Annotated in this window: 104 protein-coding genes, 1 other RNA gene and 1 other annotated feature (1 of these 106 running past the window's edge); of the genes, 91 read left to right on the top strand and 14 right to left on the bottom strand. The window is 50.9% G+C overall.

The genetic code is table 11. The annotated features are described in order from the left end of the window. Positions 1-1,267, bottom strand: partial view of a hypothetical protein gene (locus A372_RS0119450; RefSeq protein WP_157259617.1) — the 5' portion only. It extends 965 nt beyond the left edge of the window; only the first 1,267 of its 2,232 coding nucleotides appear in the window; its start codon is at positions 1,265-1,267; its stop codon lies beyond the left edge, outside the window. Between the two features lie 473 nt (positions 1,268-1,740). On the opposite strand from A372_RS0119450, the gene spoVAC reads away from it, so the two are divergent. The 17 genes from spoVAC to leuS all read left to right on the top strand — a co-directional run bounded on the left by spoVAC (position 1,741) and on the right by leuS (position 17,858). After that, complete coding sequence (spoVAC, locus tag A372_RS0119445) at positions 1,741-2,238, top strand: stage V sporulation protein AC (RefSeq protein ID WP_019422565.1); 498 nt, start codon at positions 1,741-1,743, stop codon at positions 2,236-2,238. 44 nt (positions 2,239-2,282) lie between these two features. Further along, positions 2,283-3,293, top strand: a complete 1,011-nt coding sequence (gene spoVAD / locus A372_RS0119440; protein ID WP_019422564.1) for a stage V sporulation protein AD — start codon at positions 2,283-2,285, stop codon at positions 3,291-3,293. A 9-nt stretch (positions 3,294-3,302) separates the two neighbouring features. Then, complete coding sequence (gene spoVAE, locus A372_RS0119435; RefSeq protein WP_026011174.1) at positions 3,303-3,653, top strand: stage V sporulation protein AE; 351 nt, start codon at positions 3,303-3,305, stop codon at positions 3,651-3,653. Between the two features lie 242 nt (positions 3,654-3,895). Then, a complete protein-coding gene (locus A372_RS0119430) occupies positions 3,896-4,852 on the top strand; it encodes an AAA family ATPase (protein WP_019422562.1) in 957 nt (318 codons plus the stop codon). Positions 4,853-4,854: 2 nt separating this feature from the next. After that, positions 4,855-6,108 (top strand): DUF58 domain-containing protein, encoded by a 1,254-nt coding sequence (locus A372_RS0119425; protein ID WP_019422561.1) that lies wholly within the window; start codon positions 4,855-4,857, stop codon positions 6,106-6,108. Then, a complete protein-coding gene (locus tag A372_RS38725; RefSeq protein ID WP_237728570.1) occupies positions 6,105-7,109 on the top strand; it encodes a hypothetical protein in 1,005 nt (334 codons plus the stop codon). The genes A372_RS0119425 and A372_RS38725 overlap by 4 nt, the downstream gene beginning before the upstream one ends. Further along, positions 7,087-8,379 (top strand): DUF4129 domain-containing transglutaminase family protein, encoded by a 1,293-nt coding sequence (locus tag A372_RS38720; protein ID WP_237728569.1) that lies wholly within the window; start codon positions 7,087-7,089, stop codon positions 8,377-8,379. The genes A372_RS38725 and A372_RS38720 overlap by 23 nt, the downstream gene beginning before the upstream one ends. A 165-nt stretch (positions 8,380-8,544) precedes the next feature. Then, a complete protein-coding gene (locus tag A372_RS0119415) occupies positions 8,545-9,069 on the top strand; it encodes a YqeG family HAD IIIA-type phosphatase (RefSeq protein ID WP_019422560.1) in 525 nt (174 codons plus the stop codon). Beyond that, complete coding sequence (gene yqeH / locus A372_RS0119410; protein WP_019422559.1) at positions 9,066-10,187, top strand: ribosome biogenesis GTPase YqeH; 1,122 nt, start codon at positions 9,066-9,068, stop codon at positions 10,185-10,187. Before A372_RS0119415 ends, yqeH begins: the two co-directional genes overlap by 4 nt. A 42-nt stretch (positions 10,188-10,229) precedes the next feature. Beyond that, entirely contained in the window at positions 10,230-11,111 is an 882-nt protein-coding gene (gene aroE / locus A372_RS0119405; protein WP_019422558.1) for a shikimate dehydrogenase, read from the top strand. Between the two features lie 151 nt (positions 11,112-11,262). Beyond that, positions 11,263-11,553 (top strand): ribosome assembly RNA-binding protein YhbY, encoded by a 291-nt coding sequence (gene yhbY, locus A372_RS0119400; protein ID WP_019422557.1) that lies wholly within the window; start codon positions 11,263-11,265, stop codon positions 11,551-11,553. 20 nt (positions 11,554-11,573) lie between these two features. After that, positions 11,574-12,182: a nicotinate-nucleotide adenylyltransferase gene (locus A372_RS0119395; RefSeq protein WP_019422556.1), complete on the top strand. Its 609-nt coding sequence runs from the start codon at positions 11,574-11,576 to the stop codon at positions 12,180-12,182. After that, positions 12,154-12,738 (top strand): bis(5'-nucleosyl)-tetraphosphatase (symmetrical) YqeK, encoded by a 585-nt coding sequence (gene yqeK / locus A372_RS0119390; RefSeq protein WP_019422555.1) that lies wholly within the window; start codon positions 12,154-12,156, stop codon positions 12,736-12,738. The genes A372_RS0119395 and yqeK overlap by 29 nt, the downstream gene beginning before the upstream one ends. 15 nt (positions 12,739-12,753) lie before the next feature. After that, a complete protein-coding gene (gene rsfS / locus A372_RS0119385; protein WP_019422554.1) occupies positions 12,754-13,101 on the top strand; it encodes a ribosome silencing factor in 348 nt (115 codons plus the stop codon). Then, complete coding sequence (locus A372_RS0119380; RefSeq protein ID WP_019422553.1) at positions 13,098-14,051, top strand: CvfB family protein; 954 nt, start codon at positions 13,098-13,100, stop codon at positions 14,049-14,051. Before rsfS ends, A372_RS0119380 begins: the two co-directional genes overlap by 4 nt. 127 nt (positions 14,052-14,178) lie before the next feature. Further along, positions 14,179-14,955 (top strand): class I SAM-dependent DNA methyltransferase, encoded by a 777-nt coding sequence (locus tag A372_RS0119375; RefSeq protein ID WP_019422552.1) that lies wholly within the window; start codon positions 14,179-14,181, stop codon positions 14,953-14,955. 94 nt (positions 14,956-15,049) lie between these two features. Next, positions 15,050-15,279: a binding site (T-box leader), on the top strand. Between the two features lie 137 nt (positions 15,280-15,416). Beyond that, positions 15,417-17,858, top strand: coding sequence for a leucine--tRNA ligase (leuS, locus tag A372_RS0119370; protein WP_019422551.1), 2,442 nt, complete (start codon positions 15,417-15,419; stop codon positions 17,856-17,858). On the opposite strand, the gene comER is transcribed toward leuS, so the two are convergent. Continuing rightward, complete coding sequence (comER, locus tag A372_RS0119365) at positions 17,839-18,684, bottom strand: late competence protein ComER (RefSeq protein ID WP_019422550.1); 846 nt, start codon at positions 18,682-18,684, stop codon at positions 17,839-17,841. The two genes, leuS and comER, sit on opposite strands and share 20 nt — an antisense overlap. Positions 18,685-18,822: 138 nt before the next feature. On the opposite strand from comER, the gene A372_RS35540 reads away from it, so the two are divergent. From A372_RS35540 to holA, 6 genes are all read left to right on the top strand, one after another. Further along, the gene (locus A372_RS35540) at positions 18,823-19,509 is read left to right on the top strand and encodes a ComEA family DNA-binding protein (RefSeq protein ID WP_019422549.1); all 687 of its coding nucleotides are present in this window, start codon (positions 18,823-18,825) and stop codon (positions 19,507-19,509) included. A 134-nt stretch (positions 19,510-19,643) separates the two neighbouring features. After that, positions 19,644-20,168, top strand: coding sequence for a deoxycytidylate deaminase (locus A372_RS0119355; RefSeq protein ID WP_019422548.1), 525 nt, complete (start codon positions 19,644-19,646; stop codon positions 20,166-20,168). Positions 20,169-20,299: 131 nt separating this feature from the next. After that, positions 20,300-22,915 carry a ComEC/Rec2 family competence protein gene (locus A372_RS0119350; protein WP_019422547.1) on the top strand — a complete coding sequence of 872 codons (2,616 nt, stop codon included), beginning with the start codon at positions 20,300-20,302 and terminating at the stop codon, positions 22,913-22,915. Positions 22,916-23,140: 225 nt separating this feature from the next. Then, on the top strand, positions 23,141-23,689 hold the full coding sequence (locus A372_RS0119345) for an RNA polymerase sigma factor (RefSeq protein ID WP_019422546.1): 549 nt from the start codon (positions 23,141-23,143) through the stop codon (positions 23,687-23,689). Further along, positions 23,686-24,951, top strand: coding sequence for an anti-sigma factor family protein (locus A372_RS0119340; RefSeq protein ID WP_019422545.1), 1,266 nt, complete (start codon positions 23,686-23,688; stop codon positions 24,949-24,951). Before A372_RS0119345 ends, A372_RS0119340 begins: the two co-directional genes overlap by 4 nt. A gap of 257 nt (positions 24,952-25,208) precedes the next feature. After that, positions 25,209-26,258: a DNA polymerase III subunit delta gene (gene holA / locus A372_RS0119335; protein ID WP_019422544.1), complete on the top strand. Its 1,050-nt coding sequence runs from the start codon at positions 25,209-25,211 to the stop codon at positions 26,256-26,258. A gap of 59 nt (positions 26,259-26,317) precedes the next feature. On the opposite strand, the gene rpsT is transcribed toward holA, so the two are convergent. After that, a complete protein-coding gene (gene rpsT / locus A372_RS0119330) occupies positions 26,318-26,590 on the bottom strand; it encodes a 30S ribosomal protein S20 (RefSeq protein ID WP_019422543.1) in 273 nt (90 codons plus the stop codon). A 243-nt stretch (positions 26,591-26,833) separates the two neighbouring features. On the opposite strand from rpsT, the gene gpr reads away from it, so the two are divergent. Beyond that, positions 26,834-27,835, top strand: a complete 1,002-nt coding sequence (gene gpr, locus A372_RS0119325) for a GPR endopeptidase (RefSeq protein ID WP_019422542.1) — start codon at positions 26,834-26,836, stop codon at positions 27,833-27,835. A 101-nt stretch (positions 27,836-27,936) separates the two neighbouring features. Here gpr and A372_RS0119320 read toward each other — a convergent pair whose 3' ends face one another. Further along, complete coding sequence (locus A372_RS0119320) at positions 27,937-28,836, bottom strand: M23 family metallopeptidase (RefSeq protein WP_019422541.1); 900 nt, start codon at positions 28,834-28,836, stop codon at positions 27,937-27,939. Positions 28,837-29,182: 346 nt separating this feature from the next. On the opposite strand from A372_RS0119320, the gene A372_RS0119315 reads away from it, so the two are divergent. The 6 genes from A372_RS0119315 (at position 29,183) to hemW (ending at position 36,937) form a co-directional block, all read left to right on the top strand. Continuing rightward, the gene (locus tag A372_RS0119315; protein ID WP_019422540.1) at positions 29,183-29,965 is read left to right on the top strand and encodes a response regulator transcription factor; all 783 of its coding nucleotides are present in this window, start codon (positions 29,183-29,185) and stop codon (positions 29,963-29,965) included. Beyond that, the gene (locus A372_RS0119310) at positions 29,962-31,746 is read left to right on the top strand and encodes a sensor histidine kinase (protein ID WP_019422539.1); all 1,785 of its coding nucleotides are present in this window, start codon (positions 29,962-29,964) and stop codon (positions 31,744-31,746) included. Before A372_RS0119315 ends, A372_RS0119310 begins: the two co-directional genes overlap by 4 nt. A 118-nt stretch (positions 31,747-31,864) precedes the next feature. Further along, a complete protein-coding gene (locus A372_RS0119305; protein ID WP_019422538.1) occupies positions 31,865-33,220 on the top strand; it encodes a stage II sporulation protein P in 1,356 nt (451 codons plus the stop codon). Between the two features lie 18 nt (positions 33,221-33,238). Beyond that, positions 33,239-33,679, top strand: a complete 441-nt coding sequence (locus A372_RS0119300) for a hypothetical protein (RefSeq protein ID WP_019422537.1) — start codon at positions 33,239-33,241, stop codon at positions 33,677-33,679. A gap of 135 nt (positions 33,680-33,814) precedes the next feature. Then, positions 33,815-35,632 carry a translation elongation factor 4 gene (lepA, locus tag A372_RS0119295; protein WP_019422536.1) on the top strand — a complete coding sequence of 606 codons (1,818 nt, stop codon included), beginning with the start codon at positions 33,815-33,817 and terminating at the stop codon, positions 35,630-35,632. Between the two features lie 102 nt (positions 35,633-35,734). Beyond that, positions 35,735-36,937 (top strand): radical SAM family heme chaperone HemW, encoded by a 1,203-nt coding sequence (gene hemW, locus A372_RS0119290; protein ID WP_019422535.1) that lies wholly within the window; start codon positions 35,735-35,737, stop codon positions 36,935-36,937. Positions 36,938-37,198: 261 nt separating this feature from the next. Here the strand turns inward: hemW and A372_RS0119285 are convergent, their stop codons facing one another. Beyond that, a complete protein-coding gene (locus tag A372_RS0119285; RefSeq protein WP_019422534.1) occupies positions 37,199-37,381 on the bottom strand; it encodes a hypothetical protein in 183 nt (60 codons plus the stop codon). Between the two features lie 192 nt (positions 37,382-37,573). Here A372_RS0119285 and A372_RS0119280 point away from each other — a divergent pair, with 192 nt between their 5' ends. The 7 genes from A372_RS0119280 to A372_RS0119250 all read left to right on the top strand — a co-directional run bounded on the left by A372_RS0119280 (position 37,574) and on the right by A372_RS0119250 (position 47,006). Beyond that, positions 37,574-38,035 carry an N-acetyltransferase gene (locus tag A372_RS0119280; RefSeq protein ID WP_019422533.1) on the top strand — a complete coding sequence of 154 codons (462 nt, stop codon included), beginning with the start codon at positions 37,574-37,576 and terminating at the stop codon, positions 38,033-38,035. Between the two features lie 105 nt (positions 38,036-38,140). Continuing rightward, on the top strand, positions 38,141-39,169 hold the full coding sequence (hrcA, locus tag A372_RS0119275) for a heat-inducible transcriptional repressor HrcA (protein ID WP_019422532.1): 1,029 nt from the start codon (positions 38,141-38,143) through the stop codon (positions 39,167-39,169). Positions 39,170-39,204: 35 nt separating this feature from the next. Beyond that, positions 39,205-40,809 (top strand): TCP-1/cpn60 chaperonin family protein, encoded by a 1,605-nt coding sequence (locus A372_RS0119270; protein ID WP_019422531.1) that lies wholly within the window; start codon positions 39,205-39,207, stop codon positions 40,807-40,809. Between the two features lie 62 nt (positions 40,810-40,871). After that, complete coding sequence (grpE, locus tag A372_RS0119265) at positions 40,872-41,471, top strand: nucleotide exchange factor GrpE (protein ID WP_019422530.1); 600 nt, start codon at positions 40,872-40,874, stop codon at positions 41,469-41,471. Positions 41,472-41,568: 97 nt separating this feature from the next. Then, positions 41,569-43,401, top strand: coding sequence for a molecular chaperone DnaK (dnaK, locus tag A372_RS0119260; RefSeq protein WP_019422529.1), 1,833 nt, complete (start codon positions 41,569-41,571; stop codon positions 43,399-43,401). Positions 43,402-43,484: 83 nt separating this feature from the next. Then, positions 43,485-44,606: a molecular chaperone DnaJ gene (gene dnaJ, locus A372_RS0119255; RefSeq protein ID WP_019422528.1), complete on the top strand. Its 1,122-nt coding sequence runs from the start codon at positions 43,485-43,487 to the stop codon at positions 44,604-44,606. Between the two features lie 738 nt (positions 44,607-45,344). Further along, positions 45,345-47,006, top strand: a complete 1,662-nt coding sequence (locus A372_RS0119250) for a glycerol-3-phosphate dehydrogenase/oxidase (protein ID WP_019422527.1) — start codon at positions 45,345-45,347, stop codon at positions 47,004-47,006. A gap of 115 nt (positions 47,007-47,121) precedes the next feature. Here A372_RS0119250 and A372_RS0119245 read toward each other — a convergent pair whose 3' ends face one another. The 4 genes from A372_RS0119245 to A372_RS0119230 all read right to left on the bottom strand — a co-directional run bounded on the left by A372_RS0119245 (position 47,122) and on the right by A372_RS0119230 (position 51,041). Continuing rightward, positions 47,122-47,850, bottom strand: a complete 729-nt coding sequence (locus A372_RS0119245) for a glycerophosphodiester phosphodiesterase (protein WP_026011170.1) — start codon at positions 47,848-47,850, stop codon at positions 47,122-47,124. Positions 47,851-47,948: 98 nt separating this feature from the next. After that, positions 47,949-49,286 carry an ABC transporter substrate-binding protein gene (locus A372_RS0119240; RefSeq protein ID WP_019422525.1) on the bottom strand — a complete coding sequence of 446 codons (1,338 nt, stop codon included), beginning with the start codon at positions 49,284-49,286 and terminating at the stop codon, positions 47,949-47,951. A 25-nt stretch (positions 49,287-49,311) separates the two neighbouring features. Next, positions 49,312-50,133, bottom strand: coding sequence for a carbohydrate ABC transporter permease (locus tag A372_RS0119235; RefSeq protein WP_019422524.1), 822 nt, complete (start codon positions 50,131-50,133; stop codon positions 49,312-49,314). Next, on the bottom strand, positions 50,130-51,041 hold the full coding sequence (locus tag A372_RS0119230; protein WP_019422523.1) for a carbohydrate ABC transporter permease: 912 nt from the start codon (positions 51,039-51,041) through the stop codon (positions 50,130-50,132). Before A372_RS0119230 ends, A372_RS0119235 begins: the two co-directional genes overlap by 4 nt. Positions 51,042-51,403: 362 nt before the next feature. Between A372_RS0119230 and A372_RS0119225 the strand changes: the two genes are divergently transcribed. From A372_RS0119225 to deoC, 10 genes are all read left to right on the top strand, one after another. Further along, a complete protein-coding gene (locus A372_RS0119225; protein ID WP_019422522.1) occupies positions 51,404-51,991 on the top strand; it encodes a glycerol-3-phosphate responsive antiterminator in 588 nt (195 codons plus the stop codon). Between the two features lie 96 nt (positions 51,992-52,087). Beyond that, positions 52,088-53,062, top strand: coding sequence for an acetylxylan esterase (locus A372_RS0119215; protein ID WP_019422520.1), 975 nt, complete (start codon positions 52,088-52,090; stop codon positions 53,060-53,062). 61 nt (positions 53,063-53,123) lie between these two features. Continuing rightward, complete coding sequence (locus A372_RS0119210) at positions 53,124-53,318, top strand: YfhD family protein (protein ID WP_019422519.1); 195 nt, start codon at positions 53,124-53,126, stop codon at positions 53,316-53,318. Beyond that, positions 53,315-53,515, top strand: coding sequence for a hypothetical protein (locus A372_RS0119205; RefSeq protein WP_019422518.1), 201 nt, complete (start codon positions 53,315-53,317; stop codon positions 53,513-53,515). Before A372_RS0119210 ends, A372_RS0119205 begins: the two co-directional genes overlap by 4 nt. A gap of 154 nt (positions 53,516-53,669) precedes the next feature. Further along, the gene (gene prmA, locus A372_RS0119200) at positions 53,670-54,647 is read left to right on the top strand and encodes a 50S ribosomal protein L11 methyltransferase (RefSeq protein ID WP_019422517.1); all 978 of its coding nucleotides are present in this window, start codon (positions 53,670-53,672) and stop codon (positions 54,645-54,647) included. An 18-nt stretch (positions 54,648-54,665) separates the two neighbouring features. Continuing rightward, positions 54,666-55,349: a site-2 protease family protein gene (locus A372_RS0119195; RefSeq protein ID WP_019422516.1), complete on the top strand. Its 684-nt coding sequence runs from the start codon at positions 54,666-54,668 to the stop codon at positions 55,347-55,349. Positions 55,350-55,446: 97 nt separating this feature from the next. Then, positions 55,447-56,226, top strand: a complete 780-nt coding sequence (locus tag A372_RS0119190) for a 16S rRNA (uracil(1498)-N(3))-methyltransferase (RefSeq protein WP_026011169.1) — start codon at positions 55,447-55,449, stop codon at positions 56,224-56,226. Positions 56,227-56,229: 3 nt separating this feature from the next. Beyond that, positions 56,230-57,585, top strand: coding sequence for a tRNA (N(6)-L-threonylcarbamoyladenosine(37)-C(2))-methylthiotransferase MtaB (mtaB, locus tag A372_RS0119185; RefSeq protein WP_019422514.1), 1,356 nt, complete (start codon positions 56,230-56,232; stop codon positions 57,583-57,585). A gap of 151 nt (positions 57,586-57,736) precedes the next feature. After that, complete coding sequence (locus tag A372_RS0119180; protein WP_019422513.1) at positions 57,737-58,168, top strand: NUDIX hydrolase; 432 nt, start codon at positions 57,737-57,739, stop codon at positions 58,166-58,168. An 80-nt stretch (positions 58,169-58,248) separates the two neighbouring features. Beyond that, complete coding sequence (gene deoC, locus A372_RS0119175; RefSeq protein ID WP_019422512.1) at positions 58,249-58,962, top strand: deoxyribose-phosphate aldolase; 714 nt, start codon at positions 58,249-58,251, stop codon at positions 58,960-58,962. Here the strand turns inward: deoC and A372_RS0119170 are convergent. Then, a complete protein-coding gene (locus A372_RS0119170; RefSeq protein WP_019422511.1) occupies positions 58,895-59,860 on the bottom strand; it encodes a Na/Pi cotransporter family protein in 966 nt (321 codons plus the stop codon). The two genes, deoC and A372_RS0119170, sit on opposite strands and share 68 nt — an antisense overlap. A 133-nt stretch (positions 59,861-59,993) precedes the next feature. Here A372_RS0119170 and A372_RS0119165 point away from each other — a divergent pair, with 133 nt between their 5' ends. After that, positions 59,994-61,397 (top strand): class I SAM-dependent rRNA methyltransferase, encoded by a 1,404-nt coding sequence (locus tag A372_RS0119165; protein ID WP_019422510.1) that lies wholly within the window; start codon positions 59,994-59,996, stop codon positions 61,395-61,397. Between the two features lie 78 nt (positions 61,398-61,475). Here the strand turns inward: A372_RS0119165 and A372_RS0119160 are convergent, their stop codons facing one another. Then, positions 61,476-62,441 carry a DUF1835 domain-containing protein gene (locus A372_RS0119160; RefSeq protein ID WP_019422509.1) on the bottom strand — a complete coding sequence of 322 codons (966 nt, stop codon included), beginning with the start codon at positions 62,439-62,441 and terminating at the stop codon, positions 61,476-61,478. Between the two features lie 305 nt (positions 62,442-62,746). On the opposite strand from A372_RS0119160, the gene addB reads away from it, so the two are divergent. From addB to A372_RS0119135, 5 genes are all read left to right on the top strand, one after another. Beyond that, a complete protein-coding gene (gene addB / locus A372_RS0119155; protein ID WP_019422508.1) occupies positions 62,747-66,334 on the top strand; it encodes a helicase-exonuclease AddAB subunit AddB in 3,588 nt (1,195 codons plus the stop codon). Then, a complete protein-coding gene (locus A372_RS0119150) occupies positions 66,315-70,667 on the top strand; it encodes a UvrD-helicase domain-containing protein (protein WP_019422507.1) in 4,353 nt (1,450 codons plus the stop codon). The genes addB and A372_RS0119150 overlap by 20 nt, the downstream gene beginning before the upstream one ends. Positions 70,668-70,785: 118 nt before the next feature. Next, complete coding sequence (locus A372_RS0119145) at positions 70,786-71,979, top strand: exonuclease SbcCD subunit D (RefSeq protein ID WP_019422506.1); 1,194 nt, start codon at positions 70,786-70,788, stop codon at positions 71,977-71,979. Continuing rightward, entirely contained in the window at positions 71,976-75,584 is a 3,609-nt protein-coding gene (locus A372_RS0119140) for an AAA family ATPase (RefSeq protein WP_019422505.1), read from the top strand. The genes A372_RS0119145 and A372_RS0119140 overlap by 4 nt, the downstream gene beginning before the upstream one ends. 299 nt (positions 75,585-75,883) lie before the next feature. After that, a complete protein-coding gene (locus A372_RS0119135; protein WP_019422504.1) occupies positions 75,884-76,330 on the top strand; it encodes a hypothetical protein in 447 nt (148 codons plus the stop codon). Between the two features lie 51 nt (positions 76,331-76,381). On the opposite strand, the gene A372_RS0119130 is transcribed toward A372_RS0119135, so the two are convergent. Next, the gene (locus A372_RS0119130) at positions 76,382-77,158 is read right to left on the bottom strand and encodes an alpha/beta hydrolase (RefSeq protein ID WP_237728568.1); all 777 of its coding nucleotides are present in this window, start codon (positions 77,156-77,158) and stop codon (positions 76,382-76,384) included. A gap of 187 nt (positions 77,159-77,345) precedes the next feature. Between A372_RS0119130 and A372_RS0119125 the strand changes: the two genes are divergently transcribed. The 25 genes from A372_RS0119125 to rnpB all read left to right on the top strand — a co-directional run bounded on the left by A372_RS0119125 (position 77,346) and on the right by rnpB (position 100,849). After that, on the top strand, positions 77,346-77,690 hold the full coding sequence (locus tag A372_RS0119125) for a histidine triad nucleotide-binding protein (protein WP_019422502.1): 345 nt from the start codon (positions 77,346-77,348) through the stop codon (positions 77,688-77,690). Between the two features lie 176 nt (positions 77,691-77,866). Beyond that, positions 77,867-78,040, top strand: a complete 174-nt coding sequence (gene rpsU, locus A372_RS0119120) for a 30S ribosomal protein S21 (RefSeq protein WP_005547957.1) — start codon at positions 77,867-77,869, stop codon at positions 78,038-78,040. Positions 78,041-78,055: 15 nt separating this feature from the next. Beyond that, the gene (locus A372_RS0119115) at positions 78,056-78,499 is read left to right on the top strand and encodes a GatB/YqeY domain-containing protein (RefSeq protein WP_019422501.1); all 444 of its coding nucleotides are present in this window, start codon (positions 78,056-78,058) and stop codon (positions 78,497-78,499) included. Between the two features lie 156 nt (positions 78,500-78,655). Beyond that, on the top strand, positions 78,656-80,038 hold the full coding sequence (locus tag A372_RS0119110) for an NfeD family protein (RefSeq protein ID WP_019422500.1): 1,383 nt from the start codon (positions 78,656-78,658) through the stop codon (positions 80,036-80,038). Positions 80,039-80,161: 123 nt separating this feature from the next. After that, positions 80,162-81,160: a flotillin-like protein FloA gene (gene floA / locus A372_RS0119105; RefSeq protein WP_019422499.1), complete on the top strand. Its 999-nt coding sequence runs from the start codon at positions 80,162-80,164 to the stop codon at positions 81,158-81,160. A 10-nt stretch (positions 81,161-81,170) separates the two neighbouring features. Then, on the top strand, positions 81,171-81,740 hold the full coding sequence (locus A372_RS0119100; RefSeq protein WP_019422498.1) for a hypothetical protein: 570 nt from the start codon (positions 81,171-81,173) through the stop codon (positions 81,738-81,740). 344 nt (positions 81,741-82,084) lie between these two features. Beyond that, entirely contained in the window at positions 82,085-82,378 is a 294-nt protein-coding gene (gene yqfC, locus A372_RS0119095; RefSeq protein ID WP_019422497.1) for a sporulation protein YqfC, read from the top strand. Further along, on the top strand, positions 82,375-83,589 hold the full coding sequence (gene yqfD, locus A372_RS0119090; protein ID WP_026011164.1) for a sporulation protein YqfD: 1,215 nt from the start codon (positions 82,375-82,377) through the stop codon (positions 83,587-83,589). Before yqfC ends, yqfD begins: the two co-directional genes overlap by 4 nt. 50 nt (positions 83,590-83,639) lie before the next feature. Then, positions 83,640-84,608, top strand: a complete 969-nt coding sequence (locus A372_RS0119085; RefSeq protein ID WP_019422495.1) for a PhoH family protein — start codon at positions 83,640-83,642, stop codon at positions 84,606-84,608. Between the two features lie 15 nt (positions 84,609-84,623). Next, positions 84,624-86,963, top strand: a complete 2,340-nt coding sequence (locus A372_RS0119080; RefSeq protein ID WP_019422494.1) for an HD family phosphohydrolase — start codon at positions 84,624-84,626, stop codon at positions 86,961-86,963. Between the two features lie 19 nt (positions 86,964-86,982). After that, positions 86,983-87,480 carry an rRNA maturation RNase YbeY gene (gene ybeY / locus A372_RS0119075; RefSeq protein WP_019422493.1) on the top strand — a complete coding sequence of 166 codons (498 nt, stop codon included), beginning with the start codon at positions 86,983-86,985 and terminating at the stop codon, positions 87,478-87,480. Next, positions 87,480-87,842, top strand: coding sequence for a diacylglycerol kinase family protein (locus A372_RS0119070; protein WP_019422492.1), 363 nt, complete (start codon positions 87,480-87,482; stop codon positions 87,840-87,842). Before ybeY ends, A372_RS0119070 begins: the two co-directional genes overlap by 1 nt. Positions 87,843-87,862: 20 nt before the next feature. Beyond that, positions 87,863-88,297 carry a cytidine deaminase gene (cdd, locus tag A372_RS0119065; RefSeq protein WP_019422491.1) on the top strand — a complete coding sequence of 145 codons (435 nt, stop codon included), beginning with the start codon at positions 87,863-87,865 and terminating at the stop codon, positions 88,295-88,297. Between the two features lie 140 nt (positions 88,298-88,437). Next, positions 88,438-89,361, top strand: coding sequence for a GTPase Era (era, locus tag A372_RS0119060; protein ID WP_019422490.1), 924 nt, complete (start codon positions 88,438-88,440; stop codon positions 89,359-89,361). Between the two features lie 131 nt (positions 89,362-89,492). After that, complete coding sequence (locus A372_RS36510; protein ID WP_019422489.1) at positions 89,493-89,642, top strand: YqzL family protein; 150 nt, start codon at positions 89,493-89,495, stop codon at positions 89,640-89,642. Positions 89,643-89,720: 78 nt separating this feature from the next. After that, complete coding sequence (gene recO, locus A372_RS0119050; RefSeq protein ID WP_019422488.1) at positions 89,721-90,485, top strand: DNA repair protein RecO; 765 nt, start codon at positions 89,721-89,723, stop codon at positions 90,483-90,485. Between the two features lie 376 nt (positions 90,486-90,861). Beyond that, entirely contained in the window at positions 90,862-91,749 is an 888-nt protein-coding gene (gene glyQ, locus A372_RS0119045; protein WP_026011162.1) for a glycine--tRNA ligase subunit alpha, read from the top strand. Then, positions 91,742-93,811, top strand: a complete 2,070-nt coding sequence (gene glyS / locus A372_RS0119040; protein ID WP_019422486.1) for a glycine--tRNA ligase subunit beta — start codon at positions 91,742-91,744, stop codon at positions 93,809-93,811. Before glyQ ends, glyS begins: the two co-directional genes overlap by 8 nt. A 247-nt stretch (positions 93,812-94,058) precedes the next feature. Further along, the gene (locus A372_RS0119035) at positions 94,059-94,538 is read left to right on the top strand and encodes a YaiI/YqxD family protein (RefSeq protein ID WP_051004517.1); all 480 of its coding nucleotides are present in this window, start codon (positions 94,059-94,061) and stop codon (positions 94,536-94,538) included. Between the two features lie 38 nt (positions 94,539-94,576). Beyond that, complete coding sequence (gene dnaG / locus A372_RS0119030) at positions 94,577-96,421, top strand: DNA primase (RefSeq protein ID WP_019422484.1); 1,845 nt, start codon at positions 94,577-94,579, stop codon at positions 96,419-96,421. Positions 96,422-96,456: 35 nt separating this feature from the next. Then, entirely contained in the window at positions 96,457-97,587 is a 1,131-nt protein-coding gene (rpoD, locus tag A372_RS0119025; protein ID WP_019422483.1) for an RNA polymerase sigma factor RpoD, read from the top strand. A 96-nt stretch (positions 97,588-97,683) separates the two neighbouring features. Next, the gene (locus A372_RS0119020) at positions 97,684-98,583 is read left to right on the top strand and encodes a hypothetical protein (protein WP_019422482.1); all 900 of its coding nucleotides are present in this window, start codon (positions 97,684-97,686) and stop codon (positions 98,581-98,583) included. Next, positions 98,531-99,304 carry a tRNA (adenine(22)-N(1))-methyltransferase gene (locus tag A372_RS0119015; RefSeq protein WP_051004516.1) on the top strand — a complete coding sequence of 258 codons (774 nt, stop codon included), beginning with the start codon at positions 98,531-98,533 and terminating at the stop codon, positions 99,302-99,304. The genes A372_RS0119020 and A372_RS0119015 overlap by 53 nt, the downstream gene beginning before the upstream one ends. After that, entirely contained in the window at positions 99,280-100,395 is a 1,116-nt protein-coding gene (locus tag A372_RS0119010) for a Nif3-like dinuclear metal center hexameric protein (protein WP_019422480.1), read from the top strand. Before A372_RS0119015 ends, A372_RS0119010 begins: the two co-directional genes overlap by 25 nt. Positions 100,396-100,449: 54 nt before the next feature. Continuing rightward, positions 100,450-100,849: RNase P RNA component class A (gene rnpB, locus A372_RS35545), an RNA gene on the top strand. Positions 100,850-101,021: 172 nt separating this feature from the next. Here the strand turns inward: rnpB and A372_RS0119005 are convergent. Continuing rightward, positions 101,022-102,935 carry a S8 family peptidase gene (locus A372_RS0119005; RefSeq protein WP_019422479.1) on the bottom strand — a complete coding sequence of 638 codons (1,914 nt, stop codon included), beginning with the start codon at positions 102,933-102,935 and terminating at the stop codon, positions 101,022-101,024. A 334-nt stretch (positions 102,936-103,269) separates the two neighbouring features. Here A372_RS0119005 and A372_RS0119000 point away from each other — a divergent pair, with 334 nt between their 5' ends. From A372_RS0119000 to A372_RS0118945, 12 genes are all read left to right on the top strand, one after another. Then, complete coding sequence (locus A372_RS0119000) at positions 103,270-103,770, top strand: YpuI family protein (RefSeq protein ID WP_019422478.1); 501 nt, start codon at positions 103,270-103,272, stop codon at positions 103,768-103,770. A 135-nt stretch (positions 103,771-103,905) separates the two neighbouring features. Continuing rightward, positions 103,906-104,115, top strand: coding sequence for a DUF1540 domain-containing protein (locus A372_RS0118995; RefSeq protein WP_019422477.1), 210 nt, complete (start codon positions 103,906-103,908; stop codon positions 104,113-104,115). A gap of 67 nt (positions 104,116-104,182) precedes the next feature. Next, positions 104,183-104,539, top strand: a complete 357-nt coding sequence (locus tag A372_RS0118990) for a hypothetical protein (RefSeq protein WP_019422476.1) — start codon at positions 104,183-104,185, stop codon at positions 104,537-104,539. A 239-nt stretch (positions 104,540-104,778) separates the two neighbouring features. Further along, on the top strand, positions 104,779-105,945 hold the full coding sequence (locus A372_RS0118985) for a cysteine desulfurase family protein (RefSeq protein ID WP_019422475.1): 1,167 nt from the start codon (positions 104,779-104,781) through the stop codon (positions 105,943-105,945). 128 nt (positions 105,946-106,073) lie between these two features. Beyond that, positions 106,074-107,375, top strand: coding sequence for a tRNA uracil 4-sulfurtransferase ThiI (gene thiI, locus A372_RS0118980; protein ID WP_019422474.1), 1,302 nt, complete (start codon positions 106,074-106,076; stop codon positions 107,373-107,375). Positions 107,376-107,432: 57 nt separating this feature from the next. Continuing rightward, complete coding sequence (locus A372_RS0118975; RefSeq protein WP_019422473.1) at positions 107,433-108,101, top strand: TerC family protein; 669 nt, start codon at positions 107,433-107,435, stop codon at positions 108,099-108,101. A 275-nt stretch (positions 108,102-108,376) separates the two neighbouring features. Next, complete coding sequence (locus A372_RS0118970; RefSeq protein ID WP_019422472.1) at positions 108,377-108,865, top strand: hypothetical protein; 489 nt, start codon at positions 108,377-108,379, stop codon at positions 108,863-108,865. 123 nt (positions 108,866-108,988) lie between these two features. After that, positions 108,989-110,836 carry a translational GTPase TypA gene (gene typA / locus A372_RS0118965; RefSeq protein WP_019422471.1) on the top strand — a complete coding sequence of 616 codons (1,848 nt, stop codon included), beginning with the start codon at positions 108,989-108,991 and terminating at the stop codon, positions 110,834-110,836. Positions 110,837-110,875: 39 nt separating this feature from the next. Beyond that, the gene (locus A372_RS0118960) at positions 110,876-111,160 is read left to right on the top strand and encodes a YlaH-like family protein (RefSeq protein WP_019422470.1); all 285 of its coding nucleotides are present in this window, start codon (positions 110,876-110,878) and stop codon (positions 111,158-111,160) included. Between the two features lie 56 nt (positions 111,161-111,216). Continuing rightward, positions 111,217-111,498 carry a hypothetical protein gene (locus A372_RS0118955; RefSeq protein ID WP_019422469.1) on the top strand — a complete coding sequence of 94 codons (282 nt, stop codon included), beginning with the start codon at positions 111,217-111,219 and terminating at the stop codon, positions 111,496-111,498. 12 nt (positions 111,499-111,510) lie between these two features. After that, entirely contained in the window at positions 111,511-112,635 is a 1,125-nt protein-coding gene (locus A372_RS0118950) for an LCP family protein (RefSeq protein ID WP_019422468.1), read from the top strand. Positions 112,636-112,738: 103 nt separating this feature from the next. After that, on the top strand, positions 112,739-113,191 hold the full coding sequence (locus A372_RS0118945) for a hypothetical protein (protein WP_019422467.1): 453 nt from the start codon (positions 112,739-112,741) through the stop codon (positions 113,189-113,191). 68 nt (positions 113,192-113,259) lie between these two features. Here A372_RS0118945 and A372_RS0118940 read toward each other — a convergent pair whose 3' ends face one another. Next, entirely contained in the window at positions 113,260-113,793 is a 534-nt protein-coding gene (locus A372_RS0118940) for a YhcN/YlaJ family sporulation lipoprotein (protein WP_019422466.1), read from the bottom strand. A 153-nt stretch (positions 113,794-113,946) separates the two neighbouring features. Here A372_RS0118940 and A372_RS0118935 point away from each other — a divergent pair, with 153 nt between their 5' ends. Continuing rightward, positions 113,947-115,281 carry a PhoH family protein gene (locus A372_RS0118935; protein WP_019422465.1) on the top strand — a complete coding sequence of 445 codons (1,335 nt, stop codon included), beginning with the start codon at positions 113,947-113,949 and terminating at the stop codon, positions 115,279-115,281. Positions 115,282-115,343 lie beyond the last annotated feature (62 nt).

The following is a 115,343-nucleotide window of genomic DNA, read 5'->3' as shown; positions in this document are numbered from 1 at the left end:
CAAGGCCGAAGAAGGCGTCCCATGTGATATGCTCCATCTCAGAAGCAAAGCGCTCATCCTCCTTGATATTATCCCAATCAAGCGTTAGATCGAGCCGCTGATACATGCAGGAATCAGCGACGAGCACACCCATGCGTGGCTGGCTTGGCCCCTCCTGCTGCACGCCGACAGGAGCACTGACCGTGCCGCCAAGCGGCATATGCTGCAGCGCATTGATGACAGTGAGCAGCGTCGTGCCGTAATCCTCTGGAAGAGGCACCTTCTTGTTATGATCGGAGCTGAGATACTTTCCCTTATATATCCGGTGCGGCCAAGGCGTCACCTCGTAATGATCGATATGAGGATGCAGCAGGGAAGCGACTACCGTTTTTTTGTAGTTCATTCGGTAATCGTCCCAGGTTCGTCCCGGGTGGTCTTCGATTGGATCGTGTAATAGCCACATGCGTCTATCGCTGCCGCGAACGAGCTCCTGCATGACGCCGTACTCCAAATAAGCGGTCTCAAAGGTGCGTTCCTTGCGTACGCCCGCGTACACATTCGGTACCCTTGACGTACCGGTCCATACCTGTGCAATGTAACCGTCGATGCCGCTTACGTCCATCAGCTTCGATTCCGGGCTGACGATGCGCCATTGGCAGTAATTGATCAGGCTGTGCGTCGGAACAAAGAAGCGGATTTGGCGTCCATATGTATGCTTGGCGTAAGACTTCAGCGAGGAGCAAATGCGCTCAAGCGCCTGTTTATATAACTCCGCTTTTAGCTTAGACGCACGGTACTGGGCGTCAGGCGATTGATGTGGAGGCATCCATGCTTCGTTATAGAACAATTCCCACTCGCGCTGAAAGGCGGGGGAGTAACCAGCTTCTACCCAGAATTCGGGTTCTTCCATGTAAAAAGCTTCCACACCGGCATCGACGGCTTTCTTCAGACGGCCTGCCACGAAGTCGGAAAAAGATACAGTCGGCACCATGTACGGCACATCATCGGTTTCATGAATAAGCCGGGTACCGTTGGCCCGTGTCTGTGCTTCATCCCAATGCAGCTTACCATCGATTTGTCCAGTCAAATAAGGTTGATATTCACCCCATGCCGTGCCGGTCATTAAGCCTACGCGGTACCCTTCGTCCGTCCAGCTGCGAATGCGTTCCTCCATCGTGTCGTCAATGCCGTATACAAGCACCATATCTGTCTGCAGGTCGATTGCAGCATCGTAAGGAGCGATTTCTTGGAAGGCCGTTTTTTCTCCGGGCCGTTGACGTAGCAACATACAGCTTTCCTTCTTTCTGTACTGTTTCTGTTCCATTCTTAGGTTGAGCATTTCGAATATTTCGACAATATTGAGCAGGACGATTCCAAGAGTGAAGCCGACGCTTGATCGCATTGTACACCAATTTACAGATGAAATCCTCCGCCTGCAACGCAGCACGCTTCGCTTACCGAGGAGAGATGGGATGAACGCTTTCTTCCCTCATGCATACAATAACCTATGCCCATGCACTTTGATGCGGCACAGACGATTATTGGAGAGGATGGAGAACTTTGAAGCCGAGTGTTTCGTCATTTGACTGTCTGGCCCTTGTGCTGTTTGTGCTGCTTGCCTTGTGCTGCCTCCTGTTGCTTCATATACAAAATGTTACATTTTAACGATTGGCATGCCTAGACATATTCCGAATCGAAAAGACAAATACTGTGATGGAATGAAATAGAACCATAGTATAGTTTGACGCAGGAGGTGGGGGCATGGCAGCTTCAAGCAAATCCCAGTCCGCAAAATGGAAGCTGGGAAATTGGACCCTGTCGGAGCAGGAGTACAAACAAATTGCCAAACAGCGTGAGCCGTCCCGGTCCGTATTCAAAAACTGCATACGGGCTTTTTTGGTCGGCGGCACGATCTGTCTAATCGGACAAGCCATACAACAGATGTACATGACGCTCTTCCATATGAGCGAGAAGCAGGCAACCAATCCGACGGTGGTGACGTTGATTTTGGTATCGGTCATCCTGACATGCTTCGGAGTGTATGACAAAATCGCGCAGTGGGCCGGAGCGGGTTCAGCCGTTCCCGTCACCGGATTCGCTAACTCGATGTGCTCGGCAGCCTTGGAGCATCGCAGTGAGGGACTTGTGCTCGGCGTTGGGGGCAACATGTTCAAGCTCGCTGGCTCCGTCGTCGTGTTCGGAACGGTGGCTGCTTTTGTTGTGGCGCTTGTCTATTACCTGTTCGGTCTTCAACACTAAGGCGAAGACGGACATTCGAGCAAGAAGAAGGAGGAGGCATTCCGATGCAAGTAGGACGCCGTACGTGGCAGTTTGCGAACCGTCCGGTCATTATCGGCACCGCAACTGTCGTCGGGCCGGATGAGGGAGAGGGGCCTCTCGCAGCCGACTTTGATTTTATTCATGATGATTTGGACATGCAGGAGAAAAGTTGGGAGAAGGCCGAGCGCAAGCTGTTGGAGCAGGCAACCCAGTTAGCTATCGTGAACGCGAATATAACGCAGGACCAATTGAATTTCTTTGTCGGCGGCGACTTGTTGAACCAGATTATAAGCAATTCATTTGCCGCCCGTACGCTCGGCGTCCCTTATATCGGCGTTTTTGGCGCGTGCTCTACTTCGATGGAGACGCTGGCGATTGCCTCGCTGCTCGTCGACTCTGGCAATGCGAACTATGCGATGGCGGGGACGTGCAGTCATAATTGCACAGCCGAGAAGCAGTTCCGCTATCCGACGGAATACGGTTCCCAGAAACCGCCTACCGCTCAATATACAGTAACAGGCGCAGGAGCGGCGGTTGTGGCCAAGAAAGGAAAGGGCCCGCAAGTAACCGCAGCGACAATCGGGAAGATTGTTGATCTTGGCATAACGGATCCCTTTAATATGGGAGCGGCGATGGCTCCTGCGGCAGTAGATACCATATTGACGCATTTAAAGGACTTGAATCGATCTCCTCAGGACTATGATCTCATCGTGACCGGCGACTTGGCCAATGTCGGACATCCAATTGCGAAAGACTTGTTCAAAAAGCACGGTGTGCCGATGGATGAAGCCAATTTCCAAGATTGTGGACTCATGGTGTTTGACGTAGAAAAACAAGCTGTGCAAGCCGGTGGCAGCGGATGCGCCTGCTCCGCTGTAGTGACGTACGGACACATTTTGAAGCGCATGCAAAAAGGCGAGCTGCGGCGTGTGCTTATTGCTGCGACGGGGGCGCTGCTATCCCCGCTGTCTTATCAGCAAGGGGAGACCATTCCCAGCATTGCGCATGCCGTTACGATTGAAATGGAAGGATGATATTCAATGATGACTTACTTATGGGCCTTCATTATCGGGGGACTCATTTGTGTGATAGGCCAGCTAATGTTTGATGTGGCTAAGCTGACGCCGGCGCATACGATGAGCATCCTTGTCGTGACAGGCGCGATTGTCGATGGCTTTGGCTGGTATGAGCCGCTGATCGACTTTGCTGGCGCAGGCGTGACCGTGCCGATTACAAGCTTCGGGAACTCGCTCGTTCACGGTGCACTGACGGATTTGAAGTCAGATGGCTGGGTCGGAGCTGTAAGCGGAATTTTCAAGACAACGAGCGCCGGAATATCGGCGGCCATCGTCTTCTCCTTTCTAGCTGCCTTAGTCGTGCGCCCGAAAGGCTAGTATATGTGCGTGTTCAACCTCTATATGTAATGGTATCCATAACGATAAGCTCCGAGCCGATCCATGGCAACGGGGCTTTATTTTTTTGCTAAAGCTTCCAAATCTATTCGGACGATCCGCACATGTACCTTATTCCTAGAATGGTGTAAAATGAAAAAATGTAAGCGCAGCTCATGTGATCCAGCTCATAAGACATATTGTGAATCCGCCAAATTTTTAATATTGAAGGGGAGGTCGTTGCCATGCCATCCTATCATTCACTGCATTCCGTTATGAAGCAGATGCAATCGACATTGGAACGATGTATTTTGGGAAAAGCATTTGAAATTGAATTGCTGCTCACTGCCTTGCTTGCCGGCGGCCACGTCCTCATTGAAGATGTGCCGGGCACAGGCAAGACTCAACTTGTGAAGTCACTCGCCCGTACGATGAGTGGACAATTCCGCCGAGTTCAATGTAATCCGGATATACTGCCTACCGATATTACCGGAGTTTTTATTTTTCATCCGAAAGAGCAGCAATTCGTGTTTCGGCCAGGTCCGGTGATGACGAATGTGCTGCTCGTCGACGAGATTAACCGCGCGACGACGAAGACGCAGTCGGCGCTGCTTGAAGCGATGGAGGAGCACCACATTACAGTAGACGGCGAGACATTCGACTTGCCTTCGCCGTTTGTTCTCTTCGCAACGCAGAATCCGATTGAATTCGAGGGGACCTTTATGTTACCGGAAGCGCAGCTTGACCGATTCATGTTCAAGGTTCATCTCGGGTATCCGGACGAGATGACCGAACGGACGATGCTGGCCCGTCACATGGAAGGACTGCCTTCGGAGAGGGTTGAATCGGTGACGGACATTGCTGCAATCAAAGAAATGCAGGAAGCGGTTCGCTGCGTTCATATCGATGATGCGGTCGCTGCATATATCATTGACATTGTGCGCGCGACACGCGAACATCCTCATGTCGTCTTGGGCGCAAGCCCGCGTGCTTCAGTCTCTTTGATGCAAGCAGCCAAAGCCCGCGCTTGGATTCGCGAACGAAGCTTCGTTACGCCAGATGACGTGAAAATATTGCTTCCTTATGCGCTGAATCATCGCCTCGTGCTTGGCATGGAGGCAAAAATGGACGGGATAACTGCCAATCATATTTTGCGGGAAGTGGTGCAGAACATACCGGTACCGATTCGAATGGGGATATGAACATGAATAACATGGAACTTGTTCCACGCCAAGGTCGTTCGCGCAAGCGGTCGATTGTTATCGCGGTTGGAATCTATGTCTCGTGTCTGTTCTATTTTCTATTCCAAGGCGGTAAGACTTCATTTATGCTTCTGTCGATGGCGACGCTCCTTGCGGTCTACTGGTTGTCCGGATTGGCAGGAGGTATTCGCAGAGTAAGCGGAGAACGCATGCTAGGAGCCGGGATGAGCAAGTTCGTTCCTGCACGTTCCAGACTTAATGTATCTGTGAGGATTACCGTCCCTGGCTGGTTTCCGCTTCCATATGTTATTGTGCGAGAGGAATTGTTGCGTTTCGGAGAGCGTTACTATGAGGAAGAAACCGTCGTCACATTGGATGCGAAGCGTACAGCCGTGTTGTCTTATCGTACGCCGTTTTTACAGAGAGGCTGGTACCGTTATGAGGCGACTTCATGCTGTTCACGGGATTTATTCGGTGTGTTCGAGCATCATGGCAAGTTCGAAGCTCCCGCAGCCTTCTATGTTATGCCGACAACCGTGTCCATTCCGAGGTGGAATCAGGCGGAGCGGCAGGACGGTCAAGGTCATCTAGAGCAGAACCGCCATATAAGAAGAAGGGAATCCACCCAATTAAATGGAGTGCGTGAATACGTCCATGGCGATCGGCTCTCGCGCATTCATTGGAATGCGACCGCAAAGACGGGGGTATTGAAATCGAAGCAGTTCGATCACGAATCTTTTTCTCCCATTCTCATTGTGTTGGATGTGAGAGCTGCGCTTTACGAGGAAGCGAACGCCTTTGAGACGGCCATAAGCGCGGCTGCTTCATTGGCTGACTATGCTAGAACACATGAGAGGCCGGCTTACATCGCTGCCATTGGCAACGGACTGAAGTGGTGGGATGCCGATACAGTTCGTACGCAGTCGCTATCCTTCAAGCAATGGTTGTCGGCTGTGCATCGGGAACGGACAGAGCAGGAAGATGGCCGCATTTACAAGCAGCTTATGGAGCATAGCTTACGCTTAAATGGCGCTGCGGTTGCTTGGATTAGCGGCGGATTAACAGGCGAGGACATATCAGCAGTCAGTTCCTTTTTCAAGGCAGGGGGATATGGCACTTACCTTCACATTCAGGGCAGCGATTATGCCCCGGCAGACAATGCTCGGATTCGAATGCTTGGGAAGCATCGATTCCAATATATTCCGCTTGGCCAACTTCAACAGTTGCCTCAGCTGCTGGGAGGTGAGGCACGTTGAATCTCGTGAGGCGATCGAACACGACGAAGCGTTCGGCATCACAGAAGCCGCCTTCGTCAACGAAGTACTTACAGCAGTTTCTGTTCTCGTATTGGGATGAAAGGCTAGTATGGACTTGCCTAATCGCAATGTGCTGGCAATGGATCGTCATGCTTGAGCCGTACTGGTTCGAAGAGACGATTGTTATGTCCAAGGCATCCTTGATTGTGCTCTGGGTCGCTTCTCTCCTCTTTCCCAGACATTTTTCCGGGAGACTCTTCATCGGTCTTCCTCTAATTTTGTGGGTCGTCTATAAAGAACTCATTCAATACGATCTATGGGTTGCCGGCAGCAAAATATCGGAATCATTAGTTTCCTTCCATCCTTATATTTGGTTTGTGCTCGGCTTGTGGCTGGTCTACGAAGCTATTGGCCAAATTGTCAGAGGAAGCGGCAGGGTTATTATTTGGCTTCTTATGCAAATTATCGTATTTGGAATATTAGACTCCTTCACGGAAACGATGCTCTGGGAGCAAGTGGCTTGGATTGTCGGCGCTTCATTAGTGTGGCTCATCACTTTGCATTTTGGACAAATGAAGCAGCAGTACCCCCATATGTGGCGCAACTCGTTGCGTTATCCGCTTCAAATGGGGATGAGTGCCTTCTTTATCATTGCCGTTATCATGTCTATCGGAGTTAGCGTGCCAGAGTTCGAACCGATTTTAACGGATCCTTATACCGCTTGGAGTAATCGCTACGGCGATGGTGACAATATCGTCAAGCGAATGATGTCGGACGTCACAGGCTCCAACGATGCGCCGCGCACGAGCACATCGGGGTACAGCCAGCAGGATAGCCAGCTCGGGAACGGGTTTCAAATGGACTATATGCCTGTTATGACCGTACAATCCGATGCGAGAGGATACTGGCGGGGTGAGGCAAAGGAGCTGTACACCGCAAGGCTGGAGGGATCTGAACCGGACCGACGGGCAGGAACGAGTGAAAACAAACACGCGTATTGAATCGGAAGGTGCGCCATCTAGCGATATACAGACCCGTGAGATTAAGCAGACATTCCATATGTTGAGCGGACAACCATATCCGGTGCTGTTCGGCATGCAGGCGATTGAATCCATTAACGACATTAAGACCGAAAATATCGGTGAGCTCTGGTGGAATGGAAGAGATAGCGAGATTCATTATATGGGTTCGCCAAGTGCTCCATATCCGGAGAGCTACACGGTGAATTCCCGGGTTCCTGTCGTGTCGGAGGAGAAGCTGCGCCAAGCTTCTGCAGGTGATGACAACGCCGCAGAGCATCTCGGCTTCAGCAAGTACATTCAACTTCCGGAGAAGCTGCCGCCCCGTGTGCGCGATCTTGCCGAGCAGTTGACGGCTGATGCGACGAACAATTACGATAAAGCGAAGCAAATCGAGAGCTATTTGCGCAGCCAGTTCCAGTATACGAATACACCGGATATCTCACTGCGCACCAGTGAAGATTTCGTAGATGGGTTCTTGTTTGAAGTGAAGGAAGGGTATTGTGATTATTTCTCAACGGCGATGGCCGTGATGCTCCGCTCGGTCAACGTGCCGACCCGCTGGGTCAAAGGCTATGCGCCAGGCGTGCGTGAAGGCATGAGCGAGCATATGATGCTGGGCCAATTCGATCCTGATTCCGGTGGAACTTTCCGTGTAACGAATGCAGATGCTCATTCATGGGTGGAAGTGTATATGGGCGATTACGGTTGGATCGCATTTGAGCCAACACCTGGATTCAGCTTGCCTCGATGGGAACCGAAGGAAGAAGAGAAGACTGAACCAATAGCGGAGCAAGAGAAGAACAAAGAGAAGGATGAGGACAAATCAGCTCCGGGCCAGCAAGATCAGACACAAGCGTCTTTACCGGCTTGGGTGACAACAGTAGCTCGAATCATCGTCCTTGCTGTCCTTATCGGTGCGCTTGTGCTTCTCTTATGGAGATGGCGCTCGGTTGGTTTCTCGCTGCGGTGGATCCGCATGTTGAAGCGCAATCTGACGCCTGATGAAAAAATTGTTCTGGAGACCGAAATGTGGATCAGTTATTGCCGCCTGAAGGGGTTGCGCAAAGCGCCGCATGAAACGGTTCGAGAAGCGGCCTTCCGTTGGTGTAGAGGCAATGATGAACGCTATGCCTCCGTCAATACGATCGTTCCACTGTTTGAACAAGCAAAATATGGTCACGATCTCACTCAGGAAGCAGATATTGAGCGATTGAAAGCCGCTGTCCGTCAGTTTAAACGGGCGGGATGATTATAGAACGTAACGAATGGATACGGTAAAATGAAACAGAGAGAAAGGTAGAGAATGAGCTCGTGATTGTGACGATTACATGTCGTTCCGCACAGGAACGGCATTTTTTTGCACGAAAAACAAAGAATATGGTATAGTTTTTCGTATGAAAACGAGGTGACTGCTTTGTTGGAAGGGCTTATTCCCCGTCTTCGGGTAAGCACGGTCTATGATATTGATCTGGCTATGCTTAAGGAGAAAGGGATTCAAGGGATTATTACAGACTTGGATAATACCCTTGTAGGTGCGAAAGACCCTCTGGCGACACCGCAACTAGCCGCATGGCTGGAGGAAGTGAAACGCCAAAAATTTAAAGTGGTTATTGTATCGAACAATGATCATACACGCGTATCCCGCTTCGCAACGCCGCTCGATATTCAGTTCGTTCATGCGGCGCGCAAGCCATCGCAAAGAGCCTTTCATAAAGCGCTTCAGCTAATGGGGCTCACACCAGATCAAACGGTCGTCGTCGGCGACCAGATGCTTACAGATGTTCTTGGAGGCAATCGCATTGGTATGTTTACAATATTGGTCCAGCCGATAGCCATTCAGGACGAAGGTTGGATGACACGCGTCAATCGACGCATCGAGCGCATCGTTACGGCTCGACTGCGTAAAAAGGGATTGTGGCACGAGGAGGAACGACATTGAGTGATGAAACAAAAGAGGCACGAGCTTGCAGTGGTTGTGGCGTAACGCTGCAAACGGAGCATTCTGAACAACCAGGATATGTGCCGGCAAAAGCATTGGAACGGACGCCGATCATTTGTCAGCGCTGTTTCCGGATTAAACATTATAACGAAGCGGCTTCTGTCGCAATAGACCAGGATGAATTTTTACGCATGCTGGGACGCATCGGCAAGGAAGACGCGCTCGTCATTCATATCGTTGACTTGTTCGATTTTGATGGGAGCGTCATTTCGGGGTTGCAGCGCTTCGTTGGCACCAACCCGGTGCTGCTGGTCGTGAACAAAATTGACTTGCTGCCGAAAGCGACGAACTGGAATCGCATTACGAATTGGGTACAGCGGCAGGCGAAGGAGCACGGCTTGCGCATCGTTGACGTCATTCTCGTCAGCGCAAAGCGCAACCTTGGCTTCGATCGACTGGTAGACCAGGTGGGTGAGTGGCGGCAAAGACGCGATGTGTATGTCGTCGGTGCTACCAATGTCGGAAAATCAACCCTGATTAACCGTCTCATCAACGATTACAGCGATATGGAACAAGAATTGACGACGTCGCGCTATCCGGGTACGACACTCGATGTTGTGCATATTCCGCTTGATGACGGCAAGCATATTATCGATACACCGGGAATTGTATACCCGAGCCGCATGACTGAGCTGGCGCATCGTGATGATTTGGGCGCGCTGCTGCCTGACAAGCCGTTGAAGCCTGCAGTATATCAGTTGAATGAAGGGCAGACGTTGTTCTTCGGCGCTTTTGCGCGTTTCGACTTCGTGGAAGGGGAACGCCAGTCATTTACTTGCTATGTGTCGAATGGGCTTCCGATTCACCGGACCAAGTTGGAACGGGCTGACGAGTTGTACCGTGACCACCGCGGCGATATGTTGGCTCCGCCTACGCGTGAACGTGTGGACGAGCTGCCTGCTTGGACGAAGCATCAATTTCGAATTGCGCGTGGAAGCGAGACGGACGTCTTTATTTCAGGTCTCGGCTGGGTAACTTGCAACGGAACGACCGGGGCGCTGGTGGAGGTTCATGCTCCCAAAGGAGTAAAGGTGCTGACACGCCATTCGTTGCTTTAAACGATAATGTTTTATACAAACATGGGTAGGGAGCGTAGAACGATGGAACCGGATGCGGTAGTATCAGTGGGGAATGTTCGGGCGTTGGACAGTTCAACGACGTTGTATGCGGTCATCGGCGATCCGATAAAGCATTCCAAATCACCGCTCATGCATAACGCGGCTTTGCAGAGCCTTGATGTAAACGGGATCTATACCGCATTTCATGTGCTGCCGGATGAGCTGGAGCAGGCCATAAAGGGAATTCGCGCGCTTGGCATCGGCGGAGTTAATGTGACGATTCCCCATAAAGAACGTGTCATGGCGTATTTGGATAATATCGACGAAAGCGCCCAAGTTATCGGAGCGGTCAACACGATCGTCCGCCGCGACGGGAAGCTTATCGGATATAATACGGATGGTCTCGGCTATGTACGATCTTTGAAGGAAGAGATGATTCCACAAGTTTCTGCAGCTCGGATTCTGTTAATCGGTGCCGGCGGCGCGGCACGCGGAATCGCCTATGCACTGTTGAAGGAAGGCTGCCAGGAGCTAATCATTGCCAATCGGACGGTCGAAAGAGCGCAGGCGTTAGCCGACGATTTGTCTCCTTATGGTCCGATACGTGTCGTGCCGTTGCTGGATGCTCCAGTCATCGATGCGGAACAGGTTGATATCGTCATCAATACGACATCTGTCGGCATGCATCCTGACGTTGCAGCCATTCCTCTCAATCCGGATTGGCTGCAGCCTCATATGATTGTGAGCGATATCGTCTATAATCCGCTCGAGACCGCACTGGTGCAGGCCGCACAGCGGACAGGCTGCCGAACGCATAGCGGCCTCGGAATGTTCGTCTATCAGGGCGCGATCGCGTTTGAAATGTGGACCGGCAAACAGGCTCCTGCGGAGCTGATGAGACAAGAAGTATTACGTACGCTATAATAAACTGCAGGCGAACTCGTTCGGATTGTCGATGTCGGCATGGAAGTTAGTGAGGCCGCAGGTTACTTCATGTGCGTGCTCGAAAGGGACTTTTTGAGTACCTTTTTCAAGAATTTTATAACATTATGATACAGATAAGGCAGGTAAACATATGCTAACGGGTAAACAGAAACGCTATTTGCGATCTCTCGCACATCATGTACAGCCTATTTTTCAAGTAGGCAAGGGCGGAACGAACGATCAACTCATTCGTCACATTCAAGAAGCATTGGAAGTGCGCGAATTGATTAAAGTGTCGATCTTGAATAATTGTATGGAAGATCGCTATGAAGTGGCAGAGCAATTGTCTTCACGTTCGGGTGCAGAGCTTGTACAGGTTATCGGCAAGATGATTGTCCTGTATAAGGAGTCTGAAGAGAAAAAACAGATTGAATTGCCTTAATCGGCACAGGAGGCCTACCCATGAAACAAATCGGCATCATGGGCGGTACGTTTGACCCGATACATCTCGGACATCTGGTCGCTGCGGAGTGTGCGCTGGAAGCGGCACGGCTGGATGAAGTGTGGTTCATGCCGGCTAGCGTTCCTCCACATAAATCCCGCCAGCCGTTCGCTTCTATTGAGCAACGTCTGGAGATGACGAAGCTTGCGGTGCAGGGAAATCCGTGCTTTCGAGTGAGCGACTGGGAGTATGCGAGCGGAGGAGTATCGTATACAGTAGATACTGCAACAGGCTTGCGGGAGACGCATCCAGATGTGGAATGGTCATGGATCATCGGAGGCGATATGGTCGCTTATTTGCCGCAATGGCATCGTATCGATGAATTAATGACCAGCATAACATTTATTGGGCTCCGACGTCCGGGAACGCCGTGGCACTTGGATATGCTGCCCGTTGCATGGCGTGAACGCATTAGCGCTGCATACATGCCGCAAATGGACATATCGTCTACGATGATTAGACAGCGCCTTGCTGAGGGCAGATCCATTCGTTACTTGGTGCCGGATGCGGTTGAACAATATATAGCAAGGTGGGGGCTTTATGAATCAAGTACGCGAAGAAATGATTGAGTCCGTCCAAGCTCAAATGCCGGAACAGCGCTGGCAGCATACTCAAGGAGTAATGGATACGGCGATCCGGCTCGCGAACAAATACGGAGCAGACCCAATCAAGGCGGAGGCAGCAGCCATTCTGCATGATGTAGCCAAATACTGGCCGACGGCGCGAATGGAAGAGATCATCCGCGAGCAGCATATGCCGCCGGAGCTGCTGCAGCATGACAAGCAGTTGTGGCACGCTCCTGTCGGAGCATATGTCGCTCAGCATGAATATGGGATCGAAGACAAAGAAATACTGGATGCCATACGGTATCATACATCAGGACGCGTTCATATGACGCTGCTGGACAAAATCGTATGTTTGGCAGATTATATCGAACCTGGACGCGATTTTCCAGGTGTTGACCGCATACGCGAGTTGGCAGAGCGCGATGTGAACACGGCCCTCGTAGCGGGGTTTGATTCGACGATCAGCTTCTTGCTCGCCAAACGCAGGCGCGTCTTTCCGCTTACGATACTGGCAAGAAACAGTTTGATTGAAGAGCTGGAACAAGAGCTTTACAAATGAGATGGAGGTTGAACAATGGCAATCACTTCAAAACAATTGCTTGAGATCGCCGTAGACGCGGCTGAAGATAAAAAGGCGATGAATCTCGTCGTCCTGGATTTGCAAGGCATTTCCCTCATAGCGGACTACTTTGTCGTCTGTCACGGGAACTCGGACACTCAGGTCCAAGCTATTACGAACGAAATTCGCAAGCGCGCACATGAAGCAGGCGTTCACATTCGCGGTACGGAAGGGTTTGATTCGGCACGCTGGGTTCTTGTGGATATGGGCGATGTCATCGTGCATGTGTTCCATCGCGACGAACGGGAATACTACAGCATTGAGAAGCTGTGGTCCGATGCGAAAGTTGTGGAAATGGCATGACCTTGGTTGCAGGTATGATTCAACAATTAACGGTTGCGCGTGAAGTCTCTCCATATGGTTATTTTTTAACAGATGGCGAACTGGACGTGCTGCTGCACTACTCGGAAATGACCGGACCGATAAAGCCAGGCGAACAGGTGGATGTATTTCTGTTCTTCGATACAGAAGACCGACTAGCCTCCACGATGAAGCGCCCGTATTTGACACTTGGCGAAGTAGCTTGTCTGAAGGTGGCCGATATCCACCCGAAGTACGGCTGCTTCTTGGAAATGGGCATTGGACGCCAATTGCTGCTGCCGAGGGGCGAACTGCCGGAATACGAACCGCTTCATCCTCAGTTGGGTGATGATGTGTACGTCAAAATGGCACACGATAAGTTTGGCCGTCTCGTTGCACTTCCCGCGCGGGAGGACGATTTGATTCCGCTCGTTTTTCATGCGCCGGAAGCATGGCTCAATACTTGGCATGAGGCGATTGTGTACCGTGCTCTGAAGATGGGGACGTTCTTCGTGATCGACGGCGCTCCGCTTGGCTTCGGCATCATCGGCCTGCTGCATGAATCCCAACGCCCGCGGCCGCTCCGGCTCGGTGAACGGGTTCGTGTTCGAATTACGCACGTGCGCGAGGACGGGCGCGTAAACGTCACGACCGCAGAACGCAAGGAAGTCGGCATGGATAAGGATGCGGATCGGTTGTTCCGTTTCTTGAAGGAGCGCCCGAACGGGACGATGCCATACTCGGATGAGACGCCGGCTGATATCGTGAAGCAGCGCTTTAACATGAGCAAATCCGCATTTAAGAGATCGATCGGCCGCTTGATGAAAGCGGGACTTATTGACCAGAACGGAAGCTGGACGGAGTTGACTCAAGCAGGGAAGGATCTGGCAGCCGATGAATTGGCGGGCGTGCTGCAGCAGGCGCAGTCGGAGCCGCGCAAGCCGAGCCGTTAAAAGAGGTTGTCCAAAAGGGCCCCTTTTCAGCACCGGACTTTCGAGAGTGAATGCAGGATTCGATGTTGAATGACATCTTAGGATGCTTCGTAATCAAAAAGGGACGGGATGAGGAAGGACGAGAGTAATGGAATCGTACGGTCGATTTGCAGAGGTGTATGACCGCTTAATGGCGGATATGCCCTATGAAGAATGGATTGCTTTCGCCGAAGCGGCATGGCAGCGATACGGAAGCGGGAAGCCTGAACGCGTTGTTGATCTTGGATGTGGAACTGGCAATATTTCACTGCCGTTAGCGGCGCTAGGCTATGAGGTCATTGGGATAGATCTATCTGAGACGATGCTATCCATCGCCCAGAACAAGATGGCTGCTCATCCTCCGCTGCAGGGGAACATGCAATGGGTGTGCCAAGATATGCGTCACTGGTCAGTTCCTAATTCCGTGGATGCAGTCGTTTCCTTTTGCGATTGCTTGAACTATATTACGGAACAAAGTGAAGTCAAGCAGGTGCTCCAGGCGACTTACGACCAGTTGCGTCCGGGTGGAATATTTCTCTTCGATGTGCTGTCTATACGCCAATTTGAAGAGTATGCGAGTACGCAGCCTTTTGCCTATGATGAGGAAGACATCGCCTACATATGGTTCTCCGATTTCGATGAGGGACGCAAGGAGATCGAGCATCAGCTGACGTTGTTTGTTCGTCAAGAGAACGGCGGTTTGTTTGAACGGGTGGATGAAGCCCATGTGCAGCGCGCCTATGATATTCAGTGGCTTGCACAAAGTTTAAGAGATGCCGGTTTCAATAAGATTGAGATGTTTGCCGATTTTACATGGGAGAAGCCGGATGCTGATGCGCAGCGAATTTTCTTCGTCGCGGTGAAAGAGGAAGCAGCGTGCTCGTGATGCGACAAACATTGACAATATGCGTTTTTTTCTTTACAATATAGCTACTTGCGACTGATCGCAGGTACATACACGTTACATTTGAATAGGTGTAGCAAAGACAACGAAGAGGAATAGTAGCTTGTCGACCATCTGTCAGAGAGCCGGTGTTGGGTGGGAACCGGTGGTGGAAGAAGGTGAACTCGCCTCAGAGTCGCGCAGCGGAAGCGGAAGGGCTATGCTGCGACGCGTCACCCGCGTTACAGGTGCAGAGGGAGTGAAAGGCAAAGCATGTCTTTCGCTAACTAGGGTGGTACCACGGGAATTATGCCTCTCGTCCCTAGCGATTACGCTACGGACGGGGGGCTTTTTTGCTGAATAATGGAGTTACGGCGTTGCATTATTACAGCTTGCATTATTGCTTAGGCACTTCAATGTGGCTTGCGCGTGCAGCTACATGGTGCAGCATGAGGAGGATTAGGATGAGTCAAGAAATAAAACAACAGCATGGCTATCAGCCACAATCCATCGAGCCGAAGTGGCAAACGTACTGGGATGAGCAGAAGACGTTTGCGACGCTTGAAGACGAAGATAAGCCAAAGTTCTACGCGCTCGATATGTTCCCTTATCCATCCGGCGCGGGCCTTCACGTAGGCCATCCGGAAGGATATACAGCAACCGATATCATCTCCCGTTACAAGCGGATGCAAGGATATAACGTGCTTCATCCGATGGCATGGGACGCCTTCGGACTGCCTGCCGAGCAGCATGCGCTCGATACGGGCGAGCATCCGCGCGACATTACGGTGAAGAATATCAACAACTACCGCCGCCAGATTAAATCTCTCGGCTTCTCGTACGATTGGGACCGCGAATTCAGCACGACCGATCCCGATTATTACAAATGGACCCAATGGATTTTCATCCAGCTGTACAAGAAGGGGCTTGCATACGTCTCGGAGCTTCCGGTGAACTGGTGTCCTGCGCTCGGTACGGTGCTGGCGAATGAAGAGGTTATCGACGGCAAGTCCGAACGCGGCGGCCATCCAGTCATCCGCAGGCCGATGCGTCAATGGGTGCTGCGAATTACAGAATACGCGGAGCGGCTGCTGGAAGATCTGGAAGAGCTGGATTGGCCGGAAAGCATCAAAGACATGCAGCGCAACTGGATCGGCAAATCGAAAGGCGCGGAAGCGCGCTTTGCGATTGACGGATTCGAGGATGAACTCGTCGTCTTCACGACGCGTCCCGATACGCTGTTCGGCGCGACCTATTGCGTTCTGGCGCCGGAGCACGAGCTCGTAGAGCGAATTACGACTCCGGAACAGCAAGCTGCCGTGAAGGCTTACCAAGATCAAGCTGCGCGCAAGAGCGACCTGGAGCGTACGGACTTGGCGAAAGACAAGACGGGCGTATTCACGGGCACCTATGCGGTGAATCCAGCCAATGGAGCTAAGCTGCCTATCTGGATCGCAGACTATGTGCTTGCCGGTTACGGTACGGGAGCGATTATGGCCGTTCCAGGCCATGACCAACGCGACTGGGAATTCGCGAAGCAGTTCGAGCTTCCAATTGTGGAGATCGTTGCAGGCGGCGACGTAGCGAAGGAAGCCTATTCCGGCGACGGCGCTCACGTTAATTCCGACTTCTTGAACGGCTTGTCGAACGAGCAGGCGATGGCTCGCATGATTGAATGGCTGGAAGCGGAAGGCAAAGGGAAAGGCAAGATCACGTATCGTTTGCGTGACTGGCTGTTCAGCCGTCAGCGCTACTGGGGTGAGCCGATTCCGATTCTTCATCTGGAAGACGGCACGATAAAGCCGGTACCGGAATCCGAACTGCCGGTCATGCTGCCGGATATCGAACAGATCCGTCCTTCCGGTACGGGAGAATCGCCGCTTGCGAACGTGACCGAGTGGGTGAATACGGTCGATTCCGAGACGGGGCTCAAGGCGCGCCGCGAGACGAATACGATGCCGCAATGGGCGGGAAGCTGCTGGTATTACCTGCGCTTCATCGATCCGAAGAACGAGAATGAGCTCTGTTCGAAGGAGAAGCTGGCGAAATGGCTTCCGGTGGACTTGTATATCGGAGGAGTGGAGCATGCGGTGCTTCATTTGCTCTATGCCCGTTTCTGGCACAAGGTGCTCTACGATCTCGGTGTCGTGGAGACGAAGGAGCCATTCTATAAGCTGGTCAACCAAGGGATGATTCTCGGTACAAACGGCGAGAAAATGTCTAAATCCCGCGGCAACGTGATCAACCCGGACAATATTGTTAACGAGTTCGGCGGCGACACGCTCCGCATGTATGAAATGTTCATGGGGCCGCTGGAAGTGACCAAACCTTGGAACACGAACGGCGTGGAAGGCATGTTCCGCTTCCTGAACCGGATCTGGCGCTTGTTTGTAAATGAAGAGGACCAATTGAACAGCAAAATCGTTGACGGGAATGCGGACGATGCATTTTTGCGCACATGGCATAAGACCGTGAAGAAAGTTACCGAAGACATGGAGAACTTGCGCTTCAACACGGCGATTAGCCAGCTGATGATTTTCATCAATGAAGCGTACAAGACCGATGTTCTGCCGCGGCAAGCAATGGAGAATTTCGTGCAAATGCTGTCGCCGCTTGCACCGCATATTGCCGAAGAGCTATGGCTGCGTCTCGGCCATAACGAATCGATTACGTACGTGTCATGGCCGACTTATGACGAAGCGTTGACGATAGATGCCGAAGTGGAAATCGTCATTCAAGTAAATGGGAAAATAGCGGATCGCATGAACGTAGCTGCCGATGCTGACGAAGCTGCTATGCAAGAAAAAGCGATGTCCCTGCAGAACGTTCAAGATGCCATTGCTGGCAAGACCGTTCGCAAAGTCATCGCAGTAAAAGGCCGTCTCGTCAATATTGTGGTCGGTTAACTTCATGGTCGCAGAGTTGAGCGTGGACCTTCTCTAGGTCCTCCTCATATTTCGCGTGAGTGACTCCAATGAGCTTCTGGAACACACCTTCTAGTTCTTCATTCAACAGCCGCAGCGCCTCGGCGGTAATGCCGCCGGGGACCGCTACGCGCTGCTGCAGCAGCTCGAGCGTAAAGCCGCCTTCCGTTAACAGCTTGCCTGTTCCCAGCAACATTTCGCACGCCAGACGCGAAGCTTCTTCCTGGTCAATACCGGTCTCCTCTACAGCGGCTTCCACCCATTTTTGCAAGAAGAACGCAATAAATGCCGGTCCGCAGCTCGCCAAATCCGAAGTGATGCGAGTGAACTGTTCCGATACTTGCAGCGGACGACTGATGGCCATCATCAACTGCTCCAGCAGCAATCGATCTTCGGTCTGAATGCGGCCCCCATACATGCATAGCGATGCCCCGCTCCATACATAATTTGTGATGCTCGGAATAATTTTAGCGATTTTACAGTTTAAGCTATTTTCCAAATGCTTGATCAGAACCGGACTTGTGATGGACACAAGGATGAGTTCAGATCGCGCTGTCCCAGCGATCTCATCCAGCACATGCTTGAATTCCGATGGCTTAACGCATAAGAAGACGATGTCGCTCTGCTCCACCGTCTCCGTATTGCTAAGTGCGACTTGAAGTCCGGGGTATTGAGAAGCAAGGTTTTGCACTTTCTGTATCGTACGGTTGCTGGCAATGACCTGCTCCGGTTCCAAGGCTCCCGATTGAATGAGTGCTTCAATGATCGTCGAACCCATACTGCCCGTACCGATAAATCCGACCTTCACGGATGTTCCCTCCTTTGCTACACACTATTCATTTAACGCTGTAAAGCCACATTATACGATTAGCGCATGTTACTTCAAACTATATGATGGATTGGTTGACCATTATACCCTTATCGCTCTGTCGAAAGGAGTAGTAGCATGAAAGATTTCAAAATACCGTTCTCTTCTTTTTTGCAGCGCTGGTTCATGGGAACTAGCATCGCAATTATCGGGTTGGCCCTATGTATGTGGTTATGGCTCAGACCGCAGTGGGAACAAGAGACGGAGTCATGGCAACCTGTTAATGATGAAATTGCCCAGTTGCTGGGACCGCTTGAAGGCACAGAGTCTAATGAAGCAAATAAGTCAGCGCCAAATCGTACGAAGACTGATAAGGCTGCGGCAGGCGAGCCGGCATCCTCATCGTCCTCACCTTCAGCCAAGTCTGCACTAAACGGATCCGAACAGTCGGCAGAGCCACCTTCTTCATCCGGCGCATCCGACGTAATGGACAAGGAGCCACATGCTAATCCGAGCCGAGCAGCGGCACAATCGGATCAGAGCACTTCGGGGGCTGGCGCTTCCAACTCTACGCAGCAGACAGATATAAGAGCATCTGAACCCCCGGCCGCCAACCGTTCAAGCTCAGCGAACTTGATTAATATCAATCAAGCGGACGCTAATCTCTTGACTGAGCTGCCAGGGATTGGACCGAGCAAGGCAAAGGCGATTATCGCTTATCGCGAGCAGCATGGGGCTTTCAACAAAGTGAACGATATAACAAAAGTGAAGGGCATCGGCCCCAAAATGTTTGCCAAGCTGCGCGACAAAATAAGTGTCGAGTAATGGCATACAGTTGCATATCACAGCAGGCCTGCTTACAATATAAGTGCGTGTTCAAAAGGGGGCCTTTTGAACAGCCTCTATAGGGTGAAAACACATAAGAACTAAGGCAGAACGAGACAGGGGATTGTGATGTCATGACAACGACAACGACAACGCGCAAAGATTGGGACACTTACTTCATGGACATTGCGTATATGGTTTCTACACGTTCGCGCTGTCCGAGACGGCATGTCGGCGCAGTGCTTGTGCAAGGAAAGAAGCTGCTTGGCACAGCTTACAACGGGGCGCCTATGGGGGTTCCGGACTGTAGTGAAGCGGGCTGTATGATCGCGGAGCAATATGAAAAGGTCGTCATAGACGGTCAAGAGCAAATGGTGAAAAAGCAGCGCTGTATCCGCACGATTCACGCAGAACAGAATTTGCTTCTGTTCACCGATCGGATTGATCGAGAAGGCTCTACCGTATATGTGACGGATCAACCGTGCTGGACATGCGCCAATATGCTGGCCAACAGCGGCGTAACGGAAATTGCGTTTCACCGTCCGTATCCGAAGGACAGCGACAAAGTAAGGGCAATGATGGCACAGAAGGGAATCATATTCCGGCAATTGGACCATTATCAGCCGCCGCGCGAGACGGAGATGGAAACGATAAATTAATAGCATAATGGAATGATGATGGAGGAAGAACCTCTATGCAGCGATGAGTGTCGCTTCGTTAACTGTGGTTGATGGGGCGGGACAGGCATCGGCATAGAGGTTCTTTTTTTGTATGGAACAGGAGGCTTGAAATGCTGCAACGACGACCGATAGTGGTCATAGCATGCTGCTTCGTTATAGGTGTTCACTTCGGTGCTACGCTAAGTGCAGGGGCGGCGCTCATCGCAGCGCTTGGCTTGGTTCTAATCCTGCCACTATGCTGCCGATTGAAGTGGTGCAGTTGGAGACTGGCTGTGCTTTATGCGCTTACGCTGCTACTGGCCGTCACTTATTTTATTTGGTCCGTACAGCTTGACCGCAGTTACTGGCCTGAATCCCACGGCGAAGGCGCATCAACTGAAGAACAGGCTGCCATATGGAACGGATTCATCTCTTCACCGGTCGAAAGGGATGGTGACCGTGTACAATTTCATTTTATGTCTACGGACTGGAAATCGACGGAAATGAATGAGCCTGCTCCTGCACGAGAGAAGCTTCTCGTTCAAGTGCGCTTACACATGAAACAGGAAATCGAAGCCGCTGCACAATGGAAAAGAGGTCAGCAGGTGCAAATTGCCGGTACATTGAGCTTGCCTGGCGAAGCGACGAATTTTGGCGCCTTCAGCTACCGCGATTATTTGCGTACGGCACGCATCCATTGGATTGTTAAAGTGAGCGGGGCAGAACAAGTAACAGATACAGCATCGGAGGCTGCTATCTCGCTCCTGGACATACAGTGGACAGTTCAGAAAATGTTGGCTTATATAGACGGACTCAGAGAACATTTATCTGGATTGCTGCAGCGACTGTATGAACAGCCTCATAGCGGCTATGTTCAAGGGTTGATTTTGGGCAGCCGCCTCGAATTGGATCCGAATACGTATCAGCAGTTCTCAGAGCTGGGATTGACCCATGTGCTCGCCATTTCCGGGCTGCATGTCGGCGTATTCGTAGGTGCGTTGCTAGGTATGTTCCGTCTGTTAAGAATGACGAAAGAGACGAGCATTGCAGCGGTACTATGGCTCATTCCATTTTACGTGCTGCTTACCGGAGCAGCAGCTTCTGTAGTGAGGGCGGGAATGATGTCCATGGCAGCACTGTATGGACTGCGAAGAGGGTGGCTGAAGGACGGATTGCACATCTTGTCCGCAGCCTTGTTGCTCATGCTTCTATGGCAGCCGCGCTATGCGCTGCAAGTTGGATTTCAGCTGTCCTTCATCGTAACGGCAGGACTTATCGTATTCGTCCCGCATGTGGTCCGTCTGCTTCCGGCTTGGCCAAGCTGGCTCACTTCTTCTATTGCCGTGACGCTCGTAGCACAAGCCGTATCATTTCCGGTAACCGTCTATTATTTTAATCAATTCTCGTTGCTGTCCTTCGGCGCTAACTTCCTGCTTGTACCATTTATAAGCATGGGTGTGCTTCCGCTAGGAACGATTTCACTGCTTGCAGCCGCGATATATGAACCGTTAGCTCGGCCAGTCGCCTGGATTGTAGTGCGGATGAACGATCTGACCTTTACCATCGTCCAACGACTGAGCCTAATCGAAGGGACAACAGTCATATGGCCAACGCCGCACATATGGTGGATTATTATATATTATGTCAGCCTGAGTCTGCTCATCGTTTCCATGGTCCGATGGATGAACACATATCGCCTTCAACGCCGCTTCCGCCGCCAAACCGGCAGCGCATCAGAAGATACACAACCGCTAGATACGTTTATTACGCTGCGTTCGGTTACACCTCGGTTCGTGTTATCTGGTCTGCTCGGTGCCTCGCTTCTATTCGGGACGATTATTTACACGGGATATCATAGGGAACGCTCTCTGGATGCCACTATCAGCATCATTGATGTGGGGCAAGGCGACAGTATTCTCATTCGGACAGCAACCGGGCGCCATATCTTGATTGACGGCGGGGGAACCGTTAATTTTCGCAAGCCTGCAGACCGCTGGCGGGACCGCCGGGTGCCGTTTGAGGTAGGGGAGAAGGTCGTTGTACCTCTTTTGAAGCAACGGGGAGTCAGAAGCTTGGATGCCGTCGTGCTGACGCATGCTGATCAGGACCATGCGGGCGGTCTGCAGGCGGTGCTGGAGCAAATTCCGACGAAGCGATTCGTCATGAATGGAACATGGAAGTCGTCCGCTTCAATGCATTCGCTCTATCGGACTGCGCTGCAGAAACAAATACCAATTATAAAGTGGGAACTGGGCGATACGTGGTCGCTTGATGCATGGACACAAATCAAGGTGCTATATCCCGAAGCATCGTCCGCAGGGAATCATATTTCTACATCGGACCAACAAAACGATTCTTCTATTGTTCTGCATGTGACACTTACACATCCACGCAGCAAGGAGCAGTCGTCCATTTTACTGACTGGTGATTTGGAGGCGGACGGGGAGCAGATGATGCTTACGAATTCGGACATATATGAATCCCTGTCGATCGATGTGTTGAAGGTGGCGCATCATGGAAGCAAAACTTCGACGACTCCCGAATGGCTGCAAGCGTGGCAACCACGCCTTGCCGTTATTTCCGCAGGCCGCAACAATCGATATGGTCATCCGCATCCGCTCGTGCTGGAGGCACTGTCACAAGCGAACGTGCCGGTGCTGCGCACGGATCTGAATGGTGAAGTACAGTTTAAGCTTACAGGCAGTGGATTGAAGGTACGCAAAAAGCATGATAGGATATTTCCATAGTATTTTTAAAAGCACGTCGTCTTGGCGTGCTTTACTTCATTCAAATTCCATTCAATTTAAATTGAATCATCTTACAATGAAATCGAGTTGAATTTTTGCTATGCTAGGAATGAATTTCTACTCTTTATATGGACATGATAGATTATTCTACAAAATGGAATCGGATGAACTGCAACCATTTGCGTCGTCAGCACGTCAATGGATATGCAAGAGAGGGGGAGCAAGGTGGTAGAGCCAGAACTCATACGAGCCGCCCAATCCGGCGATCGCGACGCTCTAATCACTCTTTTGCGCGAAATCGAACAATACGTGTATCGTACCGCTTATTATGTTCTGAATAATGAGCAGGATGCACTGGACGCGTCCCAAGAAGCTTTAATCCGGATTTATACAAAAATTCAATCTTATGAGGAAAAGGCCCAATTTAAGACATGGGTACAACGGATCGTAACGAACATTTGCATTGATAAATTTCGCCGAACCCGGCCAACTGTATCCATCGATGAGCATAACCTCGTATTTCTTGGGGATCAGAGTGTAGAGAGAGAAGTTTTATCCGCATATGCGGCTCAAGATATACGTGCTGCGATTGACCGGCTGCCTGAACATCATCGAGCTGTCGTCGTCCTGCGGTATCTGCAAGATTTCTCCTACAACGAAATAGCGGATAGTATGAATTTGCCGCTTAACACGGTGAAGTCTTATTTATTCCGCGCCCGACAACAGCTGCAGACGATGCTGCAAGATTATGAGAAAGGTGGTGTGCGAGGATGAACTGTTCAGAGGTGATGGAACTGATACAACGCAATTTGGATCATGATCTGGATGCATCGGAAAAAAACCTGCTGGCAGATCATGTAAGCCGTTGCCCCGCCTGTGCTGAAATGTCCGAACGATTAGAACAATTGCATGGAGAATTGGCTCAACTCCCCAAGGTCGCTCCGCGATTTAGTCTGGTTGATGCGATTATGCCGAAGTTGGATCAAATTGATTTGGAGCAGCAGGTGGCTGCGGTCGCTGTCGCTCCGCTTGCCCGCTATGAACAGCCCATACCAATCGCAGAACAGGGACACGATCTGGCTGTTCAGCGGGAGGAGCAAGAACAGACGGATCATGCTGCGCCGGGGCGCAAGCATTGGTTTAAGCGCAAGAATTGGCGTGTGGCAAGCGCAGTTATCGCTGCAGGAGTTGTGTTCGGTCTATTTATTATTACATTTAAACCGCCGATATCGGAGCAAGCTGGAGATTTCCCAGAGATGAACTCTCAACAACAAGCTCCCTCCTCCAGCGATTCCGCTGATTCTACAACTATGACGACCAGTCCGACGAAGGAGAGCGCGACGCCGGAGCCGAAGATGCAGGAACCGCGGGAGCCGGAGGATAGGGCGGTCGTGGGGGCGCAGACGCCGGATGACAGTGCTGATTCTGCGAAGAAGGAAGTATCCGATCAGAAGAAAGATAGACAGAGCACTGGCGCCGACAAGCCGGTGAAGACTCCGCTGAAGAAAGACGTGTCCAAAAAACAGACTGAATCTCCAAAGGAACCGTCTGCGTTCAACAACTCGGCTGGACAAGAAGCGCATGAAGGAATTGCAGGCAATCCGCCGCAGGATAAGCGCATATCGGCTGATGAGGATCCAGAGGTTAAAGGAGAGACGACGAGTCCCGACCCGGATGGCGCAGTGAAAGATCGTGACAGCAACTCCATGAACTTCATCATGAAGCAATCGATGGAAGCGACGTCTCCGGACGGCAAATGGATGGTACTGTGGGAGAACGGACAATTGGTTCTGTATAAAGTAGCGGATCATCAACAGAGTAAAGTCCATACGCTCGCTTTTGCCGGAACGCCGACCGAAATTTTATGGTCCTCCGACAGCAAGAGCATTGGTGTCAGAACAGTGTCAGAAGATGGCACCGCTCAAGAGAGCAAATATGCCGTGCAGAAGGATAGTTTGGTGCCCGCTTCAGAGATAGGGGCAAAATCGGAATCGGAGCCGGATGTGATTCAAGGTACGGTCCAAGAGACGCCTTGATATACGAAAAAGTTTCAATTCATGCACACAAGTAACGCTGCTTGCGTATAGTATTTTAGAATTGCATATAAGCAATGACGTTCCCGTACGTCGTATGACCGTTCGCAGGAAGTTTCTAGAGCTTTACTGCGGACGTTTATCATAGATGTTAGGGGACAGAGGGACTTCGTAATCTGGCTCAAGATTGCGTGAGTCCCTTTGTTTTTGCTGCAAAATTTGCTATGATGAGGTTCGGAAATGTGAGGGGAGGCATCACGGTGGATGTAAAATCTGCTATGAAAGAAATACAGCGGGGCAATCCGCGTTCCATATATGTGCTGTACGGGACGGAGAAATATCGAATGCAAGAGTTTGTTCAATTCCTTGTCCAACATACCGTAGAGGAAGAGAACCGCGAATTGGCCGTGACGAAAATGGACACCGGAGAATCTCCGATTGAACTGGTGATTGAAGAGGCGGAGACGCTTCCATTTCTAGTGGCGCGCAAATGTATTCTCGTTAAGGATCAGAGCATTTTCGCAGCGGGTAAAGACGGTAAAATCGATCATCGTACGGAGCGCCTGCTTGAGTACATGGATCAACCGATGGAAACAAGTATTATCGTATTTCTCGTGCAAGCGGACAAGTTGGACGAACGGAAAAAGACGGTAAAGAAAGCGAAGGCTGAGGGGGCAGTTCTGCCGTTTCTGCCTCTAAGTGCGGAAGAATTGGTGCGATGGGTGAAAAAGCAAATCGAGAGCAATCAATGCTCGATAGCAGATGATGCAGTCGAAGCTTTGCTCAACAGTGCTGGCACTAATTTGCAGTCTCTATCCGCAGAAATAGAAAAGTGCTGTCTGTTTGCCGGGGCGGGCGGCATTATCGACGTCCCAACTGTGGATCGCCTCATTGCTAAAAATACGGAGCAAAATGTGTTTCAGCTCGTGGAGGATATTGTGCGTCGGCGTGCCGATCGCGCGCTTGCCACCTTATATGAGCTGCTGAAGCAAAAGGAAGAGCCGATTAAGATAATGGCACTGATCGTGCGCCAGTTGAGAATGATGATGCAGGTCAAAGAACTGACCAACCAAAGCTTCAGCCAGCAGCAGGCAGCATCTCAGCTCGGCTTGCATCCGTACGCGGTCAAGATGGCTGCAGAACAAGCCCGGCAATATGATATAGCGGTATTGTCCAACTGGATTGCGGAAGCGGCAGAGCTTGATTATGAGATGAAGTCAGGGCGCGTGGAGAAGGCGCTTGGCTTGGAGCTGTTCATCATGCGGATAGCTGCCGGCGTATCCAGTCAGATGAAAGAAGCCCGGAGATAAGCGCATATGCGTTTATCTCCGGGCTTCTTCGCTTCAAGCTAAGTATGAAAGGCTCGGGCTTACGCTTGCGCAAGCAGAGCGTTCAATTTTTGTGCCAAGCGAGACTTTTTGCGGGCAGCCGCATTTTTGTGGACTAGGCCTTTTGTCACAGCCTTATCCAATTTCTTAGAAGCCAAAGCGACAGCTGCTTTAGCTGTTTCAGCTTCGTTATTCGCCAAAGAGATGTCAGCTGCTTTCACAGCTGTGCGAAGTGCAGACTTTTGGGAAGCGTTCAACATACGACGCTTGTCGTTTGATTTCACGCGTTTAACAGCGGATTTAATGTTTGGCATTGCTTTCACCTCCGTTGCATCGTAGTGCGACAACAGAATCAATTTCAATAGGATGTGTAAAGAAATAGATTCACAACTTAAAGTATTCTATCATGACGAACGGCAAAATGCAATACATTTACCTTGGTTTACATATGCCTATATATGAACATGAAGTCGTTTACATCAGAAGGAAATCGTATAAGATTTCTTTCCTTGCACACAATACAAAGCAAGATATGTTCAAATGGGAGGATAATGCCTATGACTGCGGATTTAAGAGCTTACTCAGTGCGAACGGACTTGGCGCTGGAAGCCAGAGAACTGGCGCAACCGGACGCTGCCGTACCCATTCCCGGAGTTCAGGAGGACGTAGAAGACGTTCGCGGGGTAAAGGTGACGAGAATACACGTCCAGACGGAGGAAGGCTCTCGTGCCATCGGACGAATGCCTGGGCGCTATATTACGATTGAAGTGCCGGGATTACGGCGCAAAGATACTGACCTGCAGGATCGTGTCGCGACGAAATTTGCGCAGCTATTTGAAGCGTTTCTGGAGGAAGTAGGAGTGAAGAAGGGCGACAAGGCGCTTATCGTCGGTCTGGGCAACTGGAACGTTACGCCGGATGCCCTTGGCCCATTAGTCGTGGAAAATGTGTTGGTAACTCGCCACTACTTTGAAATTATGCCAGACCAAGTGAGCCCGGGATACCGGGAAGTCAGTGCTGTCGCGCCGGGTGTATTGGGCGTGACAGGCATTGAATCCAGCGAAATTGTCCAAGGGATTGTGGAACGGACGAAGCCTGACGTCATCATCGCAATCGATGCGCTTGCCTCGAAGGCGCTGGAACGTGTCAATACGACGATTCAGATTGCCGATATCGGCATCCACCCCGGTTCAGGCATTGGCAACAAAAGGCGCGGCCTGACTAAGGACATTCTCGGCATCCCGTGCATTGCGATCGGAGTGCCGACCGTCTGCTATGCTTCCACGATCGTGAACAACGCCATTGATATGATGAAGGAGCATTTTAAGCAGGAAACGAACAATACACGGGAGATTCTCGGAATGCTGGACGATATCGGGGAGCAGGAGAGGCTGATGCTGGTGAAGGAAGTGCTGGAGCCGCTTGGTCATGATCTCGTCGTAACGCCGAAGGAAGTCGATGAATTTATGGAGGATATGGCGAACATTATTGCCAGCGGGCTCAATGCTTCATTGCACGAAGCAGTTGATACGGATAATGTGGCGGCATATACGCATTAACGTTGGTGATTAAAAAGGCTTCTCAACAGCCTGACGCCTGTATCGAGCAGGCGTCTTTAGGCTGCCGGGAACAATGTAGCATTGCATGAAATCAAAGTAGATTAAGATTGCCCCCGAATTACATCCCCTTGAAGAGGGTCTGCATCATGTTCGAATTGAATCGGTATGGACATGCCCTTCGTCAGGGAAGGCGCATCAGATACTTGAAAATGAATGTGGGCTTCACTTGAATTGCCAGAGTTGCCGCACTCCCCTAGCAGTTGCCCTGCCTTCACGACATCGCCTTGCTTCACCTGGATCGTGCCTTGCTTGAAATGCGCAAGCAGACTGTATTCGTCATTTCCGTGATCCAGAATGACATAATTTCCTTCTGGCTGCTGCTCATTCATCTGTCCGACCGGATAATTATCAGGAATATCGTTGACGACGTCGACAACTTTTCCCTCGAGCGGGGCGACGACAGGCTGACCGAATGCATAGTAGCTTTCGTTCTTTGTCGGATCGCCCTTAAAGCTGAACCCGTCATGTGTGATGACTAGATCGTAGGCATAGCGTTGATTCGGGTAAGCGTAGTGGTAGTTGATGAGCTCATTGCGGCCGCCCCAGAACACCAGCCATTTATCTTGAAATGGCATGCGATAGCTGTTGGTGGTCGGTTTAAGATCCGTTTCCGCTGAGACGAGCGGGATGAATTGCATGGAGATGATCTGATTGTCCGCCAACATTGCCATCACTCCCTTCTGACCGGCAGCGTCCGTCCAGACGTATTTGTCTGCACCATTCAGTGTCATGCTCGACAATCGCTTCGGAGTCTCCCCTTTACTCCAAAAATTTTGCAGCTGCTGCTCCACTTCTTGTTGAGACACCTTCTGTTGAAAGCTTGCGGATAAGCATTGATGCAGTGTGGCCGCGTCATGGTCTCTAATCCAGTCCTCAATCTGTTCCGGTGAAATGTCGGCGGAAGGCGCAGACGATTCTGCTGGAGCTTGTGTCGCCTTCATTGCAGTTTCTCCTTTCTTCTCGGCTTGAAATGAGCAGCCTGTCGTCAGGAGGCCAGTACAGACCGTTAATGCTAATACGCACATAGTAAGACGGTAATTCACTTCCATCATCCTCTCATCTTTGCGTCACTACCCTCATAAGGGTAATCACTGCACTATCTTCATCATAATGGGCCAGCTTGAACGGAGCCGTAACCGCTGCCCATTCTTTTCTTAACTTTTCATGCGAGAAAGGCTTCTAAATACGAATCTGTTAAGGTTCCGTTAAGATAGCGTTGAATGGCGTGAAAGGTGAACATGATAGAATAGAATGGAAGGCGAGAGGGAAAAGAGAGGAAGAACTCTGATGGAAACAGATATTCGAGCAGCACACATCTTAATTGTGGAAGATGAAGCAGCTTTAAGCAAAATGGTGCACACCGTCCTGCAAAAGGAAGGCTTTACTCATATAACTTGCGTGGCGACAGGGGAAGAGGCGGTTCACTGCTGCCGCAGCCAGCCTGTTGATCTGGTTGTGCTGGATGTTATGCTACCTGGCAAAAGCGGCTTTGAGCTTGCTCCATTCATTCGGGAGCAGACGGATGCCCCGATTATATTCGTTACGGCGCGCACGACGGATTTGGATAAGCTGACAGGCTTCGCCTTAGGAGGCGACGACTACATGACGAAGCCGTTCAACCCGCTGGAGCTCGTTGCGCGCATCAAGGCGCAGTTGAAACGTTATATGGCCGTTGTGAACAGCCAAGCGGACAAGCGGCGTGAACCGGACCTAACCGTATATCAATGCGGGCGGTTTCAACTAGATGAAGCAGCTGGAGAATTAAGGGTGGAGGGCAGACCGGTTGAGTGTCCGGCGATGGTATTTCAGCTGCTCTTGTTTTTATGCAAGCATCCGAACCGGATTTTCTCTAAAAGCGAACTGTATGAAAGCGTGTGGGGACACGATGCGGTAAGCGATGATAATACGGTGATGGTGCACATCCATCGCATTCGGGAACGCATCGAAGCCAATCCGAGCCAGCCTGAAGTTCTGGTTACCGTGCGCGGCATGGGCTATAAGCTTGTTCCGCCGGCCAAAGCGATTCCAGTACGCCTGATCTCATCGTCAACAGAAGGTGAAGGAAGATGAAGACGAGCAGAAGGCTGGCTTGGCATTACGGTTGGCAGTGGCTTGTAGTCGGAGCGGTGCTGCTCTGTACGGTGTTCGCCGCCTTCTTATGGGTGGCCGATCGCATGATAGCGCTCGATCTGAATCGGAGCTTTGCTCGACATGGTCCGAACCAAGTATCCGAGTCTTTGTCGATGGACCTGCATGGAAATGTGCGATGGGATGACGAACTGCAGGATCAGGTGAGAGCGAGCGGTGGTTGGATGCAACTCATCGATGAGGAAGGGAATGTTCTCAAATCTTTTGAGACGCCATCCGATGTGCCAACGCATTACTCGGCCGGTGAGGTTGCCGCCTACGCGCAGGGTAAGAGTCCGTTCCCATATGATTTATATATTTACATCAAGCAGCTGGATAATCGTGCCGTCACACTGCTGTACGGCGTAAATCCGAAGGATGAGAGGCTGCTGGAAACGTGGCTCGCAGCACGCAGCGGAGACACCGGCGATGGAGCAGATGCTCTTGAGACTATGCTGGAGAAGCATCAAGCATGGGTGCAAAGGCTGGATGCAGACGGTATGGAGCTCGCTTCGTGGAACAAGCCGGAAGACGCGCCTAATCGGTACTCGTTGCAGGATATCGTCATGCAGACGATGTATGAAGAGCGCTACGGACAGCGCGTGGCCTACCGCTATGATACGGCATCGCGCGAGACATGGCTGCTGCACATGCCATTTTCGTCTTCGGTTCCAGGAGTGAAGGCGGCGGGATTTACGATTGAATCCTATGATCAGCTGTTTGTGATAGCCATTGCCGGCACTGTGGCATTTATGCTATTCGTATTTATTATGATGGCGTGGTGGCAAAGCTCGCGTCTTGCCCGGCCGTTGCAGCATGTCATGAAATGGACCGAGAGCATATCATCGGGACATTATGAGGAGCCGGTCAATACGCGCGGAATCCCCCATTCGGAACGGAAAAATGGGAAGTTGAAGCGGAATTACCGCATATATGGGGATATTATGCAGTCACTGCATCAGATGGCCTTGCGCTTAAAGAGCGCTGATGAAGAGCGGATAAGGCACGAAACGTACAGGGAGGAGTGGCTGGCGGGACTATCACATGACTTGAAGACGCCACTTGCGTCCATTATCGGTTATGCGCATTTGCTAAGCGCAAAAGAATACGCTTGGGAACCGGAAGAAGCGTCAGAATTTGTAAACATCATGAAGCAAAAAGCGGAGATGATGGACGATCTGATACAGGATCTCAATTTGACGTATCAGCTCCAGAGCGGGAGTCTGCCGCTGCAGTGCGAACTGATAGATATACGTCATTGGTTAACCGAGACGCTCCAGGACATATTTGTGCTCCCGCAATTATCCGAAGCGGAGTTCGAAACCTTCTTCCCCGAGCAGGAAGTTCTCTTTAAGATTGATACGCGTTATTTCCGCCGCATGGTGGACAATGTATGTATGAATGCCTTCTTGCATAATCCGCCTGGAACGAAGTTGAAGGTGGAATTAATGACGGAAGATAACAAGCTGACGCTCAGCTTCACTGATAACGGCAAAGGAATGGACGCGAACACATTGAAACGGTTGTTTACCCGGTACTACCGCGGTAGGACCACAGACGAGACAGCGAAGGGGAGCGGGCTTGGATTGGCGATTACGAAGCAGCTCGTCGAAGCTCACGGTGGCTCAGTGGAGGCTAGCAGCACATTAGGCGGCGGAACGCTCATCGCTTTTCATTTTTTACTAGAGGTTGTTCAACATGAATTAATAGACTCTCAAATGTAATAGTTCTACTTCATAGATTGTCCTCATAGATTCTACTAAATGCACTCTCTTAAATACAGCATGAAGCGCGGTTGTTGCTTGCAGTTAGAGAGGGACAGCAGGTGGAGGAGGACATCGCATGTTTCGGATATTTAATGTTGGGAAGCTGAAGCAAAAATGGATGCAGGCGCTCGTGATGGGACGAACGTTTGTGTTATTGTCTATCGGTTCGGCTGTTTTTTTCATTGTGCTCGGTCTGGGCGGATTGGTGGAGCAGAAGCTGGAATCCTCCCCGCTGTCGTCCATGAAGGGTGTCGCGGCACAGCTTTCCACTCGTTTTTTTGTAGATATGATGGCAATGGAAATGCCTAAGCTGCCCAAAGGCGAAGGGGAAGCATCGCTTTCTCGCAATCAGGTTGCTCAATTTCTCGTCCAACTGGCGACGAATGTCAATCCGTTCGACCCGAAAAGTTTACTGGCGGGCGAGGTTCCCGGGCTCGACCGGGATGCGGCGATTCCACTTCGGCTTGGTGTAGGAAATCAAGCGGTGAAGGGACCGGAAGATTATCCGTTGCCCGCTAACCTGGGGGATAAGCATCCAGATGAACACGGAGGGGAGCCGACGAACGGACCGGACCAAGGCGATCAAGTACCGGGAGGCAAAGGAAATGGACAAGGTGCAGAAACAGTGCGGCCGCCGACGAAGCCGGAGTCAAATAAAGGTCAGGACAATTCAGGAAAATCCAAGACCAATTTAAACAATTATGTCTTCATCTATCATTCACACAATCGGGAATCGTGGAATCCTGAGCTAGAAAAACAAAGCAGCAACCCGAACGATGCGAAGACAAACATTACGCTAGTGGGCAAGCGGCTGCAGGAGCAACTGGAGAAGCAGGGCATCGGAGCTGTCCATTCCAACGAAGATTACTCTTCATCGATAAAAGGGTATAACTGGAATATGTCTTACAAATACTCTAAACAAACAGTAAAAGAAGCGATGGCTCAAAATAAAGAGCTGCAATTTTTCTTTGATATTCATCGCGATGCGCTGCGCCGTAAAGATTCAACGGTTGAAATCAAAGGAAAATCATACGCGCAGGTGTACTTTATTATCGGTCACCGCAATCCGAATTGGAAAGAGAACGAAAGCTTCGCAAGTGAAATCCATGAGAAGCTGGAAGATCGATATCCCGGAATTTCCCGCGGAATATGGGGCAAGTCAGCGGCTCAGGGCAATGGGGAATACAATCAATCATTGTCGCCTAATAGCGTAGTTATTGAAGTTGGCGGCATCGATAATACGTTGGAAGAGTCTTATCGCACAGCGGATGTGCTCGCCGATTTAATCGCGGAAATCGTTCGGGATCTTACAGAAGCGAAGCCAGTGAACAAGCCAGTGCCAAAGGTGCCCAAGCCGGCAGAGAACAAAGCTGTCGACCGCAAGACCGTCCTCAAGAAACAGCAGCAGACGTCCGCTGGGGCGAATGGATAACGGGGAGGCCGCGTACCAATGTCGCGTTACATGAAACAGCTTATCGGCATGATCGTGCTGCTAGCGCTTGGAGTCTTCATTGGGATGGAAGTCGCTTCGGTGGGGATGGATCGGGTGTATGGACCGATGGATGCGGGACGTGAGGCGGTGAATGCGTCTACGTCCTGGCGTGTGGACGAGAGCGGCAACGAAGGCGTAAGTCCGTGGTCTGAGCCGAAATCGCAGCGCAACCAGGTGGAACAGCCAATCAGCGGCGAGCGCACGAAGCAACACGATAGGACTGGCACGAACCGGGACGCGGTGACACATGATGGTTATGATATGTCTGACTCTCCATGGCTTCCCCCGGTGGAGGATGCACCGGTCAACAAGCTGGCGGACGAAACGGCAGGGCTGCTGCAGCATTTGTCTCAGGCAGGCATTCGCGCGGTTGTGGGGCTGTTTAGCGGACTATTTTGAAAAATAAACGGGCTTTTTGTTACGTTATTTTGTGGCGGAAGTTGAGGATCATGTCGTTCCCATTGCTGAGGCCTCTTCATTTCGGTATAATATATAAATTGAAACTTGGCTCAGTGGTGGGGGTATGGAAATCGAATGACGGAACTGCTGTCACGACAAAAGAAAATTCGCAATTTTTGCATTATTGCGCACATTGATCACGGGAAGTCTACACTTGCCGATCGAATTTTGGAATACACCGGGGCGTTGACGTCCCGTGAAATGCAAGCCCAAGTGCTCGACAAAATGGACTTGGAGCGCGAACGGGGCATTACGATTAAGTTGCAGGCGGTCCGCTTGAACTATAAGGCGGACGACGGTGAGGAATATATTTTGAACTTGATCGACACGCCGGGACACGTCGACTTCACGTATGAAGTATCCCGCAGCTTGGCCGCGTGCGAAGGCGCTTTGCTTGTCGTCGACGCCGCACAGGGCATCGAAGCGCAGACATTGGCTAACGTCTATCTTGCGCTCGACAACGATCTCGAAATAATACCGGTCATCAATAAGATTGACCTGCCAAGTGCAGAGCCGGATCGCGTCAAGCAGGAGATCGAAGAAGTGATCGGTCTCGATTGCTCGGAAGCGGTGCATGCTTCTGCCAAAGCGGGCATCGGCATTAAGGAAATATTGGAACAGGTCGTCCAGAAGGTGCCATCGCCGACGGGTAATCCAGAAGAGCCGCTGAAGGCGCTCATATTCGACTCGCACTACGATCCTTACAAAGGCGTTATTGTCTACGTGCGCGTCGTGGATGGAGCCATCCGCTCCGGCAGCAAGATCAAGATGATGGCGACAGGCAAGACGTTCGAGGTAATCGAGGTCGGCGCCTTTAAGCCGAGCATGACGATCGTGGACGAACTGAACGTCGGGGATGTCGGCTTTATCGTGGCAGGCATCAAGAACGTCGGCGACACTCGTGTCGGTGATACGGTGACGGACGCGAAGAAGCCGACAGTGGAACCGCTGCCTGGCTATCGCCGTATTAACCCGATGGTATTCTGCGGTCTGTATCCGATTGAGACATCGGATTACAATGACTTGAGGGAAGCGCTCGAGAAGCTGCAATTGAACGACGCTTCGCTCACGTTTGAGCCGGAAACGTCTTCCGCGCTCGGCTTTGGTTTCCGCTGTGGATTTCTAGGCTTGCTGCATATGGAAATTATCCAAGAGCGCATCGAGCGTGAATTCAACATTCCGCTTATTACGACGGCACCAAGCGTAATTTACCGCGTTACACTGACGAATGGCACTACGTTCGACATCGATAATCCGTCTAATTATCCGGAACAGGGCAAGCTTGAGTACGTCGAAGAGCCATATGTCAAAGCTGCCATTATCGTGCCGAACGATTTTGTCGGAGCTGTTATGGAGCTGTGCCAAGGAAAACGCGGCGAGTTTGTGGATATGCAATATTTGGACACGACGCGTGTCACGATCACATATCAGATTCCGTTGGCAGAAATCGTCTATGATTTCTTTGACCAGTTGAAATCAAACACGAAAGGCTATGCATCCTTCGATTATGAGCTGTCAGGATACCGCCAGTCGAACTTGGTTAAGATGGATATTTTGTTGAATGGAGAGCAGGTTGACGCTTTGTCCGTCATCGTGCACCGTGACCGTTCACATCATCGCGGCAAGTTGATTTGCGAGAAGCTGCGTGAACTGATTCCGCGCCAAATGTTCGAGGTGCCAATACAAGCAGCTGTCGGAACGAAGATCATGGCTCGGGAAACGGTTAAAGCAATGCGCAAGAACGTGCTTGCGAAATGTTACGGTGGTGACATTTCGCGTAAGCGCAAGCTGCTGGAGAAGCAGAAAGAAGGGAAGAAGCGCATGAAGCAGGTCGGCAGCGTTGAGGTGCCGCAGGAAGCGTTCATGGCTGTATTGAAAATTGATGACAAATAAGTAAAGGGGAGGAGGCGGTCGCCTCCTCTTTTTAATAGATGCGGATCCAAAAGTGTTTTTAGATCGTGCATGATATAGCGATGCGAAAGGAGGGTTCTCGCCATGTCGGCGATTCAACCTTCATTACAACAACAACCTTATCCGGCTCATGCTCCACGTGCGCTGTATATTCATATTCCATTTTGCACGAACAAATGCTTTTACTGTGATTTCAACTCCTATGTGCTGAAAGGTCAGCCAGTGATGGACTACTTGCGGGCGATGGAGCAAGAAATGAAGCATACGGTAGAGCAATGTCCTCCAGATGAGATCGACACGATCTTCGTCGGTGGCGGAACGCCTACCGTTTTGAAGCCAGATCAAATGGCCTATTTTCTCGATTCAGTGCGGAACGCGTTCCCGAATTGGAGTAAACAGATTGAATTCAGCATGGAGGCCAATCCCGGCACGACGGATCTCGAGAAGCTGCGCGTCATGCATGCAGGCGGTGTGAATCGGATAAGCTTCGGCGTGCAGTCATTCAACAATAATCTGCTGCATGAAATTGGAAGGATTCATAACACGGACGATGTGTACCGCAGTATTGAGAATGCGCAGAAAGCGGGCTTTGACAACATGTCCATTGATCTGATGTTCGGGCTGCCGAATCAGACGGTGGAGATGCTGGAGCATAGCGTTGAGAAAGCGTTGGAGCTCGATTTGCCGCATTTGTCCATTTATAGCTTGAAGGTGGAAGAAAATACGCTGTTCCATGCGATGTACCACCGCAATGAGCTGCCGCTTCCTAGCGAAGAAGATGAGCTTGAAATGTACATGGTCATTATGGAACGCATGAAAGCGGCGGGGTACGACCAGTACGAAATCAGCAACTTTGCGAAGCCCGGATATGAGAGCCGACATAACACGACTTATTGGCGCAATGAAGATTATTATGGTATCGGGGCGGGTGCGCACGGCTATACGAAGAGAGAGCGGCATCTGAACATTAAAGGGGTTACGCCTTATGTGGAGGCATGCCACAATGGGTTGCCGCGCCTTGATACTTTTTGCATAGATGAGGCCGAGGCGATGGAGGATTTCATGATGGTCGGCTTGCGCTTGCTGGAAGGGGTAAGCAGTGACCGCTTTGCGGAGCAGTTCGGAGGCGCGCTGCTTGACAAGGTGTTTGCTGCTCCGCTTAAACGGCTGCTGAAGCAAGGATTAATTGAAGTGACATCGGAAGGGTATCGTTTGACAGAGCAAGGGCTGCTGTTCGGCAACGATGTATTCGGCTCCTTTGTGGGGTTGTTGAGCGGCGAGAAGTGAGCGGTTGAGAGCAACTGTTAGTGTCATAGCTTAATACGGAGGTTGGTTGTACCTGCGTTCGGAATAACGTCAACAACAAAAATGTCGCTGTTACGATATAGAAGGCTGCTTCAAGAGCAGACAATATCGTGCAGCGGCATTTTTTATTTACTATGTTGCTGCTTATGAAAATAAGCAGTTAAGCTATTAATTATTTATTTTGGTGAAATAGTAATGGTTTGTGGGGAGAATGCACGAAAGATGAGTTATTTATTGATTGATTTAGCGCTTTAATACCATCCGCAGCAATAGCGAGATCATAAAAGCCATGCAGAACGACCCGAATAAGAGGCCGATGAAGGTGACGATAACCATACTTGCAGTAGGATGATATAACTGTGGAATGACCATCATCGTGCTAATCACTGTAAAAAAAAGAGTTAATAGCGATATCCGTTTTTTCATAAGTGAAATCACCTGACCTTATTAATGTAAATCGCTACGCTTAGTATATCCAGATTGAAGATAGACATGTATCGGAACGAACGGAACGGGGAGTGCCTCCCAGGTAAAATAATCCTTGATAAACTATGCATCATGATGTATATTCATTCATGAATATTATGTGAGTTACATCACACGCGGAGGGAAAGTACGATGACTGCCATGGTGAGAAAGGCGAAACCAGACGATATTGATACGTTGTTTGAACTTATACAGCATTATGCAGAGCAAGGAATTATGCTTCCACGTTCCCGAGACATACTTGAGAAGCAACTGGAGTATTTCGTCGTCGCTGAGCTGGGCGGACAAATGGTAGGCTGCGGCTCACTGTGCCAACTGGGCAGCGACCTTGTCGAAATTCGCTCGCTTGGCATTACACCGGGGCATAAAGGAAAGGGAATCGGTTCATTGCTTGTTGACGAGCTTGTCGCCGAAGCTAAAGAACGAGCGATACCCAAGGTAATGGCTTTAACGTACGAGGCCAAATTTTTTCAGAAGAATGGTTTCGACATTGTGCAAAAAGAAATATTCCCGGAGAAAGTATGGACCGATTGCGTTCATTGCAAAAAACGGGATTGCTGCGATGAAATAGCTGTCCTCAAAGTACTGAACTGACTTGACAATCGTCTTGTCCGTTTGGTATTTTTGTTATATCGGTTAGCACTCGACTGTGATGAGTGCTAACGACCGGAGACAACAAGAGACTGAGGAGGGATGCGCATGTTGACGGAACGCCAACGCATGATATTGAACGCTATCGTAGATGATTATATTCGTTCCGCGGAACCTGTCGGTTCACGCAGCATTTCGAAACGGGGCGATGTTGGGTATAGCCCGGCTACAATTCGAAATGAGATGGCCGATTTGGAAGAACTCGGGTTTCTTGAGCAGCCGCATACGTCTGCAGGGCGCATTCCATCCCATAAAGGCTATCGCTATTATGTCGACCACCTCGTCCGTTTGGATAATTTATCGAGCGATGAGGTTGGGCGGTTGAAGTCGGTCTTCGCGGAAAAAATAACAGCAATGGAAGAAATCGTGCAGCATACGGCTTCCATTCTGTCACAGCTTACGAATTACACGTCGATTGCGTTAGGGCCCGAGGTGTTCAACGCATCGCTTCGCCATTTTCAATTATTGCCGCTCAATGAAGAGACGGCGGTGGCCATCGTCGTAACGAACACCGGTCATGTGGAGAACAAGACGGTGCCTATTCCGCCGGGCATTTCAGCATCCGAGCTGGAGAAGGTCGTCAACGTGCTGAATACGAAGCTTGTCGGAGTGCCGCTCTTTAAGCTGCGCGCTCAGCTCTATAATGAAATCGGGCAAGAATTGAGCAAGTATGTGTCTCACGTGCAAGAAATGATGACGATGGTCGAGAGCATTCTTGCTGACGACAGCTCGCATCGGGAAGTATACTTGAGTGGGACGACCAATATACTTGCGCAGCCAGAGTTCCAGGACGTTGACAAGATTAAGACGATATGGGAGCTGCTTGAAGAGACACCAGCTTTGATCAAGGTCGTCGGCTCGGCCCCAACTGGGATTCAAGTTCGCATCGGGCAAGAGAATTTACATGAAGCGATATCGAATTGCAGCATGATTACGGCAACGTACACGATTGACGGGCAGACGCTCGGAACGATTGGAGTATTGGGGCCGACACGGATGGAGTACGGGAAAGTCATTAATATGATGAATCATTTGTCTGGACAATTAGCGCTGTTCATGCGGCGTTGGTATAAATAACGTGGATGCATGATGGTGAGGAAGGGGCGTCGATCATGACTCAAGGAAACGGGCAAGTGCAAGAGACCGATGAGCGCTACGCGACGCTCCTGAACAATGCCGGTGCCGTGCGGGCGCTGTGCGCGGCTGTAGAAGGCACGTTAGGTCCGAAAGGCTTGGATGTGATGCTTGTCGGCGGGGACGGGGACGTCATTATTACGAATGATGGGGTGACCATCTTGGAAAAGATGGACGTATCCCACCCAGCCGCGAAGCTGCTCATTCAAGTCGCGCGCGCGCAACAGAACGAAGTCGGTGACGGCACGACGACGGCGACGGTGTTGGCCGGCGCACTCGTGCAGGAGGGCGTAGCCCAAGTGACGAAGGGCGTTCCGGCCGCAAAAGTGGTCACAGGCTTAATGCAGGGCATTGGCGCTGCCACTGAAGCGCTTCGGCAGCGTGCGGTCCGTCTGGAAGGCTGGGATGACGTGCGGCTGCGCCGTGCCGTACATATTGCAGGACGAGAGCAGGAGGACGTTGTCCGTCTGGTGCTTGAGGCTGGACAGGCGGTGGGCTGGGAACAGCTGCAGGATCCGTATTACCGTTTCGCCGAGACGATCGTAGCGCACGAGAAGGCGAAGAACGAATGGTTTCACGGCGTCATGCTGAAGCAGAAGCCGCTGCAGCGAGATTGGCTCCCCGAGCGTAATTGCTGCCGTGTGCTAGTGCTGCAGGACAGCTTGGAGCCAGATGCGCTCGATGAGCAGCTGCTGACGACAGAGGCTGGCTTCCAGCAGTATATGACGCATCGCGGTGTATTTATGCAGCGTCTTGCGCAGCTTCACGAGCTGGGCGTCGGCTTCATCGTACTGGAGCGCGGTATCCATCCGGAAGCGGAACAATTCTGCTTGGACCACGATATGATGGTCGTGCAGCGTGTTAGCCGCGAAGATATTGCGCGCGTCTGCCGCCTGACGGGCGGCAAGCCGCTCAAGCGCGCGGCGCTCGCGAAGGATGCCGCTGTGCTTGAGCCGCTGCTCGGCCGCACCGCCTGCGTGCGCTACGATGAGCGCCTGGAGCGCGTGCGCCTGTATGCCCCGGACTCGCCGGGACATACAGGCGATGCCGGTGGAGTCGTCTCCGGCAAGGACCCGACTCCGCCGCGACGCGCGCAGGTGACGCTCATCGTGGGCGCCAGCACGCGCGAGGTCGTGGGCGAGCGGGCTCGCATCGCCCAGGACGCGGCCGCGGCGCTGCAGGCAGCCGTGCAAGGCGGCGTGCTGCCAGGCGGCGGCACGACGGAGCTGGCGCTCTCGTACCGGCTCGAGCGCTACCGCGAAACGGTGCGCGGCATGGAAGCCTTCGGCATTGCCGCAGTCGCGCAAGCGCTGCGCAAGCCAATGGCGCAAATTGTGCTGAACGCTGGCTTCAATCCGCTGGAGAAGCTGGAAGAAGCCCGTGCTGCGCAGACGTCGGAAGGCAACGAGGCCATCGGCATTGATTGCGACAGCGGAGCGCTGCTGGACTACGCCCGAGCAGGGATATTCGACCCGGCGACGGTGAAGCTGCACGCCTTGCATGCGGCAGGAGAAGTGGCGGCAGCCGTTCTCCGCATTCATACTGTGATTAAGATGAAGCCCGATGCACCGACATCGGCTTGACATGTTGAAATGAAGATGGTTAGAATTCAATCGGATTTAATTATAAAGGGGAGGTGAAGGGGTTGAACCCAGAACAAGAAGAGATGAAAGTTACCGAAGAAGACATGCAGGCCACAGCTGCCCATGATGAACATAGCAATGAAGCAGATACTGACGCCTCAGCTTCTGACGCCTGCTCCGGCACACAAGCAGCAGATGAGAGCAATCCGCTCCACGCGGAGCTGGAACAAGCGAAAGAACAGGCGGATGAGCATTACCAGCGCTATCTGCGTACTCAGGCGGACTTTGATAACTTCCGCCGCCGCACGATGAAGGAGAAAGAAGACCTTGCGAAGTACGCTTCCGCGAAGGTCATCACCGAACTGCTGCCAGTGCTTGACAACTTCGAGCGCGCACTCTCCACAGGCCAAGAGGCTAGCGAGACGGAATCGTTCGTCAAAGGCGTAGACATGATCTTCCGCCAAATCCAGCAAGTGATGGAGCAGGAAGGCGTCCAGCCGATGAATGCGGTAGGAGAGCCATTCAATCCGGAATACCATCAAGCGATTATGCAGGTGGAATCGGATGAGTATGAAGAAGGCTTCGTAGTGGAAGAAGTGCAGAAGGGCTATATGCTGAAAGATAAAGTACTGCGCCCGGCAATGGTAAAAGTTAGCGGCTAGCTGCATAGATGAAGCTTGGCTTCGATAATGCCGTAACCGTTAAGTTTAATATATTTTTTGATAAGTGAGCTAGCTAGTTGAGGAGGTTATTTATTTTATGAGCAAAGTAATTGGTATTGACTTAGGAACAACTAACTCTTGCGTGGCAGTAATGGAGGGCGGCGAAGCCGTCGTCATCCCGAATCCAGAAGGCGCGCGTACAACTCCATCCGTCGTGGGCTTCAAGAAAGACGGCGAGCGCGTCGTCGGTGAAACGGCGAAGCGCCAAGCGATTACGAACCCAGATCGCACCGTAATGTCGATTAAGCGTCACATGGGTACGAGTCATAAGACGACGATTGATGACAAGGACTATACGCCGCAAGAGATTTCCGCAATGATTTTGCAGAAGCTGAAATCAGACGCAGAAGCTTACTTAGGCCAAACAGTAACGCAAGCGGTTATTACCGTTCCTGCTTACTTCAATGACTCTCAGCGCCAAGCAACGAAAGATGCGGGTAAAGTTGCAGGCTTGGACGTGCTTCGTATCGTGAACGAGCCGACAGCTGCGGCTCTGGCATATGGTGCGGACAAAGAAGGCGACCATACGATTCTCGTATATGACTTGGGCGGCGGTACGTTTGACGTATCGATCCTCGAGCTTGGCGACGGCTTCTTCGAAGTAAAAGCGACAAGCGGTGACAACAAATTGGGCGGTGACGACTTCGACCAAGTCATCATCGATTATCTCGCAGCTGAGTTCAACAAAGAACACGGCATCGACTTAAGAAAAGACAAAGCAGCGGTACAACGTCTGAAAGATGCTGCGGAAAAAGCGAAAAAAGAATTGTCCGGCGTATTGACGACGACGATCAGCTTGCCGTTTATCACTGTCGTTGATGGCGTGCCTCAGCACTTGGAAGTGAACATGACACGTGCCAAATTCGAAGAATTGTCGGCGCAGCTGGTAGAGCGTACGCTCGGACCGACTCGCCAAGCGATGCAGGATGCGGGCATGACACCTGCGGACATCGATAAGATCGTTCTCGTTGGTGGTTCCACACGTATTCCTGCCGTTCAAGAAGCGATTAAGAAGCTGACGGGCAAAGATCCTCATAAAGGCGTCAACCCGGATGAAGTTGTAGCTTTGGGTGCAGCTGTACAAGCGGGCGTATTGACCGGGGACGTGAAGGATGTCGTATTGCTCGACGTCACTCCGCTCTCCCTCGGCATCGAAACAGCTGGCGGCGTATTTACGAAGATGATCGAACGCAACACGACGATCCCGACGAGCAAGTCGCAAATCTTCTCGACGTATGCTGACAGCCAAACGAGCGTAGAAATTCACGTACTGCAAGGCGAGCGCTCTATGGCGGCGGACAATAAGACGCTGGGACGCTTTATGTTGGCGGACATTCCTCCGGCACCACGCGGCGTACCGCAAATCGAAGTTACGTTCGATATCGATGCGAACGGTATCGTAAAAGTGTCTGCGCTTGATAAAGGCACAGGCAAGAGCCAAAATATTACAATCACGTCTTCAAGCGGCTTGAACGACGAGGAAATCGATCGTATGATGAAAGAAGCAGAATTGCATGCTGAAGAAGACAAAAAACGCAAAGAAATGGTCGAAGTGAAGAACACGGCAGACCAATTGGTATATACGACCGAGAAGACGCTGAAAGATTTGGGCGACAAGGTGGAACAAGCTGAAATCGATAAAGCGAACGAAGCGAAAGAAAAAGTGAAAACAGCACTCGAAAGCAACGATGTAGACCAAATCAAGGCGGCTACAGAAGAGCTGACGGAAATTGTACAGCAATTGTCTGTTAAGCTGTATGAGCAAGCAGCTCAAGCGCAGCAGGCAGAGCAAGGCGCACAAGACGGCGCAGCGAAGAAAGACAACGTCGTTGATGCAGATTACGAAGTCGTGGACGAAGACAAGAAATAAGCATTCGACGGTCAGGTCAAAGCCGGGGTGACTCGGCTTTGACTTTCCTTTTGTAATTCGTGCTACAAGTGTATGGGGGTGGAATGGTGGCGAAACGAGATTATTATGAGGTGCTCGGCGTAGGCAAAGGGGCGAGCGACGACGAAGTGAAGAAGGCGTATCGCAAGCTTGCGCGTCAATATCACCCGGACGTTAACAAGGAAGCGGACGCGGAGGATAAGTTCAAAGAAGTAAAAGAAGCGTACGATGTGCTAAGTGACGACCAAAAGCGGGCGGTGTATGATCAATACGGGCACGTCGATCCGAACCAAGGTATGGGCGGCGGCGGATTTTCCGGCGACTTCGGCGGGTTCGGTGATATCTTTGATATGTTCTTTGGCGGCGGCGGCCGCAAAGATCCGAATGCGCCGCAGCGTGGCAGCGACCTGCAGTACACGATGCAAATCGAGTTCAAGGAAGCGGTGTTCGGCAAAGAAACGGACATTACGATTCCGCGCACGGAGCAATGCGATACCTGCTTCGGTACAGGAGCAAAGCCCGGCACGAAGCCGGATAATTGTACTGCCTGCCACGGTACGGGGCAGCAAGAAGTGGTGCAGAACACACCGTTCGGCCGCATGGTGAACCGTCGTGCATGTTCGGTCTGCCAAGGTAAAGGGAAAATTATCCGCGAAAAATGCGGAAAGTGTCACGGTGCGGGTTCGTTGAAAAATCAGCGCAAAATTCACGTGCGCATCCCCGGTGGTGTGGATGATGGAGCGCAGCTTCGCATGAGCGGTGAAGGGGAAAGCGGACTGCGCGGCGGTCCGAATGGCGACTTATATATTGTCATTCGTGTCAAATCGCATGAGTTCTTCGAACGCGACGGTGATGACATTTACTGCGAAGTACCGCTCACCTTTGCTCAAGCGGCATTGGGCGATGAAATTGAAATTCCGACGTTAACGGAAAAAGTTAAGCTGAAAATTCCTGCCGGCACGCAAACGGGCACATTCTTCCGCCTGCGCGGCAAGGGTGTTCCGCGTCTCCGCGGTCACGGACAAGGGGATCAGCATGTCAAAGTCATCATCGTGACGCCAACGAAAATGTCCGACGAGCAGAAGGATATGTTGCGTCAGTTCGCCGAAATTGGCGGCGAGCAGCCGAATGGCGGCCATGAAGAATCGTTTTTTGATCGCATGAAGAGGGCTTTCCGCGGCGATTAGTCGAGTAGTAGACTCTAACCACGTGACTCTATCGTAAAAGATAGAGACGTGGTTTTTTTAATATCCAAACCCAGAGGCACGCATCCGCTAACCGGTGCAGGTCCGGTCACGGGGCCCGTCCCGTGTTTATCGCTCAAAATGCTCCCCTTGGTTCAGCTTGGCAACCCGCTACTCTTTAAAATGAATACAGGTTGTCGGGCATGCATGTATATCACGGCTCTTAGCTCCATTCTCCCAATTAGTCAGGATGGTTCACATCGAGGAACGAACAGGTACACAGATGCCGTTTCATTTAGATATCATGCCATGAAGGGGGGGATCATGACTACAGGTTCCCCGTAATCATTCTAGGACGAGCCGCCTTCTGCATGGCAATGAACCAGAGTCATGGATGTGCATGCTGCCTTCTGATAGAAGGGTAGAACGAAGCAAAGGGGCGGATAAAGCAATGACCGTCTGAACGCGGCACTGCACGAAAACGGCACATTTCGTTCATGGAGAAGAGCCCATACCATACGATTCGACAGATGGCACGTCTTGAGGCGATTTTTTGACGCCATCTTCAATCGGTAATTCCGTATATTCACCTATTGATATCATTGTCAATATCATTTATCATACAAGTATAAGTTCATTAATTTGGTCGGAGATATGGACAGGACCACAACCACGCATTGAGTGCCAATGCGATCGTTGTGGTCCTTTTCTTTTTTCTCCGTACAGGAAAGGACATTCGCCATGACTCAATCATCATTTTCCAGCTTGAACAGACGTCAGATTCGTGAACAGCTTCAATCCGTTGGCTATGACCTGCTTATCATCGGAGGGGGTATTACAGGAGCCGGCATCGCGCTGGATGCAGCGGTCAGAGGCTTGAATACAGCAATTATCGAGATGCAGGATTATGCCGCTGGCACGAGCAGCCGTTCCACGAAGCTTGTGCATGGGGGCTTGCGCTATTTGAAGCAAGGGGAAATCAATCTCGTGCGTGAAGTTGGACGCGAGCGGGCGATCGTATACGACAATGCTCCTCATGTCGTCGTCCCTGAACGGATGTTGATGCCGATAATTCAGGGAGGCACTTACGGGAGATGGGCCACGTCGGTTGGCTTATATGTGTACGATTGGCTTGCAGGGGTAAAGCGAGCAGAACGCAGAACAATGCTGAGCAAGGAGCAAACACTTGAGAAGGAACCGCTCCTGCGCAGCGATAAGCTGAGAGCCGGCGGCTACTATGTCGAGTACCGGACGGATGATGCGCGCTTGACGATAGAAATTATGAAGAGCGCGGCAGCGCAGGGGGTTACGGCGCTTAACTATATTAAGGCCGAGTCGTTCATCTACGATGACAACGGACGTGTAATCGGCGTAACGGCCCGGGATATGAATGACAACACGTCCATTACGATTTCCGCCGCCAAAGTAGTGAATGCGGCTGGCCCTTGGGTAGACACGCTGCGCGAGCTTGATCGCTCCAAGACGGGCAAACGCCTTCACTTGACGAAAGGCGTTCATATCGTTATCGATCAGTCCCGCTTCCCGCTGCGGCAGGCAATCTACTTCGATACACCAGACGGCCGCATGGTATTTGCCATTCCGCGAGACGGCAAGACGTATATCGGCACGACGGATACGAATTACGAGGGCGATCTGGATCATCCCCGCATGACACGTGACGATTTGCTCTATTTGCTTCAGGCGGCCAATTACATGTTCCCGGCGATATCCCTAACTGAGGCCGATGTTGAATCTTCGTGGGCAGGGCTTCGTCCGCTTATACACGAGGATGGGAAATCACCTTCCGAGCTTTCGCGCAAGGATGAAATCTTCCTCTCTCCGTCCGGGTTGATTACGATTGCCGGCGGCAAGCTCACAGGATACCGCAAGATGGCGGAGCGCGTCGTTGATCTTGTCACGAATCAACTGGGGACTAGCCAAGGGAAAAACTATCCGAGCTGCACGACAGACCGCGTTGTATTGTCGGGAGGTGATGTGACGGGGTCATTTGCCGCCTATTGTTCGGAGTGGACGCGCCGCGGCGTAGCGCTCGGCTTGAATGAAGCGCGCGCTAAGGAGTTGGTCACGTTATACGGAACGAACGTTCAGCATGTGCTTTCCCGTATGGAGCATTATCAACAAGCAGGCAATCCGTACGGATTGCCAGCGGACGTCATGGCTGCGCTCGTCTATGGACTAGAGGCGGAAATGGTAACGCGACCGGTTGACTTTATCGCTCGACGAACAGGTGCTGTGAACTTTCGGATCTCGATAGCGAAGGAGTGGCTGAAGCCGGTTGCACGCTGCATGGCGGAATTAGTAGGATGGGATGCCTCGACGGAGGAACACTATGTGCGGCAAGCTGAGGAAGAAATCCATTATGCGACGACACCCGTGCAATGAAGCGGCAGGCTTGACTCGTATCGCTCCGACACGCTGCACATGACAAAGCCGAAGCTTGCGCAGTGCAGGCTTCGGCTGGTCTGCGGGAGAGCCGTTGCTGCTCTTGCAGCCCGCCTCAAATACCCACTTTAACGTAATTCGGCACGTTCGAGAAGATGCCGTCGATGCCTGCGGAGCGCAGAGCTACGGCCCATTCTGGCCTATCAACCGTATAGGCATATACTTTGCTGCCGATGTCATGGCACGCTGAAATGAATGCTTCGTTCGCGAAGGAGAAGTGCGGATGCACGCTATATACTGGGAATGGCAGCGAGCGAATGTAGTTTGCGGGCTCAAACAGCCGATCGCCGAACAGCACGCCAAGCTTAATTCTAGGCTCCAGCTCGGCGATGGTGGCCAACGCATAATGATCAAAGGAAGAGACGATGACGCGATCTAGCATGCCGCGTGAGGATAACGCTTGAATGAGCTTTTGCTCGATTCCTTTGTAGAAAAAAGGCACATTTTTGATTTCGATGTTCGTCATCAACCCGGTATCGGCTATGGCGTCCAAATAGTCATCCAGCAAAGGCAACCGTTCCTTCGCGAAGTCGGAATGGAACCAACTGCCCGCATCCAGCTTGCACAGCTCTTCATATGTACAATCTGCGACATATCCGCTGCCGTTCGTAGTTCGCTTCACGTTCTCATCGTGAATAATGACGAGTCGCCCGTCTTTCGTTTGCTGAATATCAAGCTCGATGCCATCACAACCCATGTCGACCGCCTTGCGAAATGCGGCCATCGTATTCTCGGGCGCATACCCCGATGCGCCACGGTGTGCAAATACGAACATCATCATCATCGACCTTTCATGATTTATTTTAAAGGGGGGGCATGACAGGCGGAGAGCCGCTCCCGCTCAAGGGTGCCCGCCCTGCCTTGCCCGCATTGTGCACTGCTCTATTTTGGCGCGTTAATTTTGTTGTCCTCTTCGATTAGCTTGTTGACCTTAGCCGTTAATTCATCGACGACCTTCTTCGGTTCGTCGCCTTGGTACAGCTTCTCGATGGAAGTCGCTACTTCATTGCGCGTTTCCGGGAAGACGGAGATAAGGGCGCCGCGCGTGGCCGTACCGGGCTTCGTAAGCTGCAATTGTTTTACCGTTGTCAGAAATGGAGGGGCTTCAGCATATTTGTCTCTGAGCAGCTTTTCTTCATGTGCTGCTTTCGTAATGGGGAAATATCCGGTTCCAGCGGCCCATTCCGCCTGCACGGCAGGTTCGGTGACGTATTTCGTGAAATCCCAAGCGCCTTCCTTCTCTTCCTCTGCCACGCTGTTCATGAGCCATAGCGATGCCCCGCCGACAATGACTCCGTTCGGCTCCTTGCCGTCGGGCGTCGGGAGAAAGCCTGTGCCGACTTCGAATGGTGAAGCTTTCACGACCCCTGCGATACCTGCGGTTGAATCCAAGTACATTGCAACTTTACCCGCACTGAACGCTGCGCGGATGTCATCCCATTTACGGCCGTAATTGCCAAGAGTCCCTTCTTTATTCATATCATTCAGCCACTCAAAAATGCCAAGGCTTTCGGGAGAATCGAGCAGAGATTTCGTCGCAAGCCCGTCACGTCCGTTGCCGTTGTCGACGAAGTCGGCGCCTTGGTTAGCAATCAACTGCTCGATGAACCAGCCGTACACAAGCAGGGCAAAGCCTTTTTCATTGTTGGCGTCGTTCGTTAACTTGTTCGCTGCCGCGCGAATTTCGCCAAACGTGTTGGGAGGGTTCTCCGGGTCGAGTCCGGCTTCCTTGAACTTATCTTTATTGTAAATCAAAATCGCATTAGAAGTGTTAAATGGAAAGGAGTACAGCTTGCCGTCGATTTGATAATAGCTTAAGATATTCTCCTCCCATTGAGAGAGATCGAATTTGTCTTTATCGATGAAATCCTGCACAGGTTGAACATAGCCGCTGTTCACCATATATTTCGTGCCGATCTCCTGCACCTGCATCAATGTCGGCGCTTCGGCCGTGCCGCCTACGGTCTTCAGCTTTGTTAACGATTCTTCATAGGAGCCTTGGAAGATCGCATCTACCTCATATTTGTCCTGCTTCTTATTGTAATCGTCTGCCATCTTGCTGATGAGCTCTCCGCTCGCGCCGCTCATGGCGTGCCAGAATGTCACTTTGATGCGCCCGTCGTCTGATTTCCTCGCTTCCGAACTTGACGAATTGCTGCAGCCTACCGCAGTCATCACGAGTGCCGCAGACAACAGCAGCACCAATCCTATTTTTTTCATTGTAATGAATCCCCCTCATAATCATTTATCCTTTCAATGCTCCTGACATCAAGCCGCGTCTAAGCTGCTTAAGGCTAAGGAACAAGAATAGCAGCGTTGGGACAAGCACGATAACGACTCCGGCCATAACGACCGGCCAATTCGTATTCGTTTCTTGCGCCTGCATCATTTTGAGTCCGATCTGTACGGTGCGGACATTGTTGTTCGTCGTCGTCAGCAGCGGCCATAAATACATGTTCCAGGTCGTCAAAAATCCATATACGCCCAGTGCGCTCAGCATTGGCATGGAGAGCGGGATGACGAACGACACGAGATACCGCAAACGACCGCATCCCTCGAGCTGAGCGGATTCATGCAGCTCGTGCGGCAAGGTCAGGAAATGCTGACGCAGCAGAAAGACACCGAACGCAAGGGCGAAGAAAGGCAAGGACAGCCCTTGGTATGTATTCACCCAATTCAGTCCGACAATCGTCAAGTAGTTCGGAATCATCGTTGCTTCCCATGGAATCATCATCGTAGAGATGAGCAGGAAAAAGATGAAGTTGCGCCCTTTGAAAGGAATGAATACGATCGCATAGGCGGCCAGACAGCAGACGATGATCTGCCCCAGCATAACGGTAAGCGAAATGATTAGGCTGTTCAGCATAAACTTCATCAGCGGAACGCTCTTTAACGCAAGCGTGAAATTGTCGAACATGAAGCTGGCGGGAAACAGCTTCCCCGTCATAATTTCCTCTGACGTCATCAAGCTCGCAAGCACGGCATACACAATCGGAAAGAACATGAGGACAGATGCCGCGATAAGCAGAAAGTAGAATAAACCTTTCTGATAAAGGGATATTCTCATTGATAGTGCACCTTCTTTTCCCCGACTTTAAATTGAATGATAGTAGCAATCAGCACGATAAGGAACAGGATGATGGCCTGAGCGCTCGCAATGCCGAATTTGTAGTGGATGAATGCATTCTGATAGATGGAGTAGACGATGAGATTCGTTGATTCTGCGGGTCCGCCCTTGGTGAGAATATCGATCTGGCCGAATGATTGGAACGAATGTATGACGGTGACGATGATGACGAAGAAGAGGGTCGGTGATACCATTGGCAGCGTGATGCGGAACAAGCGGACCCAATAGCCGGCACCGTCGATTTTGGCGCTTTCATACATGTCTTCCGGTATTCCTTGAATTCCGCCGAGCAGTATGATGTAGTTAAAGCCGATACCCATCCAGACGCTTGTAGCGGCAACGGAAATGAGTGCCCATTTCGGATTGGTGAGCCAGTGAATCGGGGCGAGACCGATCCAATCGAGCACATGATTCAGAAATCCGATGCTCGGATGGAACAGGAACAAGAAGATCATTGACCCCGCGGCAACCGACACTCCGATGGTAGATGAGAAAATAACGCGAAAGAACTGGATGCCGCGCAGCCGCTCGCTCGATATGATGGCAAGAAAGAAGGCGATGGCCACGCCGAGAGGCACAGTGTACAGCACATAGAGGAAGGTGCCGCGCAAGCTAGTGAGAAAGCTGTCGGATTGAAACAATTGAATGTAATTGTCCAGACCGACAAACAGTACCGGTATGCCGTGCGCATTCGTCGTGTAGAAGCTATAATAAAGCGTTTTCAACATGGGGTAGAACGTGAATACAAGCATAATGATAAGCATGGGACTGAGATACAGCAGACCGACTGTCAGCAGTCGCAGTCCCGAGTCTTTGTTTCTAGGAAGGTCCTTGCCGATAGGACTCATATGTGGTTGTATCCCCCTTAGGATAAGTTATAGCAACGTCTAGTTCAGAAAAAAAGAAGACCATAAGACTGCCAAATAGCTGTCAACGCTATCTGAATCACTAATGGTCTTCTCCGCTTCACGAAACCGGATATTAACTTGCACCAAGTATAATTCACAAAATATTAAAAATCAACACCATTTTAACTTTGAAAACGAAAGAATAACGATTGACAAAATAGAAATTGACTCATTCAATGGCTGGAAGTACGATATTCGTAGATTTACATATGGAAAATGTGCAATGTTAGTCTAGGCATTATAAATAGTGCGTGTTCAAAAGAGGGCTTATTGAACAACCTCTAATACGGGAGGGCCAAACGATGTATTTTGCCAATCAGCAAATCCTGCCAGCCGTCCGGCAGATGAAGGATTTTGAGAAACTACTCACTAGTCCGTTTGAATACTTGGTCTTGCTTGATGTTCATATTGCGCAATTAAAGCCTATATTTCAGATGTCCCATCCGTACCAAAAAAAATTGCTGCTGCACGTCGATCTGATACAAGGACTGCAAAGCGATAGCTACGCGGCAGAGTTTCTATGTCAGGAATTCAATCCTTATGGGCTGCTGTCCACGAAAGCGAACGTCATTATACGGGCCAAGCAGAAAGGCGTTATTGCGATACAACGCATTTTCCTCATCGACAACAGCTCCTTCGAGAAGAGCTGTTCGTTGCTGGAAAAGACTAATCCCGATTTTATCGAAGTGCTGCCGAGCCCGATGCTGCATGTCATGAACAAGAGCAAGCAGGGGCCTGACATCCCGCTTCTTGCCGGCGGATTCATCAGGACGACCGCGGATGTGGATGAAGCGCTTGGCGCAGGGGCCGTAGCGGTGACCACCTCCAGCAAAGAGCTGTGGAAGCATTATGCGGACCATGGCGCTGACCGTGTCAAGAAGAGGAATTAGCAGATTGATGTCGAAAATGATGTCGAAACAACTGTTCAATATAGCGGATACGAATCTATCAAACATCATTGAAGTGAAAGCGGAAGGTGACTGTGAATGAATGCGTTAGAACTACGAAAGCACACGCTGCTGCACGCGACTGCCGACAGCTACGCGCCATCTGATTTCACCGACTTCTGGCAGGAAACGCTGCATCAAGCCGAACAGAGACCTATGCGGAGCGTACGGAAGCTCGTAAATACACCCTATCCATATATGAAAGTATATGATGTCACTTATGAAGGCTTCGACGAGACGCCGATACACGGCTGGTTCATCGTCCCTGCTGTAGAGCGATACGATGGGCAGCCTGTGCCATGTGTATTGCAGGTGCACGGGTATACAGGCAGCAGAGGAATGCCGGAAGATTACGCCATGTTCGTGCTGATGGGCTACGCCGTGTTCGCGATTGATATCCGTGGGCAAGGCGGTGATACAGGCAACGAATTGCCGCTCACATCCGGTATGGTGCGCGGATGGATAACCCAGGGGATTACGGATCCGAAGCAGTGCTATTACCGCGCAGTTGCTGTCGATGCGTGGCGAGCGTTCAAATGGCTGTGCGAGCAGCCGGAAGTCGATGCGGCACGCATTGCCGCGGCCGGTTCCAGTCAAGGCGGCGGGTTGGCGCTGCTGCTTGCCTCACTGGAGAAGAACATCGCGGCCGTCGTCGCTGGCGTTCCGAACCTGTGCCATATGGATTATGCCCTTATGCACTCCGCAGGCTCTATATCGGAAGCTTCCGATTATGTGGCGCGTCATCCCGAGCGGCTCGAGCAGGTGATCCGCACGTTGAGTTATTTTGACTTGCTGCATCACGCTCATCTGATCACGCAGCCTGTGCTCATGTCAGTTAGCTGGAAGGATCCGATTTGCTTGCCGGAGACGATATACGCCGTATATAATCGTATGACTTCGCCCAAGCAAATCCTTGATTATCCGTTCTCAGGCCATGAGAATGGCGGCGGGTATGTAAGGAACGTGGCGGAGTTTCTTAAGGAGCATCTCGGAACAGCGAATGGTTTTGCTTGAATTGTGAAATGCTACTCCTGTTATGCCAAGCTTGACTTGACAGCATAAGGAGGATGTAATGATGAGCACGTACCGGGATAATCACAGACGCAATGCGAGCAATTACACAGAACAGGCCGACGCGGTCGTCAGCCAATCCAACGCTTCCCTCGGAAAAAATGAGGATGTCGAGTTCTCGATGGATCAAGCCGATGCGGAAGACATGAAGGCATTGGAGCGCGCGAATCAGGCAGATGAACGGGCTGAGCAGTCATGACATATGTCGAGGCGCGGTTTGCTGCCGGAGCGGCAGCCGATATGTGTGAACGAAAGCTGAGCGTATTGCGGGCCCATGACATTCGAGTTACCCAAGCCAATGAAGGGTATATCGTAAGCGCTGACGTTACCGAATCAACATTGGACCAAGTATATGCCGTCCTGCGCGAACATGACGGCACTCCGCTGAACGAATAGAATGAGCGGTCGTGTCGATAACTACCGGAATGAAACTCCTGCATTCGAATGACTCATGATGAGCGCTCGTTGTATGGAGTTTTATTTTTGTGTACAATAAATAGAATGTGTAGACATCATAAAAATAGAATGAGGCATAGGGGGATGTACGAGCGTGCATTGGCATGAATTAACGATACATACGACAGAAGAAGCCATTGAAATGATATCGAATTTCCTGCATGAAGCGGGAGCAGGCGGTGTGACGATTGAAGAATCGGGCACGCTGAACAAGGAGCGGGATACTTCGTTCGGCCAATTGTATGATCTGCCGCTGAACGATATTCCGGAAGGACAAGCTATCGTGCAAGGTTATTTTGCCGATGGCTCCAATCTGCGCGCCATTGAAGCCGAGGTGCAAGCACGTATCGAAGAGCTTCGCACGTACGACATCGATCCAGGAGAGGCAGTCATGTCGTGGCGCACTGTTCATGAAGACGACTGGGCTAATGCGTGGAAGAAATATTTCAAGCCGATCCGGGTAACGGAACGGTTGACGATCAAGCCGACTTGGGAACCATATAGTCCGGGTGAAGGGGAACAGATTATTGAGCTTGACCCCGGAATGGCCTTTGGCACAGGTACGCATCCGACCACTTCCTTGTGTCTCCGCACGCTGGAGAGTGTCATTCAAGGTGGAGAAGACGTAATCGACGTCGGAACAGGCTCCGGCATTCTGGCGATCGGCGCATGTAAATTAGGAGCCAAGCACGTGCTCGCAATTGATTTGGATCCTGTAGCCGTATTAAGCGCAAACGAAAACAGCTGCCTTAACGGCTTGGAGTCCGATATTACGGTTCGCGAGGGCGATTTGCTGCACATCATCAAGACGAGCGGGCAGGAGGAAGGAACCGATCTCGGCGTTACGCTTCCGGTCCAAGTCGTGGTGGCGAATATATTGGCTGAAATTATTCTGCTCTTTATCGAGGATGTGCTTGCGGCGCTTCAGCCTGGAGGTATCTATATCACTTCCGGTATTTACAAAAATAAGGAAGAGGTAGTGGAAGAGGCGCTGAAAGCTAACGGATTTATAATCGAAGCGAAGCATCGGGAAGCGGATTGGGTCGCGATCGTTGCGCGCAAACCTTCCTAGAAGGGCGGAAAAAACGATATGGATTTTTTAAATAAAATATTTTTTGTCGAGCTTGAGCTGCTCCCTTTTCTCGTGCTCGTCCTCTTGGTTGCCTTTACCGTGCACGAATTCGCCCACGCCTTCTTCGCGTGGAAGTTCGGGGATCCGACAGCGAAGATGCTCGGAAGGGTCAGCCTGAACCCGACGAAGCACATTGATTTTCTTGGCCTGCTGTTCTTTGTAATCGCAGGCTTCGGATGGGCGAAGCCGGTGCCGGTCAACCGGGATAATTTCAAGCATCCGCGTCTCATGGGCATTGTCGTCTCCGCGGCGGGGCCGGTAAGCAATTTGCTGTTAGCGTTTCTCGGTACGCTTCTATTTCATCTGGGCTTGAAATACGGCTTCGTGAATTTGGAATCATCTGAGCGCTGGCATGCGGCAATCTATTATTTCTTGAATTATTTCATTACTTTCAATGTGCTGCTGTTCTTGTTCAATCTCATTCCGCTGCCGCCGCTTGATGGTTATCGCATTATTGAGGATTTGGCGCCGCGTCAAGTACGGATTCGTCTGCAGCAGTTTGAGCAATGGTCTATTTTTATTTTCTTGCTTATCGTGTTTATTCCGGGCCTGCGCAAAGTAACGATCCAGCCGTTGTTTAGTCTTATTGAGCCGATTGTATTCGAGTTCTCGAAAGCTGCGCTGTTCATCGTCGGCAGATAATGCGGAGGATAGCTTACGGGATTGGTTGCGTTTGAAAAATGTTGTCAACGGTAGCGCATCAAGCGCAAAACATGTATGATGGGGAATGTTGATTACGATGCAAAAATACTTTATTGCCCCGGAACAGTTCGGGGAACAACACATACAAATTACAGGCAGTGACGCGCACCATATTGTGAATGTAATGAGAGCGAAGCCCGGCGCCACTGTCATCGTGAGCGACGGTGCCAGCCGTGAAGCGAAGGCGATGATCGAACGCTGCGAGAACGGCGCCGTGGAAGCGCGTATCGTGGAGCTGCTGGCGGCGGACCGGGAGCCGGCCGTGCTTGTTTCTGTTGCTCAGAGCTTGCCGAAAGGCGACAAGATGGAGCTTATCATTCAGAAGTGCACCGAGATCGGCGCGGCGCGCTTCATCCCTTTCGTATCGGAGCGAACTATCGTTCAATACGATCAGAAGAAGGAAGCAAAGCGTCTAGAGCGGTGGGGCAAGATTGCGAAAGAAGCAGCAGAGCAGTCACACCGCAATCGCGTGCCCGCGATCGATTCGACTGTGTCCTGGAAGGCGCTAACGGAGCACTACAGTGAGTACGATCTCGTGCTGCTATGTTATGAGGATGAAGTCGGAACGCTGCTGCGTGATGTGCTCGAACCGTTTCATAGGACGTTCCACAGTAAGGTACAGCAGTCGCAACAGGAAGCTCGCATTCTGGTCATTATCGGTCCGGAAGGCGGGTTTTCATTGCGTGAGGTCGAAGCTGCGGTGGAGGCCGGTGCTCGCTGCGTCAGCTTGGGGCGGCGCATACTGCGAGCGGAAACAGCAGGGATGGCGGCATGCACCTGCATCATGTATCAATTCGGAGAGCTGGGAGGAGTGTGAACGATGCCATCAGTTGCATTTTATACACTGGGCTGTAAAGTGAACTTCTATGATACGGAAGCGATCTGGCAGCTGTTTAAAAATGAAGGCTATGAACAAGTTGATTTTGAACAAACGGCAGACGTTTACTTGATCAATACGTGCACGGTTACGAATACGGGAGATAAGAAGAGCCGCCAAATTATTCGGCGAGCCGTGCGCCGCAATCCCGACGCCATCATTGCCGTAACAGGCTGCTATGCGCAGACTTCACCGGCGGAAATACTCGACATACCTGGCGTCGATCTCGTTATCGGTACCCAGGATCGCGATAAATTGATGGATTATGTTCGTGAGCTGCATGCGGAACGCAAGCCGATTAATGCGGTCCGCAACATTATGAAGACCCGTGCGTTCGAGGAACTGGACGTGCCGGACTTCGCAGAGCGGACGCGCGCCTTCTTGAAGATTCAGGAAGGCTGCAACAATTTCTGTACCTTCTGCATTATTCCGTGGTCACGCGGTCTGTCACGCAGCCGTGAATCAGACAGCGTTCTGAAGCAGGCACGCCAGCTTGTCGCAGCGGGCTACAAGGAGATTGTACTCACCGGTATCCATACGGGCGGTTATGGCGATGATATGGACAATTATGACCTGACCAATCTGTTATGGGATTTGGACAAAATCGACGGGTTGGAGCGGGTGCGCATCAGTTCTATTGAGGCAAGTCAAATCGACGATCGCATGATAGAGGTGCTCAACAAATCGAAAAAAATGTGCCGCCATCTTCACATTCCGCTGCAAGCGGGCAATGATGAAGTGCTTAAGCGCATGCGCCGCAAATATACGGTAGAAGAATTCGCCACTAAAATTGCGCGCATTCGAGAAGCGATGCCGAATGTGGCCATTACGACGGATGTCATCGTTGGTTTTCCCGGAGAGACGGATGAGCATTTCCGCCAAGGCTATGAATTTATGAAGCAAGTAGGCTTCTCTGAAATGCATGTATTCCCATACTCGAAGCGTACTGGTACACCGGCTGCGCGCATGGAAGACCAAGTGGATGAAGAAGTGAAGCATGCCCGGGTGCATGAACTGATCGATCTGTCCGAACAGATGCAGCTTGCATATGCAGAGCAGTTCGTTGGTGAAGTCGTGGACATTATTCCGGAACGCTATACTAATGGTGCTCCGGGCGCGGGCAACCTGATGGGGTATTCGGACAATTACATTCAAGTGATCTTTGAAGGCGATGAATCCCTCATCGGACAAATATGCCGCGTCAAGATTACGGAAGCGGGTGTCAACGAATGCCAAGGCGTGTTGACCCGCGTCATGGGACAAGGTGCAAACATCACTTCGCAAGCGGCTAACATGTAATATGAACAAGGAGGATTTCAGCTTCCGCTTTATGAGGGAGAAGGTGAAATCCTCCTTCTTTTCAGTTAGGATATACATAATAGAGGTTGCTTAGAGTGGCCGCTTTTGAACACACACTAATATTTAAGTTTTCATGTTGGAGGAATGCCTTATGAAAGAGATATCAGCCGGCGGTGTAGTGTATCGCAGACGTGGAGAAAAGCTGGAATTCCAATTGATTCAAGATCGTTACGGCAAAATTTCGTTAGCCAAAGGGAAAATGGAGCCGGGGGAAACGATCGAGGAAACGGCGTTGCGCGAAATTTGGGAAGAGACTGGGATTCGGGGCCGCATCGTTTCCAAGCTCGACACGATCTATTATCAATATGCTCACCCGCAAGTGGGTACCGTCGATAAGGAAGTGCACTATTACCTCGTAGAGGCGGAAACAGGTGATTTACAGGCTCAAATTGAGGAAATTCGCAGTGTGGACTGGTTTGTTCCGCAGGAAGCGTGGGTGAAACAAAAGGGGTCCGGCTATGATAATAATGATCACATCCTTCTTAAAGCGTGTGAGGAGCTGGAAATTCAGTTAATTCAGTAATAGCCGCTGTAACGAAGCGAGTGAGCAATCTGAATCGATTCCAATTCATAAGCAAATCCGATAATTAGGGGGACTGCAACATGATGGAGCCTACGCAATTGGCGGGTCTGATCGACCATACGCTGCTTAAGCCGGAGGCAAGCCGCGGCGATATCGAGAAGCTGTGTACAGAAGCGAAGCAGCACCGGTTTTTCAGTGTGTGTGTGAACGGAATCTGGGTGCCTGCATGCCGGGAACTGCTATCGGGATCCGATGTGCGGATTGCGGCTGTATGCGGGTTCCCGCTTGGAGCGAACGCTTCGCAGGCGAAGGCGTTCGAAGCGGCGCGCGCGGTGGAGGACGGAGCAGCGGAAATCGATATGGTGCTGCAAATCGGGCATCTGCTTGCGGGAGACTATAAGACGGTTGAGCAGGATATCGCGCAAGTAGTCCGCATGGTGGATGGCAAAGCGATCGTCAAGGTCATCTTCGAGACAGGCATGTTGAATAAGGAGCAGAAGATTGCCGCTTGCAGGGCATCGGAAGCGGCGGGCGCCCATTTTGTCAAAACGTCAACCGGATTCGGTAAAGGCGGTGCTACAGCGGAGGACATTCGCCTTATGCGCGCGAATGTATCCCCGCATATCGGCGTGAAGGCGTCCGGGGCGGTGCGAGATACAGCGACCGCGCTTGCCATGATTCAAGCCGGGGCGAACCGCATCGGCACGAGCTCCGGCATTGCGATTATTACCGGAGCCGGTTCCACAGCGGCAAGTAACAGAGCGGCAGCGCCAGGAGAGAGCTCCCAATATTAAAGATCGTCTGCGCGCGGGCGATCTGTCCCGCCGCATCACCGGTAAGCCATGTGGACAGTGCGTGCAGCTGACCGATGAACGGATAGAAGAGCAGTGCGCCGCCGACGTTCAGGGCAACGTGGCTCCAGGCGACGAATTGTCCGCTGCGGCTGCCGCCGAGGGAGGCGATGAGTGCTGTAAAGCAAGTGCCGACGTTCGAGCCAATCACGATGGCGATGCCGACCTCGACCGGCAGTGCGCCGGTGGCGGATAAGCCCATCGCCATGGCGATGATGGCCGCACTGCTGTGCACGAGCGCGGTGATAACTATGCCGGCGGCTACTGCCCAGAGCAGGCTGTCGCCGGAGCGTTCGAGAAACCACGCGAACAAGCCCCGCTGCTGCAGCGGCTCGCCGATCTGCTTCATCCATTCGATGCCGAGCAGGATGAGCGCGAAGCCTGCAGCCGCAATCGAGCCGTACTGCAGCGGCCTGCACCAAGCTTGCAGGCGGCTGAGCAAGGCTGGGCGGTATTCGTCGCCCAGAACGGCGGCTATCCAGCAGCCAGCGGCTGCGAGCAGCAAGGGGAACGCATATCGGTTGATGTTGAGCCCAATGAGCTCGGTCGTCAAGCAGGTACCGATGTTCGTTCCCAATATAATGCCGAGCGTCCGCGAGAAACTCACCAGTCCCGCGTTGACGAGCCCGATCGCAATGACAGTAATGGCGGTGCTGCTCTGCAGCAGTGCGGTCATTCCGGTGCTGAACAGCATGCCTCTCAAAGGTGTACGGGTCGATGTATGAAGAAACTGATTCAAATAAGGTCCCGCCCACGCGTGCAGGGCCAGCTCCATTGTCTTCATGCCGAACAGAAATACGGCAAGGCCTCCGAAGAGCGGGTACCAAATTTCTTTAAACATAGAATGCTCCTTTGTCATTTAGAGGTTGTTAGACAAGTCGGTTCTTGCAACCTTCTCGGTGCTGAAAAGGGTCCTTTTTAAACCAGCCGATTATGTTGTCCTTGGTTCAACTTATGCCGCCGATGGGACAACGATGACAAGCTATGAGCCGAAAGGGGAAAAGCAATTGTTAAGACCAAGCATCATATTAAACCGTTCTCGAAAAAAACGGATTGAACGTTCCCACCCATGGGTGTTCCAGTCAGAAGTGGAGCGAGTGGAAGGGATGCCCGTGTCAGGGGCACTCGTTGATGTGCTGAATGCGCAAGGGAAGTATATGGCGACAGGCTATTATAATCCAGCTTCTCAAATCGTCGTCCGTGTCGTTGCTTATGAGCCCATTGAAAAGATGGACCGTGAATGGTTTCGTTCGCGCATAGAGCAGTGTCTGTCACACCGTGACCGTTTCCTGCCGAACGCATCCGCTTATCGTCTCGTATATGGGGAAGCGGATTTCCTTCCGGGACTTGTCGTAGACCGATTTGATGACGTACTGGTCGTTCAGATTTTGACGCTCGGCATGGATGTGCATCGGCAAGACATCGTAGGTGCTTTGGTTGACGTGATGCAGCCGCGCGGCATTTACGAACGAAGCGATGTGCCAATCAGAGAACGGGAAGGATTGGAACAGACGACAGGCGTGCTGTATGGCGAATGTCCGCGCCATGTCACCGTCAAGGAGAATGAGCTTATCATCGAAGTCGACATTGCGGAAGGGCAGAAGACCGGGTATTTCTTCGATCAGCGGGAGAACCGCGCATCCATTGCGCCGCTCATGACCGGTTGGGGCCGACGCAGCGGCATCGTAAGACAAAAAATGGAAAGTGAGAACGGGATCGAGCTTCTTCCGGTCAACGCCAACGGCAAAGTGGTAACATACCCTTGGTGGGATGGAGCGACAGTTCTGGAGTGCTTTGCCCACACGGGAAGCTTTACGCTGAATGCTTGTAAATATGGTGCCAAGAAGGTGACTTGTCTCGATATTTCTGAGCATGCGATGGAAAGCGCGCGACGGAATGTCGAATTGAACGGGTTCATGGACCGGGTGGAATTCGTCGTGGCCGATGCGTTTGATTACTTGCGTGAACAGGTGCGCGGTGTCGAAGAGCGAGTGGAACGAGCGGATGGTGAGAAGAAGGCGGATACGTCGAAGCCGATGACGGCAGGAGGCGGCCGGACATGGGATGTCGTTATCCTCGACCCGCCGGCCTTCGCCAAGACGCGCGGGGCCGTCGAAGGGGCTTACCGCGGATACAAAGACATCAATCTCCACGGGATGAAGCTGATCAACGAAGGTGGTTATCTCGTGACAGCCAGTTGCTCCTACCATATGCGTCCCGATAAGTTCATGCAGGCCATTCTCGATGCGGCGCAGGATGCGGGCAAAGTGCTGCGGCTTATCGAGTGGCGGCCAGCAGGCAAAGATCACCCGCAAATCGCAGGAGTAGACGAAGGACACTATTTAAAGTTCGCTATATTTGAAGTGCGTTCCAAGTAATAATTATTAATAGAGCACCTTGCCTGCACCGTTATGATTGCAGTGTGGACAGGGTGCTCTTTGTTGTTATTGTTATGCTTATTCAAGCGGCTTCGTAATGAAAGCACCGCCGAGCCAGCGGCCGTATCCGCCTGCAAGAGCCCAGTTCACTTCTCCCGCCAACGTCTGCCGTCCCCACGAAGTCAGCTCAAGCCGGCCAGCATCGGCAAGTGGCGGCTGCAGCGGTTCGGGAAGAGGATCGGAATCAGGGGCGAGGCAGAGCAGCGGATGTGTGCCGTCCGTCATTCGCCTCAAGTAACCCCAATATTGCAAATCTCCCAATCCGTATTCAGGCAAGCGATCCCCAACATAGCGAAAGCATTCAATAAATGAGGATTGTCCTTGAGATACCGCTTCCAAGGTAAGGCGTTCAGCGACACCGAGCCCATCGAGCGTGCTTGGGTATCGCGACAGGTGAAAGCGGAGTCCCTCTGTGATCGCGCAATACGGAGCGGGAATGTCTTGCGACTCGTACACCCATTGCACTAACCTAAGCGGATTCGGGCTTGTATAGGCTAGCCAAGCGCCTTGCAGCCAGTCCTTCACTTCTGCTGTCAACAGCATGGCCTGGTCGCGATAGGGAAGCAGCTGCTCCGCATGCAACACACCAAACCCTTGATACCGATCGTGTTCCGGAGCTGAGGCAATATCGATCCAGTACAGCTCGGCGTTCGGGTTCTCTCTGGTCAGCCGATCGACCAGACGAAGCAGCATCGTGATGTCAAATAAATCATGCTCGAACCACAGCGCAATATGAGTGGCGGATTGTATGTCCGACTTCCATGTCCGTTCTTGTTCGTTGCTCTTCTGCAAGTAGATGGCTGCCGGCAGTGCGCACATTCGTACCAATTGCAGGGCGCGGTATGCTAAATAACGTTCGAATTTAGAATATACCGGTCCTTCGGTCAACAATTCCGAGTACACCCATACGTCTTCGTTCCAATGCGTCTTGGCGAGCGGACGGAGACGATCTGCCGTACAATCTCCGTTTACGATGTGGATCATGAGTATGTGCCTCCTTTACCTATGCTCTAAAATGAAACCAAACTATTCCCCCAGCCTCTAAGCAAATAACTGGCATCACTTCCAAACATGCGTTCTATTGCGAGATTACAATATGCTATAATGGATCCAATTGAGAGTTAAAGTGCGTGATCAAAAGGGATCTTTTTGAAGAACCTCTTAAAGGGCGCAGCTGCCGAAGAGAGGCTGTTAATGAAGTAACAAATATCATTAGCGACAGTGTAACACAGACCTTACCTGATCAACAGATACGTTTGGTCGTTACGATTCGAAACGGGGGATAAACATTGCCGTTACATTTTGTCATTGGACGCTCTGGCAGCGGGAAGACGACGCACGTATTGAACCATATCCGGCATGAGTTGAACGAGAGGCCGTACGGTCCGCCCGTCATATTGCTTGTGCCAGAGCAGGGGACATTTCAAGCGGAGCATGCGTTAATCTCGGCGGGGGACATCCCGGGCATGCTGCGCGCGCAGGTGCTAAGCTTCCGCCGACTCGCCTACCGGGTCATGCAGGAAACAGGAGGAACGGCTTTGACGCCGATAAGCGAAGAGGGGAAGAAGATGCTGCTGTACAAAATATTGCAGCGGCACAAAGCTGATTTGCCATTGTTTGCAGGTGCGGCGGAGCAGTTCGGATTCATTGAGAAGCTTAATGAGCTGTTCGATGAAATGAAGCGGTATCGCATTCAGGCTGCAGAGGTAGATGAGCACCTGACATTCGTAAAGAACCATGTGAACGGTCAGCCGCTATTGTCGGCGAAGCTGCGTGATATTGCAGGCGTGATGCATGAGTTCGAAGCGGAGCTTGCCGAGCATTATTTGGATGGAGAGGATGTGCTTGCCCGGCTGTCTGAGGGGATACCTCATTCCAGCTATGTGCGCGAGGCATCTATATGGATAGATGGTTTTAACGGATTTACACCGCAAGAATATGCCGTGCTGGCATCCTTGATGCTGCATGCGCCGAACGTGACCTTAACGCTATGCTTGGATCGGGTCTACGATCTGGGGGATACGCCGCATGAATTGAACTTGTTCCACCCGACGGCCACGACGTTTCTGAAAATGAGAGACATCGCGGATACAATCGGGGTGGAGATCGGCAGCATAACGAAGCTCGACGAAATGGAAGGGACACGGCTGCCGCGCTTTGCAGCCTCGGAGATGCTTTCCCATTTGGAACGGCACTTTGAACGGAGAGTGCCTTATAAGGAAGCGGCGAGCGCCGCGAACCAAGGAAGGAAAGCACCGTCTTCAAATAGCTCTGTGACTGTACATGCAGCCGTGAACCGCCGCGTGGAAGTCGAAGCGGTCGCCCGCGATATGTTGCGCCGAGCTCAGTTCGAAGGCGTTCGGTGGCGCGAAATGTCCGTCACGGTGCGCAACATAGCAGATTACGGGGAACTGATTGATACCATTTTCGCTGATGCGAACATCCCGTTTTTTACGGATCAGAAGCGGGCGGTGCTGCATCACCCGTTCGTGGAGATGACTCGTGCGGCACTCGATATTCTAATTGGGCATTGGCGCTATGATGCCGTGTTCCGGTTTGTGAAGACGGATTTTTTGCTGCCTGAAGACGGGAGCATGACACGGGAGCATTTCGATAGACTGGAAAATTACGTGCTCGCATGCGGCATTGCAGGGTCCAGATGGACGAACGGTCGACCGTGGCCCGCTGAACCTAGCCTGTCGCTGGATCCCGATGCGCCGGATGTTCCGGTTGAAGCGGATGAGGAACGTCAGCAGCGGCCGAGTGGCGAAGCGCCTGAATGGGTGGAACGGTGCCGCCAGGCTATCGTGGAGCCTGTGTCGGCCTTTGCCCGCGCTCTGACCCGCAGCAAAAACGTTCGCGGCATGTGTGAAGCAATGTACGTCTTTTGGATGGATTTGAACGTGCCGCAGAAGCTGGAGCGCATGAGCCAAGAGGCTTTGCTTGACGGTGAAGTGCAGCGTGCGCGTGAACATCGCCAATTATGGGGGGCGATGCTGAACATATTGGATCAGATGGTGGAGATGGTTGGGGAAGAAGCGATGTCTGTCGAGCTGTTCGCTGGAATGCTTGAGACCGGATTTGAAAGCGTGAAGATGGCCTTGGTCCCCCCGGCGCTGGATCAGGTGCTCATCGGATCGATGGATCGGACGCGCTCGGGCCAGATTCGGCATGTATATGTTCTGGGCGTGAACGACGGCATCATTCCTGCCCGCCCGATCGAAGACGGGGTATTGACAGAGCACGAACGCGACGTGCTGCTGCAAATCGGGATGGAGCTCGCTCCCGGCATTCGCCGCAAGCTGTTGGATGAGCGCTTTACCATCTATCGAGCGCTAACTTCGCCTAGCGAGAGCTTATGGATGAGCTATGCGCTTGCCGATGAAGAGGGCAAATCGCTGCTGCCGTCCGAAATTGTACGCCATGTCCGCAGCTTGTTCCCACAAGTGCAGGAGCAGCTCATCCTCGCGGAGCCGAACGAGTTCATGAACGAAGAAGAACAAGCCTTCTTCATATCGTATCCGGAAGCAGCCTTGAAGCATCTGGTCGCCCAATTGAGAGAATGGAGGCAAGGCCGGCCTATCGCTGCAATGTGGTGGGAGGTGTACCGCTGGTTTGCCTTACAGCCGACATGGCATGACCGGCTGAGCTCCTTGATGAGCTCGCTCGTCTACCGCAATCAAGTCGAACCGCTTGCTTCCAACACTAGCCGGAAGCTGTATGGGAGGGAGCTGCGCACGAGTGTATCCCGGATGGAGCGCTTCGTTGCCTGCCCGTTTTCACATTTTGCATCACATGGCTTGAAGTTGAAAGAACGCCGCTTGTATCGCTTAGATGCGCCTGATATCGGTCAACTGTTCCATGCTGCGTTAAGCCGCTTTGCTATGGATTTGCAGGCTGACAACCGGACGTGGGCCGCCTTGACCCCCGAGGAGTGCCGTGCTGAGGCCGATCGTATCGTGGATCTGCTGGCTCCCCGTTTGCAAGGAGAAATTCTATTGAGCTCGAAACGCTATGAGCATATATCCGGCAAGCTCAAGCATATCGTCAGCCGTGCCGCTTCCGTTCTGGGAGAACATGCGAAGCGTGGTCATTTCGAGCCGGTTGCGCTCGAGATGGACTTCGGGCCGGACAAGCTGCTGCCACCGCTCCGCTTTACGCTCGAGAATGGATGCACGATGGAAATTATCGGCCGGATCGACCGTGTCGACAAAGCGGTTCATGACCAAGGCGTCCTGCTGCGGGTTATTGACTATAAATCAAGCGCAACGGATTTGAAGCTGCATGAAGTTTATTATGGACTGTCCTTGCAAATGCTGACGTACTTGGACGTGCTGATTACGTATGCGGAGCAATGGCTCGGGACGGCGGCACTGCCGGCCGGAACCTTGTATTTCCACGTTCATAATCCGCTGCTGCAAGCGTCGAACGGCTTAACGATGGAGCAAGCATACGATCAGCTGCTGAAGAAATTTAAATTGCGCGGCCTCGTCACAGCCGACCGCGATGTCGTGGCATTGATGGATGAGCCGTTGGAGAAGGGCTACTCCGACATTCTCCCGGTTGCTGTCAAAGCTGATGGAACGTTCTACAGCAACGCCTCCGTCGCGACGACAGAGCAGTGGGATGTGCTGCGCCGCACCGTACGGTCGGTTATCCAACATATCGGAACGCGCATTACGGATGGAGACGTTCAGATCGAGCCATACCGGTTAGGGACGAAGAAGGCTTGCGATTTTTGTGTATTTAAACCGGTTTGTCAATTTGATGAGCTGGTGGATGGCAATCAATATCATTTGCTCCCGCGGCTGACGAAAGAGGAAGCGTGGATGAAGCTGGAAGGAGGGGAGCCGGGAAATGGCACAGTCGAGCAATAAAAAAAATGATGTGGAAGTTGACAGCCGCACGCAATCTGAACAGAATGCGAACGCGGGCAGCGAGCCGCTTGATCTCTTCCTATCCTATCCTGAGACCGCGGTCGTGGAGGAAGGTCAGGGCAACGACGAACTCGCTGTCCGGGAACTGCCGTCGAAGCCTGCGGATAGCACGTGGACAGACGAGCAGTGGCGGGCCATCGTCGACGGTGGACAAAATGTCCTCGTTGCAGCAGCTGCTGGCTCGGGTAAGACAGCGGTGCTTGTTGAGCGCATCATCCGCAAAATTAGTGACGAGCTCGCTCCGGTTCATGTCGATCAGCTGCTTGTAGCGACCTTTACGAAAGCGGCTGCTTCAGAGATGAGAGAGCGTATCCGGCTCGCGCTTGAACGCGAGCTTGAGGAGAATCCTGAGTCGGAGCATCTTCGCCGCCAGCTGGCTCTCTTGAACCGCGCATCGATTACGACGCTGCATTCCTTCTGTCTAGAGGTCATTCAGCGGCACTTTCAGACAGTGTCGCTTGACCCGGCTTTCCGCATTGCCAATGAGACGGAGACGGAGCTGCTGCGCCAAGATGTGCTGGAAGAGCTGTTCGAAGAGCGTTATGCCGCAGCTGGACCGGAATTTAGACGAATGGTCGATTGGTTCAGCGGAGAACGCAGCGATGAAGCCGCGTTTCGCTTAGTGCAGCGGCTATATGATTTCTCGCGCAGCCATCCGTGGCCTGACGCGTGGTTGAACAAAATGGCGGCTGCGTTCGAAGTAAGAAGCATCGCCCAGCTCGGACAGTCGTCCTGGGCAGAAAGCGTCATGGCTGATGCACGGCTCACGCTGAACGGCATCGCCCAGCTGTTGCGCCAAGCGAACCGGCTGCTGGACGCTCCGGGAGGACCTGAGCCTTACCGTCAGACGCTGGAACAAGAGCTTGCAGGAGCGCTAGCTTTGGCAGAGGCTGCTCACCGTGAACCATGGGAACAATTGCATGCCTCCTTTGACCTGTTGGCTTTTGGCCGCTTAGCCGCTTGCCGCGGAGACCAATATGATAAATCTTTGCAGGAGCAGGTGAAGCGGCTGCGCGATCAAGCGAAAGCACGGCTGCAGCAGCTGCGGGATGAATTGTTCCGGCGTACGCCCGAGGAGTTTCTGACGGAATTGAACGCTCTCGTTCCGATTATGCAAGCGATAGCGGATGTCGTGCGCGATTTCGGCGAACGGTTTGAAGGAGCTAAGCGGAAGAAGGGCTGGCTCGATTTCTCGGACTTGGAGCATTACTGTTTGCGCATCTTGCGCCACAGAGATTCGACGCCTGAGCAGGATACCCCTTCTGAAGCAGCTCTGGAATACCAGCAGCAATTCGCTGAAATTTTACTGGACGAATATCAGGATACGAATATGGTCCAGGAGGCTATCGTGAACCTGATTACGCGTCCTGGTAAAGGCAACCGCTTCATGGTCGGCGATGTGAAGCAGAGCATTTATCGTTTCCGGTTAGCGGAACCGGGGCTGTTTTTGCATAAATACCAATCCTATGCCGCTGACGGGAGCGGACAGGGCATACGTATCGATTTGGCCCGCAACTTCCGCAGCCGTCAAGGAGTCGTTGATGCAGTCAATATGCTATTCCGCCAAATTATGAGCCCTAATGTGGCTGAATTGTCGTATGACGAAGCTGCTGAGCTTGTGTGCGGGGCTTCTTATCCGACGGTAGAGCAGATGGCGGAAGACTCGAGCGTCAGCGCCGCAGAGCTAGAGAAGCGGCAACATTACGCGACAGAGCTGATGATTATCGAGAAAGGGGGACAAGTCGGGACTGATGCTTCGGGAGCGGTGGATGATGAGGAAGCGGAAGCTGCCGCAGACGAAGAGAGCGGAGCAGAATCTCAAGCTGGACTGGACCCTTCCGAGATAGAGACCGCGCGATTGGAGGCGCGGGCCATAGCTTCTCGGATTCGTCGTCTGTTGGGTGATGAGGGAGAGCCGCCGTTTCTTGTCTTTGATAAGACGCAGAAGCGTATGCGGCCAGTTACGTATCGGGATATCGTCATCCTGCTCAGAGCTACGCAAGCTTGGGCGCCCCTGATGGTGGAGGAGCTGCGGCTGGAAGGAATTCCGGCTTATGCGGAGTTCAGCACGGGGTATTTCCGAGCGACTGAGGTTGAAGTCGTACTATCGCTGCTGCGAGTCATTGATAATCCGCAGCAGGACATCCCGTTAGCGGCCGTGCTTCGTTCACCTATCGTCGGACTGACAGCGGAGGAGCTGGCGCACATCCGGTTAATGGGAAAAGGTTCTTTCTATGATGCAGTCTGTCTTGCGCTGCAAGCGGAACCGGGGTCCCCTCAAGCCGGTGATACGCTTCCTGAGGATTTGGATCTGTCCGAAGAGCCGATTCCGATTTCAACTGAGGCTGGCCGCAACTGGACAAGCAAGCTCCGCCGCTTCATGAACCGGCTGGAGCAGTGGCGCAACGCCGCGCGGCAAGGCAGCTTGTCCGAATTAATATGGCAGGTGTATCGGGAGACTGGTTATTACGAATGGGTAGGCGGGCTAGCTGGCGGAATGCAGCGTCAGGCGAACCTGCGGGCATTGTATGACCGTGCCCGTCAATATGAATCATCGTCCATTCGCGGCTTGTTCCGTTTTCTGCGCTTCATCGATCGGATGCGGGATACGGGGGGAGATTTAGGAACGGCCCGCGCGCTTGGTGAGCAGGAAGATGTCGTACGCATCATGACGATACACAAGAGCAAAGGGCTTGAGTTCCCGATCGTCATCCTCGCAGGCTTGTCCAAACGATTCAACCAGCAGGACCTGACTGCGCCGTTTTTGATGCACAAGCAGCTCGGCTTCGGCCCGAGATATGTGGATGAGGCATTGCGGGTAACGTATCCGACCCTGCCGAACTTGGCGATTAAGCGCCAGATGCGCATGGAATTGTTAGCCGAAGAGATGCGGGTCTTGTATGTGGCGTTGACGCGCCCGAAGGAAAAGATGATTCTCATCGGAACGGTGAATGACGCTGAGAAGGTAATCCAGCAATGGGGCGAAGCGTTGGATGTTGACCCGCTGCTGCTGCCGGATTATATGGTGGCGCGTGCCCGGTCTTATCTCGATTGGATCGGACCGGCTATCATGCGTCACCCGGCTGCGGCGGAATGGCGTCGATATGCAGGTCTGCCGAATCGGAACGGTGCTTGCTTGATAGATGAACGAGCGGATTGGCAGTTGTCCTTCATGCCGGCATCTGTGCTGGCAGCAGGACTACCGCTTGAGGTCCCCAGCGTTGACGAGGAAAGATCGGCGATGCTAGAAGCTATCAGCAAGCTGGAATTGCTTCAGGATAAGCCGCAATCACCATGGCAAGCGTGGATTGAGGAACGGCTCGCTTGGCGTGACCCGCATCGGATTGCGTCTATGCTGCCGGCCAAGACATCCGTTACAGAAATGAAGCGGCTCACCGCTGCGGAGGAATGGCCGTCGGTCGAGTGGGTCGAGCAGCCTGCATCAGGCGAAGAGGGCGCTGCGGAGGCTGCAGCGCTTGAAGAAGCGGAGACGGAGGCTGGCTATCGGTCTGAAGCGGCTGCGGCGGCCCAGCCCGGCAAGAGCGGCGATTCGGCTCGGCTTGGGTATGGGGACGGGTTCACGCTGCATTTGCAGCGTCCGCGCTTCATGGAAGAACAGCATGTAACTCCGGCAGAACGGGGAACGGTTTATCATACTTTGATGCAGCATTTGCCGTTGCAGGATCAGATGACGGCCGGGATCATTCAACAGACGTTGGCTTATATGGTCGGGCAGCAGCTCATGACAGAGAAGCAGGCGGACGTGGTGCAGACGGATGCGGTGCTTGCCTTCTTTGATAGTGAAGTCGGAACTCAGTTGCTGAAGGCTGCCTGGGTGCAGCGAGAGCTGCCGTTCAGCTATGGCTTGACAGCCGCTGAAGCGTATACGGTGGAAATGAAAAGGCAGTGGCAAGAGAAGCTTACGGCAGAGGAAGCGGTTCATGGTGCATTGGACACAGCGGAATCAGCTTCCCGGGAGCGATTCGTTGCCACCTCTACGTTTGCTGCACGTGACGATTCCGGCCTGCTGGATCATGAGACGGTGCTCGTTCAGGGGGTTATCGACTGTCTGTTCGAATGGAACGGACAGCTTGTGCTGCTTGATTTCAAGACAGATAAAGTTCTGCCCCACCGGGGCGGCCTGCCAGCGTTAAGAGAGCACTACCGTTTCCAACTGAATGTGTATGCGCGAGCAATTGAACATATTTGGAAGCGCCCTGTTGACCGCAAGGTGTTGTATTTCTTTGACTCGTGCGAAGCTTGCGAGCTGTAGCGGAACATTCGAATGCTAACCTAAGGCCGTTGGGTTAGTGAAGAGGGCTTGTATATATAAGGTGCCGCAACAAATAGGTGGAATTTACAAAATGATGGGAGAAGGGAGTTGATATTTCATGCGTATTCTGCATACGGCGGATTGGCATTTCGGGCGCGCGTTGGAGGGCAGGAGCCGCTTGGAGGAACAGGCGGCCTTCGTTGACGAACTGGTCCGCTTGACCGATGAGGAGCAAGCGGATCTTGTGCTGATTGCGGGCGATGTGTATGATTCGGTCAATCCGCCGGCTGCGGCGGAACTGCTATTTTACGAGGCGGTGGCAAGACTATCGCAGGGAGGGCAACGACCGGTGGTCATCATCTCCGGGAATCATGATCACCCGGAGCGTGTATCAGCTTCGGCTCCGCTCGTAAGCAGTCATGGAATTACACTTGTCGGGCAGCCGAGCATTGCTCCCGTCATTGTTCCGTGTCAACGAACCGGAGAAGAAGCCGTTATCGCGGCGCTGCCGTATCCTTCTGAGTCCCGCCTGGGAGAATTGTTATCCGCCTGCAACGAGGAACAGGTGCTGAGAAGCGCGTACAGCGCCAGAGTCGGCCAACTGCTGTCTTTGCAAGCGCAGCGTTTTCGTCCATCTGCAATTAACCTCATTATGAGTCATTTATATGTGCTTGGCGGAGTGGAGACCGATTCAGAACGTCCGATACAGGTCGGAGGCGCCTATACGGTTGATCCAAGCGTATTTGCATGTCAGGATGCACCGGGCAACGTCCAATACGTCGCGCTTGGCCATCTGCACCGTCCCCAAGCCGTCAAGGGACCGGGTACGATTCGCTACAGCGGTTCCCCGTTAGCATACAGCTTCTCTGAAGCGGGGCAGACCAAATCGGTCACCCTGCTCGATATTGCTCCAGGACAGGGGGCTGTACCTGAAGAGCGTTATCTTGCATCCGGGAAGCCCCTGGTGGAGTGGAATGCGCGCGGCGGCTACGAGGAAGTGCTGCGATGGATTGAGGAAGGACGCGATGCGAAAGCATGGCTTGACGTAAGCATTTCTCTAACGGACGCGTTAACGATGGAGCAGATACAGAAGCTTCGCCGTGCCCACGAAGGTATTGTCCATATTCGGCCGATATACCCGGAAATGGAGCGGATGGAGGAAGAGGAAGGCCGGCGCAGCGAGATGCCGGTGCATGAGCTGTTCCGCCGCTTCTATGAACGTCAGACGGGCGGGGCTCAGCCTGACGATGCCTTGGTGGAATGCTTCTTGGAATTAATCGGTGACCGGGAAGAGGAGGACGAAAGCGCATGAAGCCTATCGAGTTGAAGCTGTCTGGACTGCAAAGCTACCGTGAAGAACAGCGCATAGACTTCCGAGCACTTTGCGAAACAGGGTTATTCGGTATTTTCGGTCCGACAGGAAGCGGGAAATCCTCAATTCTGGATGCGATGACGCTAGCGCTATACGGGAAGGTGGAGCGGGCGACGAACGGTACGCAGGGAATTATGAATCAGGCGGAGGACACTTTATCGGTTTCTTTTAGCTTCTCGCTGAACGGAGCGGGGGACAGCCAGACATTCCGGGTCGAACGTCGATTTAAACGTACAGGTGATGTGACGATTGGCAACACTGTCAGCCGCTTTATTGAGGTGCGTCCGGAAGGAGAGGTCGTCATTGCGGACAAGCTTGCCGAAGTGACCCGCTGCGTTGAACATCATATTGGCTTGAAGATGGATGATTTCACGCGAGCTGTCGTGCTGCCTCAGGGCAAATTCGCCGAATTTCTGTCCTTGAAAGGCAGCGACCGGCGCCAAATGCTGCAGCGTCTGTTCTCGTTGGAGAAGTACGGGGATGAGCTTGCCATCAAGTTATCGCGCAAGGTGAAGGAGACAGAAGGGGAAGTACGAGCCTGCAGCGCAGAACAACAAGGACTTGGCGATGCTTCAGAGGAAGCGGTGAAGCAGGCGGAAGAAGCGCTGCGAGAAGCGTCTGTGCTCGCGGAACGAGCCCGTGAGGAGAAAATCGCGGCAGAGTGTGAATATCGGGATATAGCTGAGAAGCGGGGCTGGATGGAAGAAAAGAGCCGCCTAAGCAGCCGCCTGGCTCAGTTGGAATTGGAGGCGCCGGAGCGTGCGCTGGAGCAAGAACAGCTGATGAAAGCGAAGGAAGCCGAAATGATCGCTCCGTTCCTGCTCGAAGTCCGGGAGCTTGAAGCGAAGCGCCAGACTGCGGAAGCAGAGCATCGTACGGCCGATGAAGCGGCACGCCATGCGTTGAGCGAAGCGGAGCGTACCCAACTTGCGGCAGATGCAGCAATCCGCCGCAAGGAAGCAGAGGAGCCGGAATTAGTGCTGCGCTCTGAGCAGCTGCAGGAAGCGGCTCGTCTTCACGGGGAGAGCGAACGTCTGCGCAAGGAGGCGGAGGAATGGAATGAGCGGTTCGAAGAAGCGAGTGCGCGCTATACCCGTGCTTCAGCTGAAGCAGAACGGGCGGAGCAACAGCTCAAGAAAGCGTTAGAACGCCAAGCGGAGCTGCGCGACCTGCTCTCCTCGCATGAGAAGCCGAGCGAGGAACGGGAACAATTCCAGCAAGCGGTAACGGACTGGCAAAGACTGAGTATGCTGGAGGCCCGCTGCAAGGAACTGGAAGAAAACAAGAAGAAGCAGTCGGAGCTTGCGGCTCAAGGGGCGGCAGCATGGAACGAAACGCTTGGCCACATCGTCATGCACGCGCGCGAGGTACGCAATCAAGTCGATTCTGGAACCGAATTGTCCAGAGCTTGGCAAAGTCTGCGGACCGAATTGCAAGACGAGCTGGGACAGGTGGAGCAACTGATGGAGCAGGCTCGACAAGCACAGCGGGAGCAGGCGGAGCAAGAGATTGCCGCGCGGCTTGCCGTTCAGCTGCAGCCTCACTCTCCGTGTCCAGTCTGCGGCTCTGCAAACCATCCGGCGCCTGCTCATGTTCCGAATGATGAACAGGCAGGTTCAGATCAGGGCTGGGATGAACGCTGGTTGCGTTGGGAGCAAGTGAAGGACAGGCTAAAGGCGATGCTGCTTACAACCGAGCATGAATGGGAACGAAGCAGAACAGATTTGAAGCAGTGGATTGCGCGGCTGCAAGACCTGTCTGGACGCGTGCGCAGCATGGTGCAGGAGCGATCCGTCACACCTCGATTGGGTGAAGGATTCGTAGTTGGGGATGAGCTCGCAGCCGCTCTCGACTTTACAGTGAATCAAGAGCATACGGCAGCAGATGAAAGGGTGGAAAGCATAACGCCAAGCATCGGGGAAGACTCAACTGATGGGCGAGCCGCCGTTTCCGCCTTCGGCCTGCCTCCGATGGCAAAGCAAAAGCGCGACGAGATGGAAAATATACTGCATGATGCAGGGCTCAACCCGTTCGATGACAGGCTGCAATCGTTGTCGCAGGACACCCGATCCATGGGGAAACAGATGGAGCGCATTATGCAGCAAGCAACGGACAAGCAATGGGAGCTGCAGCAAGCTTTGGCATCATATAAGACTTCAGCCAGTGCTTTCCGTGAAGCGGAATCGCTCTGGAATGAAGCTGAACAGTCGCTGCGGGAGGAGCATGCGAACTGGGGCGAGCAATATCAACGATTCGGATGGCATCTTGTGGAGATGGAACGTGTCAGGGAACAGTGGCGCGAACGGGAATCGATTGTGGCCGACTGCCGCGTTCGGTTGGAGAAGAGCGTTGCTTACATTGAAGAGACGCAAAGCCATATTCGCCGCCATGAGCAGTTGAAGCAGGCTGCAGATATGGAGCGGGTGCAAGCGAAGGCGGAGTGGAACGGCATCGTTCGGTTGATCGCCGATTATGAGAAAAGGCTTCGTCCTTGGTTAGATGGACCGCCGATCGAGCAACTTGCGGTCGAGACGTATGTCCGCCTGACTGATATCCGTGAACGAGCGGAACGGACGAGGCAGGAAGCGAATGCCGCTCGCAATGTGAACGAAGCTGCACAGCAGCGTGCGGCTTTGGCGGCACAAGCTTGGAACGGCCTAGGGGAGCGAACTGTCACTGCCGGGGAACGATTGCAGGCTCAATTGCGTCAATCTTCCTTTGCCCATCTCGATGACGTGCTGGCAGCCAGACGCTCGTCTGAAGAGTGCAAGCGCTTGGAGGCGGAGCTGGAGCGTCATCACGAAGAGCTGCGTGACTTGGGCGCGCAATTGAAGCGATTAGAGGAACGTATCGGCGGTACGTCCGTCACAGAGGAAGAGTGGCAGACTTGCGTTGCAAGGTGGCAGCAATCTGTAGAGAGTGATGAAGCGGCTCTGGCAGCCCGTGCAAGAGCTGAACGAGATGCAGAGGAGCTGCGCAGCAAGCACGAACGCTGGGCAGCGCTTGAAGCTGAACGTATGCGGGGCGAAACGTATCTGGGCCGCCTGCACCAACTGCAAAGCGTATTCCGAGGCAATGCATTTGTGGAGTTCGTAGCTGAGGAGCAGCTCATGCAAGTAAGCCGAGCCGCTTCAGAGCGATTGAAAAGCTTGACCAAACAGCGTTATGCCCTGGAAGTCGACTCAGGCGGAGGTTTCGTTATTCGTGATGATGGTAACGGCGGTATTCGCCGGCCGGTATCTACCTTGTCAGGCGGGGAAACATTTCTGACTTCGCTTGCACTCGCGCTGGCCTTGTCTGCGCAAATTCAACTACGAGGGATATATCCGCTGGAGTTCTTCTTTCTGGATGAAGGCTTCGGGACTCTGGATCCGGAACTACTGGATACAGTCGTGACCTCCTTGGAGAAGCTTCATACGGACCGGTTGTCGGTAGGTGTCATCAGTCACGTTCCGGAGCTTCGTGCACGATTGCCGCGCAAATTAGAGGTTCTGCCTGCCGAGCAAGCCGGTAGAGGCTCCCTGATCGTATTTGAGGTGAATTAATTTCATGTGAAATACGTCACAGTAACAGTTTCAGAGCGCTGTTATAATACAGATAGCCGACATCAATCTTTTGTAAGCACCTCGGTGACCGTATTGCTTCTGCAAGCATCTGCAGGCATGCTGCCTGGCAGTTGACCTGCTTGCAGGCGCAGTACGTTCACAGCGTATAATGCGCTGCCCGCTTGTTAGCGGGGGACGAGGTGCTCTTTTTTTTGTCCATTTTTCCCCCATGCACACCTTCGCGCATAGGCGAATATCATGACTGTATCTCAAGCGATTGCAGAAAGTGAGAGACGTCTATGGAGAAGGAAAAAACCGGCGTAAAGCCGGCACCAACGACAGCGACGCCCATACCTGTCGGAATTTCACCCCCGCCTACGGCTGGCGCAACTGTACAAAAAGAATCGATGCACGAACTATGTCACAAGCATATGCATCGTTATGTGAAAGTCCAGACGATGGACGGGTGCGTATACCAAGGAGTTATCGAATGCGTGGATCACGAACATCTGTATTTGGCCGTTCCGATGGCCGGTTGCTCGGTGCCTTACATGACCCCTTCAGCTGCGCCTTATGGATATTATCCTTATGCAGGTACTCCCTACGCTCTGCCGCCGTATGTCGATACGGCATATTCAGGATATTATCCGGGCTACTATTATCCATATGGCTACGGCCGTCGCTTCAATCGATTGGTGCTGCCATTGGCGGTGCTAATTGCCTTAGCATTAATTCCTTATTATTAAGGTGCCTATAGCTCTGCACTTCAGTCTAATCCGGGGTGCGGAGCTGTCATATCATTGTGACGGCAACGAAGTGAGCCACGACACGATTACGTCCACCGTTTCACGAATTTGATGATCGTCGGAAATGCTGGCCGCATAGTCTTTTTTTTGATTGCCGTAATCTCCGAACTGGGCATGGTTGGCTCCTTGAATGACGTGTTCGGTTAGAATTTCCGGGAGATATTTTTTATTTTTCATATATCGCTCCAAGTTTAATACGCCATCCTTCGAACCATAAATGGACAATACCGGAATATTGGAATTAGATATATCGCTATTTGCATAAGACGCCAACAAGATTAAACCTTGCATGGCATCCGGGTGTTTTTTCGCGAATTCTGCCCCCATTGTGCCTCCCAAGGAATGACCTCCAACGATCGTTCTCACTTGCCGAGCATACTTATCTAACTTCGGGAGGACGCGTTCTGCCCCGTCGCTATCCAGGACGGCCAGATTGAGCGGCATCTTCAAAATATATGTATTGACCTTGCGCTCGGCCAACCCGCGCGCCAATACGGCATAGCTTTCCGGCTCGACTAGTCCGCCAGGGTATAGTATGAGGTTAGCTATCGGTGTACGAACAGTCTCGAACGCGAACAAGCCATCCTCCGCATATACTTTGACATTTTCGGTTGAGATTGACGCCTGATCCGCTTTGGAACCAGCCGGATAGGGACGTAGAAATCCGTATATGCCTGCAGCAACTGCAATAACGAGCGCAATGAAGGTCCATAATATCCATTTACGTTTTTTCTTGCGTGGCGTTCGCAAGTTTTTCTCTGATGGCACTCTATTCACTCCTTCATATTGGACGAGCTCCTTCTTTTTGATATGATAGCGATATACGATCACAAATGCATAGTTGGAGGATGTTCAAAAAGCCCCCTTTTGATTACGAAGCATCCCAAGATGTAATTCGACATCGAATCTTGCATTTCTTTTTGAACATAAGAATCAGTTGAAGGAGGAAAGTCCAATGGACTGTATTTTTTGTAAAATTATTGAAGGAACCATTCCTTCCAAAAAGGTGTACGAGAATGAAACCGTAGTCGCATTTCATGATATCACTCCACAAGCCCCTGTACATATTCTTATCATTCCTAAGAAGCATATTGCAACTATGAATGATGCAGAGGGAGAAGACTTCTCGCTAATCGGCGAGGTTCACCGCGCAGCCCAACATGTGGCGCGTGAGATGGGCATTGCGGATACGGGATATCGTCTTATCAATAATTGTGGAAAAGATAGCGGTCAGGTTGTGTTTCACATTCATTACCATCTGCTTGGCGGTGAATCGTTAGGAGCTTTGGTAGGGCAGTAAGCATAGCGATTATGGCTCTTTAGCGGAAGGAACTATTTTGGAGAGTGCTTTCAATGCGTAAATGTTGACAGAATGCTTCCTCAAGGTTGACACTGACTTTTGCAATCACATATAATGTAGTTTGATAAACCGTGTTTGTTGTTCTTGGACGGTCTGGTCGGAGGGAGGGAAAACTGGTGTCTGAAACGAAAGTTCGCAAAAACGAGACAATCGATGCTGCACTTCGTCGCTTTAAGCGCTCCATCGCGAAAGATGGCGTATTGGCTGAAGTTAAAAAGCGTAAGCACTATGAAAAGCCAAGCGTCAAGCGCAAGAAGAAGTCCGAGGCTGCCCGCAAGAGAAAGTTTTAGGAGGATTACGCACCAATGGATCTTAGCCAAAGATTGAACGAAGATATGAAGCAAGCGATGAAGAGTCAAGACAAGTTCAAACTCTCCACCATCCGAATGGTACGTTCGGCGATCAAGAATGTTGAGATAGATGAAAAGAGAACTTTGAATGACGATGAAGTGCTTGAGATTCTAGGTCGTGAGATCAAACAGCGGAAAGATGCCCTCCAAGAGTTCGAGAAAGCAGGTCGAGGCGATTTAGCGGATAAACTAAGAACGGAAATTGACATTTTGACGCATTACCTTCCTGCTCAGCTTTCCGAAGAAGAGATAAAAGTGATCGTTCAAGAGACCATCCAAGAGACCGGTGCTTCTTCGAAAGCCGACATGGGGAAATTGATGGGTGCCCTCATGCCAAAGGTGAAGGGGCGCGCCGACGGCAAACTAGTCAATACGATAGTTCAACAGTATCTGCAATAAGGATCTCTTGACAACCTATCGACAAAAACGTGAAAGCACTCCTTGTTTACAAGGAGTGCTTTTTCTATGATGATAAGGTTGTGAAACGTAAACGAGTAAAATCACGTATAATAGCATATACCAACAAGTGAATAGGAAGGGGGGGCGTAAAATCTTATGCGAAAGAAACAGATGAATGAAAGAGGCTTGAAATGCATCGCATGGATGTTGGCACTAGGTCTTTTATTCAGCTTGATGTTTGCTTTCGTTCCGATATCCCATGCGGAGACAAGCGATTCGGCTAATCCTTCACACAATGTTGTCGTTATTCCGCTAATCGGAAATGTAGATTCGGTAATGAAGTCATTTATGCTTCGTGCTCTCGAAGAAGCGGAAGCGTTAAATCCCGCTGCGATTATCATCGAGATGGACACTCCAGGCGGAAGAGTCGATATTGCACAGGATCTGAGTCAACGCATCATCGGAAGTCCGGCACACACGGTTGTGCTAGTGCGAGGGAAAGCGGCATCAGCAGGGAGCTTCCTGGCGATGAGCGCAAATGAGATTGCAATGACGCCGGGAAGTGCCATCGGCTCGGCGGCGCTAGTAGACGGTGCCCATAACTATGTCGACGATCCGAAGTTAGTGGCATTATGGATAAGCGAGATGGAATCAGTAGCGGGCAAAAATGGGCGCAACCAAAATATTGCAAGAGCGATGGCGGACTTACAAGCTAAGATTGAACTTCCCGAGCTCGGCCGGACGAAAAATCCGGGAGAGATTTTGTCGCTCAGCGTGGCTGAGGCAAAGAAAGCAGGATATGCGGAATATGAAGCAGGTTCTGTTCAGGATCTGATCTCTCAGATGAAACTGGCCGATTCTCATATCGAGCGGATCGATCAGACAACAGCCGAACGGATTGCGGCGTATCTCGTTCATCCGGTGGTGGCGACACTACTCTTGTTCCTCGGCATTGCCGGGGTGGCGATTGAGTTGTTTGTGCCCGGCTTTGGTATTCCAGGTATATTGGGGATATTAGGTTTCGGATTATACTTCTTTGGCCACTATATTTCAGGCCTGGCGGGGGTGGAAACCATCGTATTATTTATTGTAGGTCTAGTGTTGCTCGCTTTGGAACTGTTCATTCCAAGCTTCGGCATATTGGGAATATTAGGTTCAATCAGTATGATTTCCGGTGTCGTCCGTGCGGCATACGATACGTCGAATGCGCTATTGTCGCTTGGCATCGCTTTCGTGGCGGCACTTATTGTCATCATTATCGTGGTAAGAGTGTTTAAGCATCGTGGAATATGGAATCGATTCATCCTGAAAGATGCGTTGACGACAGAAGAAGGTTACGTATCCAATTCCAATCAGACGGAGATACTCGGCAAAATAGGACGTGCGCTGACTCCGCTTCGGCCTGCAGGTACGGTGCTCATCGACGATCATAAATTCGATGTCGTTACCGACGGCTCCTTCGTCGGCAGCGATGAGCTGGTCGAAGTTATTCAAGTAGAGGGTTCACGAATTGTCGTGCGGCCACACAATGGGAATTGACCTGTTCCTTGTTTCATATTATCGTTTTACTAGTGCGTGTTCAAAAAGGGGACATTTAGAACATCCTCTAACTATGGTAATACTGTAAATCACATAGATTAATAAATGGAGGTTGTGCCACGTATGGATGCAGGATTAATATCTACGCTGCTTATCGGGGCGGTCATCTTGATTGCTCTAAGTGTGTTCTTCAGCTTTTTCCCAGTCATGCTCTGGATTTCAGCAATTGCTTCCGGAGTTCGCATCAGTATCATCACCCTCGTTGCGATGCGTCTGCGTCGAGTGACGCCAAGCCGTATCGTCAACCCGATGATTAAAGCGACAAAGGCAGGATTAGGGCTATCAATTAACCAATTGGAGAGTCACTTCTTGGCAGGGGGTAATGTCGACCGTGTCGTCAATGCTCTCATTGCAGCTCAGCGTGCAAACATTCACTTGGAGTTCGAACGTGCGGCAGCGATTGACCTTGCTGGTCGTGATGTGCTGCAGGCCGTTCAGATGAGCGTTAATCCACGTGTCATCGAAACGCCGATTGTTGCGGCAGTGGCGAAGGATGGCATCGAAGTGAAGGTGCGCGCACGCGTTACCGTTCGCGCGAACATCGAGCGCTTGGTCGGGGGTGCAGGTGAAGAAACGATTATCGCCCGCGTCGGGGAAGGGATCGTTACGACGGTCGGTTCCAGCAACTCTCACAAGGACGTTTTGGAGAACCCGGATCGCATTTCCCGTACCGTATTGGGCAAGGGGCTTGACGCAGGAACCGCATTTGAAATTCTGTCCATTGATATCGCTGATGTGGATGTAGGCAAGAACATCGGGGCGCACCTGCAGACCGAACAAGCGGAAGCCGACAAGCGTATTGCGCAGGCGAAAGCAGAGGAACGCCGTGCAATGGCCGTTGCTGAAGAACAAGAGATGAAAGCTCGCGTCATTGAGATGAGAGCACGCGTCGTGGAATCCGAGTCTCAAGTTCCGCTTGCCATGGCGGAAGCGCTGCGCAATGGCAAGATTGGCGTTATGGATTACATGAATCTGAAGAACATCGAAGCGGATACGCATATGCGTGGGTCGCTCGGCAAAATGTCCGACAACGGACGCGATAACAACAACCCGGAAAGCTAGGCGATAAGCCATGAATATCATTGAGAAAATCATTGGTTTTGTCATGAGCAATCCGTTGATTGCCATTGTGATCATCGGAGCGCTGTTCTCAGCTATGGGGAAAGGCCAGAAGAAAGGTGCGAACAACCGGATGCCGGATTTCGGCGGCAGCGGTCAGGCAGGGCCCGCACCAACGGTCGAGCCTGCGAAGCAAGCGGAGTCCCGCCGCTACGATGATGAGGACGACGAGATGGTAACTCCGATATATACGGACAACAAAGGAAGTATGGAGCAGTCGCGCCCAAGCATGGCTGAAAGCTATGCTGAAAAACGGGCAAAAGATGCGAATGATCGGATGTCAGAGATGGAACAGCGGCTTGCCGGCATTGAGCGCACAGCTCAGAGCATGTCAGGTCTGCCATCGTCTTCGCTGGACGGGAGAAATAGTTCCCGAACGATGACCGCTTCGTCGAGTACACGTGAAGAGGCAGATAACTCGTCCGACTTCGTGATTGACCCAAAAGATGCGCTGAGGGGCGTGGCGTGGGCAGAAATTCTCGGCCCTCCACGTGCAAAGCGTCCGTATGGGAGACGTCCATAAAGCACTATAATTTATCTTGCATAGAGCCTCGGCTCTTGTGATAGAACACTGTTTACAGTGCATCTATTGCGAGCCGAGGCTCTTTATTTGTTTGCGTCATTCTGCTCTTCCCGCTTCATAATCGCGAGTCTGGGAGCATAAATTGTAAAGTAGAGGTTGCTCAAAAGCCCCTTTTAATCACAAAGTATACCTTGAAGTCCAGTGCTCATGCAGTCTCGTCTACGCTGCGCTCCTCCTTCGAGGGATGCTTCCGAAGTCGTTTTCTTGCGAAAACTTGTACTTCTAGGTGCTGAAAAGTGGCCTTTTTGAACGCGCAATAGTAGTGGAAGGGGGCCTATCGCAAAATGAGTCGCATTGCCCGCAAACTGCGCCAATGGTCGGCGAATTGGTTTGATTTGCCGCAAGATATTGTAATGGATACGCCCCGGTTATCGATGATCGGCAATCGGCATATTGTGGTGGAAAATCATCGCGGTATTCTTCATTTTTCCAATGATCATATTCGTCTTGCCTTAGTAACTGGAGAATTAGAAATATATGGAAGCGAGCTTGTCATTCGAACCATTTGGACGGAGGAAATCCGCATCGAAGGGTTCGTTCGCGATATAAAGTATCATGGAACGGGGGAATTGACGTGAAAACACCACCTTTAGCGCGAGTACGCGGGTATGTCCGAGTTCGTGTGCGCGGCGAAAAAATTGAAACCTTCATAAATGCTGCTGCGTCTAAACAATTACGGGTGTGGGATGTAAAAGTAACTGCGCCTAGAGTCATGGAGTTTCACGTGCTTGTCTCTGATTACTTCCGCCTGCGGCCGCTTTTAAAGCAGACAGGCTGTCGCGTTCATGTAGAGGAACGCTTCGGGGTGCCGTTTGCGATGAAACAGGTAAGGCGTCGCAAGTTTTTCGTGCTGGGCGCGCTTCTTTTTCTGTTCGGATTGTACATGCTCTCTTCCCTTGTGTGGACGATTGATGTAAAAGGCAACGTGCGCATTCCGACCGAGGCTGTGCTCTCCGCTGCCAGACAGCAAGGAATTTATCCGTTCCAATGGACGTTCCGCCTTCGTGATCCCGATATCATGTCGAAAGGGATGACTACCCAGTTGAAGGGAGCCTCTTGGATTGGAATTCACCGAGAAGGGACGAAGGTGTCCATCGAGGTGGTGGAATCGATTACTCCGGATGCTAAGCAGCTCGTTAATCCAAGGCATCTTGTAGCGAAGACAGATGCCGTTGTCACGCATATTATTGCAGATCAAGGCCGGCCTGTCGTGAAGAAAAATATGCGGGTGAAGAAAGGAAACGTGCTCATTTCAGGCAGTCTCGGAACCCCTGATGCGCCATTGACGGTAGCGGCCAAAGGGGACGTGCGCGGTCTCGTATGGCATGAATACCACATCGTATCACCACTAGTTAGCAAACAGAAAGTATTTACCGGAGAGCAGAAAGAAATTACATACTTTGTGGCCGGAGATCGCAGACTCAAAGTATCGGGTTACGGTGATATTCCTTTTGCGCAGTACGAAACCCTTCAGGATGAGAGTAGAATCAAGTGGAGAGAGTTATCATTTCCGATTGGCTGGTTAAAAGAGATTGTGATGGAAGTACATTATGTGTCGGAAGAACGCAGCGCTGAGGAAGCATATAAAGCCGGACTGACGCAGGCGCGTGCTGATGTAATCGCAAAAAATGGACCGAAAGCGCGTATCCAAACGGAAAAAATTTTGCATCAGAAGGCGGACAATGGTAAAGTGAACTTGAAGGTGCTTTTTGAAGTGGAACAATCTATAGCGGAAGAACTTCCGCTTGTTCGCCAGTTTGAATCCCGTTCTGAATCGAACTCAGAATGAATGTTGAACCAAAATCACAAGGACACTGAATGCTAAGGAGACTGAGGTTTTTGTCGCAACAACAGACTGTAAAAATATCACTGCAAAACGCCGCTGAAGGACTTGCTCTATTTGGACCTCAGGATAAGCATTTGAGGCTCATCCTAGGCCGTACAGACGCGCATGTCATGTCTCGGGAAGCGGAGATCGTCATTACAGGCGAATCGATCGAGGTAGAGAGACTTCAACAGCTCTTTAATGTGCTGCTGCAATTGATTCGCGGCAACATCATTTTGTCAGAGCGCGATATTTTGTATGCGCTCGACTTGGCTCAAGAGTGGAAGGTTGAAGAACTGCTCGATTTATTTAAAGGTGAAATCGCCGTCACGTATCGGGGCAAGCCGATCCGTGTAAAGACCATTGGACAACGTCATTATGTATCGACCATTAAGAAAAGAGATATTGTGTTCGGTGTGGGGCCCGCTGGCACAGGGAAGACGTACCTAGCTGTCGTATTGGCCGTCTCCGCACTGAAAGAGGGTTCCGTTAAGCGGATTGTGTTAACACGACCTGCAGTGGAAGCGGGCGAGAATCTGGGGTTCCTTCCAGGAGATCTGCAAGAAAAGGTTGACCCTTATTTACGACCGTTATACGATGCGCTCTATGACGTCATGGGTCTTGAACAAGTAGGGAAAGCGCTCGAACGCGGCCTCATTGAGATTGCGCCGCTCGCTTATATGCGCGGACGCACACTTGATGATGCGTTCATTATTTTGGATGAAGCACAAAATACGACGCCTGAGCAGATGAAGATGTTCTTAACGCGACTTGGATTCGGATCGAAGATGGTCATTACGGGAGACATCACACAGATTGATTTGCCGCGGGGCAAACGCTCAGGATTAGTGGAAGCCGGCCAAATTTTGAGTGATATTAAGGAAATCGGATTCGTGCATTTTGCCGAGCAGGATGTTGTTCGTCATTCCTTAGTGCAGAAAATTATTACGGCTTACCAGAAGGAAAGCGAAAACCAAGGATAGAGAGGGTTGTTCTCTATGCTAAAGACAAATCGTTCCGGCAACGGAAGCAAATCACGCCAAGTGAATATGGCAGGTTGGAAGTACAGCGTCGGCGTGCGCTTTCTTCTATTTTTGTTTTTAACGTTATTGTTTTATTTTAGTTTGGCGCCAAGTATTTTGCCTGAGAAATTCGATATTGAAGTCAATGTGAAGAGCGAAAAGGATATTATCGCTCCCATTCAGATTCCGGACAAGAAAGCGACACTGAAGGCGCAGGAACAAGCTGCCGAACGTGTCCAGCCCATCTATCAGATCATTTCTCTAAAGAATGAACGGCTTATGGATAATATATTTGACCGTATCGAGCAACTGAACTCAGATGATCAGATATCATATTCGCAGAAGGTTGAACTGTATCGCAGCGTCGTTCCCGACATGGTCAACGAGCACATTCGCCAGTTCATGACAACGAGCCGCAATGCCAGCACGTATACGAATGTAATGCTCGATGAGATGAACAATCGCATTGAGGAACAGAAGTACCGCATTCCGGAAGAAACCTTCATCAAGATGGCTCGGCTGTCGAAGGATGATATTACGGAAATGAAGCCGGTAGCCCGAGAATTGGTATCGAAGCTGATGATTGATCCAGTGCCGGAGGCGGCCATTGCGAGAGCGAAGGTCCCGGAGTACGTCAACGCCAGTTCATTGAACAAGCGTTCGGCGCGTGAAGTGGTGCAGGAGCTCGTTCGTCTGTCCCTTACGCCGAACAAGTTCTATGATGACGACGCGACGAAGGATGCAAAAGTTCAGGCACGGGAAAATACGACTCCAGTGTTTATTAAGCAGGGGGATATTTTCGTCAAGAAAGGTCAAGTCATTACCCAAGAAATGTATGACCTGTTAAAAGAGAATGAATTGTTGAAGACGGAGGTCAATTATTGGCCGCAGTTCGGACTGCTCATGCTGTCGGCAATGTTCTCGCTCGTGCTATTCATGTTCATGCGCCAAGGAAGCCATACGCATTTCAAATTCAACAACGTTCAACTGTTGATGCTGGTGCTTATCTTTACGATTAGCGTCATTGCAATACACATTATCGGGTATGCTCAGACGGAGGATGCCGCTTATATCGGCTTTGTCGCTCCGGTTGCAATGGGCGTTATGCTTATCACATTACTGATTGATTTGCCGCTAGCCTATATGTGTGCCGTCGTATTAAGCATATTAGCGAGCATTATTTTAAATACGCAGCAAGGCACAATTTTTGACTTCCACTTTGGATTTTTTGCCTTGGTGACATCGTACGCGGCCATTTTTGCGATTCATCGTGCCAGCCAACGTTCAACGATCTTGAAGGCGGGTATTATGGTGTGTATTTTCGGCAGCTTGACGGTGCTCATGCTGGGGATGTTGAGTGGAGATCCATTCAATAACCGCGACCTGATGCTTGCGGCGGCATTCGCCTTTGCAAGCGGTCTGCTAACAGCGGTCTTGGTGTTGGGCTTAATGCCATTCTTTGAAGTAACGTTTGGCATCTTGTCTGCGCTTAAGCTCGTGGAACTGTCGAATCCGAACCATCCGCTCCTGCGCAAGCTGTTGACGGAGACGCCGGGAACGTATCATCATAGTGTAATGGTCGGGAACTTGGCGGAGCAGGCGGCAGAATCGATAGGAGCTAACGGTTTGCTCTGCCGCGTCGGTGCTTTCTACCATGACATCGGGAAGACAAAACGGCCAAGCTATTTTATTGAAAATCAGACTAATATGGACAATCCGCACGATTATATCGATCCGAAGCTGAGTACCTCCATTATCGTAGCGCATGCGCGAGACGGTGCGGAAATGCTGAAGGATTATAAACTGCCGAAGCCGATCCGTGATATTGCCGAACAGCATCACGGAACGACGTTCCTTAAGTTTTTCTATTACAAAGCGTTGAAGCTTGCGGAAGAACAAGGGGCGGAGCCTGATTTCACGGAAGATGATTTCCGTTATCCAGGTCCTAAAGCGCAATCCAAAGAAGCCGCCGTCGTCGGTATCGCCGACTGTGTCGAAGCAGCGGTGCGCTCGCTGCGGCATCCGACGGTTGAACAGATTGAGTCGATGATACAGAAGATTATTAAAGATCGGCTTGATGATAACCAATTCAATGAATGCGATTTGACGCTGCGAGAACTGGATATTGTTGCGCAGTCACTTAAAGAAACGGTGATGGGAATCTTCCATTCACGGATTGAATATCCGGATGATGCGAAGCTGAAGCAGAAGACGAAGGAAGAGCACGCCGCGGAAGCCAAAGGTGATGTTACGGAAGCAAGCAGTAGTGGAGCAACTTCCGCTGCAACTGATTCTGCAACAAAATCTGAGTCTTAATAAGGAGCGACCTTGAGCAATGAGTATGAAGCTTGAATGGAATGATGAACAGGAAGTTTATCCGATAACGGCCTCTCTGATTGAACTGCTTGAACGTATTTTGCAAGAGGCCGCGCAGATGGAGGACGTTACGGAAGGGGAAGTGGCATTAACATTTGTTGACGATGAACAAATTCACGAGTTGAATCGTGAATATCGCAGCATAGACCGTCCTACAGATGTTTTGTCCTTTGCGCTCCATGAATCGACGGATGAAGAACTGGATATTCTATACGAAGTGGAAGATGAAGACGAACTAGAATCCATGAGCGATTTGCTTGGGGATATAATCATCTCCACGGAACGCGCGCGTGCGCAAGCGGACGATTATGGTCATTCGCTTGAGCGTGAGATCGGATTTCTGTTCGTGCACGGTTTTTTGCATCTGCTCGGTTACGATCATCAAGATGAAGCAAGCGAGCGCGTCATGATGGACAAGCAGGAAGCCGTATTGGCTCGAATCGGGCTGAGTCGTTAATGAAGCGCCCATGGAGCGATACGTTCCGTGTGGCGATCTCTGGCATACTTCACGCTTTCCACACGGAGCGTAATATGCGTGTGCACGGTGTGATAACAATTCTAGTAATCGCCATGGGGATAGGATTCGGCATTTCGGTTTCCGAATGGCTGTGGATCGGGTTGGCCGTTACACTAGTCTTTACAGCCGAGTTGCTGAATACGGCTGTGGAAGCAGCGGTTGACTTAAGCATGCCAAGTATGCATCCTATCGCCAAAATTGCGAAAGATACCGCCGCAGGAGCAGTGTTCGTGACGGCGGTGTTTGCCGTTATCGTCGGTGCCGTAATCTTTTTTTATCCTGTCGTCAATTTTCTTTTTTGAGATACAGGAGGGTTTAGTCGATGAATGGAGAACAATTGCTGCAGGAAGCGAAGCAGGCCCGTGACCGGGCGTATACGCCTTATTCCCATTTTAAAGTGGGAGCCGCATTGTTAGATGAACATGACCGTATCCATTATGGCTGCAACGTAGAGAATGCAGCTTACGGCCCGACGAACTGTGCGGAACGGACTGCTTTATTCCGTGCCATTGCGGATGGCTGTGCTCCACGCTCATTCAAGGCAATTGCTGTTATCGGAGATACAGAACAGCCAATCACCCCCTGCGGCGTATGCCGACAGGTGCTGATTGAATTATGCGCGCCGTCGATGCCCGTATATATGGGGGCGATGAATGGTTCGTGGTCGGAGACGACAGTGGGAGCTTTGCTTCCGGGTGCCTTTGACGTAGACAGCTTGAACAGTTCGCCGTCAAGAGACGCATATAGAAACGAGTAAACAGTAAGCGGCGTACATGGTCGTTCTCGATAATCTCGAAACGCCAGGACGCCGCTTATGCGCATATAGTGCGTGTTCAAAAAAGGTGGGACTTTTTGAACAACCTTATATAGCAATATGTAGGAGGAGAAATAAAGTTGATGTTTCATGACCAATCCAAATCCAAATCCAATACTTTTCATTCTGGATTCGTGGCGATTGTAGGCCGGCCGAACGTTGGCAAATCAACGCTCATGAATCATGTCATAGGACAGAAAATTGCCATTATGTCTGACAAGCCGCAGACGACACGCAATAAAATCCATGGTGTGTATACAAAAGAAAACACGCAAATCGTGTTTCTGGATACGCCGGGAATTCATAAACGCAAATCGAAGCTAGGCGATTATATGAATCAAGTCGCCTTGAATACGTTAAATGAAGTGGAAGCCGTTCTGTTCCTTGTTGATGTATCAACCGGGCTTGGCAGCGGTGATAAATATGTAATTGAGCAATTGAAAAAAGTCAAAACTCCTGTCATACTCGTGATGAACAAAATTGATCAAGTTCATCCGGAGTCACTGCCACCCATTATTTTGCAGTATAATGAGCTGCATGAATTTGCAGAGATTGTGCCGATTTCCGCGTTGTCCGGAAATAATGTCAATCGACTGCTTGATGTGCTAGAGCATTATATACCGGAAGGGCCTCAATACTATCCGGATGATCAAATTACGGATCATCCTGAGCAATTTGTGGTCGCTGAATTAATTCGCGAGAAGATTCTTAATTTGACAAGAGAAGAGATTCCGCATTCTATTGCGGTTACGATCGAAGATATGCGTGTGCAGGAGAACGGTGTTGTCTATATTTCCGCTGTTATCTTTGTAGAACGGGATTCCCAGAAAGGAATCGTTATCGGGAAGCAAGGAGCGCTGCTGAAAGAAATCGGGAAGCTGGCAAGAAAAGATATCGAAAATTTGCTTGGTTCAAAGACGTATATGGAACTATGGGTTAAGGTGAAAAAGGATTGGCGCAATCAAGATCGGATTTTACGCGATCTCGGGTTCCGCCATGATTCGTAATGGCTAATGGCGGGAATTGATTTGTAATAGTTACGTAAGTTCGCGCTCCAAATTTTGCAACGGATATTCCCTTGCCAACAGCACAACCTAATGATGACGCATAGTCATTTCCGACGAAAGGGGATTTACGGATGCGTGATTTTTCGTGGAACGTATTTGCCATGACTGGGGATGTAGATGCTTATTTGCTGTATAGGCAAGCGGGGATGGTAACCGAAGTGGAAGAATCTGCGGCAGAAATAGGAACAGGAATATCTGTTTCAGAGCAACCTGCGGAATAATTTTGATTATGCAAAAGTGAGTGTTCAAAAAGGCAAGGTTTTTTGAACAACTGCTAAAAGTTGCATGGGAGGCCGGGCGTGTTATATCGGGTCGAGGGGATCGTCATTCGCAGTATGGACTATGGGGAAGGTAATAAAATTATTACGCTGTGCACCAAATCCCATGGTAAAGCAGGCGTGCTCGTGCGCGGCGCGAAGAAGGTACGCAGCCGACATGCTGCGGCTACGCAATTGTTTACATTAGGGGAATATGTCTTTTTTCGCGGAATGGGTCATATCGGAACGCTTAACGCTTGTGAGATTATTGAAGGTCATCATAAGCTGCGCGAACAATTGCATCTCGCAGCGTACGCATCCTACGTAGCGGAGCTGGTAGATAAAGCGCTTCATGATGAGGAAGCGGGCGGTGTCATGTTCGATCAGCTGCTTGCCTACTTGCGTGCGTTGGACGAAGGGAAAGATGCGCAGGTCACGACTCATCTGTTCGAGATGAAGCTGCTGCAGCGAACAGGGGTCGCTCCCGAATTGCATACTTGCGTCGTATGCGGCAGGGAAGACGGGATAGCAGGGTTCGGCTGGCGTCTCGGTGGAGCTATTTGTCAACGCTGCAAACCGAAAGAGCATGCCAACTTTATTGCGAACCTCAGTATCCTTGCATTGCTGCAGCGTTTTGAGCAGACAGATTTGCGCAGGCTTGGCAATGTTACCTTGAAGCCAGAGACCAAGCTGCAGCTGCGGGCATGTATGAGGGGGTATATCGATACCCATGTCGGCGTGCGGCTGAAATCGCTTAAGTTTCTGGAACAGATGGAGAAGTACGACTTGGCTGATCTTGACGAGTAAGTACGGATTTTGCTATAATTAGTAAAGCTAGCTTTATATGCTTGCGTTGAAGAAGAAAGTAATTCGCCTAGGCTTCGAACTAAGCGATTCGGGGATAGTGCAAGCCCGAACGAGCGGACGAATGAACGGCACTTTGGAGCAAGCTTGATTTCGAGAAAGTGGATCGGATTACGCTCGGCACATGAATATGGACATGGATGGACTGTCCCTATTCATTTGCAGACGAATTGATCAAGTAGGGTGGAACCGCGGGATTACTAAACTCTCGTCCCTACGTCTGGCATCAGACGTAGAGGCGAGGGTTTTTTTGGCTTCTCTTTACGTCAGTGTTATCCCTTTTGAACACGAATTATGAAGCAAAGGAGTGTATATGGCCGTGAATTTTCAACAAATGATTTTAACTTTACAAAATTTCTGGGCCGAACAGAATTGTATCATCGTCCAACCGTATGATGTGGAAAAAGGTGCGGGAACGATGAATCCAATGACGTTCTTACGTTCGATCGGACCAGAGCCATGGAACGTAGCTTATGTAGAACCGTCCCGCCGTCCGGCTGACGGCCGTTATGGTGAGAACCCGAACCGGCTGTATCAGCATCACCAATTTCAAGTTATTTTGAAGCCTTCTCCAGACAATATTCAAGAATTGTATTTGGAAAGCTTGAAGCGGCTTGGCATCGATCCATTGCTGCACGATATCCGCTTCGTGGAAGATAACTGGGAAGCACCGACGCTTGGCGCTTGGGGACTCGGATGGGAAGTATGGCTGGATGGCATGGAAATTACACAGTTTACTTATTTCCAACAAGTTGGGGGCATTGATGCGAACCCAGTTGCAGTCGAAATTACGTACGGTTTGGAACGGTTGGCTTCTTACATTCAAGACAAAGAAAATGTATTCGACTTGGAATGGGTGGACGGCGTAACTTATGGAGACGTATTCCATCAACCTGAATACGAGCATTCAAAATATACGTTCGAGGTAAGCGATACTGCGATGCTGTTCAAGCTGTTCGACATGTACGAGCAGGAAGCGAATCGCGCTATGGAACAGCATTTGGTGTTCCCTGCATATGATTATGTGCTGAAATGTTCCCATGCGTTCAACTTGCTGGACGCGCGCGGTGCCATCAGCGTCACCGAGCGCACTGGGTATATTACACGAGTGCGCAACCTTGCACGTCAAGTAGCGGCAACGTATTTTGAGGAACGGGAGAAGCTGGGCTTCCCGCTCTTGAAGAAAGGAGAGAAACATCATGCCTAAGCATTTGCTGTTGGAGCTTGGACTGGAAGAAGTGCCCGCCCGCTTTATGCGCGGCGCCATGGGACAATTGAAAGAGCGCTTGGAACGCTGGTTGACGGACTCCCGTATCGCTTACGGTGAGGTACAAGCGTTCGCTACGCCAAGACGGCTAGCCGTTCTTGTTCATGATGTAGCGGATAAACAGACGGATATCCACGAGGAAGTTAAGGGGCCGGCTAAGAAGATTGCCCTCGACGAGAACGGTGCTTGGACGAAAGCTGCATTAGGATTTGCACGTGGTCAAGGAGTGGAGCCAGATCAGTTCTTTTTCAAGGAATTGAACGGGGTCGAATATATTTATGCCAACAAGAGCAGCATTGGAACCGATACGGCAGCGGTTCTTGTTGAAGGGTTGACATCGATTATCCATGCGATGACCTTCCCGAAAAATATGCGTTGGGGTGCGAATGAAATGCGCTTCGTGCGCCCGATCCGTTGGATCGTTGCTTTGCGCGGAACAGACATCATTCCACTTGAAATCGAAGGCGTACAAGCGCAGGCGATATCCCGCGGGCATCGATTCTTGGGTGGAGACGCAGTAATCGAAGAACCGGCACAATATGTGGAGCGTCTGCGCGAGCAATTCGTTATCGTTGATGTGGGTGAACGCGAAGCAGAAATATCTCGTCAGATCGAAGCGCTTGCCGCGGAGAAAAACTGGAACATTGCAGTGAAGGATGATCTGTTGGAAGAGGTTCTCTTCTTGGTAGAATACCCGACCGTACTGTTTGGAGCGTTCGAGGAGTCATTCTTGAGCATTCCGCAAGACGTGCTGATTACGTCCATGCGTGAGCATCAGCGGTACTTCCCGGTGCTGGATGCAGAAGGACAACTGATGCCTTATTTCGTCACTGTACGCAACGGTGATAGTAAAGGGATCGATATTGTGGCCAAAGGAAACGAGAAGGTTCTGCGTGCCCGCCTGTCCGATGCGAAATTTTTCTATGCAGAGGATCAAAAACTGCAAATTATCGATTGTGTACAAAAGCTTGATTCGATCGTGTTTCACGAGGAACTTGGTACGATCGGCGATAAGGTGCGCCGGATTCATGCTATCGCCGATGCGCTGGCCTTAGCCGTGCAAACTGATCGGCAAACAGCACTGTGGGTAAGCCGCGCCGCAGATATTTGCAAGTTCGATCTAGTGACGCAAATGGTGTATGAATTCCCAGAGCTTCAAGGCGTCATGGGTGAGGACTATGCCCGCAAAGCAGGTGAGCCGGAGGAAGTGGCACAGGCCATTAACGAGCACTACAAGCCGCGCTTTGCAGGCGATCCCGCACCGGAATCGTTGGTCGGTTCGATTATAAGCATGGCGGATAAACTGGATACGCTCGTCGGCTGCTTCGGAATCGGCATTATTCCGACTGGTTCCCAGGATCCTTACGGGCTTCGGCGTCAGGCGACAGGGATCGTACAAATATTGCTGGAGCGCGAGCTTCCGTTAACGCTCCATACGATGTTCAACATTGCGCTCGACGTATATGATCGAGTGGAGGTTCTAAAACGAGACTGTGAAGACATTCGCAAAGATCTATACGAATTCTTCGGACTGCGCGTGAAAAACGTGTTGTCGGAATCTGTCCGTTATGACGTAGTTGATGCGATTATGGCTTCAGGCTATGATGATGTGAAATTGACCGTTGCTCGTGGAGAAGCCCTAATGCAGGCCGTAACGGATGAAGCGTTCAAGCTGACCGTTGAATCGTTCAACCGAGTATGCAATTTGGCTTCTAAAGCAGCTTCAACCGTTGTTGACGAATCGAAATTCCAACAGGAAGAGGAACGAATGCTCTATGTGCGCTGGACAGAAGTTCATCAAGCCTTTAATGACTCGTATTCACATCCGTCAGAGGCTTTAGCGGCTCTCGGACAATTGAAGGATGCGATTCACTCGTTCTTCGATAATGTGATGGTCATGGCTGAAGATGAAGCGGTGCGCGCGAATCGATTGGCGCTCTTGGCCAACATTGCGGGTGACATTCACCGCTTTGCAGATTTCTCCAAGTTGGTGTGGGCATAAGTTCAGGCATAGCTACAGCAATATTTAACATGATGCAATTCTAGAGACGATGGAACATGAAGAAGAAGCCGATCTTCGACATGTTCCTTCCTTTTTGATCACAAAACGACAAGAAACGATTGAATGTTTGTGAAAACCTGCGTTCGGTAGCAGGAATTTTAAATGTTGCAGCGTATATAATATAAACGGTGGAAACAGTGAGCATGGATTAGTTTTTCAGACGCTTTGACGAAAATGGTGAATTTCATTGACTTCTAAACTTCGAATTGTAGTTGACGCTGATGCTTGTCCCGTTAAAAACGAAATTGTTGCCGTAGCTTTGGAAATGGAGGCCGAGGTCATGTTTGTCGCCTCATATGCCGCCTTTGCTCCGGACTGGCAGCTTACGAATCACGATATTCATACTATATTTGTGGATCAGGCGTTTCAAGCGGCCGACATTTATATTGCCAACGCAGCGCGGTCAGGAGACGTAGTCGTCACGAATGACTACGGATTGGCCGCGCTCTGTTTGCCGAGAGGAGCTTACGTTATTACGCCTCGCGGCGGGGAGTTGACGAGCGACAACGTGGATGAGTATTTATCAAGACGCCACATCTCCAGCAAGTCGCGCCGGGCAGGGATTCGAACGAAGGGGCCGCGTGCCATGAGTGAAAGCGACCGAGAAAATTTCCAACATAAACTGACAAAACTTTTGCATGATGAGCAGGAGAAACTGTCACCATAGCGAAGTAGTATACGTGTTTAAATGAAGGTGGTTGGACGATGAGCGGATACGGACTTATTCCTGATGAAGTAAGGGATGAAGTGTTAAAGCGCAACGATATTGTGGATATCGTCGGCCAATATGTTCATTTGTCGAAGCACGGTAAATATTTGAAAGGGCTGTGCCCGTTCCACTCGGAAAAGACTCCCTCGTTCACCGTTACTCCGGAGAAGCAAATCTTCCATTGTTACGGTTGCGGCAAGAGCGGGACGGTCATTCAATTCATGATGGGGATTGAAGGTTACTCCTATCCCGAAGCGATGAAGCATTTGGCGGAATTGTCACACATTCCGATTACATGGGGTGCAGGAACTGTAACTGAGCGCAATCCGCAAAATGAAGCGAAAGACTCTCTTATAAAGGCGCATGAATTGGCCGCCAAGCTGTATCATTATATATTAATGAACACTTCCCACGGTCAAGAGGCGCTTCTTTACCTGCGTGGTCGAGGCATCAACGACAAATTAATCGAACAGTTCCAAATCGGATATGCGCCTCCGCAGTGGGATACGCTCGTGCAGCTGTTGGAGAAACGGGAATTCGATCTCTCCTTGATGGAGAAAGGCGGCCTGGTGTCCGCAAGACATAACGGCAGTGGTTACGTTGATCGTTTTCGTGACCGTATTATGTTCCCGATCTGGGACCGGAACGGACATGCTATTGCATTTGCAGGCCGAATAATGGGCGACGGACAGCCCAAATATTTGAACTCCCCGGAAACGATGCTTTTCAATAAATCGAAGCTGGTATATAACATGCATCAAGCAAGAACACACATAAAGCGCACCGGACAAATCATTTTGTTCGAGGGGTATGCGGATGTAATTCAAGCTTGGGATGCAGAAGTATGTAACGGAATTGCGACGATGGGAACTGCACTTACCGGAGACCAGGTAACATTGATGAAACGGATGGCCGACAGCGTGACGTTATGCTATGACGGTGATGATGCCGGACAAGCGGCTGCCCTCAAGGCGATACCGCTGCTCGAAGAAGCCGGTATACATGTGGCTGTGGCGATGCTTCCCGATCGAATGGACCCGGATGATTATTTAAAAACGCACGGAGCAGAACGGTTTAGACATGCGATAATCGAAGCTGCTGTCACTCCCACCAAATTCAAGCTTATATCTTTACGCCGAAATCATATACTGCTAGAAGATGATGGAAAACGACGTTTCAAAGATGAAGCGATAAACGTCATCGCCAGGGTTGCTTCCCCTGTCGAACGGGAGATGCATCTGAAGGATGTAGCATTGCAGCTTGATTTACCTGGAGAATCTTCGCTTGATTCGTTAAAGCAAGAATGTGCTAACATTCGCCAGAAACTGCAAAAAAAGAACGAACACGGGGATAATCATGACAATTGGTGGAATAATGTTAGGAATGATAATCGAAGTATTGCCCCGCCTACGTTAAGACCAGCTTATGTGTATGCAGAGCGCAGCTTGTTAGCATTAATGTTTCAAGATGTAGAGGTCGCTAATTACGTGGAGCGGAATCTTGGCGAACAATTCAATGTAGATGATCATGCGGCGCTTGCCGCTTATCTATATGCCTATTATGCGCAAGGCAAGGAACCCGATTTTAGTCGGTACTTGGCAACACTGCAAGATGATCGCTTGGAGAAGGCCGCTGCTTCCATATCGATGGCAGAAGCGTCCCTTCGTTACGATACAGACCTGTTAGATGATTATATCGATCAAATTCTTAAAGTACCCAGACAGCGTGAAATCGAGCGTAAAAGAGAAGAGATGGTGCAGGCGGAACGTTCCGGCCAAGTATTACGCGCGGCACAAATTGCACAAGAAATTATAGCCCTAGAGCAAGAACTGAAGCGTTAGCAGGAGGAGGATTCTAGGGAGGAGGGAGTCGGAAAATGGCGAATGATCAACATACTGGACTAGACACGGAAACAGCTTTGGAGCATGTGAAGGACCAGTTGATTGAACTCGGTAAAAAGCGTGGAACGCTTACCTACAAAGAGATTGCCGAGAAAATGTCGACGTTCGAGCAAGACCCGGAGCAGATGGATGAGTTCTATGAGCAGCTTTCTGATTTGGGAATTGAAGTGGTAAACGAAACGGATGATGGGATGGGCAATCGCGGGAATGGAGAACGTGACCAAGACGAACAAGATGATTTTCATTTTGATGATGACTTGTCTTTGCCCCCGGGCATCAAAATTAATGACCCTGTCCGGATGTACTTAAAAGAGATCGGCCGTGTTCCGCTCTTATCAGCAGAAGAAGAGATTGAACTCGCTAAGCGAATCGAGCAAGGGGACGAAGAAGCGAAGAAGCGCTTGACAGAAGCCAACTTGCGGCTAGTCGTCAGCATCGCAAAGCGCTATGTCGGTCGCGGGATGCTGTTCTTGGATTTGATTCAAGAGGGCAATATGGGTCTCATTAAAGCGGTAGAGAAATTCGATCATAGCAAAGGATACAAATTCAGCACGTATGCAACGTGGTGGATTCGTCAAGCAATTACGCGAGCGATTGCGGATCAAGCGCGTACCATCCGTATTCCGGTACACATGGTTGAGACGATCAACAAGTTGGTACGTGTCTCCCGTCAATTGCTGCAAGAGCTGGGGCGTGAGCCGACACCGGAAGAGATTGCAGCAGAGATGGAGCTCAGCGTTGAGAAAGTACGCGAAATAATGAAAATTGCACAAGAACCGGTCTCCTTGGAAACACCTATTGGGGAAGAAGATGATTCGCATTTAGGGGATTTCATCGAGGATCAAGAGGCGCTGGCTCCGGCAGATGCAGCCGCTTACGAACTGTTGAAGGAACAGCTGGAAGACGTATTGGATACGTTGACGGAACGTGAGGAGAATGTGCTTCGTTTGCGTTTTGGTCTTGATGACGGCCGTACACGCACCCTTGAAGAAGTGGGCAAAGTGTTCGGCGTTACACGCGAGCGGATTCGCCAGATTGAAGCGAAGGCTCTTCGTAAGCTGCGCCACCCAAGCCGCAGCAAACGCTTAAAAGATTTCCTTGAATAAAACTTTCGACGAGACCTTCTGACGCGCATGCTTGCGCGCTGAGGGTCTTTTGCTTAGAAGCTGCAAATCCGAAAGCGATAGGGGGTGTGTAGCAGAATGGAGCCGCAGCAACGTCAATGGATGAAGCAAGAAATCGCCCGCTGGCGAAGCAATCGCTTGTTACCGGAGGTGTATTGCGATTTTCTGGATCGGCTGTACGAACTTCCGGAGAAAACGTCTGATACAGCTTCCTCCACCACTTCGCCAGCTTCGTGGGTGGAACGTATCGTATCGATGTCTGCCAAACGATGGTTTACTGTATTTTTCATTTCTGCCTTGATTTGTATTGTTGGATTTTATTTTACCGTTTTTGCTCCTTCAATGCAAATTAGCGTTGTGCTGTGTATTGCGCTGCTGTCTATTTTTATCGCTGCGCGGGGAAGAAAGAGGAAGCCGGCCCGGGCCAAAGGATATGCGATTATCGGCTGTGCAGCTGGCAGTGCAGGCGGAATACTCATCCTTTATTTGCAAGGTTGGAGCGAATGGTGGAGCGTGTCAATTTGCTGTATGACAGCGGCCCTTCTCTGGCTGTTCTCGGGTTGGCTAATTCGGAGCGGCTGGATGCAGGGTATGGGCTGGTTAGGACTTGCGTTAACGTATGCTCAAATATTGCGCACCGCGATGACCGACATCACGTTATTAGAAAGTCAGTGGCTCTGGCTGCCGGAGTGTGTGCTGATTGTATGGTTGGCTTGGGCGGTGCACCGTTTCTCACAGTCTGCGGCAGCCGGTATGCTGCTAGGCGCCATTATTTTGTGGTTTATGCCAGAGTTGATCTGGGTAAACGGGCTCGTCTCAACACAGACCGTGCCTGACAATGAACTGTTATTCGTGTTACTTGTTAAGCTTTTTATTTTTTTCTATTTTGCTTATTACTTTAGAAAACAGTGGGTGAAGTGGTTACGTGAACATCAAACTGTCAAAACGACTGCAATGGATCGCGGATTGGGTGCCTGAGGGCAGCCGATTAGCAGATATCGGCTCGGATCATGCACTTCTTCCCGTCTATCTGGCCAAGCATAAGCGCATTTCGTTCGCGGTCGCAGGCGAAGTCAATCAAGGACCTTTTGAAGCAGCCCGCCGCCAAGTACAAGGGGCCTGTATGGAAATGATAGTAAATGTCAGACATGGCGACGGTCTATCCGTAGTGAAGCAAGGTGAAGTCGATTGCATTACGATAGCCGGCATGGGCGGAAGCTTAATTGCAACTATTTTATCTGCGGATCCGAAAAAGCTGGAAGGAGTTACACGTCTTATCCTGCAGCCGAACGTTGGCGAAGACATCGTGCGCCGCTGGCTGCGTGAACAGGGATGGGCGCTGGTGCAGGAACACATTCTCGAAGAAGACGGCAAAATTTATGAGGTGCTTCTTGCAGAACGTCTGGCAGACAGACAATTGCTGGAAGAGCATAATGAACGATTGTATGAGACTCGACAATTGCCATGCGGTATTGCGTTAACCGAAGACTGGTTGTTCCTAATGGGACCTTTGCTCTCGCTCAATCCCTCATCTGTATTTGTGCAAAAGTGGGAGCATGAACTTGGAAAATGGGAACGTGTGCTGCGAACGATGGAGCAGGCGGAGACGGAAGAAGCTAGGGAGCGCCGTACAGCATTTGCAAAGAAACAAGCGGAAATGGAGAGGATCGTAGCATGTTTGCAAACGCTCAAACGATAGTTCAATGGATGGAGCAGCTTGCCCCCAAATCTATGGCGGTGGAGAATGACCGTATTGGCTTGCAGCTCGGTTCGATTAGGAAGGATGTATCACAAGTGCTTGTTGCACTAGATGTGACAGATGAAGTCGTGGATGAGGCAATACGCTTGCAGGCAGGGCTTATTATTGCGCATCATGCGATCATTTTCAGGCCGCTGGCTCATTTGCAAACAGATACACCTGCAGGAAAGCTGTATGAAAAGCTGATTAAGCATGATATTGCAGTCTATATTTCACATACGAATTATGATGTTGCTGTAGGCGGAATGAACGACCTGATGGCGAATCTGCTGCAGTTGACAGATGTCAAAGTATTGGAAACGCTCCAGCATGAGCCGCTGCAGAAGCTCGTCGTATTCGTTCCGGAGACGCATGCACAACAGGTGCGCGCTGCCATTTTGGATGCAGGTGCGGGACATATCGGGGATTATAGCCACTGCAGCTTCAATCTAAGCGGTACAGGGACGTTTCAGCCTCAAGACGGCACGAACCCGTATATCGGGCATGCCGGCAAGCTGGAAGAGGTTAAGGAATCACGTATCGAAACGATTGTGCCAAAATCGATAAAAAGCCGCGTCCTGCAGGCCATGTTGAAATCGCATCCGTATGAAGAAGTGGCATACGATTTGTATCCGGTTGATCTTCAGGGGACGGCTTATGGATTGGGACGGGTTGGCAAGCTCAAGGAGTCGGTCACGCTGCAAGAAATGGCAGAGCGCGTAAAATCAAAATTCGCTGTGCCGCACGTTCGGGTAGTCGGCGACCTCACTCGACCGATTCGCAAAGTAGCTGTGCTGGGTGGCTCCGGTTCCCGATATGTCCGGCACGCACTGTTCCACGGAGCAGACGTGCTCGTGACTGGAGACATTGATTATCATACTGCGCATGATGCGTTGGCAGCAGGCCTTTCCATCATAGACCCAGGACATAATGCCGAGAAAATGATGAAAGCGGATGTGACAGCCCGTCTGCAAGCATTAGCGGATGAGCGAGGAACCCAGACTAGTTTCCATGCATCTACCGTATGTACCGAACCATTTCAATTTTTGTAAAACTTGTTGGTTGAGTTTCAGGCCCGAACCTAGTATACTAACGAATGTTGACGGAAAGTTTGACAGACAATCGCTGGTGGCGCAAGTCACGAGAGGAAAGTCCGGGCTCCGTAGGGCAGGATGCTGGATAACGTCCAGTCAGCGCAAGCTGAAGGATAGTGCCACAGAAATGGACCGCCGATGGCCGCTTATGCGGTACAGGCAAGGGTGGAACCGTGGTGTAAGAGACCACGAGGAACGCTGGTGACTTCGTTCCTGGTAAACCCCATCTGGAGCAAGACCTAATGGGACGCAAGCCCGCTAAGGGCAACCTCGGCCCGAGGAGCGTCTGGGTTGGTCGCTGGAGCTGTACAGCAATGTACGGCCTAGATAGATGATTGTCACTTATTAGTGGAAGGGTAGCTCCCGCGATACCACGATGAGTACAGAACCCGGCTTACGGCAAACTTTCCGATGCTATCACGTCGATATGCTACCAGAACATCTTCGTGATCATAATTGGATATCATGAAACTTAAGGAGCTGTCCCAACAGTAGATAAATACACTTGAAGGACAGCTCATTTTATTGCAACAAAAAAACGGTGGAGCAGGAGATTATTCCTGCTCCACCATTTTGCGTTGTGATTACTTAATAAATTGTTCAATCGCCAGCTTTAATTGCCGGTTAATATTTTGCGGGAACAATGACAGCGACGTATTGCCTTGCTCGGCCATACTTAACGCTCTTGCCACATCAACGAGACCGTATCCAAAATATTGATCCTTGCCCGGTGACCCGAGATCTACGACGCTTTGGCGCATAATGTCGTACACCTCGGTATTTTTCAGCCCCGAATTGACCGAGCGGATGAGTGCCGCAAGCGCCGATACGTGCGGACATGCCATAGATGTCCCCGATAGCGCCGCATATTGGTTGCTCGGATAGGTGCTCGCGATGGACGAACCTGGTGCGACTACATCGACATAGTTGCCGTAGTTTGAAAAAGAAGCCCGTTTCTGGTTCTCATCCGTAGCGGAGACGGCAAACACTTCCGGATAAGCGGCAGGATACCCTGGTCGTTTTGTGTTATCATTGCCGGTTGCGGCAATGAGCACCACATCGCGATCAAAAGCATATTTCACTGCGTCATGCAAAAACGCACCGTCTACATAGTTGCCAAGACTAAGATTAATGACCTTGGCCCCATTGTCTGTAGCCCATATAATTCCCTCCGCTACAGAGTATGACGTTCCAGAACCGTCGCTGTCCAACGCTTTAACAGGCAGGATTGGGTTATACCAGGTCATGCCGGCGACTCCTTCGCCGTTGTTCACAGTTGCTCCGATGATGCCTGCAACGTGTGTGCCGTGGCCGACGTCATCCTGCGGGGGATTATTCGGGTCGAAGACGTTGTAGCCCTTTAATAACTTGCCCTGCAAATCCCGATGCTTTAAATCGACGCCTGTATCCACAATCGCAACAATGACATCCTTTTGCCCTTTCGTCATCGACCAGCCGCGGTTGGTATGAATGCTCGGCAAGTTCCATTGGTAAGCCTTGTAGAGTGCGTCGTTCGGTTCTTCCACAGCTACGCCGATGCCCTCATTATCCGTATTTAGCGGCAGTTGGCTTGTCGGCGGGGATGATCTGAGCGAATTGTTCCCATTCGTCATATACAGAAAATGAGGCTCTATATAAATGGGATTAAACTGCGAGAAATACTGCTGCATCTGCTCGGCCGTCATCCGTTTCGAACGAAACACGTAAGTGTAACCAAGCTTGCGCGGGTGTTCGCATCCGGTATCCTTAATCATTTGCTTCATTTGTTTCATATCCGGGTCTTTTCGGAAGCGGACGACGATTTCATTTTGATAATAGTGGCTAGTACCTGCGTTGTCTTCACCATCCTGTACCTTTACATCCCGCATGGAAGAAGAATCGACTGATTTGACCCGATATTTGGATTCCGGCGGGTAAGGAACGAGGCGCAAGTTTTTTTGTTGATGCTTCCGCACTGTTTGTACGACGTGCTGATTGATCAGAGCGATAATGCCATGATCGGAATGTGGGGATGGAATTCCCATCACCACATGATTTTTACCGTTAATCATCAGCTCGGGCGACGTGTATGATTGACGCTTCGTAACATTGGTCTTCGCGGATTGAATATAGTCTTTCACTCGTTTATTGGTTTGCCATGACTCATCTTTTGGAAGTTGACCCTTCACCCATTCTGTGGATTTGCCCATATCGACCCATTTCACATATACAAAATGAGGGTGTGACTGCATGAATTCGTCAGCCAATGCATGCATCTGCTCTGGCGATTGCTGCTTCCACTCCGTTAGCGCAACCTCCATGTCCCGTCTCGAGTCCATAGCGAACAATCGCCCTGTAAACAGCATATCCTGTTGTAATATTTGGTGTTTGGCGTTCTTTTCCTGTGACGCTGTTGTCATGCCGTTCGAATGAGAATTGCGATCCGATGACCATAACAGCGGCAGCGCGAGCACTGCTACACCGAGTGCAAAAGCCCCTACCACATATCGACGTTGCATTCATGATTCCTCCCTGTAGCATGCCGTGTCCATTTCTGCCATATTGCATCTTGGTCCGCAGAAACAGCGGTTACTAAACCTCTTTTAGCTATAGCTTGAGAAGACGGCTACAAATTTATACCGTACTGCGTGGCAGCCAAACATTGGTTGGAAAGGAGTACTCTTTCATTCATTTTTGTGGTAGGATGATGGAGGTAAGATAATCATTCCAGTCATATGAATCAACAGCGTCCCTTTTCATCACGAAGCATCGCAAGATGTGTCATTCGGCATCGAATCTTGCACCTTCTCGGAGTTGGAAATTGACCTTTTGAACATGCAAGGAGGAGCTCTCATGCCAGCATCCAATGTGAAGCAACTGTGTGAAGTCTCAAGAGACAGACTGAAATATGCAATTGGTAAGCTTGAAATGTTTTTGAATGAGTATACGCTGCCGCAGCTCGTCCAGAACGATCAAGATATTGAGTCGGTCAGCTTTTATAAAGGTTTTTTGACAGACTTGCGTCATGTGCTCGTTTTTTCCGAAGATTGCTACGAGCGTTTGGGCGTGACACTGCGCAGAGCCAATTTCGATGAAAGGTTTGCCGAACGGGTTCTGTATGACGTATATCACCAATGTGTGAATGCTTTCTTTTATCCGAAGAATGAGTGTTACTCTGAAGATGGACGCTATGCTTATACTGGTCAAGATGCCATTCGCTTCCGCATGAAGCCGGTTCGGATGGTCAGAGATGTCGTGTTGGACATAACGAAAGGGTTCGAAGAGCTGCGCGATGAATTGGCCTATTATGAAAGTGATTATTTGACGCAGCGCCGGATGCAGAGTCAGAAATAGAATGCTATCTAAATTATGCAGTAATACGAAGAAGCCCCATGTTTGCCATGGGGCTTCTATTTCGTTAGAAGTTGGCACTCAATTGCAGGATACCACGCGTCATCCCCGGACATCATGTAATCGGAGGTGATTGCTGTGATTGAAAAACCGTTAGTTAAATGCAGTGTTTCCAATTGTAAGTTCTGGGGCAATTATCGTTGTCAGGCGGAAGAAATTATGATCGACATCGACAAGCACGCCAATGCGTCACACAATGAAGAATTTGGGAATGAATTTGGTGCGGATCATAAGGATACCGCTTCTAAATCGTCCGTGACATGTTGTCAGACATTTGTGGAGAAATAAGACGTTAACCATTTTGGCGGCAGTCAACAGCTCCGTTTGCACTGTAACCAGCAAGGAGTGAGAGTCGATGGCAAGTCATAATAAACGCCATGCCCGTCGCTTGAAGCGTCAGCGAGAACGCAAGATACAAGATGAAAATCATGACGTTGAATTTGCTGCGGAAGCGGGGACGCTGCCGCTCGGCGAGGCAAGAAATGATACGATCGAGCGAACGCAAATCGATCATTCTTCCGGAGTGGGCACGCTGGCCATTATTTTTTCAATCATTTCTCTTATTTTATTTCCGATTGCATTGGGATTAAGCGGCGCCGGGTTAGGCGTGCTCGCTTATATGCAAGGCAGTCGAACGTCGGGGACATTTGCGGTTGTTATTGGATTGTTCTCTGCAATAGTTCGACTGCTGCTCCTTTCTTATTATGCATAAATTTAAAAAAAGCTTGACCCGGCAGAGCCGGCGTCAAGCTTTTTCTTTGTTTGCTGGAAAGCAAAGGGTACCCAGCGTGTTCTAGTCACCGCCACTCCGAAAAATGATGGTGATTTTTATATAAAACGTGTAAAATAAATGAATATGAATCAAACACATGGGGATCAACAACGGCGGAGTGAGAAGTTGGAACTCTAATGCTGCTTTGATCTTTTTTGTTGTGACAAGGAGGGGTTCGCTTGAACTTACCACTGTTGTATTGCGACCATAGTGCGTCGACGCCTCCTCACCCGGACGTCATTCGGACGATTACCGAGGTCATGGAGCAGGTGTATGCTAATCCGTCGTCGATTCATCAAGCCGGCGGCCAAGCGGAACAGCTCATTCGGCGAGCCAGAGAGGTTGTAGCGCGTGCTTTGAATGTTCATGCTTCAGAAGTTATTTTTACTTCAGGGGCGACAGAAAGCAACAACCTTGCCGTATTCGGTACCGCACGCGCTCATGCGATAGATGGCAAGCCTAGACATATGATAGTGTCCGAAGTGGAGCATGCTTCGGTATATGAGTGCTATAAGCAGTTGGGACGGGAAGGGATGGACATTACGTATATCCCTGTTGATAAGAACGGATGCGTTCAACCAGAACAAATCGAAGCGGCAATTCGTCCGCATACTATTATGGTGAGCGTGATGCATGTCAACAACGAGACGGGATCTCTGCAGCCTTTAGCGGAAATCGGCAACGTGTTGAGCCGATATCCGAAAGTCTCCTTCCATGTGGATGGAGTTCAGGGCCTTGGAAAAGTTCCGGTGGATATCCGCCAGTGGGGAATCGACTTGTACAGCTTGTCTGGACATAAAATCGGCGGACCTAAAGGATCAGGGATATTAATTAGACGCAGAGAAGTACCATTGAAGCCACTCTTATACGGCGGCAAGCAGGAGCATGGGTTTCGGCCAGGTACGGAAAATGTGCCAGGCATCGTCGGCCTGGCCAAAGCCATTCGCTTGGCTGCCGAAGGTCAGCCGAACAATTATGAGAAGCTCGTCTCATTACGAGAGCGCGCTTTGAAACAGCTGCGAACGCTTAAACCGCTCGTTATTAACAGTCCTGATATTCCGCTTGCCGCACCGCACATTATTAATATATCGTTCCCAGGAATGAAGTCCGAAGTAGTCGTGCATGCACTCGAGGAACGGGGGATCATCGTATCGACGCAGTCTGCATGCTCCTCGAAGATGCACAAGCCAAGCCGTGTTCTCTTGGCTATGACGCAAGATACGTCCAGAGCCTCAAGCGGGATAAGAATCAGTCTGGATGCGAGCTGTTCCGAGCGAGATATCGCCCGCTTAACTGAAGCGTTCACGGAAGTGACCGAACAATTGCGACCGTTAATGAAGAGATAGAAGTATGTATTTAGAAAGGTCACTTTTTAGCACCGAGAAGCACAAGTTTTCGTAAGAAAACTACATCGGAAGCATTCGCTGGCGAGAACCTCTAGAAGAAAGCATGAAAGGCAGGTAAACAAGCTACTATGGATTACGATATGATTCTTCTGCGATACGGAGAAATTGCAATTAAAGGGAAGAACCGCAGCCGCTTTGAAAAAGCGGCCTACCACCACGTCAAGGCCGTGCTTGCGCCGTTTCCGCGCACGAACATCATTAAAGAGTACGGAAGATTGTATGTGGAACTGAATGGCGAACCGTTTCAAGATGTCATTGATGTGCTGAAGCACATCTTCGGCATCGTCTCGCTCAGTCCGGTAAAACGGGCACCTTCCGAGCTGGAGCCGATTATTGAAACGGCCAAGAAGCTGATGCAAGAAATGAATCCGGGACCGGATACTAAATTCAAGGTAAACGCACGCCGGGCATGGAAGGCTTTCCCGCATGGATCGCAGGATCTGCAGCACCTTGTCGGCGCGCCGGTACTGCGCGAGTTCCCGCAGCTGAAGGTGGATGTGCATCAGCCCGAAATCGAGCTCCGTGTAGAAGTGCGGGAAGGGTCAACGTATTTATTCAGTGAAGTAATTAAGGCGGCGGGCGGCTTTCCGCTGTCGTCGAATGGCAAAGCGATGCTGCTGTTGTCCGGCGGCATAGACAGTCCGGTAGCTGGTTATCAAGCGCTGCGCAAAGGCTTGGAAGTGGAGGCTATTCATTTTCACAGCTATCCATTCACAAGCGAACGTGCGAAGCAGAAGGTGCTTGACTTGGCACAGGTGCTCGCTAATTATGCCGGACGCATACGTGTACATTTGGTTCCGTTCACTGATATCCAGACTCGGCTGCATCAATCAGGCCATGAGAATTTGCTCATTACACTTATGCGTCGCGCAATGCTGCGCATCTCTACGCAGTTGGCAGAGGAGCGTAAAGCGATGGCGATCGTAACGGGAGACAGCTTGGGTCAAGTGGCAAGTCAGACGCTTGGCAGCATGAATGTGATAGGACGGGTGAGCGATCTTCCTTTGCTGCGTCCACTCGTTGCCATGGACAAGGAGCAAATTATAAGATATGCTGAGCAAATCGGCACATACGACTTGTCGATTTTGCCGTATGAAGATTGCTGTACGCTATTTGTTCCAAAATCGCCTGCAACGAACCCGAATCTCAACGTCGTGGAACGGGTAGAACAATCGATTCCCGAGCTCGAACAATTAATTGCAGCTGCGGTAGAAGGAACGGAAGCGATCATTTTACGAGCGGGTGGACATCCGGATGATGCTATCGTAATTAACGCTAATAAAGGAAAGACTGAACATAAGGAACAACAGGAAATAAATCATAACAGCGACGTGCCAGGCGCGGATTCCACTCACGGCGATTGGTTCTAAAAAATGGTCTAGCCCGTCTTCCTCCAACATAGACCTTAAACAGGGGAGGGACGGGCAGTGGAATCATTGTGGCTGTTAGCTGAAATACTGGTCATTAATCTCGTGTTGAGCGGAGACAATGCCGTCGTTATTGCCATGTCGAGCCAACATTTGCCGGAACCGAAGCGGAAGCAAGCGGTATGGTGGGGAGTGGGCGGAGCCGTGCTGCTGCGCTGCCTCTTGACCGTGGTAGCTATGTGGCTGATCCAAATCCCGCTCCTGAAGGCGGCAGGAGGGCTATTGCTTTTCGTTATCGCCGTACAACTACTGGCGGATCGGAGCCACGCCCACTCACGGGATGGGGCATCCTTCTCTTTATGGAGCGCAGTTCAGACCATCCTGATCGCAGACTTCGTGATGAGCTTGGATAACGTGCTGGCTATCGCTGCCATAGCCAAGGGTCAAATGACCTATATTATTATCGGAATTGCATTGAGCATTCCCATCATTGTGTGGGGCAGCACCATCATTAGCAAATGGCTGCAGCGCATGCCTTTATTGATCTTTGCTGGTTCTGGCATCCTTGGATTTACGGCAGGAGAGATGATTGCTTCGGATGAACGGTTGGCGCTATGGATGCCTAGATTGTGGATGAGCTTGCACCACGGGTTACCGTGGGCTATGGTTGCGCTCGTCATGATCGTTGGTACAGTGATTCGGTATCAGGACCGTATCCGGGTAGACTAAGGTCGGGGCGATTCATTGATAGCACTCTTCCTGTTCCCTTGTCGAATCTGGCATGGCAGGAAGTTTTTTTGTATGAGAGGCCATTGAAAAAGTCACCTTTGATTACGAAGTATAGCTGCTGTTGTTGCCGTTGTTATGAAAGAAACGCTTTTTTTTCGGATGAGGTGGTATTTTTGCGAACTTTCATATACACTAGAAAAAGTAAAAAAAGACGCGAATTGCGTCGTATTATGTCCAACCCATAATGAGCCTTTGGACACATGGGAGGTAGACATATGGCTAAGAATCAACGAGTGATCGGCATCGTTATATTGGTGGCGGGCTTTATTATCTTGTTGGGGAAATGGGGAGCATTCGCCTTTATCGGCGGAACGATGTGGCCGCTCATTCTGTTTGTTATCGGAGTGGCAGTATATGGACTCGTGCGGGCTCGCCTCGCTCCGCCTATTGCGCTTGTACCTGCTGGCATGCTGACGGTGTATGGTCTGCTGTTCATGGCGAGCCATTGGATTCATTGGCGGCTGTTTGGCCTGTTATGGCCGTTGCTGCTGATTGGCATTGCTCTCGGTTTGTACGGGTACTATGTGTACGATCCACATCATCCTCGCGGGGCCTGGTTAGGTGCGCTCTTGTTCGGAGGAGTAGGCATAGCGATGCTTACCCTTATGTTAGTCTTTGCGGTTGGAACGTATATGATCGCTGTCGCGCTCATATTTGTTGGCGCAGCATTGGTGTTTGGCGGTGTACGCAGCCGCTTCAGATAATATCAATTCAGTCAGTTCATTTGGCACCGTCTACGGAGAAGAGACGCCGCCCTTCGGCGTCTTTATTCTTGGCCGTTTCTGAATGTTAATTTTATCCATAACTAGAAGGGAAAGATTTACTTTATGCAAGAAAGAAATCAAATCCGTAATATCGCTATTATCGCTCACGTCGATCACGGGAAGACGACTCTCGTCGACAAGCTGCTGCAGCAATCCGGAACATTCCGTGATAATGAACACGTGCACGAACGCGCCATGGACTCCAATGATTTGGAGCGTGAGCGCGGAATTACGATCTTGGCGAAAAATACGGCTATTACGTACAAAGATTACTTGATTAACATTGTCGATACGCCTGGACACGCCGATTTCGGCGGAGAAGTAGAGCGCATTATGAAAATGGTTGACGGCGTGCTGCTGGTTGTAGATGCGTTCGAAGGATGTATGCCACAGACGAAATTCGTGCTGCGCAAAGCGCTGGAGCACCAATTGACGCCAATCGTCGTCGTTAATAAAATCGACCGTCCTAATGCTCGGCCTGATGAAGTCATCGATGAAGTGCTCGAGTTGTTCATTGAGCTGGAAGCGAATGATGAGCAACTTGATTTTCCTGTCGTTTACGCATCCGCTCTGAACGGCACATCAAGTCTGGATCCAGAGCCAGAGAAGCAGGATGAGAACATGCAGGCGCTGTATGAGACCATCGTCTCTCATATTCCTGCGCCGCAGGAGAATCCGGATGAACCGTTCCAATTCCTGGTCACGCTGCTTGATTATAACGAGTATATGGGACGCATCGCCATCGGCCGCATTAACCGTGGACGTGTGCGCCAAGGCCAATCGGTTGCCGTTATTAACCGGGAAGGTCAAGTGAAGCAAGCCCGGATCGAGAAGCTGTTCGGCTTCCAAGGCTTGAAGCGCATCGAGCGGGAAGAAGCGGGCGCGGGCGATATTGTTGCCATTGCAGGCATCAAGGATATTAACATTGGTGAGACACTTGCTGACGCTTCTAAGCCGGAAGCACTGCCTGTTCTTCATATCGATGAGCCTACGCTGCAAATGACGTTCCTGGTCAACAACAGCCCGTTCGTCGGTCGTGAAGGAAAATGGATCACTTCGCGCAAGCTGCGCGAACGTCTGATGAAAGAGCTGGAGACCGATGTCAGCCTTCGGGTTGAAGATACGGACAGCCCTGACGCGTTTATCGTATCTGGCCGCGGGGAACTGCACCTTGGCATTCTAATCGAGAACATGCGCCGTGAAGGTTACGAGCTGCAAGTATCGAAGCCTGAAGTTATCATTAAAGAGATTGATGGGCAGAAGAAGGAGCCGATCGAGCGCTTGCTAATCGATATCCCTGAGGACTCTATGGGAGCTGTCATGGAAAGCTTAGGCACAAGAAAAGCGGAAATGGTAAACATGATTAATCAAGGCACTGGACAAATCCGGCTCGAGTTCTTGATTCCGGCCCGTGGTCTAATCGGCTACAGCACGAACTTCCTGACATTGACGCGCGGATACGGAATTATGAACCATGCCTTCGATCATTACGGCCCTTATGTCGGAGGTCAAGTCGGCGGACGTCACCAAGGCGTGCTCGTATCGACAGAGACTGGTTCTACGACGCTCTACGGAATTTTATCGGTCGAAGATCGTGGTATTTTATTTGTAAATCCAGGAACGGAAGTGTACGAAGGCATGATTGTCGGCGAACATAACCGTGACAATGATATCGTCGTTAACATCTGCAAGGAGAAGGCGCTGACGAACGTCCGCTCCGCTACAAAAGAAGATACGGTGAAGATGAAGACACCGCGCCTGTTCTCCCTCGAGCATGCGCTGGAATATTTGAACGACGACGAATATTGTGAAATTACACCGTCATCGGTTCGACTGCGTAAGAAAATTTTGAACAAAAGTGAACGTGAACGAGCAGAAAAAATGCGCAAAACGTCCGAATCCCATGTATAATGGGATTTGGACAACTTTGGCAAAGGAGTGACCGTTCACATGCAACAATGGCTGGCATCTCATCCTTATGTTAGCTACTTGCTCATTTTTGTGTTTATTGTTTATATTTTCAACAAAGTGTTTCGCGTGCAAAAGCTGCCTATCCTCAAAGAAATATTCATCTATCTGTTTATGGCGCTGGGCGCATTTATACTGCTTATTTTTCAGATTGATAAGCTGCCCATCGTCCAGTGCCTCTTTGTGGCGGTAGCCCTAATGTTTATGGTGCGTATTCGTTATTTCGTCGAAGCGCGGCGCAAGAAGACGACCGATCAGAGAAACTAGCCGCCCGCTGTTATCCGATTTTCCAGGACAGATAAGAGAAAGGGAGAACGGTTCAGATGATGAAGCTGCAAGTCGCTTTATTTAATTGGCTGCAAATCCACATTGTATCTGAAGCGCGTCCGGACGATCATGCTGCGAAGGAAACGCTTCATTTTTTTGCGGATATATTGAGGGAGGATCATAAGTTGACATCCTTTGAGGCCAGCCTGGATGTAGAACAGGAACAATACGTCATAACGTATCGGTGTGACGGAGAACTTTATAAGCAACAGGTTGAGCGCGAGGAAGCGGAACGTCTATGGACAGATATCGAATGTAATCCGAAATATAGTGGGTAAGTGAGGGAAGATATGAATTCATCGACACCATTGCCACCGAGACAGAAACCGCAGCGGCGTAAGGCATCTAACACTAAGCGGGGAATACCGAAATGGTTGAAGGTGACGCTTATCGTCGTGCTCATTGTATCTATCGGCATCATTTGTTATGCGGGATATTTGCTGCTCTATGCCAATAATAAGCTAGAGAACATATCGACTGTAAGCAAAGAGGGCGGAGGAAGCGGCACGGTGCAAGAAACGTTGTCGCCGACGACAGAACCGTTCTCGTTCATACTGCTCGGAATCGACTACCGGCCGGAATTGCCGGGACGCCGTACCGACATCGTTATGGTGGGCGCCATGCATCCGGAGACACAGGAAGCGGTTCTTGTGTCATTGCCGCGCGATACTTATTTCGAATTAACGGGGTATACCCCAGACAAGCTGAATCATTATTATCCTAAATTTTTCAATCTTAAGGAGCAAGGCAAGCTTGACAGCCCATCGCCGGAGGATGAAATGAAAGCGATGCTAGGCATGTATTTGGATATTGACATTGACTACGCAGCGGTCATTGACTTTAAAGGCTTCGTCGATGTGGTTGATGCGGTCGGCGGTATTGATGTGAACGTGGATCAGAACATGTGCTACCGTGACCGGGCGGACGGAACGAATATTAATTTGAGCGCCGGACCCCAAACTCTTGACGGGAAAAATGCGTTGGATTTTGTACGTTACCGCAAATCAAACTGTCGTCCAATGACGAAGGGAACGTCAGATGGGGATCGGAACGTGCGGCAAAACGCGGTCTTGAAAGAGCTTGTCGGAAAAATGCAAACGTTGGGCGGAATTGCTAAAATTACAGATATTATTGACGCAATGGCGAATAATTTCAAAATTGACATGACGCCAAGTCAAATCCGTAACTCGCTGACGACATATATCGGCATTAATCGGAATGATATTCACTATATGCCTGTCGATGGGGACTGGAAGAGTCCGTATATTTACGTAAACGCAGAGCAATTGGAGCAAGGCAAGCAAGCGTTAAAGGATGTGCTCGCCGGACGATCGTTGAAAGCAGCGCAGCCAGCTGATGGCGATAGTGGTTCGCCAGGAACCGACAGCGACAATACAACAGCTCCTGCGGCATAGAGGAACACTCATAGCTTGGGCAAGTGGATAAGTAGATGCAATTTTTTCCTTATGTTATAATACAATAAATTGTAGCCGCGAACTTGTTTAGGAGGTCTGATTGATGTCCGAAAATAACGCTGCACTTCACGACGCTCTATTTGCCCAATTACAACAAGAGTCGTTCATTCTGCTTCATACGACCGATGCCGAATCGGGTGGACCAACGACGAGCGCCATATCGTGGGTTCATGCCATTCATGAGCGCAAGCTTCGCGTCGCCATTGACCTGCGCTCCCGGTTAGTTGACAACATGAAGCAGCATCGTTCGGTTGCCGTGACGATTTTCGGAACCAATACGGTCACGGCCGTATACGGCCAAGCTTCGCTTATCGAGGAACCGCTGCCGGCAGTTCCTTTGAAGTTGGCTTGCTTTGACATTGATATTACATCGGTCCGCGATGCCATGTTCTATGGTGCGCGGCTCAACGCGATGCCACAATATGAGAAGACGTATGACAAGCGTGCAGCAGATAAGCTGGACGGTCAAGTATTTGAAGCCATGCGAAAAGCCTAGTGTATATACTAGGCTTTTCGTGCGTTATTGGAGCTTGTCCATTTCATCTTGCAGAATGCGGCTGCAAGCTACATCGATTTTTTCATTTTAGGATTTTCCGTATGGGACGGTGGTTGCATTTGCTTTACACTATTAGGAAACTGAGGCACGATACGCCCGATAATGTCGGACAATTCATTCGTAAATCCAGCAATTGGATGACCTTGCTTCGTAGCAGCCGAAATTTCGCGCAATCGTTCATTAATGTCCATATCTGCCGTCACAATCGCATTCGCCCCGTATTTGTCTTTGCTTAATGCTTCGGCCACAGAATATTTGATTGTTCCGACGCGGGAACGTTCTAACTTCGCATCTACATCAATACCTACGATAGCTGTATTACCGAATACAACACAATTGACACCGCGTACGCCGGGAACGTTTCTTGCCAAGGAAGCTAGGTGTTCTTTGACTGCAGCGGCATCCCGAATCGGTTGCTTGGCGTTGTTCGCCGTATTCGACTTCGTATGATACGAGTTGCTGTGGGGTGAAGCTTGTTTCTTGGCGGTGCCGCATCCAGCAAGCAGCCCGATGATGAGCATGGCAACAAGCAAACTACGCATATTTCATCGTTCCTTTCTTTGACGTTTGTTAATAAAAATTGCAGCATTGCTACTGGTTATAGTGTGAACGACGTCTACATTTTTTATGTAACACAGTAAGAGGTCGCAAGCCGATACATGTAAGCGATATTGTCCGTGCGAAAGGGAGATCGTATGAATAAAATCTTTGTATTGGATACAAATGTGCTGCTGCATGATCCAAATGCGTTGTTTGCCTTTGGAGCTAACGAAGTTATTATTCCCGCTGTTGTGCTCGAGGAAATGGATTCTAAAAAGCGAAATGCCGATGAAATCGGACGCAATGCCCGCACCGTATCCCGTCAGTTAGACAGATTGAGGGAAGAGGGCCACTTGCACAGCGGAGTGCCGCTTCATAACGGAGGCAGGCTTACTGTAGAGCTAAATCATCGCAGCTTCGTCAGGGTGCAGGAAATGTTCGGAGAGATAACAAACGATAACCGCATATTGGCGGTCGCTCTCAATTATCATTCGGAGCAGCAGCAGACGGATGCTCCCGCTGAAGTGATTCTTGTCAGCAAGGACGTTCTCGTGCGCATTAAAGCGGACGTGCTTGGGCTTCATACCGAGGATTATATATCAGATCGCACTGTACAATCCGGTGATGATCTGTATGGCGGAAGCGTCACCTTGTTCGTTCATCCTGGAGTGATAGATGAGTTCTATTCGTACCGGTTTTTACAAGTGAAGAATCTCCAGCTGAAGACGGCGCTGCAACCTCACGAGTTCGTTATCTTAAAGGATAGTATGGGGACGAGTAAGTCGGCGTTGTTAAAAGTGAATGCGGATGCAAGCAAGCTAGAACCGCTGTTCCTGAGCAATGATCCGGTGTGGGGCATTACTGCACGCAACGCACAGCAGCGCATGGCGTTGGAACTGCTGCTGAACGATGATATCCCGTTGGTGACGATGGCAGGGAAGGCAGGAACCGGCAAGACGTTATTAGCGCTTGCAGCGGGTTTATTGAAAGTAGAGGATGACCGGAAATACAAGAAGCTGCTCATCGCAAGACCGGTCGTTCCGATGGGGAAAGATATCGGTTATTTGCCGGGAGAGAAGGAAGAGAAGCTGCGGCCGTGGATGCAGCCGATATATGACAACCTTGAATTTTTGTTCGACACGAAGAAAGCGGGCGATATTGAGAAAATATTGCTCGGCATGGGCAATATCCAGGTGGAGGCGCTAACGTATATTCGCGGACGATCCATTCCGGGGCAATTCATTATTATCGATGAGGCGCAGAACTTATCTAGGCATGAGGTGAAGACGATTGTTTCCCGGGTTGGTGAAGGCAGCAAAATCGTGTTGATGGGCGACCCGGCACAGATTGACCATCCGTATCTGGACTCTGCAAGCAATGGACTGACCTATTTGGTGGAACGATTCAAGTCGGAGAGCATTAGCGGTCACATCACTTTGGAAAAAGGGGAACGTTCTCGTCTAGCTCAGTTAGCAGCCGATCTGCTGTAACGAAGCATGGCAATACGGTAAAAAAGAGCCTTTGGAATAGTAAACTGTACCCTGTAGAGTAG

The organism is Paenibacillus sp. OSY-SE, from assembly GCF_000283315.1.
Classification (GTDB): domain Bacteria; phylum Bacillota; class Bacilli; order Paenibacillales; family Paenibacillaceae; genus Paenibacillus_B; species Paenibacillus_B profundus.
This window is presented reverse-complemented; position numbering and strand designations above follow the sequence as displayed.

Excerpts from the sequence above, each read along its gene's own strand:
- spoVAC (WP_019422565.1), top strand. The coding sequence starts at position 1,741 with ATGGCAGCTTCAAGCAAATCCCAGTCCGCAAAATGGAAGCTGGGAAAT.
- spoVAD (WP_019422564.1), top strand. The coding sequence starts at position 2,283 with ATGCAAGTAGGACGCCGTACGTGGCAGTTTGCGAACCGTCCGGTCATT.
- spoVAE (WP_026011174.1), top strand. The coding sequence starts at position 3,303 with ATGACTTACTTATGGGCCTTCATTATCGGGGGACTCATTTGTGTGATA.
- A372_RS0119430 (WP_019422562.1), top strand. The coding sequence starts at position 3,896 with ATGCCATCCTATCATTCACTGCATTCCGTTATGAAGCAGATGCAATCG.
- A372_RS0119425 (WP_019422561.1), top strand. The coding sequence starts at position 4,855 with ATGAATAACATGGAACTTGTTCCACGCCAAGGTCGTTCGCGCAAGCGG.
- aroE (WP_019422558.1), top strand. The coding sequence starts at position 10,230 with ATGGAACCGGATGCGGTAGTATCAGTGGGGAATGTTCGGGCGTTGGAC.
- yhbY (WP_019422557.1), top strand. The coding sequence starts at position 11,263 with ATGCTAACGGGTAAACAGAAACGCTATTTGCGATCTCTCGCACATCAT.
- A372_RS0119395 (WP_019422556.1), top strand. The coding sequence starts at position 11,574 with ATGAAACAAATCGGCATCATGGGCGGTACGTTTGACCCGATACATCTC.
- yqeK (WP_019422555.1), top strand. The coding sequence starts at position 12,154 with ATGAATCAAGTACGCGAAGAAATGATTGAGTCCGTCCAAGCTCAAATG.
- rsfS (WP_019422554.1), top strand. The coding sequence starts at position 12,754 with ATGGCAATCACTTCAAAACAATTGCTTGAGATCGCCGTAGACGCGGCT.
- A372_RS0119380 (WP_019422553.1), top strand. The coding sequence starts at position 13,098 with ATGACCTTGGTTGCAGGTATGATTCAACAATTAACGGTTGCGCGTGAA.
- A372_RS0119375 (WP_019422552.1), top strand. The coding sequence starts at position 14,179 with ATGGAATCGTACGGTCGATTTGCAGAGGTGTATGACCGCTTAATGGCG.
- leuS (WP_019422551.1), top strand. The coding sequence starts at position 15,417 with ATGAGTCAAGAAATAAAACAACAGCATGGCTATCAGCCACAATCCATC.
- A372_RS35540 (WP_019422549.1), top strand. The coding sequence starts at position 18,823 with ATGAAAGATTTCAAAATACCGTTCTCTTCTTTTTTGCAGCGCTGGTTC.
- A372_RS0119355 (WP_019422548.1), top strand. The coding sequence starts at position 19,644 with ATGACAACGACAACGACAACGCGCAAAGATTGGGACACTTACTTCATG.
- A372_RS0119350 (WP_019422547.1), top strand. The coding sequence starts at position 20,300 with ATGCTGCAACGACGACCGATAGTGGTCATAGCATGCTGCTTCGTTATA.
- A372_RS0119340 (WP_019422545.1), top strand. The coding sequence starts at position 23,686 with ATGAACTGTTCAGAGGTGATGGAACTGATACAACGCAATTTGGATCAT.
- rpsT (WP_019422543.1), bottom strand. The coding sequence starts at position 26,590 with ATGCCAAACATTAAATCCGCTGTTAAACGCGTGAAATCAAACGACAAG.
- gpr (WP_019422542.1), top strand. The coding sequence starts at position 26,834 with ATGACTGCGGATTTAAGAGCTTACTCAGTGCGAACGGACTTGGCGCTG.
- A372_RS0119320 (WP_019422541.1), bottom strand. The coding sequence starts at position 28,836 with ATGAAGGCGACACAAGCTCCAGCAGAATCGTCTGCGCCTTCCGCCGAC.
- A372_RS0119315 (WP_019422540.1), top strand. The coding sequence starts at position 29,183 with ATGGAAACAGATATTCGAGCAGCACACATCTTAATTGTGGAAGATGAA.
- A372_RS0119310 (WP_019422539.1), top strand. The coding sequence starts at position 29,962 with ATGAAGACGAGCAGAAGGCTGGCTTGGCATTACGGTTGGCAGTGGCTT.
- A372_RS0119305 (WP_019422538.1), top strand. The coding sequence starts at position 31,865 with ATGTTTCGGATATTTAATGTTGGGAAGCTGAAGCAAAAATGGATGCAG.
- A372_RS0119300 (WP_019422537.1), top strand. The coding sequence starts at position 33,239 with ATGTCGCGTTACATGAAACAGCTTATCGGCATGATCGTGCTGCTAGCG.
- lepA (WP_019422536.1), top strand. The coding sequence starts at position 33,815 with ATGACGGAACTGCTGTCACGACAAAAGAAAATTCGCAATTTTTGCATT.
- hemW (WP_019422535.1), top strand. The coding sequence starts at position 35,735 with ATGTCGGCGATTCAACCTTCATTACAACAACAACCTTATCCGGCTCAT.
- A372_RS0119285 (WP_019422534.1), bottom strand. The coding sequence starts at position 37,381 with ATGAAAAAACGGATATCGCTATTAACTCTTTTTTTTACAGTGATTAGC.
- A372_RS0119280 (WP_019422533.1), top strand. The coding sequence starts at position 37,574 with ATGACTGCCATGGTGAGAAAGGCGAAACCAGACGATATTGATACGTTG.
- hrcA (WP_019422532.1), top strand. The coding sequence starts at position 38,141 with ATGTTGACGGAACGCCAACGCATGATATTGAACGCTATCGTAGATGAT.
- A372_RS0119270 (WP_019422531.1), top strand. The coding sequence starts at position 39,205 with ATGACTCAAGGAAACGGGCAAGTGCAAGAGACCGATGAGCGCTACGCG.
- dnaK (WP_019422529.1), top strand. The coding sequence starts at position 41,569 with ATGAGCAAAGTAATTGGTATTGACTTAGGAACAACTAACTCTTGCGTG.
- dnaJ (WP_019422528.1), top strand. The coding sequence starts at position 43,485 with ATGGTGGCGAAACGAGATTATTATGAGGTGCTCGGCGTAGGCAAAGGG.
- A372_RS0119250 (WP_019422527.1), top strand. The coding sequence starts at position 45,345 with ATGACTCAATCATCATTTTCCAGCTTGAACAGACGTCAGATTCGTGAA.
- A372_RS0119245 (WP_026011170.1), bottom strand. The coding sequence starts at position 47,850 with ATGATGATGATGTTCGTATTTGCACACCGTGGCGCATCGGGGTATGCG.
- A372_RS0119240 (WP_019422525.1), bottom strand. The coding sequence starts at position 49,286 with ATGAAAAAAATAGGATTGGTGCTGCTGTTGTCTGCGGCACTCGTGATG.
- A372_RS0119235 (WP_019422524.1), bottom strand. The coding sequence starts at position 50,133 with ATGAGAATATCCCTTTATCAGAAAGGTTTATTCTACTTTCTGCTTATC.
- A372_RS0119230 (WP_019422523.1), bottom strand. The coding sequence starts at position 51,041 with ATGAGTCCTATCGGCAAGGACCTTCCTAGAAACAAAGACTCGGGACTG.
- A372_RS0119225 (WP_019422522.1), top strand. The coding sequence starts at position 51,404 with ATGTATTTTGCCAATCAGCAAATCCTGCCAGCCGTCCGGCAGATGAAG.
- A372_RS0119215 (WP_019422520.1), top strand. The coding sequence starts at position 52,088 with ATGAATGCGTTAGAACTACGAAAGCACACGCTGCTGCACGCGACTGCC.
- A372_RS0119210 (WP_019422519.1), top strand. The coding sequence starts at position 53,124 with ATGAGCACGTACCGGGATAATCACAGACGCAATGCGAGCAATTACACA.
- A372_RS0119205 (WP_019422518.1), top strand. The coding sequence starts at position 53,315 with ATGACATATGTCGAGGCGCGGTTTGCTGCCGGAGCGGCAGCCGATATG.
- A372_RS0119195 (WP_019422516.1), top strand. The coding sequence starts at position 54,666 with ATGGATTTTTTAAATAAAATATTTTTTGTCGAGCTTGAGCTGCTCCCT.
- A372_RS0119190 (WP_026011169.1), top strand. The coding sequence starts at position 55,447 with ATGCAAAAATACTTTATTGCCCCGGAACAGTTCGGGGAACAACACATA.
- mtaB (WP_019422514.1), top strand. The coding sequence starts at position 56,230 with ATGCCATCAGTTGCATTTTATACACTGGGCTGTAAAGTGAACTTCTAT.
- A372_RS0119180 (WP_019422513.1), top strand. The coding sequence starts at position 57,737 with ATGAAAGAGATATCAGCCGGCGGTGTAGTGTATCGCAGACGTGGAGAA.
- deoC (WP_019422512.1), top strand. The coding sequence starts at position 58,249 with ATGATGGAGCCTACGCAATTGGCGGGTCTGATCGACCATACGCTGCTT.
- A372_RS0119170 (WP_019422511.1), bottom strand. The coding sequence starts at position 59,860 with ATGTTTAAAGAAATTTGGTACCCGCTCTTCGGAGGCCTTGCCGTATTT.
- A372_RS0119165 (WP_019422510.1), top strand. The coding sequence starts at position 59,994 with ATGACAAGCTATGAGCCGAAAGGGGAAAAGCAATTGTTAAGACCAAGC.
- A372_RS0119160 (WP_019422509.1), bottom strand. The coding sequence starts at position 62,441 with ATGATCCACATCGTAAACGGAGATTGTACGGCAGATCGTCTCCGTCCG.
- A372_RS0119150 (WP_019422507.1), top strand. The coding sequence starts at position 66,315 with ATGGCACAGTCGAGCAATAAAAAAAATGATGTGGAAGTTGACAGCCGC.
- A372_RS0119145 (WP_019422506.1), top strand. The coding sequence starts at position 70,786 with ATGCGTATTCTGCATACGGCGGATTGGCATTTCGGGCGCGCGTTGGAG.
- A372_RS0119140 (WP_019422505.1), top strand. The coding sequence starts at position 71,976 with ATGAAGCCTATCGAGTTGAAGCTGTCTGGACTGCAAAGCTACCGTGAA.
- A372_RS0119135 (WP_019422504.1), top strand. The coding sequence starts at position 75,884 with ATGGAGAAGGAAAAAACCGGCGTAAAGCCGGCACCAACGACAGCGACG.
- A372_RS0119125 (WP_019422502.1), top strand. The coding sequence starts at position 77,346 with ATGGACTGTATTTTTTGTAAAATTATTGAAGGAACCATTCCTTCCAAA.
- A372_RS0119115 (WP_019422501.1), top strand. The coding sequence starts at position 78,056 with ATGGATCTTAGCCAAAGATTGAACGAAGATATGAAGCAAGCGATGAAG.
- A372_RS0119110 (WP_019422500.1), top strand. The coding sequence starts at position 78,656 with ATGCGAAAGAAACAGATGAATGAAAGAGGCTTGAAATGCATCGCATGG.
- floA (WP_019422499.1), top strand. The coding sequence starts at position 80,162 with ATGGATGCAGGATTAATATCTACGCTGCTTATCGGGGCGGTCATCTTG.
- A372_RS0119100 (WP_019422498.1), top strand. The coding sequence starts at position 81,171 with ATGAATATCATTGAGAAAATCATTGGTTTTGTCATGAGCAATCCGTTG.
- yqfC (WP_019422497.1), top strand. The coding sequence starts at position 82,085 with ATGAGTCGCATTGCCCGCAAACTGCGCCAATGGTCGGCGAATTGGTTT.
- A372_RS0119080 (WP_019422494.1), top strand. The coding sequence starts at position 84,624 with ATGCTAAAGACAAATCGTTCCGGCAACGGAAGCAAATCACGCCAAGTG.
- ybeY (WP_019422493.1), top strand. The coding sequence starts at position 86,983 with ATGAGTATGAAGCTTGAATGGAATGATGAACAGGAAGTTTATCCGATA.
- A372_RS0119070 (WP_019422492.1), top strand. The coding sequence starts at position 87,480 with ATGAAGCGCCCATGGAGCGATACGTTCCGTGTGGCGATCTCTGGCATA.
- cdd (WP_019422491.1), top strand. The coding sequence starts at position 87,863 with ATGAATGGAGAACAATTGCTGCAGGAAGCGAAGCAGGCCCGTGACCGG.
- era (WP_019422490.1), top strand. The coding sequence starts at position 88,438 with ATGTTTCATGACCAATCCAAATCCAAATCCAATACTTTTCATTCTGGA.
- A372_RS36510 (WP_019422489.1), top strand. The coding sequence starts at position 89,493 with ATGCGTGATTTTTCGTGGAACGTATTTGCCATGACTGGGGATGTAGAT.
- glyS (WP_019422486.1), top strand. The coding sequence starts at position 91,742 with ATGCCTAAGCATTTGCTGTTGGAGCTTGGACTGGAAGAAGTGCCCGCC.
- dnaG (WP_019422484.1), top strand. The coding sequence starts at position 94,577 with ATGAGCGGATACGGACTTATTCCTGATGAAGTAAGGGATGAAGTGTTA.
- rpoD (WP_019422483.1), top strand. The coding sequence starts at position 96,457 with ATGGCGAATGATCAACATACTGGACTAGACACGGAAACAGCTTTGGAG.
- A372_RS0119020 (WP_019422482.1), top strand. The coding sequence starts at position 97,684 with ATGGAGCCGCAGCAACGTCAATGGATGAAGCAAGAAATCGCCCGCTGG.
- A372_RS0119010 (WP_019422480.1), top strand. The coding sequence starts at position 99,280 with ATGTTTGCAAACGCTCAAACGATAGTTCAATGGATGGAGCAGCTTGCC.
- A372_RS0119005 (WP_019422479.1), bottom strand. The coding sequence starts at position 102,935 with ATGCAACGTCGATATGTGGTAGGGGCTTTTGCACTCGGTGTAGCAGTG.
- A372_RS0119000 (WP_019422478.1), top strand. The coding sequence starts at position 103,270 with ATGCCAGCATCCAATGTGAAGCAACTGTGTGAAGTCTCAAGAGACAGA.
- A372_RS0118990 (WP_019422476.1), top strand. The coding sequence starts at position 104,183 with ATGGCAAGTCATAATAAACGCCATGCCCGTCGCTTGAAGCGTCAGCGA.
- thiI (WP_019422474.1), top strand. The coding sequence starts at position 106,074 with ATGGATTACGATATGATTCTTCTGCGATACGGAGAAATTGCAATTAAA.
- A372_RS0118970 (WP_019422472.1), top strand. The coding sequence starts at position 108,377 with ATGGCTAAGAATCAACGAGTGATCGGCATCGTTATATTGGTGGCGGGC.
- typA (WP_019422471.1), top strand. The coding sequence starts at position 108,989 with ATGCAAGAAAGAAATCAAATCCGTAATATCGCTATTATCGCTCACGTC.
- A372_RS0118960 (WP_019422470.1), top strand. The coding sequence starts at position 110,876 with ATGCAACAATGGCTGGCATCTCATCCTTATGTTAGCTACTTGCTCATT.
- A372_RS0118955 (WP_019422469.1), top strand. The coding sequence starts at position 111,217 with ATGATGAAGCTGCAAGTCGCTTTATTTAATTGGCTGCAAATCCACATT.
- A372_RS0118950 (WP_019422468.1), top strand. The coding sequence starts at position 111,511 with ATGAATTCATCGACACCATTGCCACCGAGACAGAAACCGCAGCGGCGT.
- A372_RS0118945 (WP_019422467.1), top strand. The coding sequence starts at position 112,739 with ATGTCCGAAAATAACGCTGCACTTCACGACGCTCTATTTGCCCAATTA.
- A372_RS0118940 (WP_019422466.1), bottom strand. The coding sequence starts at position 113,793 with ATGCGTAGTTTGCTTGTTGCCATGCTCATCATCGGGCTGCTTGCTGGA.
- A372_RS0118935 (WP_019422465.1), top strand. The coding sequence starts at position 113,947 with ATGAATAAAATCTTTGTATTGGATACAAATGTGCTGCTGCATGATCCA.